Here is a 105,371-nt window from a genome sequence, read left to right on the forward strand (position 1 = left end):
CGTGTCTGCCCCCAAAATCAGCAGGGATTAGAAATACACTCGTGCCGAGTTCCGGTACCGAGATTTCCCAATCCCATCGCAGCTTGCATACTTCCTGCTCACGGGTGCCGGTGTTCACCTTGAACAGCGCCATCGTTTGCAGGTGAACCGGCAATTCCGCAAATAGAATCGACTGCTCTTGCCAGGACATCGGGTAGGGCTTGCGGCTCGACTTCTTCTCTTCCAATTTCGTGAGCATTGGCACGCTATCCAGCCACGGCCTGCGCTCATCGTCTCGCCACTTCCTGGCACACAACGACAAAACCCGAACCACGCGCTCGATCGAGATATTCACCGTTCTGTTGCTCACACCCTTCTTTACCTTGCCGTCCTCGAGCTTCTTGGTCGCCAACCTGTCCTTGATGAAAGGCGCCAGGGCTTCGTCATCAATGTGGGTAAGCGGTATATCGCCAATGAACGGGTCCAGCTGAGAGAGGTGGTGTGCCGATAACTTAATTGAAGGCTGGTCCTTGAACTCCAGCAGGAAGCGAGTCGCCGCCTCCCGCCAGATTCTGACCTTCTTTACGCCATACACCTTCTGCTGGCGGATCTGCTCCAGCCTGAAGATCAGGTAGCGTTCTGCTTCTTCCCGGTCACCAGTTCCAGTGCTTTCGTAAAGTCGTTCTCCGTTGATTTTCTTGTCGATATGCCAGATGCCTTTCCTCTCGGAGAGGCCTGTGATCGATTTTCGCGCCATGATTTATCTCCTTTCAGGCGCTCGCTGCGGGGCAATTGTTGCTCCGGGGCGCGTTTTTTATCAATTGCTTTGGCCTGGACATACGCCGTTGCCCAGTCATCCAGCTCCTGACGGTCGAAGCCGACACCGCGCTCACCGATGGGAAACTCGTTCACATAAGGACGCACGGTTTTGTCGAATTCAGCGCGGCACATGCCCAAGTAAATAGGCGCGGCACCGGCACGGATGAAACGGGGAAGGATGCTTTCGCGGCGGGGCCGGGTGGGCGCCTGCGCCAGTTCTGCAGACATAAGTGCTCCATGCCGCCCGCGGCGGCAGAAGGTGGTTAATGTGTGATTTACACGCGAAGAAGCTGCCCGACAAATGGCAGCTATGGGACGGTTGACGCGGTTTGTTCGTCGTACTAAATATTTTCTACCGTGCTGTATCCATAGAAACTCGGACAAGACCGGAGGCCACTAAGATGATGCGTAGAGGTTCCACGTATTGGCTTTGGGCGGACTGCGAGCTGCACTGTAGGTCCTACGATGAGGTTGTCAGCGACGGCACCATCATTGACGTGCAGGCCAGAATTTCGAGGAAGGGAAGAACGCAATTGTTTATCGGGGTCTACAACAAAAATGGAGCTCCTCTGTTTGAGGAAGCCCATGATTCCTTGCCGAATGACACCATGACCACCGCGCTTGCGTGGGGTGTGAATCGTGCACGAGGTATCGCGGCTGGCAATTGTGTTTTGTCGGCTCAATCTCATGTTGCGAATGGTGCATCTACTCAGTCTCATCACCAGCCAGCAGCCTAAAAGCAATCCCGAAGGCGGCGCCGCACCGATCTATCTTCGGTGCGGCGCCGATTCGGCTCATCGGCGCTGTGAGCAAGATCATGGCGTCACCCGCTTAAATTCGACGACCCAGACCCAGGGGTTGACGTTCCATGATTCGGTACCGTTGATGGAAGACCAGAGCAATTCGAAGGACTTACTCGGCTCAGCGCTGTAGGTTTCGATGCCTTCGACGTGATACCAATCGCCAAACTCTGCATGATCAAGGTAGGGCCGTACGCCTTCAGCAAGTGCCTGTTCATCGCTGATATCCTGCAGCCGTTCGACGCGCAGGTCGGTGATCTCCAGCAGGATGCGGCTTGCTGCCCGGGGCATGTGAATGCTGGGCTTCCACCTTGCCGCCCATTTCTGGAATCCGTCGCTGTTCAGGTCAGCAGCGTAGATATATGGCTCGTCGATTTGTGGGCGACAGTCGGTAGAGGTGTTGAATGTCTCGCGCACCCATAGCCGGTCGCCGCGACGCCCGTACGGACAAGGTGCAAACTCTTCGAGTTCCTTGGCGCACTCTGCTTCAGTCGATCCAAATACGCAGAAGCCGTAGCGCGGATCACGCTGGCCGATTGCGCTCCAGCGCTGGCGCTCACCGGTGGGAACGGAGGTCTCCTCGGTGGGGATCTGTCCACCTTTAACCAGTCGGCGCGTGACTGTCTTCCGGCCTTCCAAGATTGCGCGCACCATCGGCGCCGAGAACAAGATCGGCCGTTCTTTTATCTGGCTCATGCTTTCACCTCGCGTCGTGCCCACCAGCAGACCGGGCCATTGTCGGTGTCGTGGATAGCCAGACAGAACCAGCCTTCGCCATCTGGGCGGTCTGGCTCCCAGTAGCTGTAATCCGAATCACCCGCTTCGAAGTAGCGGTCAGATACAGTTTGGTCGCTATGGTATTCGAGCTCGACCATTTTCACCTGCAGCCCCTGATCAGCGACCCAGACTTTGAATTTCTTTTCCTCATCGCCCTCATCAAAATCAGGCATATCGGGGTGTTGGAACATGCCTTCCTCGTCGCGCACGATGGGGGCTGGCTGAATCAGCTGTATCGTTTCCATGGGCAATACCTGTCCTTTGCCGCTATAGCGGCTGACTTTGAAGGGGGAGGGAGCTACCAAAGGGCATCCACTTATCGGATTGCTCGGGTAAATCGAGCTGAAATTTGTTGCAGAAATGAAACACTTCTCTGGGGTCGACTACATTTAACCGATCAGTCAAAAGGAGTTGATCATGACCTGCTTGATTTGTGGTGAGCCTGCGGCCGTTGTCAGTACTGATGGTGATTACGATGAAAGAGCCTGTCCAAAGTGCGGACAATATCGAATTACAGATACGGCGCTAATACTTATGGACGCTCACGACTGGCATTTCGACGTAGAGCTCGCTCGGAAATGGATCACAAAACACCAAAACACCAGATCCATCCCAACAATTGATTCGAACCAGGCAGGCCACCTGATTGGCGCTTAGGGTGTAGCTGCCCGGGGCAGATCGGTCATTTGGCGAATTGAAGTTGATGCGCTTCATGCGGCTACCTGATGTTGTTCCTGGCGTAGCGCTTGCTGAACAGCCTCGACAACGCGGCGCAGGTACGTGAATTCGTGGTTTTCTTCGACAGCCTTACCATCGAGCGGGTAATGCCATTCATCGCCGAACAGCTCAGTCAGCAACTTGCTGTGATGCCAGCATTCGTTTGCCATCTCGACGCTGCTCAGAACATCGATGTCATGCCAAAGCTCGCGGGCTTCACCTTTGCTCAGTTCGCCCAGCTCCCAGTCGTGGCGCCCGGTCTGTTGCCGACGACGCTGGACGATGCACTTTTTGGCTAAGGTATGGAGCGCGTCACCGCTGAATCGCGTGCTGCTGATCCCGCGATCCAGGCAGTTTAAGACGTAGTCCCAGCCGCAGTTGGTGACGAACTCCGCCACGGTGCGCGGCCCCATGCCTCCCTAGTAAGCGTTCCAGCTCTTGTCCCAGCAGTTGATCGTGATCTTGCCCGGGGCGGTCTGGTAGTTCGGATTTGATTCGGTCGGGCAATCGCGGCGACCGAAGTCTTCGAGGAATACGGTGATCGGATCAAGCCGCGGCGCGCCGGTGATCACCAGCTTCGTGACAGTCGAGCGCTCAACCTTCAGCGGCTCGGCCGGTTTGCTTTCTGTGGGCATGGGGCGTCCTATGCTGTTAAAAAACGGCAAGTGATAAGTAGGGTAAAATTCAACTTCACTAACGGCAGGAGCCCTTATGAAGATTGAAATTAAAGAAGTTGTGGCAAGTTACGTGCTGGATTTAGATGGCCAAAAGGTGCAAGCCAGAATCACCCAGGACGTCAGTGAGCCAGAAGGTTTTCTATGGGATATCAGTCATCATGTAATTGACGAAGGGTCTAGGCCGAAGAAGCCAGCACCAGTTCCCGCGAAAACTATTGAAGATGCTCTGCAGCAAATAATGGACTACGCAAAAGTGCATAGCTCAGGTTACAGCCCCAGACCGATCGACAATTACTGAGCATTCACCATGTCAGCGCAATAGTTGAGGGTGGGTCATGCCGCGAGGCGCTGGTACAGTTCGATGATGTCGGCAGCATTGGCGCTGACCAGTGCTTCCGCCTCATCCGGGCAGACGCTGTTGCCGATCAGTCGGACCTGGTCCGTCTTGTTTATGTCGCGCCATTCTTCGGCGCCGGTGACCGGGTCGACGAACAGGCCGCGATCGATGATGTAGTCCTTGTCGAAGCCCTGGGCTGCCTTGAGCTCAGGCGGCTGCAGCATGCGCAGGGTGATGTCGACCAGCACATAACCGCCGACCATGACCAGGTCCGCCGGATCCTTGAAGTGTTCCGGCAGATGTTCGTGCATGAAGGCGGCACAGCGGCGCGCACCTTCCAACTGCTCAGGCGTCAGCGTGTCCGGCACCTGCACCACCTCGACCAGCGCAACACGGTCCTTCGTCGGCAGGGTGTGCATTGGCTCGGTGAGCGAAATGCCGTCCTTCTCGTTGCCGTAGTACTTCACCAGGTAGGCGTTCACCAGTCGCTGGTTGGCGCCGGATTGGCAGATAGTCGAGATAGGGTCGAAGGCCGAGCGGCCGTCGCCTTTGTAATACCCGCCATTCGCCTGTTCGAAAAATGCGGCCGATACCGCGTGATGCCCGGTGCTGGTTGCGACAATGCCAAGCGGGTCCGTGACGTCGGCGCCGAACGAACCTTTCCGTAGTGTCACCAGGTTGGCTGCGGCCATCGCAAAGTGCCCACCCTTTACCTGTGCCACCTGAGTTCGCAATGGCTCCTGCACGTCGAAGTTGCGCTGCGATGATCCATTGGCGCACTCGGTGAGGAACGGCGCTGCAATCGACTGCACCAGTGCGTGATGCGTGCCGCCGGCGCTGATGGTCGATAACGCCTCGTCGATGCCGTGGGTGCTGGTGTGCGCTTCCGATGTTCCGCGCATCGGCACAATGAACGGCTTCGCACTGGTCAGCACATGCCGCCAGCAGCCCTTGGCCACACGGCGCATGGTGTTCACGGCCATCGGCTTGTCACGGAAGATCGTGCGGCCCAAGTTGCTCCAGTCAATGCATTCCGCGGCAGTTCGCCAAGGTTGCTGCTTCGCCGTCGGCACTTTGTGGCGCTTTGGTGCTGGCCACACGATCGGCTTTCCGTCGCTTCGGGCCACCAGGTACAGGCGCTTGCGGATGGTCGGGGTGCCTGCGTTGGCCGCGATGCGCTCGCGCCATTCTACGTTGTAGCCCAGGCCGCGGACCAGGCTTTCCGCCGGTACGTATTCGCCGATCGATTGCAGGATCTCTGGCATGTCCGGGTGATCGGCGGCGAGGCCGTTGCTGAGCGCGGCGATGAATGCTTTGAAGGTTCGGCCACGCTCGGCCTTAATCGGTTGGCCGTCTTCGTCGATCGGGCCCCAGTCGCAGAACTCTTCGACGTTCTCCAACAACATCAGGCGCGGCCGGGTGGCGTGCGCCCAGCGAACAACCACCCAAGCGAGCCCGCGCACCCCTCGGTCACGCGGTGCGCCGCCCTTGGCCTTGCTGTGATGCCGGCAATCCGGCGAAGCCCAGAGAATGCCGACCGGCTGGCCGCCGGTGGCATGGACGGGATCCACCTCGAACACGTCCGCAACATAGTGCGCCGTCTGCGGGTGATTGGCGCGGTGAACGGCCAGGGCAATAGGGTTGTGGTTCACCGCGACATCCGGCTCCCGGTACGCCCGGGCTATCCCGGTGCTGGCACCGCCGCCGCCGGCGAACAGGTCAACCACCAGTTCCTTTTCGAATGGCAGGCCCATGCTTGGCTGACGGTGGATGAACTGGGGCAATTTCTGTTCTGCGGACATAGGGGATCCTCGCCGAGTATATTCAGCGGATTCAAATAGGAGGTTTTGTTAATGGATCAGGGATTGCTCAACGACATCATTTCCACCTCGATCGGTGGCGCAGCGGGAGGAGCCGTTGCGGGCGTCGTGATAATGGCGATCCAAGGCGCCAGAAGTGCCTGGTTGGATTGCCGAGATTCAGATCGTGTTTATAAGTGGATGCAGGGAAATACTGACGAGCAAAAGAACCCATTCCGGTCGACGCGATCGATTGCCAGCCACAACAATTTGACCGAGGACAGGGTTCGATATGTATGTAGCCACGATGACCGGATAAAGCTTTCAACTGGACGGGAGGAAGACATGTGGAGTATCCACATCCGGAAGCGCTCTGTTTCGATAAGAACCGGAAGACGCGATGAAATGTAGTGCCTCGATAGACATCTGGGAGAGTCAGGCGAAGATGTCGATCTGTGCCGCATTGCACTCGAGTTCACCATGCGGCAAGCGCGCGAGCTCTTGTTTGGCCGCGGCCACTTCACCGGCGTGGTGACCATGCTCGGTGTCGATGCTTACCGTTGAACCATCTGGTCGGCGAATCGTGCGTTCGCCTCGCGGGCCACGCTCAACGGCGTAGCCCAGTCGCCGCCATAGGCCGTTGGGGCTTTCGAATTGAGGGGTCATGTTTTTACCTCAGTCGTGCAAGTGTTCGCGCTTCCCGGTCTGCTGGTAGTGCAGATCCTGAATCGCTTGCTGTTGATCAATGGTGAAACTCGGTGTGCATGTTGTGCAGTGACCAGCGATCTTCACTGCCTCATAACTCAGCGATCCAATGTCGTGATCTCTCAAGCATTGCGGGCAGGTGACGCATGCGTCTGTATCAATACAGCAAGATTCTGCATCTGCTTTTTTGTCATGGCCCTCATCGCAGATCGGGCAGACCCACAACTCTGTAATTTCAGGCGCGCAGCAGTTTTCAGCCTGAAACTCATGGTCATGCAGATCATTGCAGGCGCCGCATTCCCACTTTCGGACAACCTCGCCTCTCATCTTCATGGTGTTCTCCGTGCAGGTGCCGCCCTCCGTCCAGAGCACGGCGATGCGGTTGGTGTCAGGCGGCTGCGCGCTTGAGTTGGTCGGTGAGCTGGGTCGGCAGACTGCGCAGCGTCAGGGTGCCGCCGGCTTCGTCAAACTCAACTTTCGAGCCGAGCAGGTGCTGCTCGAAGCTGATCGACAGGCCGTCGATGCGGCCGGTGAAGCGCCGGAATTTGTTTAGAGTTTTCTTGTCCGGCGGCAGGATCTCGGAAAGCCCGTAATCTTTCGCCTTGATGAAGTCATAGAAGGTCTTCGGCTGATCTTCGTCGATCAGCCCAGAGAGCTCCTCGAGCGTGATCGGCTCCCCCAGTTTGGCCTGGGCCATGGAGTAATTGACCAGCGTGTTCGTCTTCTCTCGTGCCGACTCTTCGCCCAGGTCCTCACTTTCTACGAAGTCGCTGAACGCCTTGAGCAGGGTCCGGGTTTCGCCGGGGCCGTCGATCCCTTCCTGACATCCGATGAAATCACGGAAGTAGTCGTTCAGCTTGCGACCTTGTTTACCCTTGATGAACGAGATGTACTGCTTCGATTGCGGATTGTTCTGCCACTCGCTGATATTGATGCGCGCGGCCAAGCGGATGTGATCCAGATCCAGACGCTTGACCGTCATCAGGCTGAGTTCTTCGGTCATGGTCACCGCTTCCGTCTCCTGCACCAAGGTAATGATCAGATAGTCGGTGAGACCTTGCCGGTAGTGGCAGAAGAGGGCGTGGCCGCCTGTAGTTAAGTTCGATTCCTCCATCAACCGGGTCAAGTGCTCGACGGCGATGATGCTGAAATCGAGGAAGTCGGTGCCGCCCGCCAGGTACTTGGAGAGCCAGCCGCTCAGAGGGTACGCACCAGATTCGGCGTGGAAGAACCCCCAGCCCTTGCAGCCGGTGGCGTTGTAGCTTTCGTTGAACTGATTCATCAGATCGTCACGCGCCTGGCTTTCGACCTGCTCGGAACTGCCGAGGAATAAAACAGCCGGGGCGCCGTCAGGTTTTTTGTCGATCTTGTGAATTACGCTGTGGAGTACAGGCATTGCGATTTCCTCGGGGTATACGCCTGCCTCGCCGGGAGGCGTGATTCGTTGAAGTGGGGTTGGTGATATAGATGGTGCTGGGCTATTACTTAAATAAGACTCACTTTCAGAGATAGCCGCATGCTGGAGCTGTTGGAAGATGTCATTGGGATAAATCGAGCAGGGCTCATCTGCCACCCTTACAAATTCAAGATGGGGTCTAAGAAAGGGAAGTTTGTCTACACCTTCGACCCTGAAGAAATGGTGTGTCTTGGAATGAATGAAGCAGAGCTCAGAGCGCTCATTGAAGCCGGGCGATTCTCGAATGACGGCGCAATTTTCATGGTGCCCGCAGGGAGCAGGAACATTGATCGGCGCCGCTTGTTGACCGTGCTGCGTTACAAGGGCGAGCCACTGACACATTCCGAGTCACGAGTCATGGCTGATTGGTGATACGGCCGGGAGACGATTGGTATTTAGCTTACCCTTATTGCCCCTACTGGTTGATGAGGTGTATTGGTACTCTGGTATTTACTTCTGTTGGAGCGCGATCAGATGGAATGCCGCGGCTCTCTAGAATGCAGGATTGGCAGATACCTAATTTTTCATAGGGTCATGATCGGACCTGACGGTAAAAAGCACAGAGGCTTTGAGCTTGTCGGCCCAGGTACCGATTCGAGTTGGAATTACAGACTTGATATTGCGATAAAGACTGCCGAAGAACTGGAAGCAACGCGCCGCTTCAACCTTTGAGCTGTGCCATAGTAGTGGCTGAGCGCAATAAATGTGTTTGGGTCAGGCGCCGCCCTCCCTGACCGGTGGCGAAAGCGGGGATGGGTTGTTGGTCTAAGCTTTGTCTTAGATAGCACCTGAGTATTTCGCTATGAGTAACCAATCTGAGGAGACATCGGAGGTTCGGCGAAATAGAGCTATTGGCAACGCGATCGGGCTTACGTCCATCGAGGTGGAGCACTACGTCACTTGTATCCAAAGGAAAGGCGGCAGCAACGAATACATCGTTTACTTTGGGCTAGAGACTCCAAAAGCCGTGCTTGCCAAGATTATTGGGCTGCAAGACGGGCTCTTCATTCATACACGGCCAATCGATTTTGATGGGCTGCCAATAAGTAGCATTTAACTCACCTCGATGCCAGTTTTAGCGAACTTCTCAAGCTGTCGCGACTGCTTTTCGGTAATCACGATTTCAGGTCGCGACATGGTGGCGAAGCGGACGGTGTCTTCGGCTGGCGCTTTGGCCAGGTTGATCAGTAGCGTCGAAAGCGTTTCCTGCCATTCCTCGAAGCCGTGACGCTCGCCCAAAACATTAAGGGCATCATCCAGCGACTTCGACACAATCAGCGATCGCTTCTCGGCGCCGATCCGGTCGAGCAATGCCTTCTCCTTGGCGCGCTTGTCCCTCTGAATATCCGCGTTGCTCTTGGCCATGGCCTACCTCTTCAATTCCGATTGCCGGCAAGTCAAGCCAAGTCTGTCGTCGGCGCTGGTGCGCCCGGTTGATCATTCGTTTCATTTGGACGAGGCGAACTTGAAGCCGTGTTCTCTGGCGATCAGCTCGATGCGCTTCTGCCGGATACGAGTTTGCGTTGCTGCTGCGCTGGACGTGATGCCTGTCGCCGCCAGAGCCTTGAGCATGGGTGCGAGCTTGTCACGTTCTGTACGCAGGCGTTCGCTGTGGCCGCTGGCGCCGGAGAGGCTGGTCTCGCCGCTAACGCCTGATGCTATTAGCTGCACCGTATTACCAGCGCCGAAGAACTGATCCAGCTGCTGGTTCAGATTGGTGATGATCGAGTCCCGCGGGTTGGGCATTGGTACGCCGATCATTTCCGATCACCTGGCAGCGAGAGCTTGATGCCGTCGGCGCGCGCTTCCAGTTGCTGGGCGAAGTTCACGGCCTCTTTCCAAGTCCAGCGGAAGCCCTTCACCTTGCGGGTGGCCAATTCGATGATGTGGTACGCCTTGCCCTTGGTGACGACCTGGTAGCGAATCTTTTGCTCGGGCAGCTCCTGGCCGATCATGGCGTAGAACGCGGCGGTGGCGATGCTTGCACGAGCACGCAGGGCGGCAACCCCGTCGACTCGCTGTTGAAGTGATGGATGCATGGCGATTCCTCGGTGGGGTTGCGTGTATTCGTCAGCACTCGGGCCTCCTGCTGGTTGCCGTTGGGGCGCAGGGGAGAGTGCTGGCGGATAAAAGGCAGGCGTAAAAAAGCCCGATCGGAACCGGGCTTCTGTTTGCGTCACGAAGACCTCCCTACGTGAGCGCCTCCCAGGCCCGCTACTGGCGACGGCCTGGGTTTGAATCATCAGCGGTGACCTTGAACTTGGGGTGGCCTATCGGTTGCCCGGTTGGTGCGCGGTGACACCGTCGGCCCAGATGCCCGCTGCCTGCCAGAGTGAAGGGCGCAGCCTTCAGGCTTACTGCACCACACAGGTGAAGCGGTTAATGCTGCATTGGTGCAAACCCTCCGTGCTTGAGATGGAAAAACCATCCCGGTTAGGTGCAATTTGTTTCCGGTCCCGCTGGATGCAGGGTGCCGCTTTGCGCGGTGCAGAATCATCCGCATCGGGGTGTGATCTGCATGACGTTTGTCAGCCGTTGCTCTCGCGCTGACTGGCGGTACTCAGATCACACTCCGATGTGTCCTGGTGCTGGGGAGTACCAGGGCATCGGGCAGTTATCGTCAGGCTGACGTGGCGCTGGTTGGTCTTACACGTGAGTGATGGATAGATCACTGATCACACAAATCGAACCGTCCTCAGGATCGGTTGAATCGGAGTAGTCGATCTGGTTGTACACGCCGCCGTGGAAGGCGAGAGTCTTCGTGTCCCAGGTGTTGTCGAGGCGCATGATTGCTGAGGTGGATTTGGCGCCGTTACAGCTGGCAGATACCGATACAGCGCCGCTCGAATTGGCGTGAATGTTGATTTTGAAGAGCGCACCGAGCGGCACGTTTTCCAATACCGTTGAGTTGACCGGATCGTCTTGTAGGTAGCTCGACCGGAAACCCATGGTAATTTTGCCTTTGTTCCAGAACACCTTTACCGGTGGGCGTTCAGAGCCCTGCACATGAATTTGGCCGATCACGACCTTCTGCAACGAATTGACCTTCGTCAGCCGCATTTCTTGACGGCACCAATGGTCTGCGGCACTGGCAAACAGCCAATAGCCAGGCTCTTTCCATTCACAGCGAGTTCGATGGACGCTTTTACTGGAAGCGCCCAGGGTGGGCGCTGTCATCTGCAGCGATCCGTCGGGAAGCATCGAAATGATGCTTGGGCATTCGATCAACGCTCGCCAGCCGATCAAGTCCAGGGAGATAGGGTTTGTGTCGGAAATTGGAAGAGGGGTGGCGATGATGAAATTGCTGATATCTACAGTCATTGTCGATTCCTTATTTCATTTGATGTCACCTGTGCTCTGTTGAGCCCTTCGCTTGATGTAGGCCTACATCCCGCTGCACCCTGTCGCCAAGGTGCAGCAGTGATGCTTTTCGATCAGGCCTTAGCTGCATCCTGAATACGCTGGTAGATCTCTTCACGATGTACGGCGACCTCTTTCGGTGCCTCAAACGCCAGCTTTACCTGCTGCCCGCTAACGCTCAGCACCGTGATGCTGATGTCGTCATTGATGCGTATGGTTTCGCTTGGCTTGCGGGTGAGTATCAACATGGTCCTGCTCCTTGGTTTTCATCCCAAAGCACCCGGTCATCCAGGTGCTTCAGTGATGCTGTCCGTCCTATTGCCGCCGGAGGGGCGGGGCGCATTGCTTACCGGGTCATTCACACGGTTCTGGCGTTTCACCATCGAGCAGCCGTCCAGGTTGTTCCTGTCGTGGGCAGGCTTTCGGGCCTGTCTGCTCGCCGGTCGCCGGTAGAGGCAATGCGGTCTGTTGTTTGTTGCGCTGACTGTTAAAGAGCGGCAGGCCTATGGGCCCTGTCGCTTGCTGGTCCCTTGTTGGGTACTCGGCAACGACAGACAAACAGTAAGCCAATGCCTAATATCTGTAAATAGGTAATGCCTAATAATTTCCAATAAAATTTACGCTCTTCAGGGATCGGATCTTGGTCTTGCATTTCATGGCTGCTCCTATAAGCTCTGCTAAACCTGTACGGATATACAGCACTTAGGAGGTGTGAATGGCAAAGCCCAAGAAGCAGGAAAAACCAATTGAGCGTCGTGAGATCAGCGGGATTGAAAGGCTTGGATTGCGCGTGTCGTCGATGATCAATCACCCTGTAGCGCAGACCCAGCGCTGGGTGATGATCCATAGGCTCGACACGGATGGTGAGCGAGAGTGGGATGAGGTGATGGGCTTGTTGTCCGAGACGGACGGCATAGACATGACATTCAATGACGACGAGTCGGTGACGCTTAAGTGGGAGGCCAGTGCTGAAGACGAACGACCTGTAGAAGTGTCGGAGCCGGAAGAAGAGCCAGCGCCTTTCTGACTTGTGAAAAAAGCCCGCTCGGTAGCCGGCTATGGGTTGCGGCGGCCCGGGCGTGCTGCCATACGTCGCCAACCCTGAACGCTATTTTTGCATGTGCCTCTACCGTTGAAGTCGACAGAGGATGCACACATGTTTAACGATCGAAAAAAGCAGGCGCTTACAGATTGGCTGAAGCTTCTTGCTCAGCCCGAGATTCGAATGGATGCTGAAGAGCAATATGACGAGCTGTTGAAGATGGCAGACTTGATGGAGCAGGAGGGGCTGATAATCGGGCCAGAGTGGCGACAAATGATTAGGAATGCTGGCGTAGTTTTTCCTCAAGCCAGAGAAGGACTTGAGGGCAGAACATAGTGGTGGGGCGTGCTGGGGGACACGGGCTAATAATTGAAGGAGCTGAGTACAACCTATGTCAGGCGCCGTTGAATTATGTGCAAGTCATTAATGGAAAAGCCCGGCACTAGACCGGGCTCACTAACTACGTAGCCAAATCCATCAGGCAGATTGCACTGTGCTGGGTAACGAAGGCGTGTCAGAAGGAAGCAAAAAACCCGGCGTTGGGCCGGGCGGAATCAAAAGAAGGAATGGTTTCAGCTCACCTGTATTTCTTGATTCAGTACTGCGCTCTCTAACTCTGCACGCATGCTTTGTACGGTGGAGTCGTAAAGAGAGCTATCCTCATCCAGTGCGCTGAGAGTCAGAACGAATGCTACTTCCTGAGGGGGAAGTTCAGAATGATGACTCATGTCGTATTGATAAAGATCACGAGTGAAAATGCGGGCATTCAAACGCATAGTAGACCCACTAATGCCTGTTCCCTTGTGAGGCTTAAAATGATTTCTGATAGGGTTCCATTTTGACAAGTCGGATCTCGCTATCGCTTCCTTTTCCTTATCTTCTCGCATGCTACCCGCTAGACTAATGGTGCTTCCTGCAGCAGAGGTGGCCTGCAAAGATGTCTGGAGGCGAGATGAAAAATAATTTTCACCTACGGAGTTCGATACCAAAGGGTTCAATACCGCGGTAAGGGCCACGTGGCCAACAAATTTACCATCTTTGATAAGCTCTGGAGGGATTGGAATATCGTTCCAATAGTAATTGAAGCCAGGTTGTAATTTTGATGTCCAAGCTAAAGTCACATCGCCAGGTGCACAGAACCATGGCAGGTTACTTTCATTCCAAGGTGTCCCCCACCCAATTGTGTTGCTATGGGCCATAAGTTCTGCACGGTTGATGAGCAGAGCTCTAACCAAGTCTGGAGTTGCCTCCTTAATATTAGAGAATGCATGTGCAGCGAGGGACGAGACCAACGGCGTGCTAAAGCTAGTGCCAGTTTCAATCACACCCCCAATCATTCGTAGCTCCGAGAACCATGATAAATCTGGTTTTCGCATTCCTGCGGGTGACGGTCCTCGTAAACTTTGTTTGCAACCATCGCCCAAAGATTTTGAAGAACTATCGTAGGTTCGACCACTGATTGTCAAAGCCGCTTCGCAGTCTGCAGGCGGGCATATGAGTTTGCGCTTCGGGTTGTGGTTGTTGTTTCCAGCAGAGATAACAGGAAGGATGTTGTATTTTCTTGCTAGTTTACTTATTTCGTGTCCTAAATAACTGACTTCGTCTTTGGGGTTTTTAGATGCGACTTGATTGAATGATAAGTTCCAAACTTTTGCGTGATTTGAAGTTAGTTGTGCAACTTGATCAAGATACTTGAGCAGTTGGCGATGATTGGGTGCCCTTGGAGCACTATCTTTGCATATTGCTTGCGCAGAGATAAAAGTGCAGTCTAACTCTGGCAATGGCCTATTATTATTCCAGGCATGAGCGTGGCAAATCAAAGATGCAACTTTGTTACCATGGCTTTGGTTGGCATGAGAATCCTGAACCAGAGGTGGCAACGGTATTTTTTGGAGGGGAAGGTAACTCCGTGCGCTAACACCACCGTCAATGATTAACACTGTCGGTGACGTCTTGGATACGGTCGCCGGAATGGGGTCTTTACCATTTCCTGGCGCAGAAGATATTCTCACACTAGGAGCCGGCTCGATTCGGTATACCGCTCCTGAAGATATTATATGTTGAAAGTCTTGTTTGGTCGAAAAGTTAAGTGAAAAGACAGCGTTTCCTAAATCTAAGTAGTTATCAAGAACGTCTTCAAGATTGTCTGATAAGGTTTCATCACTGGTTGAGCCCCAAGCGTTCTCAAATTCCGGATGTCCTAATGTACAGTTTGTCTTTGACAGGGCAGACTTGAGTTTTTTTATGAGCGCTTTTCTTGCTGGCTGGCTTTTGAACGGTTTCAACCAAATGTTCAGGGCTTTGTCATTACCCTCGGAAGGCAATGATTTCCAGAAGTCTTCTTCAGACGACCCTCTCAACGTTTCAGCTAAATCGTACGCATCAATACTCGAGATGCGAGAAATATCAACCATGTCATTGGTTTTATTGGTAGAAGATAGGTGGTTTGATAGTTTTTCTAGTTTGCTCCTCTCAATTTCAACCAAAAAACCTTTGTAAGCTGGCGCGACGATCCTACAGTTTGATCTGGAGTCGAAAACATCCGTTGGTGTCCAACTGGGTGAAAGAGAGTCGTCATCCATTTTTGCAATTAGATGAACAACCCCGGAAAAGGTAAGATTGTCAATGTCGGCCTTGTCAATGTTCTTAACGCTCGTTGAAAGGCGTTGTCTTTTGCTGTCCAATAATTCAGATTTAATTCCCTTTGCATTTTTGCCTCCGCCAGGAACAGTTTTCGGTACGGGGGACTTTAGAAGCTTCAAGACAGGGTTTACTAATGGCCGACTTACCATGCTACTATTCCTTTAGATATGTTGAGAGTGTTTGGCGGCTGGTTTTTATTATTGATAGTATTTCAACTTGGTTTAATCTGAACTGTTGGTGTAGTGTTCGGCAGAGTTCTTTTTTATTAAGTTGCTCCCCTGATAATATATTTATGTCGGGGTGTGCGCTGCGGATAGAGTCAATAGCAACATCTTGTAAGTCAAGCTTTGTGTCGGATATAACTGACAGGCGCCGTGCTGAAAGTGATATTGATTCAATATCAGCGCCGCTCAAGTTAGATGATATTTTCGCAAGGGCTGACGTAGTTGTGGCGTCGCCCTGGTCTTGAAAAAGAAAGTGATCCCATAAATGTGCCCTTAGGTCTATGTCTGGCTGTTCGAAATCCATTCGGTAAGGGAATCTACGCCATATCGCTCTATCTAATAATTCGGCATGGTTGGTTGCAGCAATGACAATGGCTCTATCATCGAGCGAATCGATAGCTTGGATGAGAGTGTTTACAACTCTTTTTAATTCGCCAAGTTCATGGTGGTCGTTACGTAGTTTTGCAATGGCGTCAAATTCATCTAAGAATATAATCCCGTTTTTTTCGGGCACAAAATCGAAAACGCTTCTAATGTTCTTCGCAGTATCTCCTAGCAAAGAAGAAACTAATGAGTCGAGTCTAACCACGTAAAGTGGCATATTTAAAGCGGATGCAATATGTCCGGCAACTAATGTTTTACCAGTTCCCGGCGGGCCGGACATCAGCAGGTTCATTCTGCCCGTAAGGCCATTTTTTAATAACAACTCGTAATTTTTTACGCTAGAGATGAACGACTCGAATGTCTTCTTCAGACTCTCATTTAAAAAAACGGGACATACCGGCCAAGCTTGCTCCTCTACCAAGGCACTCCTTGATTTTGGATCGGTAGGAAGGTTTTCGGAGTAACCAGATGCTCTAAGCGGGACGCCATTTCTTCGAATCGCAAGCTTGATCTTCTTGCTCACCTCGGGAGCAAACGAAGCGGAATGAGAGGCGATGCGGTTTGAGATTTGCCTCACGCTGGTGTAGTCCGCGTTTAGAGAGGCATCTATCAGCCGCAGAAGGTCTTGAGAGGGTATAGTGATGTCTAGGGACATGTCATCAACGCTTGGAAATTTAAGCGAATGTCTAATTTATTTGGGGTTTCGTCAAGTTTTTCGTGAGAAACGTCGCTCCAAACCTAGAAAATTCACGATGGGTCAGCGAAGGGGTATATCCAATGCATTGTAGTTCTAGATGATGCATCTCCGCCTCACAAGGCGAATCTGCGCAGTTTTTCCATCTGTCGTGATAGGCTCCGCGGTGATCTAACCGGCTTAACTGAGCACCACTCCCGCCAATCCTGATTCGATCAAGCGCCCGGTTTAATACGTCCAAAGCATCGAGGAGGGCTTCCGCTTCAGTCGCCGCTGCGTTACTGTTCCTCTGTTTCCTCATTGGGTAGCCGTTTACAGGGAGTTGCTTGTTTTTTGGAGTTTTGAGCGGAAACAAATCCCGCCGAATCCTTCCAACGCTCACCTTATTTGCAACCCGCCAGTCGACCCTGTGTGGCTCAGCTTGCCGCAGCGATTCTCAACGCTATCGCAGCCTCAAGAATCTTGTGTGCCTGAGACAAGACAGACTCAGCCAATTCGTCACTTCCAGCTTCTTTTAGAGCGTCCACCACATCGAGAAGTCTGGCCACCTCGGCCTCAATGGTGCGGATGGATTCGCCTATTTGGTATTGAAGTGAGTGCGCCATGCCACAAGCCCTTGTTCCAGATCGGCTGGGACTTCCATGTGCCAAAGGTAGACCGCTGAACCTTTAATAGCACTCCGGAAAACAGTTAACCGGGTTAACACCTAGGTGCGAAACCGCCAGCAACTGATGCTGCATCAAACCAAGTGCGCATTCCACACCAGCAGCACGCGCGCCTGGATGTAGGTCTCTTCAGCCCTGATAGTTTGAGGCGGATGCCGAGGGTTATCAGAGAGCATGTTGATATGCTCGTCGCCCAGCCACTGGAGACGCTTGATGTAAAGGTGGCCTTCCCAAGAGAACATGTAGATCCCATCACCAGTGAATTCACGGATGCTGATATCGACGAGGAGAGGGTCGCGGTGCTTGATCGTTGGCGCCATCGACTGACCCCACCCTGTCACCATCTTTAGATGGAAGTGTTCCTTGAATTCAACTCCCATCTCACGAAGATGTTGGGGGCTTACCCTCACATCTTGGAGCATCTCCGGATAATCGTGTGGAATTTGCCCGCCACCCATAGCGGCGCGGACATCGTAATGCGCGATCCACACTTCATCACCCATTGCACCGGGACGGTAGTAGTCGATCTCGATTGCGCCACCGCCATTTTCGCTTTCGGCAGCTGCAAGTAATCGCCTGCGAGAATCTTCGGACAATCCCCTTCCTTGCTTTTCGAGCATCTGCCTGACCATCTCGGCGGCGGATGATGCGGGTGGCTGGGCATCGCTCGTATCAATCGAAACGTCGAGATCCTTCTCCGAGCGCTCGTAAACGAAGCCAGGTCGTAGTCCCCAGTGCTCAGGGCCAACGTCATCAGCGAAATAGGCGATCACATCCATCAGCTTCGATTTGTCGATCCGGCCGTTTTTAACCCAGCCCTGTATCGACGGAGGCTTCACATGGAAGTCGTCTGCGAGTTTCTTTTTCGATACGCCCTTGGCGATCCGCGCAGCCTCAATAGCTGCGCCTAATTCTGGTCCGGTAAGCATTGCCTAATTAAGCCTACTGGCTGATTGGTTAGGCAATGGCTTGTCGTAGATAAGGTAATGCCTTATATTCACTTCCAATCTCCAGGAGAGAAATCATGAAATCAGCAGAAGCAGCCAAAGAAGCATCCCGCTTGCTGGGCAGCCAGGCGGAGATGGCGCGCCTCCTGCGGGTTACAGCGCCAACCGTCAACCAATGGTGCTCAGGCGAGCGCGCTGTACCAGCAAAGCGAGCGTTGCAAATCGAGGCATTGACCGAGGGCCAAATCAAAAAGGCCGACCTTTGCCCATCTTTCCCTTGGGGGCAGATCAGCCTTGCGCCCCGCCAAACCTTTTCCGCCGCCTAACCCAAGCCTCGCCACCCCGAAAGCGGAAGTGAACCTATGGCCTACGACGACAAAGCGCATCGACACGAACACCAAGTGAAAGTACGTCTCGACGACGAAGTCTTTCAGGAACTGAAGGACGTTGCCCGCGACATGAAGCTTCAACACAGCGTGCTTAGCCGAGAAATCATCGAGGCCGCGCTTGAGGTCAAGCGAACGCTCGGAGAGCTGCCGTTTGAGCTGGAGAAAAGAAGGGCCTGAGAAGGCCGTAGAGGGGGATTCATGCCCAGTGCAGTTGTGGACTTAAGGAAGGGCGACACAGAAGACCTGGCGCGATGGGCGTCGGAGATCGGGATCACCCCGGATGCATTGGCCTCGCAGATTTTGCGAATGGCCATGCCGGGACTCAAGAAGGCGGCAAGCGACAACGTGCCGATTGATAGCAACGTGATTGCCTTCGCTCCCAAGCGATGAGCACCGGTCCTCATTAGGGACCCCACGGCAGGGAAGGCAGGCCGGTTGCAGATTTTAAGATTGACGCTGGTCCCTGTTTCGGGACTGGAAGAAGAAATGGTCATGGGGTCGTCCCTGATCAGTTGATGAACGAATGATCTCCTGGTTGGCATAACGCCACCACGGAAACAGAAACGAGGTTTTACGAATGGACAAGTTCCTGCGGGCCTGCCACGACGCGGTCAAGGACAACGAAGCAAAGTCGCTGAGCGCCAAGATGGGTGTTCCGCATGTGAGCCTGCTCCAGCGCTCGAACCCGGATAACGACGCTCACCATCTGACCATCGAACATCTGTTCGGGATCTTGTTGCACACCAGTGACATGCGCCCGTTGGCGGCGTTGGCTGATCGATTCGGTTTTGATTTGGTCGCGCGGGAAAAGCCAGCGGTCAAGCCGTTGATGGTTGCGCTTGGTCAGCTTTCGGCTGAGTGCGGAGATGTTGGCCGGCTGATTTTTGATGCTGCCGAGGACAACCACATCAGTCAGCACGAAAAAGCCCAGGGCGAGAAAGCCATTCTGGAGGCCATTGAGGCGCTCCATGTTCTGCGCGAGTCGCTCAAGGCGGCCTGAATAAAAGGCACAAAAAAGCCGGGCTGCAACCCGGCTCTTTCAACAACTTATAAAACACAGTGGGGCCATTATGAACACGATCGTCGCTCCAAGCAATACGGTCACCATGTCGAGCCGTGAGATCGCTGACCTTACCGGCAAGCACCATCACCACGTCGTCCGCGACATCAAGCGCAACCTTGCCGAGCTGAATATCGATGCATCCACTTTTGGATGCATCTACCGGGACGAGCGTAACCGTGCTCAAACCGAATACTTCCTCGGTCACGACCTGGTCATGACGTTGCTCACAGGCTACAGCACTCCGCTTCGCCATTGTGTCGTGACACGTTTAGGCGAACTCGAAAACGTGTCACGACAGGTTGTCACGGTTCCGCAGAATCTCCCTGACGCCCTCAGGCTCGCTGCCGACCAAGCAGAGCAAAATCTTCAACTTCAGGCCGTCATCCAAAAGCAGGCGCCGAAGGTCGAAGCGTTGAATCGCCTCGCCAATACCCATGGGTCCGTATGCATCACCAGCGCGGCCAAGCAACTTGGCGTGGCGCCTCTTCGGTTATTCAAGTGGCTGAGCGACAACCGCTGGATCTATCGCCGGACCAGTCACTCCAGTTGGTCTGCGTTCCAACCGCGCCTGTCGTCCGGGCTGCTTGAGCACAAGCTGGTGAAGGTCGGTACCGAACGCGTAGAGCTCAAAGTCGTCGAGCAGGTCATGGTCACTCGCCGCGGTATCACCACCCTAGCCGAACAACTCCAAGGAAACTCGTTGTGAGCGTTCAAGCAATGTCCTGGGCGCTTTCTTTGCCCACCGAGTCCCTGAAAGACTCAAGCGCACGTCATGTATTGCTGTGCCTGGCCAACTACGCCGGATCTAACGGCGCTGGTGCATTCCCGTCGGCCTCAACTCTGGCTCAAGACACCGGCCTTTCCGAGCGCACCGTTCGCTACAAGCTGGACGATCTGGAGAAGGTCGGCCTGATCCAGAAGGGCAACCAAGCCATCGCCGCGGTGCACATTGATCGTCATGACCGCCGCCCAGTCGTTTACGACCTACAGCTTTCGCGGGGTGCAAATCCTGCACCCCGTACAAAACGGGGTGCAGATGACGCAACGGGGTGCAACTCACAACAGAACGGGGTGCAGTCTGGAACAGACCGGGGTGCAGAATCTGCACCCAATCCATCACTTAACCATCAGGTAACCGAAGAGCAGCTGCAGCGCGAGTTTGCTGATGAAATTTCTCGACTGGACCAGGCCGCCGTCGATGCGCCGGATGATCGCCAACGCTTCGCCATGTTCGCTGCCTGGGAGCCGAATGCCAAATCCCTATCCGACCAGATCGCGATTGCTGGTCTGCCTGCTGACGCAGTACCTGACGCAGCCGTCCGTGCGTTCAAGGGTTTCTTCGTGGCCAAGCCCACCACCGTTGACTCGGCTGCTGGCTGGTGCTTCCGGTTGGTGCAGTGGGTGAAGCGTGAGCGCGTCAAGGCGTCGGGGCAGGGCAAGGCGCCTGACTTCGATAGCACCAGCTGGGCTGACGACCTTGGAGGTCTGTGATGAACGCACCTGCGAAAAAGCCGACCGTCAAAAGCGCCACCATGCTCCTACAGACCATGGGCAATTTGCCCCCGGTTATTCCGTCGGTGCCGACTCAGCTCGCCCCGGGGACCGCCGAAGTCGTCAACGCTCTATTCAAGGAACTCAAGGCCATCTTTCCGGCTTGGCGTCAGGCGTGGCCAGACGACGAAACCCTGGACGCGGCGAAGCGTAGCTGGATTAAAGCGTTCATCGCCGAGGGTATCAACCAGATCGAGCAGATCCGGTACGGCATCCAGAATTGCCGAAACCTCGGCGGCGACTTCGCGCCCAGCGTCGGTAAGTTCATTAAGTGGTGCCAGCCCACCCCGGAAATGCTGGGTATCCCTTCGCACGACAGGGCCTTCCGCGAAGCCCTGGATAATTCGCACCCGAGCCGATTTGGCGAGCGCACTTGGTCTCATCCGGCTGTACGGCACGCCGCGCTCCAATGTGAGATCCACAACCTCTGCGACCAGATTCCCGAGAAAGCCAGCAAGGTTTTCGATCGGGCTTACGACATCACGATTCGCAGGCTGGTGAAGGGGCTTCCGTTGGAAGAGATCGCCGTTGGTATTGGCCATGACGGTAGCAAGTCCCCACTCGAGCAGGCCTCTGAGCTGACTGAGCGAGTTGCGCAGGCCCAGGTTTCGCGGTTGGGCATTCCCACTGACGGGCAGTCCGCCCGGGAGCAGCTCCTGCGCGGCTTCGGTTTGACGCGTTCGCCGCGTGCCGTGGGAGCTGATCATCATGCCTAACCCTTATCTCGCGCCCACTGACCCTGCCGAGTACCGCTTTGCCGTGCACTGCTGCGGCTACAAGTGGGACCTGGGCTACCAGCCAGACCGCGCAGTGGCGTTGTTTTCGGACTCGGCAGCAGCTCTGCGGTTCGGGCAGTCGATGTGGCCATCCACCTGCGAAGTCATCGATATCACTACGGGGGAGCGGGTATGCGCGTGACCTCGAAGAAACTCCGCGCCTCGGCCAATGGACAGGACTGCACCGTCCGCCTGCCGAGCGTCTGCAACTTCAACCCGGCCACCACCGTGCTCGCCCATCTGCCGTGCGGGCAGAAGGGCATGGACATGAAAGGCTTCGACACCGTGGCGGTGTACGCCTGCACTGCCTGCCATGACGTGATCGATGGCCGCGCCGCCGGCGAGGTGGATTGGTCGGATATGCCGCGGGCTATCGCTGAAACACATGAGGCCCTGATCCGGGCCGGAATACTCACCGTGAAGGGGGCTGCATGATTGACCCAAAGACTTTGCTCGTCCTGATGATCCTTGCTAGTTGGGCGCTGTACGAAGTGTGCCGTCGCCTGAATGACCGGTACCTTAAAACGCGTGGTGACCGCAAATGAAGCCCGCTGACATGAAGTTGTTCAAGACCAGAACCGCCAGGGCCAAGCCAGTCGACCGTGAGGGGCTGGAGCAGGCCGCATTGATGGCTGAGCTTCGTGCCCGCATGGCCGGGGTCGCTGACCTGATCTATCACGTCCCGAACGGCGGGCATCGCGTGAAGGCCGTTGCCGCGAAGTTGAAGGCCCAGGGCGTGAAGGCCGGCATTCCCGATCTGGTCCTGCCGATAGCCCGCGGCGGGTTCTTTGGTTTGTACATCGAATTCAAGGCCACGCCACCCAACGATGCCGCGATTTCGTCCAGCCAGCATGAACGGATTCGCAAGCTCAATGCCCAAGGGTATCTGGCGGTGGTGTGCCGCGGGCACTTCGACACGATGGAGCAGATCCGCGCCTACATTCGGCTCGCTCCTACAGTGGTGGCCGCATGACCAGCGCCGCCGTGAAGATGTCCGACGCCGAGATCAAACGGCAGGCTGCCGGCGATGTCCGGGATCTGCGCGACATCGAGAATCGCGGCCTGTACCTGCGCTTCACCCGGGCTCGCGCACGTGCGTCCTGGTACCTGGTGGTGAAGGGTGAGTGGAAGCGAATAGGCGCCTTCCCGGACCTCAACACCAAGCAGGTGGTCGCGGCGCTGCCGGCCATCCGCCTGCGGCTGGAAGCCGGGACCGGCGCGAACCTGTCGAAGTGGGCCACTGTCGGCGAGCTGCTGACCTGGTACGCAGAACGCATGTCCCGCGACCGCAACCTGTCGAGCAAGCGCAAGAAGACCGGTGCTTCGGCCATCAAATGTCACCTGAGGCCGCGCCTGGGTGACCTGCCACTGACCGGCATCGACAAGGCTACCCTCGACAGCCAGCTCATGTGGCCACTGCAGGAAAGCATTTCTATCGACTACGTGCGCTCGGTGTTCCAGCTGCTGGCCCTGGCCTTCCGCCAGGCGTTCAAGCTGGGGCTTATCTCGGCCAACCCGATGGCGACCATCAAGTTCAACGACTTCTCCAAGGCGAAGGTCGGGATCAAGCCGTCGCGCCTTCGTGGTGTGCAGCTGTCGGGCCTGCTGGAACAACTGGCCGCCGTCATGGAGCCCGCGCCGCTGGATGCCATGCTCGCCCTGATGATGCTCTGCCACGGCACGCGTATCGGCGAAACCCGGCAGGCACGGTGGTCGCACATCAGCCTGGCCGAGCGTGAGTGGTTCATTCCGGCCGAACACACCAAGACCGGCGTCGAGCACCACCTGCCATTGACCGAGCAGGTGTGCGCGCTGCTCGTCAGCTATCGCGAAGGTCAGTACGCCAAGGGATACGACGGCCAGTTCCTGTTTCCGGCACGCAATGGCAAGGCCCTGAGCGAAGGCCAAGCCAGCGCCGTGTTTGCACGGTTGGGGCAGGGCGAGTGGACCAGTCATGACCTGCGCAAGGTGGCCCGTACCGGTTGGGCAGACCTCGGCATTGACCACCTGATTGGTGAGCTACTGATCAACCACGCGATGGGCCACAACGTGAAGGTGTACATCCAGTCGGACGTGATGGGGCGCAAGCGCGATGCCTTGCAACAGTGGCACACCCATCTAGACCAGAAGGGTTTTGCCCTGATTCACGGATTGACCGGCCTTAGATTCGGAGATTCCGGTAATGCGCTGGAAGCCGCAGAACACAAGGGCTGCGAGGCCATTCAAGAATCAACCATAGGCGAGGTTTAAAAATGAATAAAAGGACTCACGGACCCGCCCTTGTGCGCAGTTTGATACCGCTCACCGAGTGCCCGTCCTGTGCCGGGAAAGGGATCATCAAAGGGGTGTTTCACGAACTCGACTGCATCGGTTGTCACTCCTCGGGCTTCGTTCATGCCCAGACCCTGGAGCCGCTGTTTATCGAAGACCTGGTGGTTCAGTTGGGCAGGATGGTTCGCCGGGAGCGCAGTCAGTTGGTCGACAAGAACCCATCACGCTGCATCGTTGATGAATACCAGCAGAGCAATAGTCGCGGCGCCGGCCGCTCGAATTACAAGGGGGATTGAGTCATGGGCATCTACAAAGACGTGATGGGCACGCTGGTTCGGGTACTGGCCGCTGACAACATCGACAACAGCACGAAGCAGTCCTGGCAGAAGCTGATCGACGCCGACCTTCGTCAGGGTGGCACCGGCAGCTCGCTCTCAGTGCGTGACAAGTTCGATTACGACTGCTGCCTCTATGCGCTCCTGCATCGTCAGCTCGAGCCTGCTCAGTGGGATGTTCTGGTCGCCAAGTACTCGACACACAAGGCCAATAAGGTCGCCGCCATCGGCCGCCTGGTAGCTCGTATGGTGTCCCCGGCGCCGCAACTGTTCATCTATAAATCGCTCACTGCCTGGGCGATACCGAAGCTCAAGGGAGTCCAGGCCGGCAAGCGCTCCACTGACATGATCGTGCTTCCGGCTGAGTTCTACGACATGAATACTTGGGACATTGAAGGAAAGCCAGAGTCGACGCGCCGACGCTGGAAGACCGGCATCGCAAAGCGTCTTGAGTCGTTGGAGGAGGCTGCAGTAATCCATGCGACTGAAATATTCGATCGGGAAGAAATCTTCATCGACGCCGCTTGACGTAGTGGCGGAATGATCATAAATTAGCCCCATCATGTCGATCTTGCGAGTTATGAGAGACGACAAAAAAAGCCCAGCCAATCGCTGGGCTTTTTTGTTGGAAACTCCTGTCCTTGGTAGTGGCCAATTGATATATTCCCGCCCTAATTTTAGGAGGGACCCATGAAAAAAGCCGCTATTGCCCTACTTCTTGCTGCTGTTGCAACCTCGGGCTGTACTATTCGTGTTGCTGACATGACCGTCGCGAGCACGAAGAACTACAACATCAATGCCTCGAAATTTGTAAAGGGCAAGCGCGTCACTGGAGAGGATAATTACCCAGTGATTATCTTCCCAACGGGGATCCCAAACATGAAGACAGCAATGGATAACGCCATCCAGCAGGACACCTGCGCAGTAGGCCTGACGGATGTGGTCATGAGCCAGTTGAACCATTCCTTCTTGGTCGGGATGATTGGCTTCCGCGTTGAAGGCGACTTGGTCATCGACACATCTCGTCCCGGGTGCGAAGCACGCGCTTAAGACATCAAGAAATACCGAAGCCCTGGCATTTGCCGGGGCTTTTTCGTTTTCGGCTCCACCACACCCATCGCTCCGAGCTGGGAGTGATGTTGGGGCCGAACCTATATCGCTCCCCGCAAGGGAGGACGCTGGATGCCACATATGCCAGAGAAGAACCCAGAAACATGGCTCATCGTCATGGCCTGGCTTAGCCAGCATGCCCCGATGTTCTATGCCGCGGCGCTGTCGTGCTGGATTGCCTTCCTCCGCGTCATCTACGGCGGCGGGGGGCGACGTCAGGCCCTGCTGGAATCCTGCCTGTGTGGTGCGATCACAGCGGGAGCATTCCCGCTGCTTGAATACTTCAACCTCCCATCGAGCCTTGCAGCTGCCGTTGGCGCCTGCATCGGCACGCTCGGCGTGAAGAAGGTTGCAGCCTTGGCTGACCGATTCACCGACTTCAAATTGCCCAAACGGCAGGAGTGATCCATGCAACTGATCGACAACTGGAAACAAGCGCTGAGCATGACCAGTGTTCAGGCGGGCGGCGCTATCGCAGTGCTGGGGGTGGCTGAGCAGCTGATGCCGCAACTTCAGGCTGTGCTGCCACCGGTGGCCTACGGCGTACTGGGTCTGCTGGTGATGATCGCCCGCGTGGTCCTACAGCCGAAGCTGGTGAAGTGACAGTTGAAACCAATTACCAATCAGGCCTTAGGAAGACCGCAGGAGAGTCGGCTGTGATGGGGTGAGAAAGCAATCCATTCAGTTGACGGCAATGGTTGTCTGCCTGTTCAGCCTGTAAGAAATTTCGATTCACTGCCTCCCCTGTACGAATGTCGACGATTCGGTAGTAGAAACCGTTCGAAACTCCGTGGGCGGGTCGTTTTTGCACGATAAATACTTCCCCCATCATCTGGCCCCCTGTTGGTCATCCATACACCTTAATCCCTGATGCGCATTTATCAAGGAAGGTGGATGAATGGGAATTTCGTAAAGCTGGAAGATCGATCAAAGCATTCGTCGCGGCACGTTGCGCGAATCAGAAAATTGTCGCCAAAGGTCAGTCATGCATGCCTCGACTCAAAACACTCCCGCCTCGCATGAAACAACTCGAAGGCAGGTCCTTCGCCCTGCCAGTTGGACCGGAGGGTGAAGCAGGCTGGGGGGCAGGGCGAGGAGGGCGTCCTTGGCGCCGTAAGCGCGCCGCAGTTCTTTTGCGTGATGAGTACACATGTCGGGCTTGTGGCTTGGTAACGCTACAGCTGGAGGTGGATCACATCGTGAACCGCGCTCGCGGTGGGTCGGACGATGAAGAGAACCTCCAGGCGCTCTGCATCCCGTGCCACAAGCTGAAGACTGCCGCCGAGGCTGCCGCTGGAGCAGGGCGAGCGTGAAGTTGCGCCGCCTTTCCTGCAATTGAGAATCGTTGTCGATTTCGCTTGCGGCACGCCAGTGCCCCATCCCCGAGGGAGGGGGCGGGTCAAAACCGTGGGAGGTTTAGCCTCGGCCACCACTCGCCCCCGCACGGACAGATTTTTTCCCCCACACAGGTTTTTTGTTAATGGCGTTAACAACCAAGCAGCGTGCTTTTGTCGACGCTGTGAGGAGAGGTGCGTCCAACAAAGACGCAGCGATAGCCGCAGGATATGCGGCCTCCAGCGCTTCGGTGGCCGGTTCACGATTGGCCAAACACCCGAACGTTCTCGCCGCATTGGCCTCTTCACCCATTAACAAAAATGTTAAAGCCGGCCCCAAGCCGGTCAATGAAAAACCGCCGGCCGAGGACCTAGCCCGGGGTGATGCCGAATCCTCCTTCGACTTTTCCAAGGCGATGACATTCACCGATCCAAAAGCATTCTTGATCGCGACCATGAACGACTACGACGCGGACGCGAAGCTTCGGGTCGACGCAGCGAAAGCGCTCATGCCGTTCATTCATCCGCGTAAAGGTGAAGGCGGCAAAAAAGAAGAAAAGGAAGATGCCGCGAAGAAGGCTGCCAAAGGCAAGTTCGGCGCTGCACCTCCACCCCCAACTCATTTGCGATCGGTGAAATAAGTGAACGAACCCACCTGGGACACAGCGTGCCCAGACTGGGAATCGCGAATCATCCATCGACAATCGCTGGTTCCGTTTCCGCCTCTGTTTCCAGATGAGGCGGCTGCGTGCATGCAGGTCCTGAATGACCTGCGGATTGTCGACGCACCGGGTAGCCCGCTGATTGGCGAATCCTGTGCGCCGTGGATCAGTGACCTGGCCGGCGCTATTTTCGGTGCCTACAACTCCAATACCGGCGAGCGGCTGATTCAGGAGTTCTTTCTCCTTATCAGCAAGAAGAACGCAAAGAGCACCATCGCTGCTGCGATCATGCTCACGGTGCTGATCCGGAACTGGCGCCAGTCAGCCGAGTTCATCATCTTGGCGCCGACGATCGAGGTGGCGAACAACGCCTACGCGCCGGCCCGCGACATGGTCAAACATGACGAAGAGCTGTCGGCACTGCTGCATGTGCAGGATCACGTTCGGACGATCACGCACCGCGAGTCCGGTGCCACGCTGAAGGTAGTAGCCGCTGATCAAAACACTGTCGGTGGGAAGAAGGCCGCTGTCGTCCTGGTCGACGAGCTTCACTTGTTCGGCAAGAACCCGCACGCGGCCAACATGCTGCGTGAAGCCACCGGTGGGCTCGCGTCAAGGCCCGAAGGGTTCGTGATCTATCTCACGACACAGTCTGACCAGCCCCCGGCGGGCGTGTTTCGCGAAAAGCTCCAGTACGCCCGGGGCGTGCGTGACGGGACGATTGTCGATCCGAACTTCCTGCCGGTGATCTACGAGTTTCCGAAAAAGATCCTTGAGGCTGATGATCACCGCAAGTCCGAGAATTTCTACATCACCAACCCGAACATGGGGTACTCGGTTAGCGAGAAATTCCTGATCCGTGAAATGAAAAAGGCGGAGGAGGCCGGTGAGGCTGAAATACTGGGCTTTATGTCCAAGCATCTCAACGTCGAGATCGGACTCGCGTTGCGCTCCGATCGGTGGGCAGGCGCTGATTACTGGGTCGGCGCAGCTGAAAAGAAGCTCACCCTCGATGATGTAATTGCCCGATGCGACGTCATCGACATCGGGATCGATGGTGGTGGCCTGGACGACTTGCTGGGCTTTGCCGCGGTGGGCCGGGACAAACGAACCCGTGACTGGTTGGTTTGGACTCACGCCTGGGCGCATCCCTCGGTGCTCGAGCGAAGAAAGGCAGAAGCCCCTCGTTTTCACGATTTTGAGAAAGACGGCGACCTGACCCTGTCAAAGCGAATCGGCGATGACGTGCTTGAGGTGGCTGACCTGGTTGAACAGGTGGAAGAGTCGGGCTTGCTGGACAAGGTCGGGGTCGACCCTGTGGGTATTGGTGCGATCTATGACGCGATGATTGAGCGCGAAATTCCCCCGGAAAAAATTGTTGCCATCAGCCAGGGCTGGAAGCTCGGCGGGGCGATCAAGACGGCGGAACGCAAGCTCGCCGAAGGCGGGATGAAGCACGGTGGCCAACCCATGATGGCCTGGTGTGTCAGCAATGCGAAAGTCGAGCCGCGCGCGAACTCAATCCTGATCACCAAGCAAGCCAGTGGCTCGGCCAAGATCGATCCCTTGATGGCTCTATTCAACGCGGTGACCTTGATTTCTTTAAACCCCGAAGGCCGGGGTAACGATGACTTCATGGCCGCCATTAGGAACCCGATCATCGTATGAACCCATTGCACGTATTCATTCTGCTCGCGCTGTGCGGGTTCGGTTCGGCCGTTGCAGGCGTTTACGTTCTGCAAGGCTTGGGCTGGGCGCTAATCGCCGGAGGCGTTGCGTTACTTCTGATCGCTGGATTTGTGCGCAAGGGGCTGATCAGTGACTAAATCATTATCGGCCGTGCTGGGCCGCGCGGCCCGCAAGCCGAGCGCGTCGCTGGGGCACACCCTGAACGAATGGATCGGTCGGCAGATCGGCTTGGGCGACGGCGGCTTTTGGGGGCAGTTCCTCGGTGGCGAATCCAGCTCGGGCAAGAACGTTACGGTCGACAACGCTATGCAGCTCTCGGCGGTTTGGTCCTGCGTCAGGATCATCTCGACGTCGGTGGCCGGCCTACCGATGGGTGTGTATCGACGCGAAGCTGACGGTGGACGCAAGGATGCCCGGGACTTTGGCCTCTACGACATCGTACATACAAGCCCCAACGAGGACATGACGGCGTTTCAATTCTGGCAGGCGATGGTTGCCGCCATGCTTCTGCGCGGAAATGCATTTGCGGAAATCTTGCGTATTGGTAACCGAGTTGTCGCCTTAGATTTCCTGCTACCGAGCCGTGTCGATTTGGAATCGGATGCGGATGGCAGGATCACCTACTGGTACCGCCCGAAAAAAGGTGCCAGGCGCCAGATCCAGCGTTCAGACATGTTGCATATCCCGGCGTTTAGCCTGGACGGGCGTGTTGGTCTTTCAGCCATCCGCTATGGCGCTGATGTTTTCGGCGCTGCAATGTCCGCGGATGATGCCGCGAATGGAACGTTCAAGAACGGGTTGCTTCCCGCGGTGGCATTTAAGGTTGATCGCGTGCTCAAGCCAGAGCAGCGAGAAGAGTTTCGCGACTATGTAAAGCAGGTGTCGGGGGCTTTGAATGCTGGGCGATCGCCAGTGCTTGAGCAGGGAATTACGCCAGAATCCATTGGGATTAACCCCGTGGATGCTCAGCTGCTCGAGTCCAGGGGGTACAGCGTTGAAGAGGTGTGCCGCTGGTTCGGCGTTCCGCCATGGATGGTTGGAAAAACGGATGCGGGCAGTAACTGGGGTACCGGGCTCGAGCAGCAGATGATTGCCTTCCTGACCTTTAGCATCAGTTCAATTACCAATCAGATTCAGCAGTGCGTTAACAAGCGATTGTTGACTCCGGCAGATCGCGTTTCGTACTACGCCGAATTTTCGCTTGAGGCATTCCTGAAAGCCGACACTGCCGGGCGCTCAGCCTGGTATAGCCAGATGACCCAGAACGGCATCATGACTCGTGACGAGTGCAGGGTAAAAGAGAACCTCCCCCGGCACGGCGGCAATGCAGGCGTGCTAACGGTTCAAACAAACTTGACCCCCATCGACAAGCTGGGCGAATCCACCGATGGCCAGGCCGCGCAGACAGCCTTGAAAAGCTGGCTCGGCCATAAGGAGTAACCATGGCACTGAATATCAATGCTCGCAGTTTCAACTGTGAGCTGAGCCCGCGCGCGCTCGATCTATGGAACCCGGATCTGCGCGCGGCCCTGGAGGCCGGTACAGACACCATTACCATGTACGGCATTATTGGTGAGGACTGGTACGGCGAGGGCGTCACTCTCAAACGCGTCGACGCAGCGCTGCGGGCCATTGGTGATAAGCCGGTCACCGTTTACATCAACTCGCCAGGTGGCGACATGTTCGAAGGCATCGCGATTTACAACCGCCTGATCGAGCATTCGCAAGAGGTCACCATCAAGGTGCTTGGCCTGGCCGCTTCGGCGGCATCCGTTATCGCCATGGCAGGCGCCAAACGTGAAGTTGCCAAGACCGCGTTCCTGATGATCCACAACTGCTGGACGTACTTCGCTGGCAACCGGCACGCCATCCGAGAGCTGGCCGATACCATGGAGGAGTTCGATCGCGCCATGATCAGCTTGTACGCAGACACCAGCGGGCAAAAGGAAGCTGCGGTAGAGAAAATGCTCGACGCCGAGACCTACATGAACGGATCTAATGCCGTCGAGAAGGGGTTCGCTACGGGTCTTATTTCCGCAACCGAGGTTGAGCAAGCGCCAAGCGAAACGGGGGCGCAGGCCCACTCAGCGCGTAAGCTCGACGCCGCACTGGCGAAGTCCGGCATGCCTCGCAGCGAACGGCGAAAACTCATTTCCGAAATCAAGACCAGCACGTCTAGCGCTGCTGGCGGCGACACGCTTCGCGCTGTCGTGCCGGGCATGCCCAGCGCTGCCCTTGATGTATCCGCGTTTGAAGAAACCGCAAACCAGGCGTCAGCGCTTCGAAGTTTGTTCCCGAGCCGCTGAGCGGCTGTAACCGCACTCGATTACCTACCGCCCCTGTGGCGGTTTTTTCATTTCTGAAAGGACCAAAAAATGCCTGCTCCGGATTACGCTCAAATCGAAGCCTCCCAGAAGCAAACCCAGGCCGACCTAAAAGCGGTTGGCGATCAAATCAAAACCTATGCCGAGCGCACCGAGAAGGAAATCAAAGCTTCCGGTGAGATGCAGGCGGAAACCCGTGGCAAGGTTGATGAGCTGCTGCTCAAGCAAGGCGAGCTGCAAGCCCGTGTGCAGGAGGCGGAGCAGAAGCTGGTCAATGCTGGCAAGCTGCATGAGCCAGAAGTGCAGCAGTCTGCTGGTCACCTGGTGGCCGCCAAGATGACCGAAGAGGGCGTGACCAGTTCGTTTCGCGGCTCGCGTCGAGTCGAGGTTCCGCGCGCCGCCATCACCACCGCCACCGGCGGCGCCCTGGTCGCCCCTGACCGCGTCGGCGTGATTATTGCCCCTCAGCGCCGCCTGACTATTCGCGACTTGGTCGCGCCGGGTACCACTGGCAGCAACGCTGTTGAATACGTCCGAGAGACCGGCTTTACCAACAACGCCGCGATCGTCGGCGAAGGCTTGGCCAAGCCATACAGCAATCTGACTTTCGCGTTGGATAACGCCAACGTTCGCACCATTGCTCACCTGTTCAAAGGTAGCCGCCAGATTCTGGATGATGCCGCCGCACTTCAAAGCTACATTGACGCACGTGCGCGTTACGGGCTGCTGCTGGCCGAAGAAGCCCAGCTGCTGTATGGCAACGGTACTGGCAACAACCTCAAAGGCATCATTCCTCAAGCTCAAACGTACGCTGCACCGGCCGGAATCACCGTGGCCGCCGAGCAGCGCATCGACCGCATTCGCCTGGCACTACTGCAGGCGACCTTGGCTGAGTTCCCATCGACCGGCGTGGTCCTTAACCCTATCGATTGGGCAGCGATCGAGCTCCTGAAGGACGGCGAAGGTCGTTACATCATCGGCAAGCCTCAGGACGGTACCGCGCCTCGCCTATGGAACCTGCCGGTGGTTGAAACCCAGGCCATTGTCCAAGACCAGTTCCTGGTCGGTGCCTTCAGCCTTGCCGCGCAGATCTTCGACCGTATGGGCATCGAGGTGCTCATCTCGACCGAGAACGACAAGGACTTCGAAAACAACATGGTCACCATCCGTGCAGAAGAACGCTTGGCGTTCACCGTGTACCGACCTGAAGCGTTCGTTACCGGCGACCTGACTGCCGCTTAATCCCCGATAAAAAGGCCACCGCTTGGTGGCCTTGCTCGTTTAGGAGATATCGATATGGCGCGTAATACTCCAAGCTCGCCTGTGGAAAATGACAATGCCACTGATACGTCTGTGGACACGTCTCCCGCGGGCGGAGCGGTTACTGACAACTCGATCATGATTTACCCGCTGCGAAGCTACCTGGACGGCAAAGAAATCCGCCGCCGGGGTGGTGCCGGTTATCTTTCGCCGAAGCATGACGCGACCTCGCTGATCGCTGCTGGCCTCGCGACTGATACAGATTCAAAGGCCTGATATGAACGCCATATCGACCGACGAAGCAATTCAGCATTTGCGGGCGGAGGAAGATGATCGAGCGCATGTGGAGTTGCTTTTGGCGGCGGCCGAAGACAGCGCGGCGCAGTTTCTCAATCGCCGGTTCTATGCAAATGCGGCTGCATTGGACGCCGCTGTCCTCAACGGATCTGCCGGTTTGAAACCGATCTTGATCAATCCTTCCATTCGCGCAGCGTGCTTGCTGATTTTGGGAGACCTTTACAGTAATCGCGAAGACGAGTTGGTGGGGGGCGAGTTCAGCAGCATGCCTGCCGGTTCGCGGTCACTGCTGACGCCGTATCGGATAGGGTGGGGGATCTAATGGCTCGTGGCGCAAACCAGCTTCGTGAACCGCATACCGGCGAGCTCAACAGGCGTATCACCCTTCGACTCAGATCCGATGTCCCAGCTTCGGATATGGGCCTGGAACCGGTGTTTTCTGAGCCTAGAAAACGCTGGGCGAAGATAGAGCCTGTCGGGACCGCGATATACGCCCATGGAGTTCAGACAGACAACAAGCTCACTCATCGCATCACGCTGCGCTACCACTCTGGTATCACCGATGCTCATGAAATCGTTCACGGTGAGACATTGTACCGAGTGAAACGCATCGCCGACTTGAATGGGGCGCACAGATTTACAGTCCTTGAAGTTGAGGAGTTAGGCCAACTCAAGAGCGGAGGCGACATCTATGTCTAACTCCGCTTCGATTGACGGTTATCTACACGTTGAGGGTTTCGACAGCTTTGAACGAGACGCCTTCGACAAGCGAATGATTCGCGCCGGGATGCGCAAAGTTGGTCTGCTGATCACCCAGCGAGCACAGATGAATCTTGCGCTGGGCAAAGGCCAGGACGGCTATCCGGTAAATCGAACGGGCGCCACGGTTGAATCGGTAAGTTTTAAGGTTTCCCGCTCGGGTTTCCTTGTCCGTATCTCCCCGACCAAGACCTCGGCGATGGAAGAGTTTTACCCGGCTTACCTTCACTATGGGGTGAAGAAGGGTCGAAAACTCGGAAAGCTCGCACCTGGTAAGGGCAAGGGCAAATCGAACCGCCGCGCCATTGGCGCAAGGGCTGCCGCGCTTGCTGAGCGTGCCGCCGGCGCATGGCGCATCAAGCCTCGCGACAACTACATGGCCGATGCTTTGCAGGATTCATCATCGCAAGTTCAATCGATACTTTCTGCTGCGTTTGCCGCTGCCCTGCGTTGATCGCTGCCCCCTCCGGACACTTCTATGAAACTGAACCCGATCGTTGCTCACTTGCGAGTGACGTGCCCGTCTTTTGCCGGCCGAGTTTCCGGCGGCATCGACTGGGATGCAGTCGTTGAAAGTGCCCACCTGGCTCTCCCTGCTGCTTACGTCATTGCCACTGCTGACGCTGCGAGCTCGAGCAAAGCGCAGAACATGGTGATCCAGGACATCACTGATCAATTCAATGTGGTGATTGTTCTGGAAGCCTCTGACGAGCGGGGGCAGGCGGACAACGACATTTTGCACGATCTCCGCGCCGAGCTCTGGCGGGCCTTGGTTGGCTGGATACCTTCCGCTGAGTACGACCCCATTGAATATGGCAAAGGCGCGCTTCTACATATCAGTCGTGCCCGAGTGGTTTACCAGTTCACGTTCTTTTCCGAGTTCCAACTTGGTCGCAATCGTGACGATGAGCCTGCCGAAACCTGGCAAGAGTTCGAACTCGATGGTCTGCCCGGGTTCACAGGTGTCGATTTCAACGTGGACTTTATCGACCCGGCTGACCCCAACCTGCAGCGTCCTGGCCCCGATGGTCGAGTCGAGGCGACTTTCTCCGTTGAACTACCGCAACCCACTGAGGACTCTCCATGAGCCGCATGACTGTGTACCCGGCCGCGGGCCGAGTGGTGCCCGACCCTGAAGCCGGCGGCAACTTGCCCGCGGACGGACGTGATGTCCCGCGTGATGCGTATTGGCTGCGCCGCCTGCAGGACCAGGACGTCACCCGCGACGCGCCGAAAAAGGCCAAGGCCACCCCAAACCCTCCGGCTCCGGCCACCACTGGGAGCGCTGAAGAATGACCATCAGCTTTAACACCATCCCCAGCGATCTACGCGTGCCGCTGTTCTACGCTGAGGTCGACAATTCGCAGGCCAACAGCGGCGGTTCGAGCATGCCGCGGCTCATCGTGGCGCAGGTCAATGACGACGCCACCGCCACGGAAATTGGCCAACTGACCCTGGTGTCGAGCCTGGGCCTGGCCAGGAGCATCGGCGGTAATGGCTCGATGCTCGCGCAGATGTATGACACCTGGCGCCGCAACGATCCAGCGGGCGAGGTCTGGTGCCTGCCGATCAAGGCCACCGGCACCAAGGCATCTGGCACAGTGACCATCACTGGCACGGCCACCGCCGGTGGCGAACTGAACCTGTATGTCGGTGGCAGTCGTGTGCGCGCGACCGTGGCCAAGGGCGCCACCCCGACCGCGGCGGCCGCGGCGTTGGCGGCGGCGGTGAATGCCGCCGGACTGGCGGTGACCGCAGTGGCGGCCGTCGGCGTGGTGACGCTGACCTGCAAATGGTCGGGTCTGAGCGGTAATGACCTGGCGCTGCAGCTCAATCGCCTGGGCCGTAACAACGGCGAAGCCACGCCAGCCGGCCTGACCGCCGTGGTGGCGCCGATGACCGGGGGTGTGGGCACGCCCGACGTCGCGGCGGCCTTGGCCAGCCTCGGCGACGAGCCGTTCGAGTTCATCTGTGCGCCGTGGGCCGATGCCACTTCGTTGGATGCCTGGAAAGCCTTCATGGACGATTCCAGCGGTCGCTGGAGCTGGGCCAAGCAGCTTTATGGGCATGTCTACACCGCCCAGCGCGGCACCCTCGGCGAATTGGTTGCCTTGAGTGCATCGCGCAACGATCAGCACGCGACGATTCACGGCTTTGAGGCGGCCTGCCCCGATCCGGTATGGAATGTGGCGGCGGCCTACGCGGCGCGCACCGCGGTGTTCATCTCGGCCGACCCGGCACGGCCGACGCAAACCGGCGAATTGGCCGGCATCACCCCGGCCCCGGCCGGTGCGCGCTTCACCTTGACCGAACGGCAGTCGCTGTTGAACCGCGGCATTGCCACGGCCTACTTCGGCGGTGGTGCGCAGCGCATCGAGCGGGCGATTACCAGCTACCAGTTCAACGCCTTCGGCCAGGCCGACGATTCCTGCCTGGACAGCGAGACACTGCACCAGTCGGCGTTTGTCATCGGCTACCTGAAGTCGCGGGTCACCAGCAAATATGGCCGGCACAAGTTGGCCAATGACGGCACGCGCTTCGGTGCTGGCCAGGCCATCGTCACGCCGAACGTGATTCGCGCGGAAATGATCGCCGGCTACTACGCGCTGGAGCAGCTGGGCATTGTTGAGAACGCCGAGGCTTTCGCGGCCAATCTGATCGTGGAGCGCTCGGCCACCAACCCGAACCGGCTCAACGTGTTATATCCGCCGGACCTGGTCAATCAGCTGCGGATCTTCGCGCTGCAGTATCAATTCCGCCTGCAGTACGCGGTCTGATCCAACCAAGGTTTATAGCTCGCCGCGTGCGGGCTTTTTTGTAGGAGAGAGGCCATGGGCCAGAAAGTTGCGGGCACCGTTTACATCAAGGCAAACGGGGTTCAGTTCACCGTCACCGGTGGCGTGGAAGTGCTGCTGGGTGACAAAAAACGCGAGTCGGTGGCGCCGGGCTTTTTCAAGGAAGAAGACCTGGTGCCGTTTGTGAAGGCCACCATTGTCGATGCGCCGGACCTACCGATCAAAGAAATCATGGCCGACACCGATGCGACGATCACCGTCGAGTTCAAAAACGGCCGCGTCTACGTGTTGTCGGGCGCCTACGTGGTGGACGAGCCGACTGCGAAGGGCGATGACGGCACCATTGACATTCAATGGGACGGCAACAAAGGAGGTTTCCAATGAGCGAAGTGGAAGAAGGCCAAGTAAAGGAAGCGAAGCCCTACCAATTGGCCGCGCCGATTCAGGCGCATGACCAGGAAGTGCTGGAAGTCACCCTGCGCCGGCCGACGGTGGCCGAGGTGCGCGCGATCAAGGCGCTGCCTTACAAGATCGACAAAAACGAAGAGGTCACCCTCGACATGGAGGTGGCGGCCAAATACATCGCGGTCTGTGCCGGGATTCCATCACCGTCGGTGAACCAGCTGGACCTCTACGACTTGAACAACCTGGGCTGGGCTGTGACGGGTTTTTTCATGACTGCGGCATCGAAGACGTCGAAGGCCTGATCGCCGTGGTGTATGACCTGGCTTTCTTCTGGAAGGTCGGGCCCGAGCAGATGATGGCGCTGCCGCTGGATACGTTTGCCGAGTCGTTGGCGAACGCCCAGCGCATTAATCAAATTCCGCAGGGGTAGGGTATGGCCGACAAGTTTCAACTCAAGGCGCTGATCACCGGTGTCGACAAGCTGTCGCCGACCCTGGCCGGTATCCGCAAAAACGTCGCCGGTTTTCGCAAGGGGCTGGAGCGTACGGGGCTGGGCAAGATTGGCTTTAGCGACATCGTGACCGGGGGGGCTTTGGCCGCCCCGTTCATTGCCGGCGCGGCGGCCGCGATTCAGTTCGAGACGGCCATGGCTGACGTGAAGAAGGTGGTCAACTTCGACACCCCGGTGCAGTTCAAGCAGATGGGCGACGACATTGGCAAGCTGTCCGAGCGCCTGCCCATGGCCGCCAATGACATCGCCAAGATTGTGGCGGCCGGTGGGCAGTCGGGCATTGCCCGTGAGGAACTGTTGGGCTTTGCCGAGGCGGCGGTGAAGATGGGCATTGCCTTCGACCAGACCGCCGACGAGTCGGGCGACATGATGGCGAAGTGGCGCACCTCGTTCAAACTGACCCAGGGCGATGTGGAAACGCTCGCGGACAAGATCAACTACCTGGGCAACACCGGCCCGGCCAACACCAAGCAGATTTCCGACATCGTCACCCGCATCGGCCCGTTGGGCGAGATTGCCGGTCTGGCCTCCGGGCAGATCGCGGCGCTCGGCGCGACCATGGCGGGCGTCGGCGTGGAGCAGGATGTAGCGGCCACCGGCATCAAGAACTTCATGCTGGCCATGACCAAAGGCTCGGCGGCAACAAAGGATCAGGCGCTGGCCTTCAAAGCCTTGCGCCTGGATTCCAAGGTGGTGGCCAAGGCCATGCAGACCGATGCGCAGGGGGCGGTGCTGGGCATCCTCGACCGCATCAAGCGCGTCGACAAGGACAAGCAGGCGGGGTTGCTCTCGGAACTGTTTGGCACCGAGTCGATCACCGCGATCGCGCCGCTGTTGACCAATCTGGATCTGCTCAAAGGCAACCTGCAAAAGGTCGCGGATGCGCAGAAATACAGCGGCTCGATGGAAAACGAGTACGCCTCGCGCGCGGCGACCACAGCCAACAACCTGCAGCTGTTGCGCAATGCCGTGGCCAGTGTGGCGCGGGCCGTCGGCAGTGCCTTGCTGCCGGGAATCAATGCGGTGGTCGAAGGCCTGCGGCCGATGATGTCCGGGATCGCGGACTTGATTCAGCACAACCCGCAGTTGGTCAAAGGCATCGCCATGGCGGCCGGTGCCTTCACTGCGCTGCGCATTGCCGTGTTCGCGGCCACTGTGGCCACCCGGGTTCTGGGTGTCGCGTTTGCCGCCACTCCGGTGGGCATCATCGCCGTGGGCATCGCCGCTGCGGCGGGGCTGATCGTGGCCAATTGGGAAACTGTTGGGCCGTTTTTCACCGCGTTGTGGGAGCTGATCAAGGCGCTGGCCACTCCCTTTATGGAGTTCATGAAGGGCGTGTTTGATTGGTCGCCGCTGGGCCTGATCGTCAAACATTGGTCACCGATTACCGCCTTTTTCAAAGGCTTGTGGGAGGGCGTCAAACCTTACCTGCAACCGATCCTGAGCATGTTTGGGATGGAGGACGGTGGGGTCGGCCTCACCGCCAAAGTTGCCGGTTATGCCGACGAGCAACGCCAGCGCAATGCCGGTGCCGGGGGCGGGTCTGGGGCGTTCCTGCATGCCAATGCGGTGAGCTTGGCGAACATCCAGCAGAACGAACGCAATCTGACCCAGGCCGGATTCGTGCCGGGGCAACTGTTACGCCCGCCGGGACTGTCGGCGCCGGGTGCGTTCGTGCAAGCCAAGGCGGCGAGTTTTGCGAGCAATCCGCCAAACGAACGCAATCTGACCCAGCCGGGCCTCGCGCCGGGGCAGCTATTGCGTCCGCCGGGGCTGCCGGCGCCGGGTGCTTTGCTGCAGCCGCGACTGCCGGAGCCGGGTGCCTTGCTCCAGCCCACCCTGGCGAATAACCGCACTCAGCTTGACGGTGCGTTGGTGGTGCGTTTTGAAGGCGCACCGCCCGGTGTCCGGGTCGATCCGGGCACGAGCAATCAACCGGGGCTGTCGATCACGCCGCAAGTGGGCTACCGCTCGCTCTCAGGGAGTAAGCCGCAATGACTGAATGGCGCGACCGTAAACAAGGCGCCTCCTTTCGGGGGGTGCCGTTCCTAGTGGATACCGACAGCGTGCCTGTCGGTCGGCGGACTCAGTTGCATGAGTTCCCGCAGCGCGATCAACCCTTTGTCGAAGACCTGGGGCGGCGCACTCGGCACTACAAGTTCACCGGGTTTGTCGCCGGGGATGATTGCCTGGCGCAACGCGATCGTCTGCTGACCGCGCTGGACAAGCCCGGTTCGGGCGAGCTGGTGCATCCCTGGTTCGGCCGCATGACCGTTACAGCCGGTGAGTGTGAGGTGTCGCATGCGCGCAATGAGCTGGGCATGGTGCGCTTCAACCTGGAGTTTATCGACGGCATGCTGGCCTTCCCGGTGCAATCGCCGAACACTCGCCGGCAACTGGCGGCCCAGGCGCCGAGCCTGCTGACCTCGATCAAGGGCCGCTTCAACGCGGCGATGGCGCCGGTTGATCTGGCGCGGCAGCGTGCCAGCGCGGTGCGCTCGGCGCTGTCGGGCGCCTTGGGCTTTGCCTTGAGGTTCCTGCAGCCGGCTTCGTCCTTGGGCACCGACCTCAACGGCCTGGTGTCCTCGCTGCTGAATGGGCCGGGGGCGTTTGCCGATAGTCTGCTGGCGGGGATTACCGGCCTGGCGCGCTCGTTCGGCGGTTATGGCGCCGGTGGTTCCAGCGGGTCTTCCAGTGACACCGGCGCGAGCAGCTCCAGCGGCGCGGTCGTCGGTACCGGCGCGAGCAGTTCGTTCCCGGCCAGCAGTGCCAAGGCGGCGGCGGTGGCGGCGTTATCGGCCGAGGCACCGGCCACCGATGACGCGGAGGTGGCGGTGATCCAAGCCGCGGTGATTGCCCTGGTGCAGGACGCGGCACTGCTGGATGTGCTGCTGGACATGGCCGAGGTGCCGGTGGCGATCCTGCCGGGCGTCAGCGCACCGGCGGCCCTGGACGTGCAACTGGCGGAACAAGGCGCGACGGTGGCCGCTGGTGCCGCGGTCGAGACGGCGGTGCCGGTCGCCGAGGACGTGCTGGCCGTGCGTGACACGATCAGCGAGGCGATGTGGTCGGTGGCGGGCGAAAGTCAGCCGGATCACTTCGGCGCGCTCAGCGAGGCCCGCCAGGCCTTGGACCGGCACTTAACGGAGGTGGCGCGCAGCGGCGTGGGCCTGCGCACCTATGCCCCGGCCGAAACCATGTCAGCCCTGGTGCTGGCCCATGCGCTGTATGGCGATGCCTTGCGCGGCGGGGAAATTGTCGCGCGTAACCGGGTGCAGCATCCGGGCTTTGTCCCGGCCACTGAACTGCAAGTAGCGAAGGCCTGACCATGGATCAGCTGAATAACGTCACCCTGAGCGTGGGCGGGCACGACTACGGCGGCTGGAAAGCCGTCAGCATCGGTGCCGGCCTGGAACGTCAGGCGCGCGACTTCACCCTGGGCATCACCTGGCGCTGGCCGGGCGGCGGTGAGGTGCCGGTGCGGATTCGCCAGGGCGAGGCGGTAGAGGTGCGCATTGGCCAGGAGCTGCTGTTGACCGGTTATGTGTTCAGCACGCCGATTCGCTACGACAGTGAGTCGGTCACCCTGAGCATCAGCGGGCGTTCGCGCACCGCGGATCTGGTGGATTGCGCCGCGGTCAATCAGCCGGGGCAGTGGCGCGGACAAAACGTGCAACAGATCATCACCGCGCTGGCCGGCGAATACGGGATCGCGGTGGTCAATGAGGCGGCGCTGACCCTGGGCGTGGAAGACCACACCATCGAGCCGGGCGAGACGGCGTTTGAAAGCATCGACCGGCTGTTGACTCTGTCGCGGCTGTTCAGCACCGACGATGGCCAGGGCCGCCTGGTGATTGCCAAACCGGGCAGCGCCGGGCGTGCGGTCGATACCCTGGAGCTGGGCAAGAACCTGCTGTCGGGTGACACCAATCTGGACTTTTCCGGGGTGTTTTCCGAGTACATCAGCAAGGGCCAGCGCAGCGGCTCTGACGTCATTTATGGCGCGCAGGCCAACGAGGTCGAGGCGCGGATCTCCGACGCGCGGATCGAGCGCCGGCGGGTCAAGGTCATTCAGCAATCCGGGCAACTGACCGCCAAGCTGGCCCGTGAGCGGGTCGAGTGGGAACGGGCCAGCGCGGTCGGCAAGGCCTTGGCGGTCAACTATGTGGTCCAGGGCTGGCGGCAAAGCAACGGCGCGCTGTGGCGGCACAACATGCTGGTGCGCGTAGTCGATCCGTTGATCGGGCTGGACCGCGACATGCTGATCAGTGAAATCAGCTACGAGCTGAGCGAGCAGGGCACCACGGCCAAGATCAGCGTGGCCCCGCCCGAGGCCTTTCTGCCGGAGCCGAACGACGCCTACGAGAAACGCAAGGCGAAGAAGGGCAAGAAGACCGACAACTTTGAATACCTCATTCCAGCGGACTACAAACCATGAGAAACGGCATAGCGAACATGCTGGCGCGCGGGGCGGTGGCCTTGGGCAACTCGGCCAGCAAACTGCAAAGCCTGCAGCTGCGGCTGTTGGCCGGCGAGGTCAAAGACAACATGGAGCACCTGGAGCCTTATGGCTTCACCGCCTGCCCCAAAGAGGGGGCCGAGGCGCTGGCGGCCTTCATCGGTGGCGACCGTAGCCACGGCGTGGTGATCGTGGTGGCGGACCGGCGCTTTCGCCTGCAGGGGCTGAAGCCGGGCGAGGTGTCCCTGTACACCGACGAAGGCGATTTCATTCATTTCAAGCGTGACCGTGTGATCGAGGTGGAGACCATGACACTCAAGGTCAAGGCGCACACGGCAGTGGAATTCGATACGCCGCTGATCAAAACGACGGGCCGCATCGAGTCGCAGGGCGATCAGGTCGCCGCCGGCGTCAGCCAGATCGAGCACTCACACGGCGGTGTGCAACGGGGCACCGATCAAAGCGGGCCGCCGCTGGGGGGTGGCGCATGAGTCGTGAGGATCTGTTGCGCCGCGCCGTGACCATCAGCCTGTTCACCTGGCGCCGTGCCGGCCCGGATGACGCGGTCGACGACAGCGACCGCAAGGGGTGGTGGGGCGACTGCCTGCCCTCGGTGGTCGGCGACCAGATCGGCTCGCGCCTGTGGTTGTTGGCGCGCCGCACGCTGGTCGCGCAGACGCTGCAGGATGCCCAGGCTTACGCCGAAGAGGCGCTGGCCTGGCTGCTTGATGACGGCATTGTCACGGCCGTGGGCGTTACGCCCGAACGCCGCGGCACCGACCGGATGAACTTGCGGGTGACGCTGACCGAACAGAGCGGCGACACCCTGGAGCTGGACTTTGAGAACACCTGGGGGCTGATCAATGCCGTATGACATTCCAACGCTGCCGGCGCTGACCCAGCGCACCGAGGCCGATTTCGAACGCAATGCCCCGGATGCCCTGCGCCGCGCCGATGCCAAGGTGGCGGCCCGTGCGCTGAGCGGTACCGCCTTCGAGCTATACGGCTATCAAGGCTACATTGCGCGCCAGTCCAACCCGGCGACCTGTGATGAGGAGATGCTGTTGCGCTGGGCAGATTGGCGCCTGGAGGACGGGCGCACCCCGGCCGTGGCGGCCAGGGGCTTGGCCACGGTGACCGGCTCCAGCGGCGCCCTGGTCGACGCCGACCAGCTCTATCAATTGCCGGACGGCCGGCGCTACCGGGTCACCGCCGCGGTCACCCTGATGGACGGGGTGGCCAGCCTGGCACTGGAGGCCGAGGACGTCGGCGCCCTGGGCAATGTCGCCGCCGGTACCTTGACCGGGGTGACGCCGGTGCTGGGGGTCAACTCCAGTGCGGTGATCGGCGCCGATGGCCTGGTCGGCGGCGCCGAACTAGAAAGCGTGGAAGCCTTGCGCGTGCGGGTGCAAGCCGCGTTCAAAAACCCCAGCAAGGTCGGCAACGGCGACGACTATATCGAATGGGCCAAGGAGGTTCCTGGCGTTACTCGCGCCTGGGCTCTGCCGCGCTGGATGGGGCCGGGCACGTTTGGCCTGGTCTTTGTCCGCGATGGCGATCTCGACCTTATCCCGACGCCGGCGCAGGTCGCCGAGGTTCAGGCCTACCTGGACAAAAAACGCCCGGTGACCGCCGAGGTGTATGCCATTGCCCCGGTCGCGCGGCCGATCAATTTCAGCATCCGCCTGGTACCGGACAGCACCGCCCTGCGCGCGGCGGTGACGCAGGCGCTGCGCGGGTTGACCGTTGACGAAGGCGGGTCGAATCAGACCCTGAAAATCACCCATGTGCGGGCGGCGATCAGCAACACCCCTGGGGAAACCGACCATGTGTTGAGTGTGCCGGCGGGTGATGTGGTGATGGCGGCGAATGAGGTGGCGGTGCCGGGGGTGATGACATGGCTATGACCGAGGCGGACTACGTCGACAAGCTGCGGCAGATGCTGCCGCCGGGCCCGGCCTTCGATCTGGAGCTGGAGCCGGATTGGGTGCAACTGGTGGCCGCGTTGGCCCCGGAGCTGGCGCGGATCGAGGCCGGTGGCGAGGCCTTGTTGCTGGAGTTGAATCCGGCCACGGCCACTGCGCTGTTGCCGGACTGGGAGGGCTACCTCGGCTTGCCCGATGTCTGCACCGTGCCCGGCTCGCAAAGCCTGGAAGAGCGCCGGCAGGCGGTGGTCGACAAGCTGACCGCGACCGGGGCCCCGCAGCTGAGCTACTACCTCAAGCTGGCCCGGCAGGTCGGGATCACGACCACCATTGAAGAATTCCGGCCGGCCCGGGTCGGGCCCACCAATGCCGGCGATTTTCTCTATGGCGATGGCTGGCCCTGGGGCTGGATCGCGGCGGCGCCGCTGGAGGTTTACGGCACCCCGGCGGCGGCCGCGTTGGATTGCCGCCTGCAGCGTGATGCCCCGCAATACACCGATGTGGTGCTGGCTTATGGCCGGGCGCAGGTCGACGACATCGTGCTCAAGGTCGATCAGTTGTTCACTGCCCTTCATTACACCCTTCCGGCCGCCATCGCAGGAATCGAGGATCTTTAAACATGCAGAGAATTTCAGCCTGGTCTGACCTGGTCACGCCGGCCGGGGGCTTTCGTTATGGCTCGCTGACGCTCGGGGTGCCCCCGACGCCGTTGAGTGCCGAATGGTTGAACATGGTTCAGGCAGAGCTGGTCAACTTCATTCTGGCGTACCTGCCGGCGCTGGACGTCGAGGACGACGAGCAGTTGTTAAAGGCCGCCCGGGAAATGATCTCCAACTTGGCGGTGAAGGCCACGACCCTGGCCGGATACGGCATCCTCGATGCCTACACCAAAAACCAGACCGATTTCCTGCTGTCCGGCAAAGCCAATTGGGGCATTACCCTGTCGGCCTACGGCATTGGCGATGCTTATACCAAGACGGTGATCGATGCGGCGCTGGCGACCAAGGCCAACAAAGCGACGACCTTGGCGGGCTACGGTATTGGGGACGCCTATCGAAATGTCGATGTCGATTTTTTGCTGTCCAGCAAAGCCAACAACGCGATTTCGCTGGCGGGCTATGGCATCGGCGATGCCTACACCAAAACGACTACCGACGGCTTGCTGGCTGGCAAAGCCAATTGGGGCAGCACCCTGGCGGCCTACGGCATCGGTGATGCCTACACCAAGGCGACCATCGATGCGGCGCTGGCGGGTCTTTGGAACGATGCCAATGCCACGCCAAAAGCCATCATTGCTCAAGCCTCGGCCGCGGTCGGTGGGGTCGGCACCTATGCGCTGATGACCAACCGCAGCGGCGGGGCGCTCAGTCCTGGGCAGGTCGTCGCCGGCGGCAGTCTGACGTATGCCAACACCGAAGACGTCGTGCAAAGCGGCGGCGCGGCGTCGGGCACCTGGCGGTGCATGGGCGTCGCTACGGCGAATCCGAACGACCAAGGTACCACCCTTTTCTTAAGGATCTCTTAAATGCTGACTGTGGAATCTGCCAGCGAGCCCAGCTGGAACTTCGAGCGCACCGCCATCACCCTGCTGGTGGTGTTCGAGGAACACGCCGCCACCCTGGGCGCCATTCCGTTCACCGCCTCGCCCGAGGATAGCGAAGCGTATGGCCGCGAGCTGTTTGCGCGTGCCGTGGCGCTGGAGTTCGGGCCGATCCTGGAGCCGGAGACCCCCGCGCTGGCACAGGCCGCGCTGCTGACCCGCGCGCGTCTTAGCGCCCTGGCGACTTCGACCATCAGCACGCTACAGCCCGCGCTGGAGACCTTGCAGGATGCCGTGCGCCTGGGCCTGGCTACTGACCAGGAGGCGGCCTCGCTGCCGCTCAAGCAGGCCGAACTGGACGCCTGGCGCAGCTACCGGGTGTACCTGTCGCGGATCGAAACGCAACCCGGCTATCCGGGCAGCATCGAGTGGCCGGTGGCCCCGGCGGTGCCGTTTGAAGAGATTGCGCCCGTCACGGACTGACCGGCGGCGGCCATCGCCCTTTTATGATTTCCCCTGACCCGCTTCGGCGGGTTTTTTGTTGTCTGGAGCAAAGAAAACATGACCGATATTGCAGCGCTGGAGAGCTACGCCGGGACGTTGTCGGAAGCGGCGCAGCGTTCTGAGGCCGCGTCGTTGATGCAGCACGAATTGATGAACGGGGATGCGCACACCGATGTGCTGACCGAGTCCGGTCCGGTGCCGACCCTGGCCAAGCAGGCGCGCTTGTACAGCGAGGCCATCCCGGATGCGGTGGTGGAACTCAGCGCGCAGATGACGGATGGAAAGATTCACCCCAGCGAAGCGGCGGGGCGCCTGGCGGTGGCGGACCTGGCCTACTTTTACGTCAAGAGCAGCAACCCGCTGATCAGCCGTTCGCTGTACCAGCGGATCAACGCTGACACCTCGGTGCATGTCGTCGATGACGCCAGTGCGGCGTCGATGGCGGAGCTGCATGCAACGGTGAACCAATTGGACGCGGCCGCCGGGGCCCGGTTCTTCGTGGCCGATCCGGCGGGCTTTGGCACCTTTATGCAAGACGCCGACGGTGGCTTCGGTTCGGCCGAGGCCTACATGGGGGCCGACGCAATAGAGAACCAGAAGGCCCGCATCGAAACCACCGACAGCGCTGACTTTCAGATGATGGACGAGGTCGGCTTTGTCTCGATGGAAATGGTCGATGGCGTGCTGCGCTCGCCGGCCTTTTCCGGTGAGGGTAGCGGCGGTGTGGATCAACTGGAGCGCCTGCAGATTGGACAGCGCAATGCGGCCAACCTGGCGGCGTCGGCGGCCGTGCGCGGCGACTTCAACAGTGAAGTGCAGCGAGCGGTGGCGAAATACAACCATTTCCTGATGTACGGGCAGAGCCTGTCGACCGCCTATGAGGGCTGGCCGGCACTGTCGAAGATCGCCAAAGATGGCTCGCTGATGTATGGCGACTGCGCCCGTCCGGCCTCCGGCGCAGCGGCGACCTTCGCCCCGTTGGGCGGCGCGGCCCTCAAACCCTTGAAGTCGGTGGTGCAGGTCGCCGGTGGCGGCTCGATCCTCTCCGATGCGGACGTGGCGGCCCTGGCGCCCGGCGCGGCGAACGAAGGCGAGGGGCCAGAAGTGGGCGCGGTGAATTTTGCCCGGCACCTGTTTTTGCAGCACCACGGGTTGGCCAAGGATGATTCGCGGCTGTTCGTGGCCTCCAGCGCCGGGGTGGCGGGGCGCTCCATTGAACAACTGAGCAAGGGCGCATCGCCGGAGTTGTATCAGCGCCTGCTGCAGGCGGCGCAAGGGGTCAAGACGATTGCCGCCGCCGAGTCCGCCAGCTACTGCGTGCCGGCGATTTTCTGGATGCAGGGCGAGTGGAACTACACCACGGCCTATGGCGGTGATACGACCAAGGCCGGCTACAAGGCCAAGCTCAAAGCGCAGGCCGAGATCTGGAAGGCCGACATTGCCCTGGGCGTGGCCGGCCAGGCGAGCCCGCCGGCGATCATTACCTACCAGGCCGGCGCCGGTTATACCTCCGACAGCAACGACCTGGCCATTGGCATGGCGCAGTGGGAGTTGAGCGAGGAGGAGCGCAATTGGTTCATGGCCACGCCGATCTACCCCTACACGGACAAGGGTGGCCACCTCGACTCTAACGGTTATCGCTGGGTCGGCATGCAACTGGGCAAGGTGTTGCACCGGGTGGTCACCCTGGGGCAGGACTGGAAGCCGCTGTCGCCGCGTCGCCTGACCCTGAGCGGGCGCCAGGTGCTGATTGATTTTCATGTGCCGTGCCCGCCGCTGGTGTTCGATCAGCCGTATGTGCTGCTGGCCGGTACCGACTACGCGGACAAGGGCTTTCGTGTGCTGGATGACTTGGGCGCCGTGCCGATTGCCTCGGTGGCGATTGCCGCAGACACCGTGGTCGAACTGGTGTTGGGCCGCGATACCTTCGGCGTGGTGAAGGTCCAGTACGCGAGCAAAACCGTCAGCAATGGCAACGGCAATCTGCGCGACAGTGACGGCACGGTCGCCTGCGAGAACTACGTCTATCAAGCCGGCAGCGGCCAGTACGCCGGGGCCAATATCCTCGCGCTGGTGGACCGGCCGTATCCGCTGCACAACTGGTGCATCGCCTTCAGCTTAACCCCTGAACTCATTTAAGGAATCTGTTCATGAGCGGTCTTCGCTTCGTTGTAAAAGGTGCCGACTTCTCGGCCAAGGCAATCAACTACGTGCCCCCGGTCCCGCTGGGTCTGGAGTACCTGAACTTCTTCGGCGGCGCGGCCAACCTGGCGCGCAACCTGGCGCCGGGCAAGCCAGCGGGTCAGGTGGTCGGTGCGCCCGCGTTCACCGACAAGAGCATGACGGCGACGCAGATGTCGAAATACATTCAGACCGCGGTGCCGCAGACCGATGAAATGACCATCATGGTCGTCGCCAAGGGGCCGGCCGACGATGTCGACAGCCATCTGGTGTCCAACTACTACAGCACGCGCGTGGGTGGCGTGGGCATCGCGGCGGGCGTTTCGGTGATGACCCGGCCGGCTTCACCGGTGGTCGATGGCATGGCACGGGAAACGTTAGCCTGGTCGCATTGGGATGGTGTGTCGTCGCCGACCGTGCTGTATTCCATCTACATGCCGAGCCGTCCCGTGTCGGAGCTCAAGACCGTGGCCGCGACCATCAGCAAGGCCACGCGGATCGGCACGATCTACAACAAGACAGCGGGTTTGGTGAATAGCAGCTCTCCGATCCCGGACGGTAAGACCCCCGACCTCGGTGGGCCGTTACGCATTGGCTCCGCCTATGTAACCGTGGCCGGCAGCCTGCCGTCAGAAATCTTCTTTGTGGCGATCTGGAGCCGGGTACTGAGCGTCGAGGAAATGGACGTCATGCATGCCGCGGTCAAGAGCTATTACGCCCCGCGCGGCATGCTGGTATAAGCCTTCGGCCGCCATGGCCTGGGGGATTGAAACGCTGAAACGCCGGCCGAGTGGCCGGTTTTTTTACGCTTGGAGAATTGTATGAACGCCACCGAAAAAGACCGCGATATTTTTGCCCGCACCCTGTGGGGTGAGGCCCGGGGCGAGTCACTGGCCGGCCAGATCGCCGTGGCCTGGACCATTCGAAATCGCGTGAACGACGGCAAGGCAAGGTCTTGGTGGGGTGAGGGCTATGCGGGGGTGTGTCAGAAACCGTATCAGTTCAGCTGCTGGAATAAGAGCGACCCGAACTACGCCTACTTGTCTGGTGCAAAACAGATCCCATTCCGAGAGTTTGCCCAAGCGCAAATTGCCGCAGACCAAGTAATGGGAGAAAAGCTCCCAGATCCCACTGGTGGTGCAACCCATTACTATGCGGCGAAAATGCCAAAGCCGCCGGCGTGGGCGTTGGGAGCGCAGCGAACCCTAAAGCTAGGGGGGCACATTTTCTTCAAAAACGTGCCGTAAATCATACTGTTCCTTGCCAATCAAAAGCCGCACACAGTTATCGGTGGGTGCTATATTCCACTGTCAAAAAAAATAATTATGGAGCGCTTATGAAATTTATTGATATTGCCGAAGGCGGTAAAGTCGGCGAGTTAAATTTGACAAAAAATATCCTTGTTGTTGACGACATTTCTAAAATCGAGACCTTTGTAGGGGTGGGTAAAAATGGCGAGGTCACGACGCTCACCGCTGACGGCAACGAGGTCCACACCCCTGAGTCTTATGCAAAAAAGCTTAAAAATGATAGATCAGAGTTTTTCAGTGAAATCGCAAAAATACGTACCGCTATTGACTCGATAACTGATGATTTGGCAAAGCAAAAGATCAAGAATGCTCTCCGACAAGCGGAGGCTCAGCCTCTAAATCAAGAAGGCGAACACCAAGTCAAAAAGATTTTTTTCGAAGTATTAAAGACCGCTAAAGACATAGGTGCGGCAGTATTGGCGAATTGCATTACCACTTATCTTGGGTATGACCCAACTTTAAGATGACAAGGGTAAAATACGCTACGGGATCGGGCTCGATAGCGAACGCTGTCGAAAGGCATGCAAAGCTGCTCACATCGGCAGTCACACGACTCTTCCCGCTATCCTGTAGCCGATCTTCAAATGACACGGTGTCGAAATGGACGGCGTAGAGCTAAGCCCAAAGATTGAGCGCGAAGCCGACAAGCTTCTTGCTCAGATCGCCCAGGCGGATTCGATGATTGTTGCGGTGAAAGCCGGTGCACGCGCTGAGGGCTTTGTTCTCGGCTTGGAATCAGCCCGCGGTTTGAGTGAAGCAACCATTGATCGGCTCTACGTGATCTTCGATACCGCGACAGAAGAGCGGCTGAGATCGTTGGCCGCAACTTAGAACAAGCCGCTTTCCTCAGCTGGCTTTATAAGGTCGGGGCCCTGATTCCGCACATTGCCAATTGCGTGATCCACTTTGAACCACTCGAACGCCTCGGTGGGCTCGCCCTGGAGCATCACCATTTGTTCAGCGCGCTCCTTTGGCGTGGCGGGGTCAAGCCATTCTCTGGCCAGCTCAGGTAATAGCGTCACGGGTCGGCGGTCGTGGATATCGACCATGCCGCCAGCGCTGTCGGCGGTGATGATGACGAAGCCGTCATGCTCGCTCGGCTCAGCGTTCGGGTATTGGCCGATCGCTGCACACAGAATTGGCGCCCGGTCCCGGCGGCGGATCAGATACGGCTGCTTCTTTGGTCCGCCTTCGTCCACCCATTCAAACCAGTTGTTAATGGCGATGATTGCTCGGTGGGGCCAAATAGCCCGAAAAAAAGGACCGTGGGCGACGTTCTCTACCCTGGCATTGATCGGAGCTGCGCGGCCCTTGGCCCAATGCGGGCGCCATCCCCATCGAACCATATCGGCGTGCAGGTATTTCCCTTCCTGGTGAAAGATGGCGAGCTGGGTTGTCGGGGCGGCGTTGTACCGCTCGAAAGGCCGGTCACCGGTGCTGTTCACCAGAGGGTTGGGCATGCTGAGTGCCGCCACGAAGTCGTGGATGCAATCGTATTGGGAAAGTCGTCCGCACATGTTCAACCTCTTTGATTGCCCGCTTGTAACTCATTAATGATCCGTTCCTTTTGATCAAGGACCATTGTCAGGCTCCGGATCTGGCCAAGCTGGTCGGTGGTTTCCGCCTCCAGGTTCGCCATCCATACACCCTTCTTTTGGAGTTCGGCTGACAGCTGGTCGTTCATTTCGACAAGGGTGGAAATGTTTTCCTTTGCCACCTGCAGCTGACGCTTCAGATCTTTGACGTCTTCCTCGAGCATGCTTGCGTAATGCTTGACGGTTTCCAGTCTGGTCGGACTGCCGAGCCAATCGTTGGTGTCTTCAATTTCGTAGGGGGCCAAGATAGCGCCTTGCTAATACTGTTTTCATATACAGTAAGTAACTCTTGAAAATTTCGCGAGTCCGCTCCGACGAGGGGAGGTTGCAAGTGGTGCGCCCCTTATTTCGCGGCAGGAATGACCACCATTGGATCGGTGATGGCTACTGCCTTTCACGACCTGCCGAAACCGGACCCATAGCAGTCGCAGGCAGTCCTCATGAATGATATCGGACACACATCAGTAGTTTTCTGACTGTTCGCCTTTAGCTCGTAAGGGGATGCCGGCTTATTGTGATCTACACTACTTGGGCGTGTGGATGGGGGCATGCCAGTCGATCCGTAAAAACCTTGTCTGGCTATCGTGTATCAGGCGAGTTCGACAACGCCTAAATTCAAGCCCTGACCGCCAACACGACTTGGCGCTACTGAGAAAAATCCAAGAGCGTTTCATGTGTCATGCATGGTATCTAACCGACGGCATGAAAACTCACGACGCCAGCTTGCACTAAACCAACGAGGTGAAAATGAACAGGAAGTCAAACCGGGGCTGGACGATGGCTGCGGCACTCGTCGTAGTGGGTTCAACGTTATTTGCTGGGTGTGCGAGCAAGAACGATCCGATTACACAGGCAAACAAGGCCGATGTGACCAAGGGCGTACCCGCACCAAGTCTCGAGCAGACCAAGGCGATCGCCGAGGAAGGTTTCATCTACGGCTTGCCGCTGGTGATGAACTACGCCGTGATGCACGAATATGCAGTCGACAAGGGCGGCCCGCAATACAAGGCGCCGTTCAACCAGATCAAGAACGAGCCTCGCGTCTTCACCTACCAAGATACGGCCATCATCACTCCGAATAGCGACACCCCGTACTCATTTGTCTGGCTGGACCTGCGCGCGGAGCCGATGGTTATCTCGGTGCCGGCAGTGGACAAGCGGCGTTACTACTCGGTGCAGATGATCGACGGCAACACTTACAACTACGGTTACATCGGCAGCCGTGCCACCGGCAACGAAGCGGGCGACTACATGGTGGTCGGTCCCGATTGGAAAGGCGCGCCCCCTCCCGGTATCAAAAAAGTCTTCACCTCGACCACCCCCTTTGCCGTGAGCGCCATTCGGACTCAGCTCTACAATGCCAAGGACATGCCGAATGTCGAGAAGGTGCAAGCGGGCTATAAGGTCCAGCCTCTCTCCGCCTTCCTCCATCAACCCGCGCCGCCCACTGCGCCGAAGATTGATTTCGTGCCGGCTACGACGGAAGGCATCAAGGCCAACTTCTACGAGTACTTGTCGGCCGCGATGGAGTATGTGCCGCCATCGGCCGACGACCAGGAGATCCGGGCCAAGCTGGCGAGCATTGGGGTGGGACCTGGTCGCACCTTCGAATTTAAGGACCTCTCGCTCGAGCACAAGGCCGTGGTCCTGCTCGGGATGAAGGCCGGTGACGAGAAGGTCGACAAGTTCCTCGCGAGCGGGACGAAGATAATCAACGGCTGGAACGTAGGCGCGTACTTCGGCGACCAGACGTTCTACAAGGCCGACTGGCTGAAGCGTGCTGGTGCTGCGAAAGGCGGCCTTTACGGCAACGACGCCGTCGAGGCGATGTATCCCAACACGCGCACCGACGGCACCGGCCAGACGCTGGATACTAGCAAACGCAAGTACACGCTGACTTTCCCGACCGGCAAACTGCCGCCAGTCAATGCCTTCTGGTCAGTGACCATGTACGACGGCAAGAGCCAGCTGCTGGTCAAGAATCCGCTCAACCGTTACCTGATCAATTCGCCGATGCTGTCGGCGATGAAGAAAAACACGGATGGTTCACTGACGCTGTACATCCAGAAAGACTCCCCCGGCAAGACTAAGGAGGCAAACTGGTTGCCCGCGCCTGACGACACTGTCTTTCTGGTAATGCGCCTCTATTGGCCAAAGACCGCCCCCCCTTCAATTCTTCCCGCTGGCGAAGGCAGCTGGCAGCCACCGGCGCTGGTGGTATCGAAGTAGTGCGACCCATTGCTGACACGTAGGTCGGTGTCGGCCAGTGCTACCTTTTTTGCCAATAGCAGCCGATCCTGAAGGGCTGCTATTGGCGGTTTGGAGGCGAACCGAAGCAGGAGGTGATGATTCACTCTGATCAGGGCAGCCAGTAAAACAGCTCTGATTGGCGCAGTTTTTTAAAGGCCAACAACCTGGTCGCCAGCATGAGCCGTCGAGGAAACTGCCACGACAATGCCGTAGCTGAGAGCTTCTTCCAGCTGCTGAAACGGGAACGGATCAAGCGGAAAATTTACACCACACGACAGGACGCTCGTGGTGATGTATTCGATTACATCGAGATGTTTTACAACTCGAAGCGTCGTCATGTTTTCAACAATCAGCTGTCGCCGTTAGAGTTTGAAATGCGTTACACAGCAAGCTTGGAGAGTGTCTAGAAAACTGGGGGCGATTCAGACGGTGTGTAAGTTGTTGTGGCTCTCATAGCCAACCCTAGTTGAAGTCCGAATTCCTTTAATATAGCGTCAACGGTAGCGATGGTCGGATTTCCCTTGTCGCTTTCTATCAGATACAAGGCTTTAATCGACATGTTGCACATGGTGGCAAAGGTGGCTTGGTCGAAACCAGTCACCTCAAGTCGTAGTCGGCGAATAGAAGTCCCTAGGGTTTCATTTCCCCTATCATGCTGCAGCATGATGTCTTCAATCAGTTTCTTGCGAAGTTCTGGTGTTATCGCTTTCACGGACTGAATGTCACCGGCGACGAAATTCTTCAACTTTTTGACTCCCTTGAGTATCAGCTCAGGCAATTCAGGCCAAAGGAATAGGCACACCTGCATCCACCCCCGTCTTAGCGAACTCATGGACCATGGCCGACTTTTTCAACAGGATCGGCCGATTGCAGTCACTCCGGTGTCATTAAAACCGCGAGCGTCAACTTGATGAACTCTTCATTTTTATCAATGGTGTCCAACGCCCCGCGGACGTTATCTGCGATTTCGGCAGCGCCGCGCTGCTCGACCCAGTTCGAAAGCTCCAAGATGGCTGCTTCCAGGGCGAGCTGGTTTTCATTGATCTTGAACAGCAGGGAAGGGATTAGGTCTGAGTTTGGCATCGCGAAATCCTCCGTGGAGATTTCAGCGTAGCACCGGAGGGTCGGGGGGATGCCGGGTCGTAGGGTTCAGAAAAGCAAAGCCCCGTAGGTTCGCGGCTCCGGGGCTTCTATTTTCGCCCGCATCCCTTAATGCCTGGCGAACGTGGCGGCGAGAATACCAGCGTTGAAGCGGTGACTCACTACTGCGATAGGGGGATTGTGTTCAGTCGGCAGGAGGCCGGGGGGGGGGCCGAAAAGGCGTGCGTGACTTTTGCGTGACTTTCTCACGCACCTTTAAGCACTACTGGGCATTCGGTTGCAGCGAGCGCCAATGATTACGGCCAAAACAAAGGGTCTTGCATGGGGCCTGCGTGCATGGGGTGCTAGGGGTCGAGTGTTCGAATCACTCCGTCCCGACCATTATTCCTGAGTAAAATCAGACACTTGAGCCGATCAGCTAGATCGGCTTTTTTGTGTCTGCGCAAAACCCGCACAAAACCCGCGCAAAACTGGCGCAAGACTTCCTCGTGGCCACGCGGGTCGTTATTGTTCACGCCCCGCTCGCATGAGCTGCAAGATTCTGCCCGTCTTATCTGGCTTTTTTGTCTAAGTAATAGCGCTGGGATTTACCGTTCGTCAGGGCTCACGCACGATCAGCAAATTGATCAGTCGATGAAGTAGCCCATAAAAACGACAGGTTTTTCATGCGACCACCAATCCTCGATTTGCCGAATGGGCGTGAGCTCGCAAATGAACTTGATCTTGCAATCGAGCAGATGATGGCCATCCCGATCGGGCTCATTGGTGGCGCAGAGTGGCTGGCGGCTACCACCAGGCAGCAGCAAGCCTTCCAAAAGTGGCGAGAGTATCTTCAGCACATGGCCGATGGGCGAGTACGTGTCGAGCCATTGAAGGTCGCCTGAAGTCATGGCGCCTTGTATATGAGCCAGGGCAAGTAGAGCGGGGTTGAGCGTCGACTTGACGGCCCCGCCGGCAGACCACCCTCATCGCTGTATCCGCTACGGTCGAATGGGTATGAACTATCTTCCTCACGCCACACTCAACCACCCGAGTGACAACTGTTTCTCGATGGCGGTGTGCTCCGCCCAGGGTAAAGACATGGCATCTATCGACGACTTCAGGATGAAATCACACGAACTCTTGTTAGAACTTGATGCCTCCACCATGGGAATGATGATGCTTGTGTCATCCCGGTGTGTTTCGGGACCTGAATGGGAAATTGCCACCAAGCGGCAGCACGACGCCTATCAGTGCTGGGATGCCTTCATGAATGCCCCGCTCGCAATCGTTGGCGATAATTCCCCGCCCGCTATCTGAGCTTTTCATTCACAGTAGCGCCGCTATTGTTCAGCCTGACGGTTTTTCGCCGATGATCAAATCGCGAATGGCGTTAATGGCTCGTTCGCGGGCGCTTGCCAGCAATTGTGGAGAAAGGCTGGGTGGCTGCATCAGCCCTTCTGACAAGGGCATCACGCCCAGTGCGATGTGCGCCTGCTCGAATTGTCGTTCTCGTCTTATCAAGCCGCCCGACACCAGTTTGAAATAGAATCGGCTGAAGCCCTCCTGTTGCTTGGGCGTGCCACGTACGCCCGTTGTCCGGTCGATAACGCCCAGTCGTTGTTCCAGGGCGTGGCGAAGTCGGGCTTTGCCATTGCGTTTGATGGGCAATGGAAACACCGCAACCGGACGCCCGGTCATGCAAGCCTCTGTCAGCATTGAAAGGCTGTCGCCGGTGACGATAAAGCCATCCGCCAGCGCGAGAAATGCAGGATAAGGGTTGTCTTGCGTCTCACCGAATCGATACGACCAGCAGGGAACGTCAATGCCAGACAGCAACGCATCGGTGGTTGTTGCAGATGAGCGCGGGCTGGTTGAAAGCAGAATCGAGCCGCCCAAGGCCTTGACCGTAGCATTGGCTTCACGGCCGAGGCGAACCTCTGCATCCGCGTCCATGCAATAGGGCGAGGCACTCGCTCCCACGAGGACGGCGATCCAGGGGCGAGGCAGGGAAGTGAAGCGCTGTCGCCAAAGCTCCAGTTGCGCCTGATCCAGCGTGCGCGGGTTCATGTACGGGGCAGGGAGGTCCACGACGTTGTCCGCCAGGGCAAGCCCGTATTGCGGAGTCGACAGGACCAGGTCGAAGCGCCACAACGGGACCTGGGCTCGTCCCACATGGGCCAGTTGCGTCGTACCCTTGGAGCGATGCTTGATCCATTGGGCAACCTGGGCGCAACGCCGTCCCGCACTCAAGACCAGGTCTGGCCAGGGCGCGCTCAGGCCCGGTACTGGCCGTCTGGGCAACCGGGTGCCCAGCAGGGCGTCGAGCAGATAAGGGCGGGGGGGAACGGTTATGCGTTTGCATTCGTAGGGCCAGCCCAGCGCGTCGGCCATGGCAATCAGCTGTGCGTTGTCGCCTGCGTGATTGCTCAGCAGCACCCAGACCTTGGGGCTATCGGCGGTCTTGAGCCGCAACGCATAGTCGGCGACGAAGCGCTGCGTACGACCTTTTTCATCCTCGCAGTCGAGCTGCCAGCAACGATCCGGATAGCGCCGCGCAATGCGTCGCAGGAGTCGGCGCCAGCCGCTGACAGCGCTGGTCATCGAACCATCGCCACTGAGCCTGGCCTGAATGTAAAGCAAGCGAGTGGCCAGGCTGAACAGGCGATCGATGACCCAGGGCAGGTCTTCCGCAGGCAGCTTTTCAAGACCCTGGGCTGCGATGAAATCCTGAGGGGGTAAATCGCTTTGGCGCAATTGGTCGATATCGAACTGCCTGACCACCGGGCCCTGTGCCTGCGTTTGTTGCCATGGCCCGATCAGCCCGAGCTTCGCACACTGCAGCTTACGACTGAGCAGCTGGACATCTTGCGGGATCAGCGCCGGTTGCGAGGTGACTTCCCGGCGGGAGTGGACGAACCGAGGACTGGGCTGTGCTGCCGTGTAGAGCTCATACCCGCTCGCGTCTGCCGCCTCCTCCAGGCTGAGGAAAATTTCCGCGAAGGGATGGATCTGATAGCTGTATTGGGCGGGAAGGGGTCTCCAGGGTTGTAGATGCAGCGTTGTGTAATGCAGCAATCGGGATTCGCCGTGTTTGTATTCCAGATCCCGGGCGTGCCAGATGGCATCCAGTGTCCCGAAGCAGCCCGGTATGTCGGCTGCCAGCGCGTGCAGCTTTTTTTTGCTGGTCGTGGTGGCGGCTTTCATGTTCCAGCAGCCGTGCATGCGCTCGCAGTCGATGAGCATGACGGCCGTTTCCCTGGGGGCAAGCGCCAGGTAGCCGTGCTCGCCCATCGGTTGGTCGAACAGAGGGGCCGGGTCGGCGGTATAAAGCTGATCGACGTCGTTATACAGCGCGCGACCGTGGCGCCCCGCCAGGTCCGGGATAGCGAAGCGATAATTGGTGAAGCCGGTACGCCAGCCCGCCTGGGCGAATCCGGGCAGGCCCGTCATCCGGTAAATCTCATAACGCCGGTCCGGGTTTCGCACTTGCTCCAGGGCAAAGACAAACATGCGCTCGGCTCGGTATTGAGCAGGTTCGGTACCCAGGAATATGCGCACGGGGGGAGCGTGCGAGGCTCCGGCTCGGGCTGCCAGGACGATCGGCTCGATGTGGGGAATCGCGACGTGTTCGCCGATGTCCCCTGAGGCGACGGGGTCGCAGCTATCGAGGCTTGGGGATGACTGTGCTGAACCCTCCAAGCGCATGAGCGTTTTCCTCGGAAAATTAATCTCCACAGCATAGAGCGAAATACGAGAAGTCGAGGATAAGTTTTGCGTACGGTATTTTTTGAATCGAGGCGATGGGCGGGGGTCTAAAGTTTCAACCGAGCGAATAGATTGTTCTAGTCTACCCACCAAGTCTTTAAATGATCGCAGGGTCCTGCTAGTTCAAATCCTTAAATAGGAGCCCGGGAAAAATGGGTCTATTCGAACAACGCACCCGTACAACTGCAATTCTATTAAGCGCCGGACAAGGACGACGGCTTCTTCCCTATACGACGAACTCCCCCAAGTGCCTGATCGAGGTCGGTGGGCAGCGAGTCATAGAATGGCAGATCGATGCCCTGATGGCTGCCGGGATAAGCCGGATCACCGTGGTGATCGGCTATGGGGCAGAGCAGGTGGAACGGGTATTGAACGACCGTTACGGGCCAGGCGTCATTTCCACGATTTACAACCCGTTCTTTGAGGTTGCCGATAACCTGGCCAGTTGCTGGATGGCTCGCCAGATCATGCATGACGATTTCATCCTGCTCAATGGCGATACGCTATTTGACCAGCCAGTCCTGGAGCGACTGCTTGATGCGCCTCCCAGGACAATTACCCTCGCGGTCGACAGGAAATCGGCTTACGACAGCGATGATATGAAAGTCCAACTCATCGGTGACCGGATCAGCGCCATCAGTAAACTGATTCCGCTCGATTATGTCGACGGGGAGTCTATTGGCATGATGCATTTCCAGGCAGGCGGAGGGCCGCTGTTTCGACGTGCGCTGGAAGACAGCATGCGCCGCCCTGAAGCCTTGCAAATGTGGTACTTGAGCATCATCGATTACCTTGCAGGGACTACCGGACAGGTTTTCGCACAGTCAATCGAAGGGTTGGGCTGGGTGGAGTTGGATTATCCTGCCGACCTCCGGGCAGCGCACGCACTGGTCAGGCCTTGGGCAGACCGTAAGCCTGGCACGGAACTGCACCTTGCTCAGGGCGATAAACCAGGGGCCTGACGAAGGGACGAGGGCAGCGGACAGTCACAATGAAATTCGGCGCTGCGCTCAAAGGCGGCACGGGAGAAGCAATACTCCCAGCGCTCGATGGTGACTTGCCTTATTCGTTTGTCCAGATAGATTCGATTGAACGAATTGGGGGCATTGCCGCGAATACGTGACGACAGGGTCGTTCCCGCCTGAACCCCCCAGATTTCCCTGGCCAGTCCGGCATATTGCTTGCTGAGTGCCTGCACATAGGGAAGATGTATATGCCCTCCCATCACCAGGTCGAGCCCTGACGAGGCCCAGCACTCCAGTGCAGCCCTTGCACCCCTCTGCAGATTGCGCCGGTCGGAGGCGACGATCGAGCCGAACGGTTGATGAGCGACGACGATGCGCAGTTTTTGCGGATCGCACCGCTGCAGCCGCTCAGCCACTTCCTCGACTTGGCGGGCAGTGACCTTGCCGTCTTTGCGGCGGGCAGGGTGGGTTGTATTCAAGCCGATGATCAATGCATCGTCATTCTCGAAAATGGGTGCGAGATTGCCGTCGATGTACCGGTGGTAATTCCCGTAGGGTGAAAACAGGCGCGCGAGCAGGTTGTACAGGGGGATATCGTGGTTGCCGGGTATCGACAGGACTTGCGGTACTCCGTAGTCCTTGATGCGCTTGATGAATGCCTGCGCCGAGGCAAACTGCCCGCGTCTGGCGCGTTGCGTGATGTCCCCTGAAAAAACCACCAGGTCGGCGCCATGGGCCTTGACGTGCATTTCGAAGGCTTGCATGACGGGGAGCTGTTCTGTGCCGAAATGCGTATCGGAAATATGCAGAAGTCTGGTCATCGTTGCTGGAAATCCTGCCTCTATTCATGGGTTGCCGCTGTTGTCCGCGTTGGCGAGGAGCAACGTCATCAGCGTAGCCGGCGGCTTTTCAACAGGCGCCAGAGCAATGGCCATGCAAAGACCAACGGGAATCGGCGCAATCGATGGGTCACCACGATGGGCTCACCCAAGTGGCGTTCCAGCTTCCAGACGAGATAGTCGACGCCGTTTTCGAAGGTGAAAAAGGATTTGACCAGCCGCGCTACGTTCAACGTTCTTCCCTGCACTCGCCTGACTCTCCACAGTCGCTCGTTACCTCGGCGCATGGCAGCCGGGCAAAGGTTGCGATAACAGTCCTCTTCGCCCGCACAGGCTGCCATGTGCTTCACCGCAGGCGCGGCGGCTCGGGTGATGCGTGAATAATAAGCCTTGTCATGCCTGACGAGTTGCCCGGGGCGATCGGCTGACTCGGGACGCAGCTCGGCTGCATAGCTCTGCGACAGCGCGCTTTCCCATAGAGAAAAGCTGTCGAATCGATCCGGTAGATTGGCGATGCAGCGACTCATCAGCGTCATCACGGCTTGAGCCAGTGCGAAATGGATACGCTTGTGTGTCTCCACATCCTTGAAATAAACGAGTCGGCACGGCTGGGCGAAACGGGCCCAGAGGTAGCTTTGAAACCATGAACCGGTGCCCGCTTCGAAGTCCTGTAGCGTGAGGATGGCGCATTTGGCGTGGAGTATCTGGCCATCGGGCGCGGCAGCCCTGACGAGGATCACGGTCGGCGGAAGCCATGCGTTGGCGAGCTGCTGCAAGCGCTTGTGATGCGCGTGAGCATAGTTATCGACCAGCGCATAAAAGTCGATCATGCCGTCGGTGAGATCGCCGTTACGCAGGCACGAACCATAAACCAGCAGCGCTACCAGCGCATCGCCCAGGCGTGTGTGCAATGCCTGGACAATCCCGTCCAGCTCGCCGGGCATTGGCTGCGTGCATTGCGCCCTGATTTGTTCAAGCAGGTCTGCGGGGGGCGGCATGGAATCAGAGGCGCGCATCGGATCTCAAGTGTCCTGGAAGGTCATGAAGCGGATCGGGTCGGTGGCGGCTAGCGTGATCGTGCCCTGTGCTGGAAAAATTTCACCGTCCAGCACGTACTCGTCAGCACCATCGAGGTCCATCCGGGTGAAGTTGTGACTGAAGTAACCATCCTGCTCCTTGATCAGCGAGTTGGCCCGCCCCCAGAGCAGGAACGGCAGGATGAGGGCCAGTCGCTTGGGCCGATGCGCGATTGCGGTTAGATGAATGGGCGCCTGTTCGGTGCCCCAATAAGGCCTGATCCCAGCCAGGAGCCTGTTCAGGGTCGTGGCAAACACCACCAGCCAATCGCCTTCCCAGGCACCGCGATGGGTGCCAAGGCGAGCAGGCAATGCCCTGAACAGATCGTGTGGCAAGGTGTGCAGCGCTGAAAGCAGCATTCGGCCGAAGGCCAGCGACGGTCCCAACGCTCCGGGTACGTGCTTGGGCCGCAGCTCCCGATGGTAGTAACGCACGCCGTTCACAACCGCGCCAATGCCGAAGAACATCCCGAATCGCGGCCCGTGGTCCAGCGGGTCATCCACCCGAAGCGCCGCGCGCGATACGACTGTTGGCGTGGCCGCATTGCCGGCAAGCCAGGCGGATAAGCTCACCAAGGCCTTTTCGGCGCTCAGGCGCGCGCCCAGATCGATCGCGCTCATGTTAGTGGTACCCCCCGGAACCACCAGAATCGTCGGCAGGCTTGTGGGCTCGCGGCTCAGCAGAAGGGAGAGGGCGGCTTGCAGGGTTCCGTCGCCACCGAGGATCACCAGCAGGTCACTTTCCCTGAGCTGGAAGTGGCTCACGGCGTCGGCGATCTCCTGGGCGGCGGTCGCTTCGAGCACCGCCGCGCCGGGAACGTTGCGCGCGAGCAGGCGGAACCTGGGCAAGGCGCGCCGAATGGTTCCGCTGCAAGGGTTGAGCACGATCCCGACTTTCTGTGGCCGCGGGCAGGCGTCATGCATCGTTGAGGCCCGAGCGGGGCGCGAACATGCGCACGATCAAACGGTCGTGTTCGGCGTTCATGTCGATTCGGCTGAGCCAGGGCTGTGGCGGGTGCCCTCGGTATTTCAAGACAATGGCGGACACCGAGCGAACCCCCAGGACCAGCGTCGAGAAGCAGGTCCAGACGGCCACCCAGATCAACCCCGTGTCATGGGCGTCCAGCGCCCACAAGCAGGTCAGGATGAGCAAGTTGGGATTACGCCGCGCGGTGACCAGTCTGTTGAGTGAGTCGAAGGGGCGCCAGAGAAACAGCGAAAAAGGCGCGGCGAACTTGAACGCAAGCTCGCACAGCCGACCGGCGACATAGCCCAGGCAAATGGCCCAGAGCACGGGGTCGAGGGGGATATCCGAGTCCCACGTCGCCTCATAGCCCATTCCCCAGGCGATATACCAGAGCGGCGGGTGAATCAGGTCCAGGCCATGGTCGAAAATATTCCCGAAGCGCGTGGACGTCACGGTCACGCGTGCCAGCTTGCCATCCACCGTATCCAGAAACGTCATCAGCCAGCCGGCCACCAGGCCCGCGCCGAAATGCCCATGCCAGAACAGAATGCCTGCCAGGATGGCCAGGACATAGCTGGCTGCCGTGACCTGATTGGGACTGAGCCCCAGCCGCACGCACCAGACGGTGGCCCAGCGCGCCGGGACAGGCCAGACCGCCCGGGTGATGAAGTCGGTGACGCCTTTGTAGGAACCGTTGAACAGGGACTTCTCAAGATGCGCCTGATTGGCGTCGGTGATTGGCGCGACCCACGGAGGATCGAATTTGCGCAGTTGCGTCTGCATCGCGGTGGCCACGGTGCCGGGAACCACTTTGCGCAGTCCCGCTACGGCGTCACTGTCCAGGCTGGGCAAGTGTGCAAGCCGGTCGACACTGGCATGGGCGGCGACGATGGTGCCGGTCCGGGGATCCTGTAGCGCGACCTCAGGCGTTGCCATCAGCCCGCGGAGCACGCGGTCATCGTAAAGGTAATCTTCGCGCAGCAGGACGACCTCGCCTTGGGCAGGCAACGGATCGTCCGCGTTGCACAGATGGGCGTTGGGCAGCTTTGCCAGCATACGGCCCAATCGCTCCCTGGAAGTCAGGCCCCACAGCCGCACCGGGCTACTACAGATCAGGTATACGGGAGTCTTCATTTTTGCGCCTGCACCGAATCACGTTGATCGAAGGAGCGGGCGGCAACGCCCTGTCCATTGAATAGCATGACCGGTTTCAACGATTGCCCCGGTCCAGGTATGCCACCATCACAATAGCCACTGCGAGCAAGACCAGTGCCGGCCCCAACGTGGTGATCAGGGTGTTTATCTTTAGCAGTAGTCCAAGGTTTACGATGATCTGATTACTTACATAGACCATTAACCCGACGAGCGCACCCAAAGCCAACCGCGCACCCAGGTTGGGCGAGCGCGGCTGGGCAAAGGCGAACGGGATGGCGAACAGGATCATCGCCAGGGTCAGGATCGGTCGCCCGAGCTTTTGCCACATGGCCATTTCGTATTGTGCCGAGGGCTGGCCCGAGCCCTTGAGGTACGCGATGTAACGATAGAGCTGGCGAGCAGACAGGCTTTCGGTCGGCAGCGTGATGTCGCCCAAGCGTGCGCCGCCAAAAATCGAGTGCCAAGGCATATGATCGAGCTGTTGCGTCGTTTCAACGCCCTGGTCCCACTGTTTTACCTTGACATTGTTCAAGCGCCACTGGCCTGCGTCCTGTATGTCCGCCGTCTCTGCAAAGATGTAGGAAACCAGTGAACGGTCCTTGTCGAACCTGAATATTTCAATATTGACCGGCAATCGTTTGTGCGCAAGATTGCCGATACGAACGATCTGATCTTCCTCTCGAGCCCATACGCTGCCCTGATCGTTGCTGGCCTGCGCGCCGGCAGCCATGGCTTCGTTGCGCAGTTCCAGGCCGTTTTGCTGCAGGGGAGAGGCCACCCATTCATCCAGCGCCGCCCAGGCCAGCGCCAGCGCGAGCCCGGCCAATGTCGCGGTGAACCCGATCCGGGCAATCGACAGCCCGGTGGCGCGCATGACCGTCAGTTCCCGGGTGGCTGACAATTGACCCAGTGCGGCAATGCCACCCAGCAGGGCGATAAAGGGACCAAGCTCGACAACACGGCGTGGCAGTGTCATGAATACGACTTCGATGGCCTGGCTCAACCGGTATCCGCCAGGCGTCACGTCGTCCAGTTCACCCACCAGGTCGAGGGTGGAGAACAGCGGTAGCAGCAGCGCTGCGGCCGCCGCGAAACCGAAGAACACATGACGGGCGATGTAGCGGTCGAGGATTTTCATCGGTAACCGAACCGAAAGTTTGCCAGATCGCGCACCAGGAAAATCAGCAGGGCCAGGCTCATCAGCAGAGGTACTGTCCACAAGCCCGGAAACAAAGGCAGGGTGTTGTTGCCCACCATCGTCTTGCAGATGTCCGCTGCGTAATAGATCAGGGCGAAGACGGCGGTCACGGGCAGCAGGGTAGCGAATCGTCCCTGCCTGGGCCGGGTGCGGCTCAACGGGATGGCGAGCAGTGCAAGTACCGTCGCGCTGACACCCCGTGTCTGGCGCCATTGCAATTCGGCCTTGTCCAGGGGCGCGCTGGAGGCCTTCAGCATTTCGTTGGAAGCCGCCTTGCGCTTACCCTCGGCGGCCCGTTCGATGGGTAGCAAGTGCAGCCGCATCTGCTCGAACTCTTCCGAAATGTCCCGTGAAGTACTGTGCTTGAGCAAATAGGAATGGCCTTGCGTCAGCTCCACGATCGGGTCCTCTGGGTCTGGATCGAGGATGCGGGCTTGCCCGGCGCGAAACACCCGGGACCTGGAATCACCCGGATCATAGATCAGCACGTCGAGGAGTCGGCCATCATTGCGGTCTATCCGTTCTGCCAGGATCATCCTGCCGTTTTCGTTGTTCAGGTTGAACCGTTGCGCTTGCAGATGATTGACATCCAGGTCTGTGCGCGATTGCTGCTCCAGTACATAGGCCTGCGTATAAGCCCAGGGGCGCCCGTAGAGCGAAAGCACTGCCACCGCCAGCGAGATCGGAATGGCCAGCAGCAGGACAGCCCGATAGATGCGCAGCGGGCTTGCACCCGAGGCCGCTATCGCAATGATTTCGGAGTCATGGCACAGGCGTCCAACCGCCAGGGTCACCGAGGCATATAACGCCACCGGCACCAGCATTTCGAGGGCAATCAGTACCTTGTAGAACACCATTTGCAGCACTGACTGCACCGCGAGCGTTCCCTCGACGGCGTCAGAGAGATAGCGTTCTGCGGAATAGCTGGCAAAAATGAATACCAGGATGCTGACCATCACCATCATCGGCCGGCGGATCTCGGCGATCACGTAGCGTTCGATCAGGAACATGTCCCGGGCCCTGAGCTTTCGCCGTGCCTGCGCCGGGCGCCCGCGATCGGGCATTGCTGCCGTCCAGAACCATCAGGTATCGCTCGGTATCGATTGATTTCTCTGGGCATGAAACCTCTCCACCATTTGATAATCCAGCGGCGAATCGACATCGATAGCGGCCTCCGCGAAGGGCATGATCACCGCGCCGAGACTCACCCCCAACCTGGCGGAAAGCTGTTGCAGCGCCTGTTCCAGGGTTAACCGTCCCAACAGGTAGCGCAGTACGCCCCCAAGGCCCAGGGCGCCGGCGATGACTCGCCGGGGGTGCTTGCGATCCTGTTCGACCCGTTGCCAGTAGCTGGCGAGGCGTCGAGCATCCTCGGTCATGAAGGCGAACAGGTTGCTGCCGCAATACGGGCCGCCGCGAAGCCGAATGCTGGTGCGGCGGGTTCCTGGAAAACGGGCCAGCACGGTGTCCAACGGTGTCACCGCCACCACAAAGTCATGGCCGCCTGCAGCCGCTTGCTGAAGGAAATAGTCGACCATTTCCCGGCAGAGCAGCGCATGATCCGCCGTGGTCACCAACACTGGCCGGTCTGCCGGTTGACGCGCCAGCGCCTGCGCCGCGCTGGTACTGGGGGAGCTGGCGGGTTCCAGCCAACTGATTCTGGCGGTATCGAGCAGTTGCGTCATCGAGGCATCTTGCGCCAGTAAATGTCGCGCAGGGCCTACCAGTACGATTCGGTCGATCCGGTCACTGGCCTCCAGCGCCTCGATGACCCGACGGACCATGGGTACCCCTGCCACCGGCACCAGCGCCTTGCAGCCTGTCCCGGCCATGGCGGCAACGGGATCGGCCGGGCTCCTGTCAGCAGCCAGGACCAACGCGGTGAACTGTCTTGGCTCAAATTCGCTTTTCATAAACCCGGTAGCGTTTGTAGGGGGTGGCACCGATCTGGTCGAGAATCTTGCGCATGACCGCATTCGATTCGAGGATCCAGGACATTTCCAGGGCTTCTATGCCGCGCTTGACGAAGGGCGGCTTGAGCGCTTCGATCAGAAGCAAGGCGAGTGTGGGTCCCAATCGGCTGAACTGGTAGGCCTGCTTGACGCCCATCAAGGGCACGCGTGCAGTGCGCGTGCCCTTGACATACAGCCGCCACAGCAGTCGCAGCCAGCCAAAGGGCAGCAAGCGCCCCTTGAGGGAGGCGATCGCCTCGTTGATGTTAGGCATGGCCACGATAAACGCGCAGGGGTTGCCGTCGACTTCGGCGATGTACAGCAGGTCTTTGGGGACCAACAGTCGCAGTTGGCTGCCGAGCTCGAAGAATTCGGATTCGGTGAAGGGTACGAAGCCCCAATTGCGGCTCCAGGCGTCATTGAATATGTCTCGCAGAATTCCCATGTCCCGGCGGAACTGACGGGTGTCCAAGGGCCTGATCACAACGCGTTTTCGCTCGCGCGCCATCATCGCCGACAAGGCCGGTGGGAAGTGCAATTGGTCGGTGCGCATCCAGTAGGCGAGCAGATCCTTGGCTTGCCGGTAGCCCAGGGCGGCGAGCCTTTGATCATAAAAACGCTGTCCGTGCCCCATCATGGCGGACGGGGGACGATCGAACCCCTCTACCAACAGTCCGCTTTCCTGGTTGATGGTCAGGTTGAAGGGGCCTGTGATGCATGCAGCGCCACGGTCTCGCAGCCAGGCCTCTGCCGCCGCGAACAGGCTGTCGAATACGGCAGGGTCGTCCACGGCTTCGAGCATTCCAAAGTGACCCGAATCATGGCCGTGCAATTGCCGGTGAAGGCTGTCGATCTGAGCGGTGATTCGCCCCACGACTTCCGTTCCCGACCAGGCCAGCCACGCCTGCCATGTCAGATGAGGGGACGCCGGATTCTTTTCGGAAAGGAGTTCATGGCGCTCGTAATGGATCGGCTCGATCCAGCAAGGATCGTTGCGATACAGGGTGCCGGGGAAACTGATGAATGTCTTGAGATCCAAGCTTGAGAGGACGGGTCGCGTAATGATGGGTAACTTCTTATCGATCATCGTTGGCCACAAAAGTCCGTAGCAGTTGAACTAGCATCTCTTTTTCGGTACCTGGGAGAGCGTAGCTGAAGTAATGCCACAGGGCACGAATGCCGGGGAAATTGGCGCCACTGCTTTAGTGAACGCTAGTAATCCGTGCACTTTGCGACCATTAGCGCATTCTGTAACGTGAGCTTTGCTACCCTCGATTCCGCCGGTCGTCGCTCACTCGGGAAAAAATTTGCGATCACGCAGATGCCGATTAGTATTGCGTGAGGCGTTGTAAATGATTGAAAAGGCCGAACCGCTTATCCTTGGGGCCCAGACCCCATGAAAACGGATTCGAGGGCAGTAAAACGTCACGTGTTTTACCGGCGCCGGTGATCAACCCGCTATTTGACTTATCCTTACATGGGCTAAATGGATGGGTGTCTTATTATGTCTGCGACCCTTGCAAATCAGGCACTCCCCCAACGTCTAGCCGACTTTTCCACGTTAGTGGAAGCACTCGATTATGCCGCTACCGGTCAGGCCGGCATGAACTTCTACGACAGGCATTGCCACTTGAGTTCGGCGGTTGAATACGCGTCGCTCAGAACTAATGCCGTCGCGATTGCTCATCGACTACTTGGGCTCAAGTTGAAGAAAGGCGACCGGGTCGCGCTTATTGCCGATACGCACCCAAGCTTTATCGAGGCCTTTTTCGCCTGCCAATACGCCGGCTTGATCGCCGTTCCTCTACTGGTTCCTGCCAGCCTGGGAAGCCATCGTTCTTACGTCGACAAGTTGCAAGGGCTGTTCATCAACTGCGTACCGGCGGCCGTTCTAGGGGCGCAGGAGTGGCTTCCCTATATCCGCGAAGCACTGGGGGAGACCCGGCAGGTGTTCGTCGGAACTGTGACGGATTTGGCCGAATTGCCCGCGGTGCAGGCGCTTCCCACGGTCTTGCCGGAGGACATCGCCTACTTGCAATACACCTCTGGCAGTACCCGCTTTCCTCGTGGCGTGATCATTACCCAGCGTGCGGTGATGGCCAATGTCAGGGGCATCGTCGTGGACGGTGTTGGCGTTCGCCCGGGGGACCGGTGCGCCTCGTGGTTGCCCTTTTATCATGACATGGGGCTGGTGGGTTTCGTCCTGGCGCCCATGGCCGCGCAACTGACGGTCGATTACCTGCACACCCAGGATTTCGCCACTCGGCCTGGGCAATGGCTCAAGCTGATCAGCCAGAATCGGGTAGCCATTTCGGTCGCTCCGCCGTTTGGCTATGACCTTTGTGCGCGGCGAGTCCGTGACTCGGAAAAAGCTGCGCTGGATCTCTCCTGCTGGCGTGTAGCGGGGATCGGGGCAGAACCCATTCGGGCATCGGTGTTAAGCCGATTCGCGGATTGTTTTTACGACACCGGCTTCGATCCGGCCGCATTCACGCCTTGCTACGGTCTGGCGGAAAGCACGCTTGCCGTCAGCTTCGCCCGCCGCGGGGTGTTGGTGGATCATGTCTCTCGCCACGTTCTGGAGTATCAGTTCAAGGCGCAAGCGTGCGCCGCCGATGATCCGGGAAGCTGTGGCTTTACCAATTGTGGCGCGCCTTTGCCCGGCCATCGCGTGGAAATCCGCGATGCGGCGGGGCGGGTGGTCGCCGAGCGTGAGGTCGGGCAGATATTCGTGCAGGGACCCAGTGTGATGTCAGGTTATTTCAATGACCCGCAGAGCACCGGGGCCGCGTTACGAGACGACTGGCTGAACACCGGTGATCTGGGCTACCTGTCCCGGGGCGAACTGCACATCACTGGCCGGCACAAGGATTTGCTCATCGTCCGCGGTCGCAACATCTGGCCACAGGATATTGAATACCTGGTGGAGTCCGCGCCTGAACTGAGGCCCGGCGATGCCATCGTATTTGTCGTACCCGGCGATGATGAGCCAAAGGTCGTGGTGCAGATTCAATGCCGCATCCGTGAGCCGCAAAGTCGCGAACATCTGGTGCGTACCCTGGCCGCAAAGATCATCAGTGAATTCGGTCTCGCTGCCGAGGTGCACCTCGTACCACCCCACTCGCTGCCTCGAACTTCCTCGGGAAAGCCTTCCCGTGCCGAAGCCCTTGAACGATTCATGGCCCAGGTGAACACCGATCTTCCTTATCCAGCGCTGGAGGAGACGTGAGCGCCGGCATTGTTTCACTGACGGGTGCGACGGGCTTCATCGGCAGTGTCCTACGCGAACGACTCGTCGCCCGTGGCGTGAAGGTGCGTGCCCTGGCTCGCTCCAGGAGCGGAACGGCAGAGGATGGAACACAGTGGATCAGGGGAACACTGGAAGATGAACAGGCCCTCGTCGAACTCACCAGTGGGGCGGACACCGTCATTCACTGCGCAGGCAAGGTCAGGGGCAGCGACGCCCGGGACTTCGATGCGGTCAATGTGCAGGGCAGCAAGCGCTTGATGGAGGCGGCGCGGCTGAGCGGCAGTTGCAAGCGTTTCCTGCTCATCTCGTCCCTGGCGGCCAGGCATCCGACGTTGTCCTGGTACGCCGCTTCCAAATTCGAAGGCGAACGGCAGGTCAGGGCCGCGGCCGGGGCGATACCCGTGTGCGTTTTCCGGCCGACCGCCGTGTATGGACCGGGTGACCGGGAATTGCGTCCGGTGTTCGAGTGGCTACTGCGCGGCTGGCTGGTGACCCTTGGTCGAAACGATTCACAGTTCAGCTTTCTCCATGTGGAGGATCTGGTCGGTGCCGTCATGCAATGGCTGGATGCACCCGTGGGGCAATCGCAGACCTTTGAGTTATGCGACGGCCAGGCGCAGGGGTACGACTGGGCAAGCCTGGCCAGCATCGCCTCCGACATCCGCAATGCCCCGGTACGCCAGGCGGCAGTGCCTGCCGCGGTAGTCAAGGGGATCGCACGAGCGAACCTGATGCTGTCTCGTCTTACCCGGCAGGCGCCTATGCTCACGCCCGGTAAAGTCAATGAGCTGATGCACCCTGACTGGACTTGCAGCAATGCCCGCATCAGCGCGACATTGGGCTGGGAGCCCCGGATTCTTTTACGGCAAGCGTTGCGCAATCACCTGTTTTGAGCGGGCAAAGAGCCACTGAACTCAAGGAAACCCATGATGTTCACAGAAGAAGAGATACTCGAAAAGGTAATAGAGTTCATCGCGCCGCTCGCACCTCAAGGAACGCCTATCTACCCCAATACCGACCTGATTCAGGACCTGGGGATCGAGTCGATAAAGGTGATGGACATGCTGATGAATCTGGAAGACGAATACCACATTTTGATCAATATCAATATCTTGATGGATGTGAGCACGCCTGCTCAGTTGGCTCGCGCCATTCTCAAACAGATGGAGCATGTCGATGGGACTGTTTGATAAATTCGGCAAGCTGGCAGCCGAGCGCGCCAGTCTCTGTGATTCACAACTGCATCCTTTTGGAATACGCATCGACGAGATGTACTCCCCCACCGAGGGCAGTATCCAGGGCAAAAGGGTCATCCTGGCCGGCACCAATAATTATCTGGGGTTGACGTTCGACCCCGATGGCATCAAGGCGGCGCAGCGTTCACTGGAGCTTGAAGGCACCGGCACCACCGGCTCTCGCATGGCCAACGGCAGTTACGCCGGGCACAGCGCGCTGGAGGAGGAACTGGTTGATTTTCTCGGGCGGCGCTCGGTCATCGTGTTCTCGACAGGGTATGTCGCCAATCTAGGCGTCATCGGCACGCTGGCGAGCGCGCGCGAGGTGGTGCTGCTTGACGCCGACTGCCACGCGAGCATCTACGACGCTTGCAAGCTGGGTGGGGCGGAGATCATCCGTTTTCGCCATAACGATGTCGCTGATCTGGAACGGCGCATGGTCCGGCTCGGCGACCGCGCCCGGGAAGCGATTATCCTGGTGGAAGGCATCTACAGCATGCTCGGTGACCAGGCTCCGCTCAGGGAAATAGTCGAGGTCAAGCGCCGCCTTGGAGGTTACCTGCTGGTTGACGAGGCGCATTCCTTTGGCGTCCTGGGGGCCAATGGGCGAGGGCTGGCGGAGGAGTTGGGTGTGGATTCGGAGGTGGACATCCTGTTGGGCACGTTCAGCAAGAGCCTGGGCGCCGTCGGCGGATTCGCCGCCTGTCACGACGCGCAAATGGATCTGCTTCGTTATGCCAGCAGACCTTACATTTTCACCGCGTCCCCCGCTCCCTCGGCGATTGCCTCGGTGAGGTCGGCGCTGATGGCCATCAAGGAACGCCCGCAGCTGCGGCGTCAGCTGTGGTCGAACGCGCGGCGGCTTTATCAGGGGTTGGCTGAGTCAGGCTACCAATTGGGGCCGCAAGCCAGTCCAGTGATTGCCGTCATGCTGAAGTCGCCACACGAGGGCCTGGCCGTCTGGCGGGCGCTGATAGAGAAGGGCGTCTATGTCAATCTGGTCCTACCTCCCGCGACACCCGGCGCCGTCACCTTGGTGCGTTGCAGCGTCAGTGCGGCCCATACACCTGAGCAAATAGACCAGATCATCGAGGCCTTCGCTTCTTTGCGTGGCCCGATGGGACTCGTCACAGTGGGCGCTTGATGAGTGTCGCGAGCTGTCGGTGAGCTAATCTTTACCTACGACATAGTGAACGACACTCATGCGGATTATTTTTGCCTTTGGCCGCTCCTATCCGGCCCGCACCGTCCTGATGCTGCTGAGCCTGCTGTTGGCAGGGGTGGTTGAAAGCGTCAGCCTGAGCACGATGCTTCCGCTGATATCGGCCGTGCTTGAAGACCAGCCCCATTCAAAGTTGGCGGTCCAGGTCTTCGGAATAATGGACACGATAGGCCTGCAACCTTCGATCCCGAACATGCTGGTGATCATTGTCGTGGGCATGACGCTGAGCAACCTGCTGATCCTGCTGGGCAATCGACAGGTCGGCTACACGGTGGCGCATGTGGCCACCGACCTGCGTATTGACCTTATCAAGGCGTCGCTGGGCAGCCGCTGGGAATATTATCTACGGCAACCGGCCGGAGCATTGGCCAATGCCGTGGCAACCGAGGCTTTCCGCGCGTCCACCGCCTATGAGCACGCGGCCAATATGCTGGCGCTGGCTATTCAGGCCGCGGCCTACGCAATCATTGCGCTTTTTGTTTCCTGGCAGGCGGCGATCCTGGCGCTGCTGATCGGTTTTGTCCTGTTGGTGGCCGTGCGCGGGCTGGTGAAGACCTCCCGACGCGTGGGGAAAAGCCAGACCCGACTGATGCGCGAACTGCTGGTCTACCTGACAGACACGCTGGCTTCAGTAAAACCGCTCAAAGCCATGGCCCGGGATGACATCGCCGACTCTCTATTGCGTCATCATGCCGGTGAGCTCAATGCAGCACTGGAACGCGAAGTGATGAGTCGTGAAACGCTGAGGGCCTTGCAGGAGCCCATGCTCGCGGTCCTTGCCGCGGCAGGTCTCTACGCAGGGCTGGTCATCGGCGGACTGCCACTGTCTTCAGTGATGGTGCTTATCTTCGTGGTGGTGCGCATGTTGGGGCTGCTGCACAAGGCGCAGCAGCGTTATCACCGGATGGTCGCGCAAGAGAGTGCCTACTGGGCCATCAACGAGTCGATCGACAACGCTATCGCCGATGCCGAGCCCGTCGGGGGGAACTGCGCGCCTGCCTTGAAGCGGCATATCGTTTTTGAAAATATCCACTTTGGTTATGGGGGGCGGCAGGTTCTCGACGACGTGTCGATGAGCTTTGCGGTCGGTTCATTCACCACCATGATCGGCCCTTCCGGTGCAGGCAAGACCACCGTGCTCGACCTGATCTGTTCGCTGCTCGCGCCACAGTCAGGACGCATCAGGGTAGACGACTGCGACTTGCATGATCTGGACAGAAGGGCGTGGCGCCGCATGATCGGCTACGTCACCCAGGAAACCTTGTTGCTGCACGACAGCATCCTGGCGAACGTCACCTTGGGCGACAGGGCCTTGACTGCCGCGGACGCCGAGCGCGCGCTCCGTCAGGTCGGTGCATGGCAGTTCGTACAGGAGTGTCCTGGCGGGCTGCAATCGATCGTAGGCGAGCGCGGTGCGAAACTTTCCGGAGGTCAAAGACAGCGTATCGTCATCGCGCGCGCACTGGCCCATCGTCCCAGGCTTCTGATCCTGGACGAAGCCACCAGCGCGCTCGATCCGGAGTCGGAGGCCGATATTTGCCAGGTACTGAAGAATCTGACCCCTGGCATCACCGTCATCGCGGTGTCCCATCGCCCCGCCATGATTCGCATTGCAGACCAGATTCTCGAGGTGCGCGATGGCAAGGTGTTGGCCATCCACAATGCCGTCGATCCTGACGGCACCCGGACTGACGAGGCGAAAGCCTGAAGTGTGTAAACCGCCAATGAAAAAGCCCGGCACTGGGCCGGGCTTTCCAATCACGTAGCCAATTCCTTTTGGCTGACAGCAGTGTGCATGGCGAGTGTGACGAAGGCGTGACGGTCTGCACTGACTTGTGCGGTGCCCCTCAATGAAGAACCCGGCGGCTCTCTCCAATCCTGATCCGGTCAAGCGCCCGGTTCAATGCGTCCAAGGCATCGAGGAGGGCTTTCGCCTCGGCTTCCCGGCCATCGCCCCACAGGCGTTCGGCCATTTTGTTCAGGGCCTGGATGGATCGTTCAATGTCTGCAGCGGTTGCTGCAGGTGTGTCTGTCTGCCGCTTCTTTGACATTGTAAAAATTGCTCAAGTGGTCGAGCGGCGACACCGGGGATCCGGCATTTTTCGGCGCTCATTTCAGAAGGGTAAGTTGTCAAAACGGATACCAACAACGGCTTCAGCCCAGGCTCCATTAGAACACGACACCACACATACAGCTCTCCATTGGTAGTGACGAGCATTTTGGGGTCGATATTTGACACTCGCAGGTGCAACCGGAACACGACAATCGGGTGGATGCCTCAGCGCCATCGAGCGCTGAGTGACCTTCACCAAAGGGGAGTGGAACATGCTGCAACTGACCGGGTCTGGCCGGCCGCAACCACCGGTGCTGCGTATTGGTTTCTGGTTGATGAATGCCTTCGATTTATATGCCCTTGCCAATGCGCTGGAGCCATTGCGCCAGGCCAATCAATTGGCGCAGTGCAATGTTTGCCAATGGCAAATGCTAAGCCAGGACGGACAGCCACTGAATGCCAGCAACGGCATCGCAACCGCCACTGTACGGCTGGATCAGGCACACATGTTCGATGTATTGATCCTTTGCGGTGGCGATGACCTGCATCTTGAGACTGAACATCCAGGCATGCTCCAGCAACTGGACCACTGGGCAAGGCAACCGATCAGCCTGGGGGCGTTGGGTAAGGCCGGTTGGCTGCTGGCTCAGATCGGCGCGTTGAAGGGGTTCCGCTGCAGTTTGCCGGAGCCCACCCCGTCAATGACCTTGGCCGCCTTGCGCGAATTGACGCCGGTAGCAGCACCGTTCTGTGTCGATCGCCAACGCCTGACCTGCGTCGGCCCGCAGGCCGCTCAAGGGTTGATGCACGAGCTTCTCGCCCGCACCCATGGTCGTGGCCTGGTACTGCGGATGGAAAAACATGCAGTACGCCAGGCCCGACCGCTACTTCCCCTGCATGACGCCCCGGAAAAACTTCAAGCAACACTGGCATTGATGAACGAGCACTTGTGCCGGACACTGGGGATCGACGAACTGGCCCACGCCATGGGCATTTCCCAACGCCATCTCGAACGGCTATTCAAGCGCAGCCTGGGTTGTTCGCCGGCCCGACACTACCTGGACTTGCGGCTGCAACAGGCACGCCAGTTGTTGCGGTCCGGTGAACATGCCTTGTCCGATGTCGCCGGGGAGTGTGGTTTTGTCTCGGTACAACACTTCTACCGTTGCTATCGCCAATACTTCGGAGCACACCCGCGCGATCATATCGGCGTCAGCTCGCTCACGCACTGACTGCGTCATCCTTTGCCAATGCCCTCGCCAAGCGGCTGTCACTGCGCTTTCGGGGGCATTTTTGTTTCTGCCGGGAGGCTTGGCAGAGCACAGGGGCAAACAGCGGGTATGGCCAACTACAGGTCGGATTCGCGCAAAAAACCTCACCTTGCATCTGTTCGAATGATCTTCAGCGGCCCGCCAGATTGGCGCCTTCTGTTGCTCAAACAATGACAAGGATAAATGACATGCAAATGCCAAAAACCATCCAGATCAAGAACGGCGAAAAAGTGAAACCGACGTTCTCGGCTAGCGAATATGCCAACCGCCAGGCCAAATTGCGGGCTTATATGGCGCAGAACAATATCGACGCGGCAGTCTTCACGTCCTATCACAACATCAACTACTACAGCGATTTCCTGTACTGCTCCTTCGGGCGTCAATACGCGCTGGTCGTGACCCAGGACAGCGCCGTGACCATCAGCGCGAACATTGATGGCGGTCAGCCGTGGCGCCGTACCGTTGGGACTGAAAACATCGTCTACACCGACTGGCAGCGCGACAATTACTTCGTCGCGATCCAGAAGGCCTTGCCCAAAGCCGGGCGCATCGGCATCGAATTCGACCATCTGAACCTGCTCAATCGCGACAAACTCGCCAGCTGCTATCCGCAGGCCGAGCTGGTGGATATCGCCGCACCGTGCATGCGTATGCGCATGATCAAGTCTGCTGAAGAACACGCCATCATCCGCCATGGTGCGCGTATAGCGGACATCGGTGGTGCGGCCATCGTCGAAGCCTTGCGTGATCAGGTTCCAGAATACGAAGTAGCCCTGCATGCCACCCAGGCCATGGTGCGCGAAATTGCACGCACCTTTCCAGACTCCGAACTGATGGACACCTGGACCTGGTTCCAGTCGGGCATCAATACCGACGGTGCTCATAACCCGGTCACGTCGCGCAGGGTCAACAAGGGCGACATCCTCAGCCTTAACTGCTTCCCGATGATTGCCGGTTACTACACCGCACTGGAACGTACCTTGTTCCTGGACCACTGCTCCGATGAGCATCTGCGCTTATGGGAAGTGAACGTCAAAGTGCACGAGGCCGGTCTGAAGCTGATCAAGCCAGGCATGCGCTGCTGCGATATCGCGCTGCAATTGAACGAGATTTTCCTGGAACACGATCTGCTGCAATACCGCACCTTCGGCTACGGCCATTCCTTCGGTACGCTCAGCCATTACTACGGACGCGAAGCCGGGTTGGAGCTGCGCGAAGACATCGACACCGTGCTGGAACCCGGGATGGTTGTGTCCATCGAACCGATGATCATGCTGCCTGAAGGCCTTCCAGGTGCCGGCGGTTATCGTGAGCACGACATCCTGATCGTCAACGAGCACGGCGGGGAAAACATCACGAAATTCCCGTATGGACCGCAACACAACATCATCAGGAAGTAAGCTGCGACGCCGCACAGTGAACCTGTGCGGCGTTTCTTTTTGATGAGTGGTTGAGTACCAGCAAAAAAAAACGCATGCGCGCAAAAAAGCGCGCAGCATTAATGAACCTTAACCCTGCCAAGTAAAACAATAGAGGGTTTTGTCATGTTCTACGTCCCGACTCTTTACCTCGATAACCGCACCTCTAACTCCGGAGGTGCCCAATGAGCACCCAAGACGCAAGCCTGACGCTGACCATGGCGCAGAAACTTGAACAAACGGCCGAGCGCAAGGCCCTGCGACGCGCAGCCAGTGCCAGCTTCATGGGCAACTTTGTCGAATGGTTCGACTATGCGGCCTACGGCTACCTGGCCACCGTCATCGCCCTGACGTTTTTTCCGCAAACCGACAAGACTTCCGCGCTACTGGCGACTTTCGCCGTATTCGCGCTGTCGTTCATCGTCCGCCCGATTGGCGGGCTGGTCTGGGGTCACTTCGGTGACAAATACGGGCGGCGCAGTGCGCTGTCCTGGTCGATTCTGATCATGTCTGTCTCGACCTTTTGTATCGGCATCCTGCCGACATACAACCATATTGGCCTGTGGGCGCCGGCCTTGCTGTTACTGATTCGCTTGTGCCAGGGCTTCTCTGCCTCAGGTGAGTACGCCGGGGCATCGGCCTTTCTCGCCGAGTATGCTCCCGAGGGCAAGCGCGGTTTGTACACCAGCATTGTCCCGGCGAGTACGGCGGCGGGCTTGTTATTCGGTGCGGTCTTTGTCGCCGGCCTGCATGCGTGGATGAGTGTCGAGGATCTGCATGACTGGGGCTGGCGGTTACCCTTTCTGCTCGCAGCGCCATTTGGGCTGGTGGGACGCTACATCCGCATGAGTCTGCAAGACACACCCAAGTTCCTGGAGATGGAAAAACGCCTCGAAGCGAAGGAGTGCGCGACCCACGCTCCAGTGCGTGAGTTGCTGACAGTGCACCGACGCAGCGTGATGATCGGGATCGGCGTGACCTGCCTGAATGCCGTGGCGTTTTACCTGTTGCTCAGCTACATGCCGACCTACCTGTCCACCGAAATGGGCATGAGCGAGAGTGATTCGTTCCTGGCGTCGACGGTGTCGCTGGCGACCTATATCGGCCTCATTTTCCTGATGGGCAAGCTGTCGGATCGGTTCGGACGCAAAACCATGTTGCTGACCGCTTCGGTACTCTTCTTGCTGCTGACATTTCCGCTGTTCGGGATGCTGGAGAATCAGCCGCTGATCGTGATTCTCATGATCCAGATTGCCTTCGGCACAATTCTGGCTATGAACGACGGCACCTTGCCGTGCTTCCTCGCCGAGATATTCCCCACCCGCGTACGCTTCAGTGGTTTTGCCTTCAGCTTCAATATCGCCAACGCGGTATTCGGCGGCACCGCGCCGTTTATCGCTACCTGGCTGATCCAACTGACCGGCAACAAAATGGCCCCGGCCTGGTATCTGCTGGCGGCAGCGGCGGTCGCCTTGATTGCCATGTTGGCGAGTCGGGAAACTGCGCACAAGGCGTTGCAGGACTGACAGGCCAGGGTTGTCTTTCAGGGCGCCATCGCGGGCAAGCCCGCTCCCACAGAGATTTTCGGGGAACACAGATTGTGTATCCACTAGAGATTCCTGTGGGAGCGGGCTTGCCCGCGAAGAGGCAAGTCCGGCCAACATCAATCTCGAATCAATGCACCGCCGCTACTTGCTTACGCTCACCAATGGGCGATACGCCGAAGAAGCGGCTGTAGCACTTGGAAAAGTGCGCCGGGGAAACGAAGCCGCAGGCGAGGGCGATATCACGTACCTGCGATTCGCTGCGCAACAGCAATTGCCGCGCCCGCGAGAGGCGCAATTCCAGGTAGTACTGGCTCGGCGTGCGCTGCAGGTGCTTGTGAAACAGGCGCTCGAGCTGGCGCACCGACACCTCGTTCAACCGCGCGAGTTCCTCAAGGCCAACCGGCTCCTCGAGATTGGCTTCCATGATCGCCACCATCTGACTGAGCTTGGGCTGCGAGGTGCCCAGCTTCTGCCGCAATGGCACACGTTGTTGTTCCTTTGCACCTCGTACCCGATCGCACAACAGCAACTCGGCTGCATGGGCTGCGATGTCCCGGCCTCCGGGTTCGCGGGCGATCAGCTGCAGCGTCATGTCCATGGAGGCCACGCCACCGGAGCAGGTGTAGCGATCCCGATCCAGCTCGAACAGCTGGTTGGAAATGATAATCCCCGGGAAACGCTCCTTCAGTGCCTCGATATCTTCCCAGTGAATCGTACAGCGATAGCCCTTGAGCAAATCGGCGCGTGCCAACAGATGACTGCCCGTACAAATCCCGCCCAGCGGCACCTGATCATGCGCCAACTTGCGTAGCCAGTTGAGCAGTGGTCGGCTGCTGTGATTGGAGACAATCGGGTTTGATCCAACCACGAACAGCATGTCGAGTTCGGGTGCGTCGGCGATGGTGTGGTCAGGCAGGATGCGCATGCCATTGCTGGCCGTGACCGGGTCCAGGCTGGCGGCGATGATGACCGTGCGAAACATCGGTTTGCGTGCTGCCAGGTTGGCCATGCGCAGTGTTTCCACGGCGGAGGCGAAGCCGATGGTGGTGAAGTTGGGGATGACCAGGAAACCCACGGTTTTCACTGGATGTAGTTCATGCGCCGAACGTCCTGCGGCGGGCTTCGCCGCCTGGAGTTTCGCCATCTTTACCGCTCCTCAGCTGCATAAGTGACGCACTCGACGGCAAGCTGCCGACAGGGACTGCGTCATCTCTTTTTTTGTGATTGTTACACCTGTTTACGGGTATCTGGATCTTACACCCAGTGCCCGATCAATAGACGATCACAAGACAAACATGCATGCATGACTGCAGCGGTTTTGTCGTCTTGCAAGGAGGCTGTGGGCAGCACGAGCCTCCAAGGGTCACTTGCTGATACCCTATCTGCCGCCTCAACCATGTGCAGTACAGTCAACGCAGGAAATGTAAATGAGCGAAGAGATCGATATTCCTGAACCCGAGCACGACCATCTGCTCGATCATGAATTCCACGAAGAAGAACGCTGGGTCGAAGAAGATGCCCAAGGCATTCTTGACGATGATGACGAGGAACAGGATGACCTCGACTATCTGGATTCGATTGATCACGAGGGCTAGGCTGATGAAGTCGAGGGCTCGGAGCAGAACCCTCGCTTCAAATCCCTCAACTGCTTAGTTGGCGGTCTTCAACTGCCCTTGCGCAGTCGATCCGGTGCGGGCGATCACGGTCAGGATCGACAGGGCAGCAATCACCAGCCCGGGTGAAGTCGCCAGCAGCACGCCCGTGGTGCCTGCACCGGCGGCGAGGATCTGCCCGGCGGCCAAGGGCCCCGCCACCGAGCCCAGCCGGCCGATCGCCACGGCGGCGCCGACACCAGTGGCGCGCACGGCGGTCGGGTAGGAGGGTGGCGCCAGGGCGTAGAGCACCAGTTGCGCAGCCATGACGAACAACCCGGCGGCAAAACCGGCGATTGCCATCGGTATCATGCCCACCGACAGGCCGACTCCGGCCAGTGCAGTCAGCAACCCGGCATACACGAACAGCACGACCTTGAGACCGTTGCAGCGGTCCAGCAGCAAGCCACCGAGCAGCGAGCCGAGGGCGCCACCGATGTTGAACAGCATCTGCACCATGCCCGCCTGGGGTTTGCTGAAGCCCTGTTCCAGCAGTAACGAAGGCAGCCAGTTGAGCAGCATGTACATCACGGTCAAGGTGAAGAAATAGCTCAGCCACAAGGCCAGGGTGTTGCGTGTGCGGCCTTCGCCGAACAGCGCCTGGGCGGTGGAAGGGCGCTGGCTGCCAGTGGCCGAATGTTGCTGGCGGAAGGCAGTGGATTCAGGCAGCAGCAGGGCCATCAACGGCACGACCAGCAAGGGCACCACACCGCCGATGATGAAGGTGGTTTGCCAGTGCTCGCTGGAAAACATCGCCACCACCGCCGCGAGCGCGCCGCCCAGGGGAACGCCGCAATACATGACGCTGATGGCGGTGCCGCGGTTGCGCTCGCTCACGGCCTCGGCGCACAAGGCGATCAGGTTGGGCAGGGCGGCGCCCAGGCCCAGGCCGGTCATGAAACGCACCAGCAACAGGCTGGAGTAGCTCTCGACGTAGGCCGTGCACAGGGAAAACACGCCGAACAGCAGCACGGCACTGACGAGGATTTTCTTGCGGCCGATGCGATCGGCGACCCAGCCGCCAAAAAACGCCCCGGGCAGCAGGCCGATGATCCCGGCGCTGAACACCCAGCCCATCATCTTCGGGTCCAGGGCAAAACTCTGGCGCAGTCCGGCGGCAGCGGTGCCGGCGGCCTGCAGATCGAAACCCTCGATCAGCGCAACGATAAAGCACAAAGCGATTGTCAGCGTCGAACGACGCGATGGGCTGTCCATGGGTGGAACCTCATTGTTGTTTTTGTTGTGGAGTCGAGCCGTCCCATCGCACGGGGTACGCTGTAGATGGCTGCTGGCGAATAAGATAACAAAGATAACTAAAAAATGAACTGTCCCTTTAAAATCGAGAAAAATAGCAAATAAGGCTTATAAATCAGTCGGTAAGATGTGGATCATGCGCATGGTGTAAAAATAGATAATAATATTAATGTTCGATTATCGATCATTCACCATTGACAGGGGTCATTGGCTGTTTCCATTCTCTGTCCGCGAAGCCGGTTGCACTGCGCTCCTCCGGCAGCACAAACAACAATAAAAATGGAAATCGAACATGCCAAATCTCCCCACGCACGACGTTGCGACGGCGTCAGCCACCTGTGTGCCCGGTATCAACCGAGGGTTGGTCCTGGCGCTGCTCGGATTGAGCGTTCTACCCACCCAGCTTCGAGCCGCAGGTTTTATCGAAGACAGCCATGGCACCTTGACCCTGCGTAATTACTACCTGGACCGCCAATACAAGGACGATGGGGCCAAGACCGCCGCGCAGGAGTGGGCCCAGGGTTTCATCATGAACATGGAGTCGGGGTTTACCGAAGGACCGCTGGGTTTTGGGCTGGACGTTCGCGGGCTGCTGGGGGTCAAGCTCGACTCCGCGCCGGATCGCAGCGGCACCGAGTTGTTGCCGGTGTCGGCCAGCGACAATCGGGCGGCGGATGAGTACTCGCGCCTTGCCCCGACCGCCAAACTGCGTTTTGCCCAGACCACGGTGAAGTCCGGGGATGTGTCGATCTTCCTGCCGTTTGCTTTTGCCAGCCCTTCGCGACTGCTGCCACAAACCTTTCGCGGTACCACCCTCAGCTCCAGGGACTTCGACGGCCTGGCGCTGAACACCGGGTATATCGATCGCATCGACAAGCGTAATTCCACCAACTATGAGTCGATGACCATCGCTTCGCCCAACCGGCGATTCAACGCCACTGCCACGACCTCGCACATGGCCTATCTGGGGGGCGATTATCAGGTCAGCAAGACGCTGAGCCTACGTGCTTACCACGCCGAAGTGACCGACTTGTACCAACAGGACACCTTTGCGTTGCTGCATGACCTGCCGCTGGGCGCAGGGGTATTGACCAGCGATCTGCGCAGTTTTTTCAGTCGCGAGGATGGCAGCGCCAAGGGTGGTGAAGTGGATAATCGCAACGTCTCGGGGTTGTTCAGCTACCGTTACGGCGGACACAAGCTGGGCATCGGCTACATGCATTCCAGTGGCGACTCGGCGACTCCCTATATCTCCGGGACAGAGTTGATGGGGATGAGTGAGCTGACCATGGCTTCGGACTTTCTCAACGCCAGGGAGCGCACCTGGCAGGCCATCTACGACTATGACTTTGTCGCGTCCGGAGTGCCCGGGCTGAGGGGGCGGTTGCGTTATTTGCGCGGTGACAATATCGAGCTCAAAGCCTTCAACGCCGAGGACCGCAAGGAGCGCGAGTTCCAGATGGAGCTGGGCTACGTGGTGCAGAGCGGTCCGCTGAAGAATGTCGCGCTGGTGGCGCGCAAGGCGATTTACCGCAACGATTTCCCGAGCGGCGCGGCATTTCGCGATGAAAACCAGACCCGCTTCCTGGTGACCTACACCTTGCCAATCTGGTAACCCCAGGGCCCTGAAGGCTTCTCACCGGCACGTCCCTTTGGGGCGTGCGTTACTCCTGATAAATCTTCTTCAGCAGTCGCAGCAGCTCTTCGCGTTCCTGATTGTCCAGGGCTGCGGTGGCGTCCAGGTCGCTTTGCGCGGCGATCTGATTCAGTTCCTTGAGCAGGGTCTCGCCGGTCTTGCTGAGGAAGATCCCATAAGAGCGCTTGTCCGGCTTGCAACGCACGCGCACTGCCAGCGCACGGCTTTCCAGTTTGTTGAGCAGCGGCACCACTTGGGGCGGCTCGATGGTCAGTGCACGGGCCAGATCGGCCTGCATCAGGCCCGGGTTCTGATTGATGATCGCCAGCGCGGAGAATTGAGCGGGCCGCAGATCGTGGGCAGATAGGCGACTGATCAGGTTCTGGAACAGCTTGAGTTGTGCGCGGCGCATGGCGTAGCCGATCAGGTCGTTCAACGCCGAATCGAGTGGTGCCTGCATCTCGGCGTTGGTCGAGGGTGCCTCGATCGACTCGGCGAGGGGGGAGGGCTTGGCCATTGCAGGTGAGTCCTGAAGGATTGGAGGTTAACAAGGCTATCTATTTTGCCGGCGTTGACCGGTGATTGCTATGGCCAATATCCGTTGGCGTTTCGGACAGGGGAGCTTTCAGTGTGTTGAAAATCGGTTAATTTTATTAATAGTTAATTGACATAACTAATTTGCCGGTTTAATTTCCAGTCATCTTCAAACCAAGAACAAGAGAGCATCGTCATGAGCAATTACGAAGGGCGCTGGACAACGGTCAAAGTGGAAATCGAGGAAGGTATCGCGTGGGTCATCCTCAACCGCCCGGAAAAACGCAACGCCATGAGCCCGACCCTGAACCGCGAGATGATCGATGTCCTGGAAACCCTCGAGCAGGACCCGGCTGCTGGTGTACTGGTGCTGACCGGCGCTGGCGAAGCCTGGACCGCGGGCATGGATCTCAAGGAGTACTTCCGCGAAGTGGACGCTGGCCCGGAGATCCTCCAGGAAAAAATCCGCCGCGAAGCCTCGCAATGGCAGTGGAAGCTGTTGCGCATGTACGCCAAGCCGACCATTGCCATGGTCAATGGCTGGTGCTTCGGCGGCGGCTTCAGCCCCCTGGTGGCCTGCGACCTGGCGATCTGCGCCGACGAGGCGACCTTCGGTCTTTCGGAAATCAACTGGGGCATCCCGCCGGGCAACCTGGTGAGCAAGGCCATGGCCGACACCGTGGGCCATCGCCAGTCGCTGTACTACATCATGACCGGCAAGACCTTCGGCGGGCAGAAAGCCGCCGAGATGGGCCTGGTCAATGAAAGCGTACCGCTGGCGCAACTGCGTGAAGTCACTGTGGAGCTGGCGCGTAACCTGCTGGAGAAAAACCCGGTGGTGCTGCGTGCGGCCAAGCATGGTTTCAAACGTTGCCGCGAACTGACCTGGGAGCAGAACGAGGATTACCTGTACGCCAAGCTCGATCAGTCACGCTTGCTGGACACCGAAGGCGGCCGTGAGCAGGGCATGAAACAATTCCTCGACGACAAGAGCATCAAGCCGGGCCTGCAAGCATACAAACGCTGAGGTGCCTCGCACGCAGCCGGGCGCATGCCGCTACTGACGGATGTGCCCTGGTGCTGCGGTTACATCGCTGCCTACCTTGTTCCACTGTATTCCCGACAAAGACTATAAAGAGGAATCACCATGCTGGACGTGCCCCTGCTGATTGGCGGCCAGTCGTGCCCCGCCCGCGACGGTCGAACCTTCGAACGCCGTAACCCGGTGACCGGCGAGTTGGTGTCGCGGGTTGCCGCCGCCACCCTGGAAGATGCCGACGCCGCGGTAGCCGCTGCGCAGAAGGCGTTTCCCGAGTGGGCCGCCCTGGCACCCAATGAACGCCGAACCCGTTTGCTCAAGGCGGCCGAGCAATTGCAGGCGCGCAGTGCCGAGTTCATCGAGGCGGCTGGCGAGACCGGCGCCATGGCCAACTGGTACGCTTTCAACGTGCGGCTGGCGGCCAATATGCTGCGTGAAGCAGCGTCGATGACCACGCAGATCAATGGCGAAGTTATCCCCTCGGATGTGCCAGGCAGTTTCGCCATGGCCCTGCGCCAACCCTGCGGCGTCGTGTTGGGCATTGCGCCATGGAACGCGCCGGTGATTCTCGCCACCCGCGCTATCGCCATGCCATTGGCCTGCGGCAACACTGTCGTGCTCAAGGCATCTGAGCTAAGCCCTGCGGTGCATCGCTTGATCGGTCAGGTATTGCAGGACGCTGGCCTGGGTGATGGCGTGGTCAATGTCGTCAGCAACGCGCCAGCGGATGCCGCGGCGATTGTCGAGCGGTTGATCGCCAACCCGGCGGTGCGACGGGTCAATTTCACGGGCTCCACGCATGTAGGACGCATTGTCGGCGAACTCTGCGCGCGCCACCTCAAACCGGCCTTGCTGGAACTGGGCGGCAAGGCACCGTTGCTGGTGCTCGACGATGCCGACCTGGATGCGGCGGTGGAGGCGGCCGCCTTTGGCGCCTATTTCAATCAAGGGCAGATCTGCATGTCCACCGAGCGCCTGATCGTCGATGCCAAGGTCGCCGATGCCTTTATCGACAAGTTGGCGGCCAAGGTCGCCACCCTGCGCGCGGGTGACCCTGCGGATGCGCAATCGGTGCTCGGTTCGCTGGTGGACGCCAGCGCCGGCACGCGCATCAGGGGTTTGATCGATGATGCCCTGGCCAAGGGCGCGCGCCTGGTGGTCGGCGGGCAACTGGACGGCAGCATTTTGCAGCCGACCTTGCTCGACGGCGTCAACGCGAGCATGCGCCTGTACCGCGAGGAATCCTTCGGGCCGGTGGCCGTGTTGCTGCGCGGTGAGGGAGATGAAGCGCTGCTGCAGCTGGCCAACGACTCCGAGTTTGGATTGTCGGCGGCGATTTTCAGTCGCGATACCGGGCGTGCCCTGACCTTGGCCCAACGGGTCGAGTCGGGCATCTGCCACATCAACGGCCCGACTGTGCACGACGAGGCGCAAATGCCCTTTGGCGGGGTCAAGTCCAGCGGCTACGGAAGTTTCGGTGGCAAGGCATCTATCGAGCATTTCACCCAGTTGCGTTGGGTTACCTTGCAGAACGGACCGCGGCACTACCCGATCTGAACAGGCGGGCATCGACTTCCCAACAAGTCAATTGCCCGCGTGCAAGGCCGAAATAACAATAACAAGGCTGCAGCCAACGGCTGCCACGCTATCGCTGAGTCATCTGTGTATGGCTTGGTTCTAGCGTGCCTCGACGGAGTACAAGCACTTGAGTTCCGAATTCAGTTTGCAATCCCATGTCCAGGCCGGCGCACCACGCTATCGCCAGGTGTCCATCGGTTGTGCGGCGGTCGAGGTGACCGAGCAGCAGGGCGAACTGCACATGCGCTCCCTGGAACCGTTGGCCGAGATGCCCGGGCGGTTGCTCGACCGCCTGGTGCATTGGGCCCAGGTTCGGCCAGCGCAGACGTTCATCGCAGCCCGCCAGGACGACGGGGAATGGCGTCGGGTGAGCTACGCACAAATGCTCGACAGTGTTCGTTCAATCGCCCAATGCCTGCTGGGCTACGGTCTGTCGGCAGACAAGCCGCTGGTGTTGCTTTCGGGTAATGACATCGAGCATTTGCAGGTCGCGCTGGGTGCCATGTATGCGGGCATTCCCTACTGTCCGGTGTCGCCGGCCTATTCGCTGTTGTCCCAGGATTTCTCCAAGCTGCGCCATGTGTGCGACCTGCTGCAACCAGGCCTGGTTTTCGTCAGTGACGCGCCAGCGTACCAGCGCGCCATCGACGCCGTGCTGCCGGCCGATACGCCACTGATTACCGTCCGGGGCCAGGTCGAAGGTCGTCGCCATGCGAACTTTGCCAGCCTGCTTGAGCAACCGGGCGGTGCCGAAGCTGAAGCCGCGTTTGCCGCCACCGGCCCGGACAGCATCGCCAAGTTTCTATTCACCTCCGGCTCGACCCGGTTGCCCAAGGCGGTGATCACCACCCAACGCATGCTCTGTGCCAACCAGCAGATGTTGTTGCAGACTTTTCCAGTGTTCGGTGAAGAACCTCCGGTGCTGGTGGACTGGCTGCCGTGGAACCACACGTTCGGCGGCAGCCACAACCTTGGCATCGTGCTTTACAACGGCGGCAGTTTTTACCTGGATGACGGCAAGCCTACAGCGCAGGGATTTGCCCAGACCCTGCGCAACCTCAAGGAGGTCTCTCCCACCGCCTACCTGACCGTGCCCAAGGGTTGGGAAGAACTGGTGTCGGTCCTGGAACAGGACGCGGAGCTCCGGGAGTGCTTTTTCAAGCGCGTCAGCCTGTTTTTCTTCGCCGCCGCCGGGTTGTCGCAAAGCGTCTGGGATCGCCTGGACCGGGTCGCCGAACAACACTGTGGCGAACGCATTCGGATGATGGCCGGGCTGGGCATGACCGAGGCCGCGCCATCCTGCACCTTTACCACCGGGCCCTTGTCCATGGCCGGTTACATCGGCTTGCCGGCCCCGGGTTGCGAGGTTCGGCTGGTACCGAAGGACGGCAAGCTGGAAGGGCGCTTTCGTGGGCCGCATATCATGCCGGGTTACTGGCGGTCACCGCAGCAGACCGCCGAGGTGTTCGACGAGCAAGGCTTTTACTGTTCCGGTGATGCACTCAAGCTTGCCAACCCGCACGACCCGCAACTGGGGCTGATGTTCGATGGGCGCATCGCCGAAGACTTCAAGCTGTCTTCCGGGGTGTTCGTCAGTGTCGGCCCTCTGCGCAATCGTGCGGTTCTGGAAGGCTCGCCCTATGTCCAGGACCTGGTAGTGACGGCGCCGGATCGTGAATGCCTTGGCGCACTGGTATTCCCGCGGATGCACGAATGTCGCCGCCTGGCGGGGCTCGCGGGAAGTGCCAGCGATGCCCAGGTGCTTGCCAGCGCGCCGGTGCGCGAGTGGTTCGCCAACTGGCTGCAGCGGCTCAATCGCGACGCCAGCGGCAATGCCAGTCGTCTGGAGTGGATCGCGTTGCTCGACGAGCCCGCGTCCATCGATCGGGGTGAAATCACCGACAAAGGCTCGATCAACCAGCGCGCGGTCTTGCAATGGCGTGCAGCCCAGGTCGAGGCGATGTATCGCGGTGAAGACCACTCGATCCTGCGCGCAGGGCCACGGTCTTGAGCTGCCCGGGGCAATATTCGTCATTCACGGATGTGGCGATTCTTGATGCGGTGCGAACGCCTTGGGTCGACATCGGTGGCGCACTGGCCCAGGTATCGCCCATTGACCTGGGCATCAAGGTCGGTCGCGAAGTATTGGCCCGTACCGGGCTCGATCCGCGGGCCGTGGATACGGTGCTGGCCGGCTCCATGGCCCAGGCCAGCTTCGACGCCTACATGCTGCCACGCCATATCGGCCTCTACAGCGGTGTGCCACAACAGGTGCCGGCCTTGGCCGTGCAGCGCATTTGCGCGACCGGCTTCGAGCTGTTGCGCCAGGCCGGCGAGCAGCTTCAAGGGGGCGCGCAACTGGCCCTGTGTGTGGGCGCCGAATCCATGTCGCGCAACCCGATTGCCGCTTACACCCACCGGGGCGGGTTTCGCCTCGGGGCGCCGGTGGACTTCAAGGATTTCCTGTGGGAAGCGCTGTACGACCCGGCGCCGGGACTGGACATGATCGCCACGGCGGAAAATCTCGCCAAGCGTCACGGCCTGAGCCGCGAGGCGGTAGACGGCTATGCCCTCGACAGTCACCAACGGGCACTGCACGCACAGACCAGCGGCTGGTTCAGCGATGAAATCGTCCCGGTGGATAATGCGGTGTTTGAACTGCAAGGCTATCAGCCTCGGGGAATTGCCCTGCCGCGTCGATGTGAGCCGGTCACCCAGGACAGCCATCCCCGGCCGACCGATTTACCCGCGCTGGCCAGGCTGCAGGCGATTCACGCCGAAGGGGTGCAAACCGCCGGCAATAGCTGTGCGGTGGTGGACGGCGCGGCGGCGGCACTGGTCGGCCGAGCTTCGCTGAGTACGCGTCCGGTACTGGCGCATCTGCTGGCGACGGCGGTGGTCGGGGTGGCGCCGGAGTTCATGGGCATCGGTCCGGTTCCGGCAATCCGGTTGTTACTGCAACGCAGTGGGCTGGACCAGGACGATGTCGCCCTGTTCGAAGTCAACGAGGCGCAGGGCGCGCAGGTGCTGGCGGTGGCTCAGGCGCTGGAGCTGGATAACGACCGCCTGAACCGTCGTGGTGGTTCTATCGCGCTGGGGCATCCATTGGCAGCCACCGGCTTGCGTTTGGTGCTGACCTTGGCGCGGCAATTGCGCGAGCAACATAAGCGCTACGGTATCGCCGCCGCCTGTGTCGGCGGCGGGCAGGGCATGGCCGTGCTGATCGAAAACCCGGATTTTCGCGGCTGAATCGTTGCGGTGTTTTTTCTTTTTGAACAACACGAGGTTGGCCATGTGGCACTACCAGGCGCCGTTGCGCGACATGCAGTTTATCTTCGAGCATTGGCTGCAGGCCCCCCAGGCGTGGAGCCAGATGCCCGCGTTCGAGGCCCTCGATTTGCCGTTGGCACTCCAGGTGCTGGGCGAGGCCGGGCGTTTCAGCGCGGATGTATTGGCGCCGCTCAATAGCAGTGGCGATCGCCAGGGCTGCCGTTTCGATAATGGTCGGGTCACTACGCCGGACGGTTTTGCCCAGGCTTACCGGGCATTCGCCGAAGGTGGCTGGCCGGCCCTGGCCTGTGATGAAGCCTTCGGAGGCCAGGGATTGCCGCAATTGCTCGATGCTGCATTGCAGGAAATGCTATACGCCAGCAACCACGCCTGGGCCATGTACACGGGGATCGCCCATGGCGCTTACCTGTGCCTCAAGACCCATGCGCCGCTGTGGATCAAGGAGCGTTATCTGCCGCAGATCGTCAGTGGCGAAGCGCTGCCTACCATGTGTCTGACCGAACCCCAGGCCGGCAGCGACGTCGGCCTGCTGCGCTGCCGCGCCGAACCGCAGAACGACGGCAGTTATCGGCTGAGCGGCAGCAAGCTGTTCATTTCCGGAGGCGAACATGACCTGACCGAGGACATCTTGCATCTGGTGCTGGCTCGACTGCCCGGGGCACCCGCCGGAGGTCGTGGTATTTCGCTGTTTCTGGTACCCAAGCGGCTGGATGGCACTCGAGCCAATGCGGTGCGCTGCGATGGTATCGAACACAAGATGGGCATCAAGGGCAGTGCCACCTGTTCGCTGGTCTTCGACGGCGCCCAGGGTTGGCTGATTGGCGAGGCGAATCGTGGTTTGGCCGCGATGTTCGTGATGATGAACTCGGCGCGACTGCATGTCGGCCTCCAGGGTCTGGGACATGCCGAAGCTGCATGGCAGAACGCCTATGCGTACGGGCTGGAGCGCAGGCAAATGCGCGCGCCCATTCGCCCCGCCGGCGTTGCCGCCGACGCTGTCGACCCGATTCACTATCATCCGGCCATGCGCCGGGTTTTGCTGGAGCTGCAGGCCTACGCCGAGGGCATGCGCGCCGTCGGCTATTGGGCAGCGCATTTACTCGATCAGGCCGAGCAGGCCCCAGACCCGTCCACTCGGCAAGGGGCCTTGCAACTGGCGCAGCTGCTGACGCCGGTGATCAAGGCTTTTTTCACCGAGCAGGGTTTTCGCCTGGCCAGCAATGCCTTGCAGGTATTCGGTGGTTACGGCTACGTCGCCGAGTTCGCCATCGAACAGACCATGCGCGACAGCCGCATTGCCATGATTTATGAGGGCAGTAACGAAATTCAGGCCAATGACCTCCTACTGCGCAAAGTGCTGGGTGATGAGGGGCGCGCCTTCAGGCAATTGTTGGCGGTCATGCGCGAAGAAGCCGCGCAGGTCTGCGAACCCGCAGGCGGGGCCAGCTTTTGCGCCGAACTGGCGCTGCTTTGCAACAAGTTCGAGGGCGTGCAAATAGAGCTACGTGATCATGCAGTCGATGACCCTGAATACCCCTATCGGGCGGCGGGCGATTTTCTGCGCCTGTGTGGTGTGGCCCTCCTGGCTTTTGCCTGGGCTCGGGCGGCGCGTGTTGCCCTGGCGTTAACCGATAGCGATCCGCTGCGCATCAGCAAGCTGCAAACCGCGAGCTTTTTCTTCGCCTACCTGCTGCCGGAAGCGGATCAGCGGATCGCTGCCATTCGTGCGGCCAGGGCGCCGCTGCCGTTTCTCAAGTGAGTGCAGGAGGGTGCGTCGCGGGCATCAGGCATGATCCGAACGCTTCAGGCACCTGATTCCGGGTCGCTCGCAGGCAAGCCGCGAGCCTCCTTGTCATGTTCGTCCTGTTCGTTCATGTGCGGGGCGGCGTCAGAATCATCGAGGCGGGCACCTTTTCCAAAGTCCGGATGCTCACTCGAGACCGGGTTATTTACCTCTGCCTGTCTCATATCTTCAGTGACAGGCGCTTCGTCGTTCGGCGGCAATGAAACCTCGGGCGCGTCATTCCTGGGGTCATGGCCGGTTTCGTTGTCCGTGGTTCGCGTCACGTCTTGCTGCGACCTGTTACCCACTGCATTCTCGTCAATGTCCATGTTGGTTCTCCGTTTTTATGCGCGGGATGTCCGTGCTTATACATGAGAGATAGCGGCTCACGGCGAGTGCCTGGCTTTGGACGAACGGCAAACTCTAGAGCCCTCGGGAAGGCTCAGTCCCAGTCGAAGCCGAGTCCCGGATCGATGGGCGGAATGCACTGCAGGGTCGCCAGATCCAGCAGTGTGAAATAACCGTCCAGCCAGCCCGCGGTATCAATGTGGTACACGTTGCCGAGAACTGCAGCGAACCTGAGCGGTGTATGGCCGACGACCAGCGCGCGAAGTCCTTCGACGCCGCCGGTATCGCCGTCCTGAATCCGGGTGCGTGACCACATGCAGCTGTGCAGAACGAGTTGCAGCCGTGTGTTGTTCTCAGGTGATTCCAGTTCGCTGCGCAACTGATCCCATGACGGCACCGGGCAGTCGGCGTGGACAATCCCCACCAATCCACCAGGTGTATCGATCTCGATGGCGATCGGCAGCTCGGCGAACTGAACCGCGAATGCTATCTGCTCGAACGGCGAAAGCCCGGTGAACCAGGAGCCGCCGTTGCAGATCCAGCTGTCGACGTCGCAGGTGTCGAAGTGGATCACGTAGTCGTCATGGTTACCGCACACCCCGTGAAACCATGGCTTGGCAAGCCAGTCGAGAGCGTCGCGGCTCTCGGGTCCGCGATCAACCAGGTCACCGACGCTGAACAAGCGGTCGACAGCAGGATCGAAACCGATCCCCTCCAGCGCAGCCTGTATCCGGGTGAAGTGGCCGTGAATGTCACCCACCGCGAAATCCCGGCCCGCTGTGTTTGCAGCGAAGCGCTTGATGCGTGACACCTCGATGGATTCGATCACGGGTCACTCCGGTGCGGCCGACGGCGTTCCATTTAATTTTGGCATAGCATCGCCTTGCCCGCCCCCAGTACACCACCCGGTGAGAGACAAGTGAGAGATGTACAGGGGAACCAATTCGGTCCAAAGCGTCTACATTGCAGGGAGTGTTCCCTTTCTGAGAGTACGGATATGTTCAGATACCGCTCGTTGATTGCAGCTATTGCATGTATTGCATTGGTCTCCGGCTCGGCTACGGCATTGGCTGACCCCGGTAACGGGAAAGGGCAAGGAAACGCAAAGGGCAATCCACAAAACAGCCAGGAGCACGGCAACCAGGGGCATAAAGGAAAAAATTCAGGGGGCGATGATTGGGATCATGGCCCCAGCATCAATCGAGGAAGCGTTCTTGGCATCGTTGACGGGTATCGGGACTACTGGAGCCCCGGGCCTGCTTTGCCGCCCGGCATTCAAAAGAATCTTGCCCGAGGTAAACCGCTTCCCCCCGGGATTGCCAAGAAGCTCGATGGTCGGCTGATGGGCAGGCTGCCCCACTATGATGGGTACGAATGGCAGCAGGCAGGCACCGACTTGATACTGGTGGCGATCGCTACCGGCATTATCTATGAAGTTCTCAACGGGGCTTTTGATTGATCATCGCTTCAAGCATCCCGTCCGTCGTGGGGTTTGAACTCAAAGGGATTTGGAGCGTCCTAAGATACGCGCAATCAACCCTCACGGAAGCAATCATGCTTTTAAAAAACAAGAGTTTCGTTGCTGTAATGTCATTCGCCATGATGCTTGCAGCCGCCCCGTTACTCCCTGCTGACCTGTCCATCATGAACTCCGCCTACGCCAAAGAAGGTGGTGGTGGTGGTGGTGGTGGTGGTGGTGGTGGTGGTGGTGGTGGTGGCGGCGGCAATGGTGGTGGCCATGGTGGCGGCAATGGCGGCGGCCATGGTGGCGGTCACAGTGGTACGGGTCACTCCGGCAGTAACGGCCGCGGTGAGGGATTGAGCAGTGATCATGCCGGCAAGGCGGTTCGCGACCATGGCATCAGCGGCAACCGGTACGGTAGTGACCGCAATAGTGACAAGGGTCACGGCACCACCACCTCAGGTATTGCACATTCCAAAGATACGCGCGGGCTGACTAAAGCCACTGCCATTTCGGCCTCGACGCCAGGAGATCACAACGCGAAGGGCTTGAGTAATGCCGGGGCGTCTACCGCCAAGAAATCCCATTGAGCAGAAATTGCCAGTCGCAATCAGTTGATCATTACAGGGTGAACCGCTAGTTATTGCGTCTAACCTGTGCAAACAAAAAATCCCGGAGACGTTCTGTTTCCGGGATTTTTTTCGTTTTACGCCGGGGTAATCCTGCCGTACGTCGAGATCCGCCAACTGACCGGTACACCTGCCAGTCGTTTGAACGCGGGGTTTTGCCAGGCGACTTTGTCCAGCGCCCATCAGCGGCGGGTCGGCACAATTAAAATAGCCTCAAGAACGGTTCGTTCAAGCCGATGAAGTAGGGGGCTGACCGCCTTCCGCCAGTTCATTAGCTAGAGGCAAAGTGCTAGCATCGGCCGCCGCCTGATGCACCCCGGTCACCACCGCAACCGTCGTTTTTCCCAATGTTTTTTTCATTTTCGGACTTTATGCGATTTTTCCTAGATCCCCAGCGAGATATCGATGCAGCGCTGCTACGGTATCGTCGGCTTTTCGGCGTGTTGGCACTGTTCAGCGGTGTGATCAACCTGCTGATGCTGGTCCCTTCGATCTACATGATGCAGGTCTTCGACCGCGTCCTGACCAGCCGCAATGAAACCACCCTGTTGATGCTGAGCCTGATTCTGCTCGGGTTCTTTGCGCTCGGTTGTGCGCTGGAATGGGTGCGCGGCCAGGTCATGATCAAGATGAGCGCAGGCCTGGACACCCAACTGGGTGAGCGGGTATTCGATGCCGCCTTTGAGCGCAGCCTCAAGGAGCACAGCGCCAACCCGGCGCAGGTGTTGAGCGACCTGAACAGCATCCGCCAGTTCGTGACCGGTCCGGCCCTGATCGCCATCTTCGATGCGCCGTGGCTGCCGATCTACGTGATCGCCACGTTCCTGTTCCATCCGTGGCTGGGAGTGTTCACCGTCATCGGTTCGCTGATCCTGGCCGGGCTGGCGGTCTGGAACGAACTGACCACACGCAAGAGCATGAGCGAAGCCAACCGGTTGGCCGTCGCGTCTTCCAGCTACGTCAACAGTACCTTGCAGAACGCCGAAGTGATTCAGGCGATGGGCATGCTCACGCCCCTGCGTCGGCGTTGGTACAACGTGCAGCAACGGGTTATCACTGAGCAGGGCGAAGCCAGCGACCGCAGCTCGCGGATCGCCGCGTTGTCGCGTTTTGTGCGCATGACTTGGCAATCCCTGGCCCTGGGCCTGGGCGCCATCCTGGTGATCGAGAACCAGATTTCCGCCGGAGTGATGATTGCCGTGTCTGTTCTGCTGGGGCGCGCCATGGCGCCGGCCGAAGCGTTGATCGGTTCGTGGAAGCAAATGGGTAATGCCAAGAGCAGCTACGAGCGATTGAACCGGTTACTCACCGAATTCCCCAAGGCCGCGCTGCGCATGCCGCTGCCGCCGCCGACCGGGGCGCTGGGCATCGACCGCCTGGTGATCATCCCGCCGGGTATGCACAAGCCTGCGGTCAACGGCGTGACCATCAGCCTGGCCAAGGGCGAAGTCCTGGCGATCATCGGCCCCAGCGCTTCGGGCAAGTCTTCCCTGGCGCGTGCCATGGTCGGCATCTGGACCGCCAAACAGGGCTCGGTACGCCTGGACGGCGCCGAGGTCAGCCAGTGGTCGCGTGAAGCCCTCGGCCCTTATCTGGGTTACCTGCCCCAGGACATCGAACTGTTCGATGGCACCATCGCCGAAAACATCGCGCGCTTCGGTGAGGTGGATTCCGCCAAGGTCATCGAAGCGGCGCAACTGGCCGGTATCAACGAGATGATCCTGCATTTCCCCAAGGGTTATGACACCTTGCTCGGGTCCGGTGGACTGGGGTTGTCCGGCGGCCAGAAACAGCGCATCGGCCTGGCGCGCGCGCTGTATGGCCAACCGGCGCTGGTGGTGCTCGACGAACCCAACTCCAACCTCGACGATGCCGGTGAAGCGGCGCTGGTACAGGCCGTGCGCAAGCTCAAGGCCGCAGGCTGCACCGTGGTGCTGGTCACCCACAGGCCGAGCATTCTCGGCGCGGTCGACAAACTGTTGTTCCTCAAGGACGGCGTGCAAACCCTGTTCGGCCCGCGTGACCAGGTGCTCAAGACCCTGCTGCCACCGACGCCGCAAAAAGCCGTCGAAACCCGCAATGAAGAAGCCTGAGGCATCAATGCAAGCCAGTTCGAGCGACATTTCGACCCCCGAGCACAAGCCCGATGCGGATGCCGCGGGCATTGCCCGGATCGGTGTCTGGTTTTTGCTCCTGGGCCTGGGCGGGTTTCTGCTATGGGCCTGCCTGGCGCCGCTTGACCGCGGCGTGGTGGGTAGCGGCACTGTGGTGGTTTCCGGCGAGCGCAAGACCGTCCAGTCGCGTACCGGCGGCATGATCGAGAGCATTCAGGTGCGCGAAGGCGACCGGGTGCAGCAAGGCCAGGTGGTGGTGCAGTTCAATACCGTCCAGGCCAAGTCGCAACTGGATGTCGCCCTGGGCCAATGGCTCGGTGCCCGTGCCGTCGAGGATCGCCTGATGGCCGAGCGCCTGGACCGCGCCAGCGTGCAGTGGTCCGCGGCGTTGCTCGCCCGTGCCAGTGACCCTCGTGCCGTCGCGGCGATGGAGCTGCAAGGCTATCTGTTCGCCACTCGCCGTGCCGAGCTGGCCAGCCGCATGCAAATCAGCCAGCACGAAATAGCCTCGCTCAACGAACAACTCAAGGGGTTCGAGGAGATCAAGCGCAACCACGCCGCACAACTGCAATTCCAGCAGCAAGAGCTCAACGGCCTGCGCGAACTGGCCCGTGAAGGTTACCTGCCACGCAACAGGCTGTTCGAAGCGGAAAGCAGTGCGGCGCAGTTGGGCGCCCAGTTGGCTTCGAGCATTTCCGATATCGGCCGTACGCGCCAGGCGATCAATGAAAGCAAGCTCAAGGCCTTGCAACAGGCGCAGATATTCCGCAGCGAGGCCGAGTCGCAGTTGACCCAGGTGGTGGCACAGACCTCAAGCCTGACCGACCAGATCAAGTCACTGGAATTCGAAGTCAACAGCGCCTCCATCGTCGCGCCTGTCGCCGGCCAGGTAATGGGCATGACCGTGCACACGGTCGGCGGCATCGCACCGGCGGGCCAGCGCCTGATGGACATTGTGCCGCAAGGTTCCAGCTGGGTCGTCAAGGCGCAGTTCCCGCCGATGATGGCCGACCGGCTCAAGCCGGAGCTGCCTGTCGACTTGCGATTCGGTTCATTGCAACGGGTGCACACCCCGGTGATCGTCGGCAAGGTGGCCACGGTATCGGCCGACCAGTTGATCGACGAGCACACCGGTTCGCCTTACTTCTCGGTGGAAGTCTCGGTCAGCCCCGAGGCGATCATCCATCTGCGCGAGCTGGGCCTGGATATCAAGCCGGGCATGCAGGCCGAAGTCCTGGTCAAAACCGGCGAGCGGACCCTCGCCAACTACTTGATGCAGCCGGTGACCGAGCGTATGGCCGGTGCTTTCAAGGAAGAATGATCGTGTCTCTACGTATAGGCTTGATGCTCTCCGTGTTCTGCTCGTGCCCGCTGCTGGCTGCCGAGCCGCCATTGTCGCTGGTCGCCCTTTACGACGCCTCGCGAATCAACGATGCGACCTACAAGGTCGCCGGCCACGATTACGAAGCCTCGCGCCAGGAGGAGGCGATCGGCCGCAGCGGCTTGCTGCCACAGGTGGCCATCAACTCTCGCTACGGGCATGGCGGCCAGTTTGAAAACCAGCCCTCGACCAGCAGCCAGGACGATCAGTTCGCTTCCGACAGTGTTGCCCTGTCGGTCATCCAGCCGCTGTTCGACAAAGGCCGCTGGGCATCCTACGAACAGGCGAAGGCTCGGGGGCAACTGGGCGAAATCCAACACGAGGGCGCCGACCAGGCGCTGTTCGATCGCGTGGTGCAGGCCTATTTCGACCTTGCCCAGGTGGAAAACGAACTCAAGCTGACGACCCAGCAGAAAGCCTCGATCGAAGCTTTGGCCAAGCAATCCAAGCGTCTGTTCGAAGCCGGTGAAGGCACCATCACCGACCTTGAAGAGGCGCAAGCACGGCTCGATTCGATCCGCGCCCTGGAGATCCAGTTGCAGGCCCAGCATCGCTCGGCCCTGCGCAAGCTCGCGGGGCGCGCAGGTATCACCGTCAGCGAGATCCCGCAGATGCAGGAACAGGCACCGGCCGCCGCCTTGCTCGCCCCTGAACAGGACCTGGACTACTGGCTGTTCAAGGCTGACCAGGCCGCGTCCGCACTGGGCATCAGCCGAGCTTCGATCAAGGTGGCCGAAGCCAACCTCGATCAGCAGAAGGCCGGGCACTACCCGACCGTGGCGCTCAGCGGCCGGCTGGCGCGGGTCGGCCAGAGCGACATCAACGATTACACCCAGCGCCAGTCGACCTATTACGTGGGCGTGGTGATCGATATCCCGCTGTACCAGGGCGGCGGGGTCACTGCGTCGTCGGAAAAAGCCCTTGCCACCCTCGAAAGCGCCCGGTCCAGCTACGAGGCCCAGCTCCAGCAAATGAACGAAGATCTCGAGCTCAACTACCTGGGGGTGGTGGCGGGCTACGAGAAGAGCAAGGCCCTGGTGACCGCCGTGCGCTCGAGCCAGACCGCCCTGAAGTCCGCGGAAAAAGGCTACGAGGCCGGCGTGCGCTCGACGGTCGACATCCTCGACGCCCAGCAGCGCCTGTTCGCCGCCAAGCGAGACCTGCTCGATACCAAGCTGGCGATGCTGCAAAGCTACGTCAACCTGCATACGAGGACGGGACAGATGACCCGCAGCCAGCTGGAGAAGGTTCAGGGGTTGTTCTGACAGGCTCTGTCGCGAGCAGCCTCGCTCCCACAGAAGATCGCGTACAACCAGGAGAGAGTGCTCGCCTGATTGGCCGCCATCGCTGGCAAGCCAGCTCCTACAGGGTTGCGGGGTGCATGCTGAATGGCGGCATGACACCCCTCTGTAGGAGCGTTGCGCCGTCATCGCTGCGATGCCGCGAGAGAAAGGACATTACGCCTGAGCCCTGCCGGGCGCCACGCTGCTGATTGCGTCCTCGAAATCCCTGACGAAGCGCGGCGTGTCGAAAAGCACCGAGTGCTCGCGGCCCTTGTGCAGGCGCGCGCGCAAGGCGGGCAACAGATCAGCCTGGGTGGCCAGTTCGACGGCACGTTCTTCGTACTCGGCCAGCGTGGTGGTGATCAGCTCCGGCAGGTCCAGCGCCGTCAGCAGGCTGCCCGCCATGCGTGAGGCAAAAGTGCGTCCCGAGCGGGTCAGTACTGGCAGGCCCATCCACAAGGCATCGTTGGCCGTGGTGCCGGCGTTGAACGGATACGCGTCCAGGAACAGGTCCGCGGCGCTGTAGCGGGCCAGGTATTGTGCCGGTGCGACGCGCGGGGCGAACAGCAGGCGTGCCGGGTCAACGCCCTGTGCCTGGGCCCTGGCGCAGAGGTTTTCCTGGGCCCAGGGGTTGTCGGCCAGCAGCCACAACACACTCTCGGGGGCGCGCTGCAGAATGCGCATCCAGCAGTCGAATACCTCTTCGTTGAACTTGTAGTTGTTGTTGAACGAGCAAAACACGAAGCGGTCCTGCGGCAAGCCGCACTCGGTGCGGGTCGGCAACGCCGCAACGGGGCGTTGGCGGTCGCTGCACTGGTAGATTTGCGCCAGGTACAGCGGTGTCTCGCTGTAGTACGCCTTCTCGCTGTCGGGGATCAGGTAGCGGTCGGCGATCACGAAATCGATGCCAGGCAGGCCGGTCGACCCAGGAAAACCCAGGTAAGTCATTTGCACCGCGGCCGGGCGGTAGGCCGGAATGTCCGGACGCGCTCCGGAGGTCAGCCCATGAAGGTCGATGAGGATGTCGATCTCATGGTTGCGAATGCATTGTGCGGCGCTCGCATCATCCATGGCGTCGATGCGCACGAAGTGGTCCATCGCCCGCTTGACCCGCTCGCGCAAGGCCGACCCGTCTTCGCGGGTCCAGCAAAAACCGTACACCTCGAAGCGTTCCCGATCGATCAACTCGAACAGCTCCACGGTCAGCAATGACACCGCGTGCAGGCAGAAGTCCGACGACAGGAACCCGATGCGCAGCTTTTGATGGCCATAGCCTTGGGGCGAAGCCAGGGCGGGGACCCGGACATTGACCCGCTCTTTGACAAAGTGCACCGCAGCGGCCAGTTGCAGGCCGGGGTCATCGCTGCCGGCGAGCAGGGCCAGGGGCGAGGAGGCCTTGAGCAGGTCGCCCCGGCTCAGGCCCGCCGGCGGCTCATACACCGGCCAGACACACTGTTTCTGGCGCAGGTGCACCCAGTGCTGGATCACCTTGGGTTGAGCCGGGTCGGCTTCCAGGCTGGTACGCAGGATGGCTTCGGATTTCTGCAGCTGACGGGTTTCTTCCAGCAGACGACCCAGGTTATTGCAGGTCATCAGGTACAGCTCGCGGCTTTGTGCGGTGTCGACCAGGTTTTCATCAAGCATCGACTGCCAGATGGCCAGGGCTTCCTGCGGTTTTTGCTGGCGCTCCAGCAAGGTCCCCAGGTTGAACCAGGCCTGGGCAAATTCCGGGTTCTGGGCGATGGCGGCGCGGTAGGCGGTCTCGGCGTCCTGTATCTGCCCCAATTGAGTCAGAGTGGCTCCCAGGTTGAACTGGATAATGTAATTGACCGACGAATGACAGTGCTGCAGCCAGCGCTGGTAGAGCGCTGCGGCATCCCTGATACGCTGCGCGCCATTGAGCCGTTCTGCGGTTTCGAGCAACTTCATCGGTTCCAGCGCGACACCTTCGGCCAGCTGCAGGGCTGCGGCCAGCACGACGTCAAGGTTCGGGCTCTCAAGATTCTCTCTAGGCATTTTGCGCGAAGGTCTCTTCCAATAAAAAAATACCGAGCTCTTTCGAGCCCGGTATCGGATCAGTCAAGGTTTACCACTGAAGATCAGTGAATCCAAGTCTGCACATCGGTTGCAACCAACAATTGCACATCACCATCGTTGAACACGTTGTAGCTGGCGCCGTCGACCGTGGTGGTACCGGCCGCTTGCCACTCGCCACTGTCGCCAGTGATGTTGACCGTGTCGTTGTGGTCACCGTTGATGATCATCTGCACGGGTGCCGCGGCACCGCTGTCCACATCCACCTGGCCGGCCTGGCCGAGCTTGCTGACGGCTTCGGCGTCGACGGTCACTACGCTGGCCTTGCCGCCATCGGCGGCCAGATCGATAGCCCCCAGGGAATGGGCCTCGACTGCTGTCGAATCCAGCTTGGTCAGGTCGAAGGACTGATTGCCATTGGCGTCGGTGCGGAACCAGACGTCGGCGATCGTGTGGCTCTGGCCATCGCTGGTTTCATAGCTGCCGTTAAGGCCGATCAGGTTGCCGTGGTTGAGCTCGGCAGTCTTGGCCACATCCAGGTTGAACTGGGTGATGCCAAGCTCCTTGAGGTTGTGCATCTCTCCCTTGTCACTGACGCCATCGTTGTTGGCATCGACCCAGACTTGCAGCGACGCGAACAACTGGTCAGCCCCGTTGACGGCGCCATCATGGTTGCTGTCCAGGCTGATGAGTGCTTCGAAGCCATCTTTGGCCAGCGAACCGTCCGGCAGACGGAACGAGGAACCGAACAGCTCGGATCCATCGTTGACCTGGCCATCGCCATTGAGGTCGAGCGTCAGCAGGCCGTCACCGCCAGTGGCCCAGCCGGTCGCTTCCTTGTGACCGTCGGCATTGAGGTCGAACTTGACGCCGGTGCTCAGGTGCGTGGTCTGCACGCCATCGCCATTGAGGTCCAGGACCAGTGGCGTGGACAGGGCCAGTGCATCGATCTGGGTGGCGCTCATCGCCTGCAGTTGCGCCGTGGTGAACGAATCAACCTGGGTCATCGACAGGTGCGACAGTTGCGCCGTGGTCAGCACCGCAGCTTGCGCCGTGGTCAGGGCCGCCACTTGCGCCGTGGTCAGTGCCGCCATGTCGGTGGTTTCGATCGCCACGATCTGCGCGGTGGTCAAGGCTGCTACATCAGCGGTTTCCAGAGCGCTGATCTGGGTCGGCTTGAGGGCCGCGATCTGCGCCGTGGTCAGTGCCGCGACCTGGCCAGTGGTGAACGCTGCCAGTTGGGCAGAGGTCAGGGCGCCGATATCGGCCGTTTCGATGGCCGCCACTTGCGTGGTGGTCAGGGCTGCGATCTGGGTCACCTTCAACGCCGCCACCTGGGCGGTGCCCAGGGCAACCACCTGGGCGGTGGTCAGAGCAGCGGTCTGCGCAGTGGTCAGGCTTGCAACGTTGCCCACCGACAGAGCAGCGATGTCCGCGGTTTCAATGGCCGCTACTTGAGTGGTGGTCAATGCCGCAGCTTGTGCCGTGGTCAATGCCGCTACCTGAGCGGTGGTCAGGGCGACTACTTGCGCTGTGGTCAGTGCTGCCACATCAACAGTTTCCAGTGCGCTGATCTGGGTCGGTTTCAGGGCCGCCACTTGAGCGGTGGTCAGGGCTGCAACCTGGGCAGTGGTCAAGGCCACCAGTTGAGTATTGGTCAGTGCGCCCAGGTCGGCGGTTTCCATTGCCGCCACTTGCGTGGTGGTCAGGGCCGCGATCTGGGTCGGCTTCAGTGCCGCTACCTGCGCAGTGCTCAGGGCCACCACTTGAGCCGTGGTCAAGGCGGCCACGTCGGCGGTTTCCAGGGCGCTGATCTGGGTCGGCTTGAGGGCCGCCACCTGGGCCGTGGTCAGTGCCGCCACTTGAGCAGTGGTCAGGGCGACGACGCTGGCGGTGGTCAGTGCGGCGACATCGGCGGTCTGCAGGGCCGCCACTTGCGTGGTGGTCAGTGCAGCCACTTGGGCCGGTTTCAGGCCGGCCACCTGGGCGGTGGTCAGTGCCACAACCTGGGCGGTGGTCAACGCAGCGGCCTGCGCGGTGGTCAGGGCCGCAATGCTGGTTACTGGCAAGGCCGCGATATCTGCGGTTTCGATGGCCGCCACTTGCGTGGTGGTCAGCGCAGCCACTTGGGCGGTGGTCAGTGCCGCGACCTGGGCCGTGGTCAAGGCCACCACTTGAGCGGTGGTCAAGGCGGCCACGTCGGCGGTTTCCAGGGCACTGATCTGGGTCGGTTTCAGGGCTGCTACTTGAGCGGTGGTCAGGGCGGCTACCTGAGCGGTGGTCAAGGCGACGACGCCAGCGGTGGTCAACGCAGCGATGTCCGCGGTTTCGATGGCCGCCACTTGCGTGGTGGTCAGCGCAGCCACTTGGGCGGTGGCCAGGGCCGCGACCTGGGCCGTGGTCAATGCCACTACTTGAGCCGTGGTCAAGGCCGCAATATCAGCGGTTTCCATGGCTGCGATCTGCACCGGGGTCAGTGCTGCGACCTGGGCCGTGGTCAGTGCCGCCACTTGGGCGGTGGTCAGGGCGACGACGCTGGCGGTAGTGAGTGCGGCGACATCGGCGGGCTGCATGGCTGCCACTTGCGTGGTGGTCAGTGCAGCCACTTGGGCCGGCTTCAGTGCGCCCACCTGGGCGGTGGTCAAGGCCACGACCTGGGCGGTGGTCAGGGCAGCGGCCTGCGCCGTGGTCAGGGCCGCGATGCTGGTCACTGGCAGGGCGGCGATGTCAGCGGTTTCGATGGCCGCCACTTGCGTGGTGGTCAGCGCAGCCACTTGCGCGGTGGTCAGTGCCGCGACCTGGGCGGTGGTCAAGGCCACCACCTGAGCAGTGGTCAAGGCCGCCACGTCGGCGGTTTCCATGGCACTGATCTGGGTTGGCTTCAGGGCCGCCACTTGTGCCGTGGTCAAAGCTGCGACCTGTCCGGTGGTCAAGGCTACCAATTGGGTGGAGGTCAGGGCGGCTATATCGGCGGTCTCGATGGCCGCTACCTGGGTGGTGGTCAGCGCCGCCACTTGCGTAGTTTTCAAGCCCGCCACCTGGGCGGTGGTCAGCGCGACAACCTGGGCGGTGGTCAGGGCAGCGGTCTGTGCGGTGGACAGGGCTGCGACGCTGGCCACTGGCAGGGCGGCGATGTCAGCGGCTTCGATGGCCGCCACTTGCGTGGTGGTCAAGGCCGCGAGCTGGGTGGTTTTCAGCGCTGCAACCTGGGCCGTGGTCAACGCCACTACTTGAGCAGTAGTGAGGGCCGCCACATCAGCGGTTTCCAGGGCGCCGATCTGGGTCGGGGTCAGCGCTGCGACTTGTGCCGTGGTCAGTGCCGCCACTTGAGCAGTGGTCAGGGCGACGACGCTGGCGGTGGTCAGTGCGGCGACATCAGCAGGCTGCATGGCCGCCACTTGGGTGGTGGTCAGTGCAGCGACTTGGGCCGGTTTCAGCCCGGCCACCTGAGCGGTAGTCAGGGCCACGACCTGGGCGGTGGTCAACGCAGCGGTCTGCGCGGTGGTCAGGGCCGCAACGCTGGTCACTGGCAAGGCGGCGATGTCAGCGGTTTCGATGGCCGCCACTTGCGTGGTGGTCAGCGCAGCGACTTGAGCGGTGGTCAGGGCCGCGACCTGGGCCGTGGTCAATGCCACCACCTGGGCGGTCGTCAGCGCTGCAACATCGACAGTCTGCAGGGCGCTGATCTGGGTCGGTTTCAGGGCTGCCACTTGAGCGGTGGTCAGGGCGGCGACCTGAGCGGTGGTCAAGGCGACGACGCCAGCGGTGGTCAACGCAGCGATATCAGCGGTCTCGATGGCCGCCACTTGGGTGGTGGTCAGCGCAGCCACTTGGGCGGTGGTGAGTGCCGCGACCTGGGCCGTGGTCAAGGCCACTACTTGAGCCGTGGTGAGGGCCGCTACATCAGCGGTTTCCATGGCTGCGATCTGAACCGGGGTCAGTGCAGCGACCTGGGCCGTGGTCAGTGCCGCGACCTGAGCGGTGGTCAGGGCGACAACGCTGGCGGTGGTCAGTGCGGCGACATCGGCAGGCTGCATGGCGGCCACTTGCGTGGTGGTCAGTGCAGCGACTTGGGCCGGTTTCAGTCCGGCCACCTGAGCGGTAGTCAGGGCCACGACCTGGGCGGTGGTCAGGGCAGCGGCCTGCGCGGTGGTCAGGGCCGCGACGCTGGTCACTGGCAGTGCGGCGATGTCAGCGGTTTCGATGGCCGCCACTTGCGTGGTGGTCAGCGCAGCGACTTGCGCGGTGGTCAGGGCTGCGACTTGGGCGGTGGTCAAGGCCACCACCTGAGCGGTCGTCAGTGCGGCGACATCGGCCGTCTGCAGGGCGCTGATCTGGGTCGGTTTCAGGGCTGCCACTTGAGCGGTGGTCAGGGCGGCGACCTGAGCGGTGGTCAGGGCAACGACGCTTGCTGTGGTCAACGCAGCGATGTCCGCGGTCTCGATGGCCGCCACTTGGGTGGTGGTCAGCGCAGCCACTTGAGCGGTGGTCAGGGCTGCCACCTGGGCGGTGCTCAGGGCCACCACTTGAGCGGTAGTGAGCGCCGCTACGTCAGCGGTTTCCATGGCTGCGATCTGAACCGGGGTCAGTGCAGCGACCTGGGCCGTGGTCAGTGCCGCGACCTGAGCGGTGGTCAGGGCGACGACGCTGGCGGTGGTCAGTGCGGCGACATCGGCAGGCTGCATGGCGGCCACTTGCGTGGTAGTCAGTGCAGCGACTTGGGCCGGTTTCAGTCCGGCCACCTGAGCGGTAGTCAGGGCCACGACCTGGGCGGTGGTCAGGGCAGCGGCCTGCGCGGTGGTCAGCGCCGCGACGCTGGTCACTGGCAGGGCGGCGATGTCAGCGGTTTCGATGGCCGCCACTTGGGTGGTGGTCAGCGCAGCGACTTGCGCGGTGGTCAGGGCTGCTACTTGGGCCGTGGTCAAGGCCACCACCTGAGCAGTGGTCAAGGCCGCCACGTCGGCGGTTTCCATGGCACTGATCTGGGTCGGTTTCAGGGCCGCCACTTGGGCAGTGGTCAGTGCCGCGACCTGGGCA

General features: G+C 59.5%; 112 protein-coding genes and 2 pseudogenes (1 of these 114 cut by a window edge). 74 read left to right on the plus strand and 40 right to left on the minus strand.

From position 1 onward, the window contains the following. The 5 genes and pseudogenes from NQL71_RS23455 to NQL71_RS23480 all read right to left on the minus strand — a co-directional run. Nucleotides 1-721, minus strand: the 5' portion of a protein-coding gene (locus NQL71_RS23455) for a tyrosine-type recombinase/integrase (protein WP_274643450.1). 443 nt of this gene lie to the left of the window's left edge; only the first 721 of its 1,164 coding nucleotides appear in the window; it begins with the start codon at nt 719-721; its stop codon lies off the left edge, out of view. After that, entirely contained in the window at nt 607-1,026 is a 420-nt protein-coding gene (locus tag NQL71_RS23460; protein WP_274643367.1) for a hypothetical protein, read from the minus strand. The genes NQL71_RS23455 and NQL71_RS23460 overlap by 115 nt, the downstream gene beginning before the upstream one ends. Before the next feature lie 587 nt (nt 1,027-1,613). Then, nucleotides 1,614-2,294: a hypothetical protein gene (locus NQL71_RS23470; protein WP_274643369.1), complete on the minus strand. Its 681-nt coding sequence runs from the start codon at nt 2,292-2,294 to the stop codon at nt 1,614-1,616. Beyond that, nucleotides 2,291-2,620, minus strand: a complete 330-nt coding sequence (locus NQL71_RS23475) for a hypothetical protein (RefSeq protein WP_425520691.1) — start codon at nt 2,618-2,620, stop codon at nt 2,291-2,293. Before NQL71_RS23475 ends, NQL71_RS23470 begins: the two co-directional genes overlap by 4 nt. A gap of 465 nt (nt 2,621-3,085) precedes the next feature. Continuing rightward, nucleotides 3,086-3,727: pseudogene (locus NQL71_RS23480) on the minus strand (phiTE_072 family protein). A 76-nt stretch (nt 3,728-3,803) separates the two neighbouring features. On the opposite strand from NQL71_RS23480, the gene NQL71_RS23490 reads away from it, so the two are divergent. Continuing rightward, entirely contained in the window at nt 3,804-4,067 is a 264-nt protein-coding gene (locus tag NQL71_RS23490) for a hypothetical protein (protein WP_274643373.1), read from the plus strand. Between the two features lie 35 nt (nt 4,068-4,102). On the opposite strand, the gene NQL71_RS23495 is transcribed toward NQL71_RS23490, so the two are convergent. From NQL71_RS23495 to yejK, 4 genes are all read right to left on the minus strand, one after another. Beyond that, nucleotides 4,103-5,908, minus strand: a complete 1,806-nt coding sequence (locus NQL71_RS23495; protein ID WP_274643374.1) for a DNA cytosine methyltransferase — start codon at nt 5,906-5,908, stop codon at nt 4,103-4,105. A 432-nt stretch (nt 5,909-6,340) separates the two neighbouring features. After that, nucleotides 6,341-6,571, minus strand: coding sequence for a hypothetical protein (locus NQL71_RS23500; protein ID WP_274643375.1), 231 nt, complete (start codon nt 6,569-6,571; stop codon nt 6,341-6,343). Nucleotides 6,572-6,580: 9 nt separating this feature from the next. After that, complete coding sequence (locus NQL71_RS23505) at nt 6,581-6,943, minus strand: hypothetical protein (protein WP_274643376.1); 363 nt, start codon at nt 6,941-6,943, stop codon at nt 6,581-6,583. A 55-nt stretch (nt 6,944-6,998) separates the two neighbouring features. Next, entirely contained in the window at nt 6,999-8,006 is a 1,008-nt protein-coding gene (gene yejK, locus NQL71_RS23510) for a nucleoid-associated protein YejK (protein WP_274643377.1), read from the minus strand. Between the two features lie 120 nt (nt 8,007-8,126). Between yejK and NQL71_RS23515 the strand changes: the two genes are divergently transcribed. Next, nucleotides 8,127-8,438 carry a hypothetical protein gene (locus NQL71_RS23515; RefSeq protein ID WP_274643378.1) on the plus strand — a complete coding sequence of 104 codons (312 nt, stop codon included), beginning with the start codon at nt 8,127-8,129 and terminating at the stop codon, nt 8,436-8,438. Nucleotides 8,439-9,119: 681 nt separating this feature from the next. Here NQL71_RS23515 and NQL71_RS23520 read toward each other — a convergent pair. From NQL71_RS23520 to csrA, 5 genes are all read right to left on the minus strand, one after another. Further along, on the minus strand, nt 9,120-9,431 hold the full coding sequence (locus NQL71_RS23520) for a hypothetical protein (RefSeq protein WP_274643379.1): 312 nt from the start codon (nt 9,429-9,431) through the stop codon (nt 9,120-9,122). Between the two features lie 81 nt (nt 9,432-9,512). Then, on the minus strand, nt 9,513-9,827 hold the full coding sequence (locus NQL71_RS23525) for a hypothetical protein (RefSeq protein ID WP_274643380.1): 315 nt from the start codon (nt 9,825-9,827) through the stop codon (nt 9,513-9,515). Further along, nucleotides 9,824-10,105, minus strand: a complete 282-nt coding sequence (locus tag NQL71_RS23530; protein ID WP_274643381.1) for a hypothetical protein — start codon at nt 10,103-10,105, stop codon at nt 9,824-9,826. The genes NQL71_RS23525 and NQL71_RS23530 overlap by 4 nt, the downstream gene beginning before the upstream one ends. A 607-nt stretch (nt 10,106-10,712) precedes the next feature. Next, entirely contained in the window at nt 10,713-11,387 is a 675-nt protein-coding gene (locus NQL71_RS23535) for a polysaccharide lyase family 7 protein (protein WP_274643382.1), read from the minus strand. A gap of 113 nt (nt 11,388-11,500) precedes the next feature. Beyond that, nucleotides 11,501-11,674 (minus strand): carbon storage regulator CsrA, encoded by a 174-nt coding sequence (gene csrA, locus NQL71_RS23540; RefSeq protein WP_274643383.1) that lies wholly within the window; start codon nt 11,672-11,674, stop codon nt 11,501-11,503. Nucleotides 11,675-12,141: 467 nt separating this feature from the next. Between csrA and NQL71_RS23545 the strand changes: the two genes are divergently transcribed. Together NQL71_RS23545 and NQL71_RS23550 are read left to right on the plus strand one after the other, a co-directional pair. Further along, entirely contained in the window at nt 12,142-12,453 is a 312-nt protein-coding gene (locus NQL71_RS23545) for a DUF1654 domain-containing protein (RefSeq protein ID WP_274643384.1), read from the plus strand. A gap of 129 nt (nt 12,454-12,582) precedes the next feature. Further along, nucleotides 12,583-12,804 (plus strand): hypothetical protein, encoded by a 222-nt coding sequence (locus tag NQL71_RS23550; protein ID WP_274643385.1) that lies wholly within the window; start codon nt 12,583-12,585, stop codon nt 12,802-12,804. A 236-nt stretch (nt 12,805-13,040) separates the two neighbouring features. Here the strand turns inward: NQL71_RS23550 and NQL71_RS23555 are convergent, their stop codons facing one another. The 4 genes from NQL71_RS23555 to NQL71_RS23570 form a co-directional block, all read right to left on the minus strand. After that, a complete protein-coding gene (locus tag NQL71_RS23555) occupies nt 13,041-15,260 on the minus strand; it encodes a S8 family peptidase (protein WP_274643386.1) in 2,220 nt (739 codons plus the stop codon). Between the two features lie 4 nt (nt 15,261-15,264). Continuing rightward, on the minus strand, nt 15,265-16,374 hold the full coding sequence (locus tag NQL71_RS23560; RefSeq protein WP_274643387.1) for an AAA family ATPase: 1,110 nt from the start codon (nt 16,372-16,374) through the stop codon (nt 15,265-15,267). 455 nt (nt 16,375-16,829) lie between these two features. Further along, nucleotides 16,830-17,018 (minus strand): hypothetical protein, encoded by a 189-nt coding sequence (locus NQL71_RS23565; protein ID WP_274643388.1) that lies wholly within the window; start codon nt 17,016-17,018, stop codon nt 16,830-16,832. A gap of 134 nt (nt 17,019-17,152) precedes the next feature. Continuing rightward, complete coding sequence (locus NQL71_RS23570; RefSeq protein ID WP_274643389.1) at nt 17,153-18,007, minus strand: S24 family peptidase; 855 nt, start codon at nt 18,005-18,007, stop codon at nt 17,153-17,155. A 95-nt stretch (nt 18,008-18,102) separates the two neighbouring features. On the opposite strand from NQL71_RS23570, the gene NQL71_RS23575 reads away from it, so the two are divergent. The 46 genes from NQL71_RS23575 to NQL71_RS23800 all read left to right on the plus strand — a co-directional run bounded on the left by NQL71_RS23575 (nt 18,103) and on the right by NQL71_RS23800 (nt 50,306). Next, on the plus strand, nt 18,103-18,351 hold the full coding sequence (locus tag NQL71_RS23575; protein WP_274643390.1) for a transcriptional regulator: 249 nt from the start codon (nt 18,103-18,105) through the stop codon (nt 18,349-18,351). A 36-nt stretch (nt 18,352-18,387) separates the two neighbouring features. Continuing rightward, nucleotides 18,388-18,591: a hypothetical protein gene (locus NQL71_RS23580; RefSeq protein WP_020799051.1), complete on the plus strand. Its 204-nt coding sequence runs from the start codon at nt 18,388-18,390 to the stop codon at nt 18,589-18,591. Nucleotides 18,592-18,612: 21 nt separating this feature from the next. Further along, a complete protein-coding gene (locus tag NQL71_RS23585) occupies nt 18,613-18,804 on the plus strand; it encodes a hypothetical protein (protein WP_274643391.1) in 192 nt (63 codons plus the stop codon). Between the two features lie 187 nt (nt 18,805-18,991). After that, a complete protein-coding gene (locus NQL71_RS23590) occupies nt 18,992-19,414 on the plus strand; it encodes a phage regulatory CII family protein (RefSeq protein WP_274643392.1) in 423 nt (140 codons plus the stop codon). A gap of 70 nt (nt 19,415-19,484) precedes the next feature. After that, the gene (locus NQL71_RS23595) at nt 19,485-20,183 is read left to right on the plus strand and encodes a phage antirepressor KilAC domain-containing protein (RefSeq protein WP_274643393.1); all 699 of its coding nucleotides are present in this window, start codon (nt 19,485-19,487) and stop codon (nt 20,181-20,183) included. A gap of 11 nt (nt 20,184-20,194) precedes the next feature. After that, nucleotides 20,195-20,968: a helix-turn-helix domain-containing protein gene (locus NQL71_RS23600; protein WP_274643451.1), complete on the plus strand. Its 774-nt coding sequence runs from the start codon at nt 20,195-20,197 to the stop codon at nt 20,966-20,968. Between the two features lie 41 nt (nt 20,969-21,009). Continuing rightward, nucleotides 21,010-21,744, plus strand: a complete 735-nt coding sequence (locus NQL71_RS23605) for a replication protein P (protein ID WP_425520692.1) — start codon at nt 21,010-21,012, stop codon at nt 21,742-21,744. Further along, nucleotides 21,737-21,946 (plus strand): hypothetical protein, encoded by a 210-nt coding sequence (locus NQL71_RS23610; RefSeq protein WP_274643395.1) that lies wholly within the window; start codon nt 21,737-21,739, stop codon nt 21,944-21,946. Before NQL71_RS23605 ends, NQL71_RS23610 begins: the two co-directional genes overlap by 8 nt. After that, on the plus strand, nt 21,937-22,239 hold the full coding sequence (locus NQL71_RS23615; RefSeq protein WP_274643396.1) for a nuclease domain-containing protein: 303 nt from the start codon (nt 21,937-21,939) through the stop codon (nt 22,237-22,239). Before NQL71_RS23610 ends, NQL71_RS23615 begins: the two co-directional genes overlap by 10 nt. 106 nt (nt 22,240-22,345) lie before the next feature. Further along, nucleotides 22,346-22,777 (plus strand): VRR-NUC domain-containing protein, encoded by a 432-nt coding sequence (locus NQL71_RS23620; protein ID WP_274643397.1) that lies wholly within the window; start codon nt 22,346-22,348, stop codon nt 22,775-22,777. Beyond that, complete coding sequence (locus NQL71_RS23625) at nt 22,774-24,054, plus strand: tyrosine-type recombinase/integrase (protein WP_274643398.1); 1,281 nt, start codon at nt 22,774-22,776, stop codon at nt 24,052-24,054. The genes NQL71_RS23620 and NQL71_RS23625 overlap by 4 nt, the downstream gene beginning before the upstream one ends. A 32-nt stretch (nt 24,055-24,086) precedes the next feature. Then, nucleotides 24,087-24,371, plus strand: a complete 285-nt coding sequence (locus NQL71_RS23630; RefSeq protein WP_274643399.1) for a hypothetical protein — start codon at nt 24,087-24,089, stop codon at nt 24,369-24,371. 3 nt (nt 24,372-24,374) lie between these two features. Next, complete coding sequence (locus tag NQL71_RS23635) at nt 24,375-24,938, plus strand: hypothetical protein (RefSeq protein ID WP_274643400.1); 564 nt, start codon at nt 24,375-24,377, stop codon at nt 24,936-24,938. Nucleotides 24,939-25,100: 162 nt separating this feature from the next. Further along, the gene (locus NQL71_RS23640; protein ID WP_274643401.1) at nt 25,101-25,460 is read left to right on the plus strand and encodes a hypothetical protein; all 360 of its coding nucleotides are present in this window, start codon (nt 25,101-25,103) and stop codon (nt 25,458-25,460) included. A 132-nt stretch (nt 25,461-25,592) separates the two neighbouring features. Further along, nucleotides 25,593-25,925 carry a phage holin, lambda family gene (locus tag NQL71_RS23645; RefSeq protein ID WP_274643402.1) on the plus strand — a complete coding sequence of 111 codons (333 nt, stop codon included), beginning with the start codon at nt 25,593-25,595 and terminating at the stop codon, nt 25,923-25,925. A gap of 3 nt (nt 25,926-25,928) precedes the next feature. Next, a complete protein-coding gene (locus NQL71_RS23650) occupies nt 25,929-26,123 on the plus strand; it encodes a DUF7940 domain-containing protein (protein WP_274643403.1) in 195 nt (64 codons plus the stop codon). Between the two features lie 416 nt (nt 26,124-26,539). Then, nucleotides 26,540-26,833 (plus strand): HNH endonuclease, encoded by a 294-nt coding sequence (locus NQL71_RS23655; protein ID WP_274643452.1) that lies wholly within the window; start codon nt 26,540-26,542, stop codon nt 26,831-26,833. 167 nt (nt 26,834-27,000) lie between these two features. After that, a complete protein-coding gene (locus tag NQL71_RS23660) occupies nt 27,001-27,495 on the plus strand; it encodes a terminase small subunit (protein WP_274643404.1) in 495 nt (164 codons plus the stop codon). Between the two features lie 111 nt (nt 27,496-27,606). Then, complete coding sequence (locus NQL71_RS23665; protein ID WP_274643405.1) at nt 27,607-29,184, plus strand: terminase large subunit; 1,578 nt, start codon at nt 27,607-27,609, stop codon at nt 29,182-29,184. Then, nucleotides 29,181-29,342, plus strand: coding sequence for a hypothetical protein (locus NQL71_RS23670; RefSeq protein ID WP_274643406.1), 162 nt, complete (start codon nt 29,181-29,183; stop codon nt 29,340-29,342). Before NQL71_RS23665 ends, NQL71_RS23670 begins: the two co-directional genes overlap by 4 nt. Beyond that, nucleotides 29,335-30,645: a phage portal protein gene (locus tag NQL71_RS23675; RefSeq protein WP_274643407.1), complete on the plus strand. Its 1,311-nt coding sequence runs from the start codon at nt 29,335-29,337 to the stop codon at nt 30,643-30,645. Before NQL71_RS23670 ends, NQL71_RS23675 begins: the two co-directional genes overlap by 8 nt. Nucleotides 30,646-30,647: 2 nt before the next feature. Continuing rightward, nucleotides 30,648-31,511: a head maturation protease, ClpP-related gene (locus NQL71_RS23680; protein WP_274643408.1), complete on the plus strand. Its 864-nt coding sequence runs from the start codon at nt 30,648-30,650 to the stop codon at nt 31,509-31,511. A gap of 69 nt (nt 31,512-31,580) precedes the next feature. Continuing rightward, a complete protein-coding gene (locus tag NQL71_RS23685) occupies nt 31,581-32,771 on the plus strand; it encodes a phage major capsid protein (RefSeq protein ID WP_274643409.1) in 1,191 nt (396 codons plus the stop codon). Between the two features lie 54 nt (nt 32,772-32,825). Continuing rightward, nucleotides 32,826-33,065, plus strand: coding sequence for a hypothetical protein (locus NQL71_RS23690; RefSeq protein ID WP_274643410.1), 240 nt, complete (start codon nt 32,826-32,828; stop codon nt 33,063-33,065). A gap of 1 nt (nt 33,066) precedes the next feature. Continuing rightward, nucleotides 33,067-33,408, plus strand: coding sequence for a head-tail connector protein (locus NQL71_RS23695; RefSeq protein ID WP_274643411.1), 342 nt, complete (start codon nt 33,067-33,069; stop codon nt 33,406-33,408). Continuing rightward, the gene (locus NQL71_RS23700) at nt 33,408-33,785 is read left to right on the plus strand and encodes a phage head closure protein (RefSeq protein ID WP_274643412.1); all 378 of its coding nucleotides are present in this window, start codon (nt 33,408-33,410) and stop codon (nt 33,783-33,785) included. The genes NQL71_RS23695 and NQL71_RS23700 overlap by 1 nt, the downstream gene beginning before the upstream one ends. Next, complete coding sequence (locus tag NQL71_RS23705) at nt 33,778-34,299, plus strand: hypothetical protein (protein WP_274643413.1); 522 nt, start codon at nt 33,778-33,780, stop codon at nt 34,297-34,299. The genes NQL71_RS23700 and NQL71_RS23705 overlap by 8 nt, the downstream gene beginning before the upstream one ends. Before the next feature lie 24 nt (nt 34,300-34,323). Beyond that, nucleotides 34,324-34,932 carry a phage tail terminator protein gene (locus tag NQL71_RS23710; RefSeq protein ID WP_274643414.1) on the plus strand — a complete coding sequence of 203 codons (609 nt, stop codon included), beginning with the start codon at nt 34,324-34,326 and terminating at the stop codon, nt 34,930-34,932. Further along, entirely contained in the window at nt 34,929-35,141 is a 213-nt protein-coding gene (locus NQL71_RS23715) for a DUF2635 domain-containing protein (RefSeq protein ID WP_274643415.1), read from the plus strand. The genes NQL71_RS23710 and NQL71_RS23715 overlap by 4 nt, the downstream gene beginning before the upstream one ends. Next, the gene (locus NQL71_RS23720; protein WP_274643416.1) at nt 35,138-36,622 is read left to right on the plus strand and encodes a phage tail sheath subtilisin-like domain-containing protein; all 1,485 of its coding nucleotides are present in this window, start codon (nt 35,138-35,140) and stop codon (nt 36,620-36,622) included. The genes NQL71_RS23715 and NQL71_RS23720 overlap by 4 nt, the downstream gene beginning before the upstream one ends. A gap of 54 nt (nt 36,623-36,676) precedes the next feature. Then, nucleotides 36,677-37,024, plus strand: a complete 348-nt coding sequence (locus NQL71_RS23725) for a phage tail tube protein (protein ID WP_274643417.1) — start codon at nt 36,677-36,679, stop codon at nt 37,022-37,024. Continuing rightward, nucleotides 37,021-37,347, plus strand: coding sequence for a phage tail assembly protein (locus tag NQL71_RS23730; RefSeq protein WP_274643418.1), 327 nt, complete (start codon nt 37,021-37,023; stop codon nt 37,345-37,347). The genes NQL71_RS23725 and NQL71_RS23730 overlap by 4 nt, the downstream gene beginning before the upstream one ends. A gap of 131 nt (nt 37,348-37,478) precedes the next feature. After that, nucleotides 37,479-39,554, plus strand: a complete 2,076-nt coding sequence (locus NQL71_RS23735; RefSeq protein ID WP_274643419.1) for a phage tail tape measure protein — start codon at nt 37,479-37,481, stop codon at nt 39,552-39,554. Next, the gene (locus tag NQL71_RS23740) at nt 39,551-40,882 is read left to right on the plus strand and encodes a DNA circularization protein (RefSeq protein WP_274643420.1); all 1,332 of its coding nucleotides are present in this window, start codon (nt 39,551-39,553) and stop codon (nt 40,880-40,882) included. The genes NQL71_RS23735 and NQL71_RS23740 overlap by 4 nt, the downstream gene beginning before the upstream one ends. A 2-nt stretch (nt 40,883-40,884) precedes the next feature. Further along, entirely contained in the window at nt 40,885-41,994 is a 1,110-nt protein-coding gene (locus NQL71_RS23745; protein WP_274643421.1) for a phage baseplate assembly protein, read from the plus strand. Further along, nucleotides 41,991-42,506: a phage baseplate assembly protein V gene (locus NQL71_RS23750; RefSeq protein ID WP_274643422.1), complete on the plus strand. Its 516-nt coding sequence runs from the start codon at nt 41,991-41,993 to the stop codon at nt 42,504-42,506. The genes NQL71_RS23745 and NQL71_RS23750 overlap by 4 nt, the downstream gene beginning before the upstream one ends. Continuing rightward, nucleotides 42,503-42,889, plus strand: a complete 387-nt coding sequence (locus tag NQL71_RS23755) for a phage GP46 family protein (RefSeq protein WP_274643423.1) — start codon at nt 42,503-42,505, stop codon at nt 42,887-42,889. Before NQL71_RS23750 ends, NQL71_RS23755 begins: the two co-directional genes overlap by 4 nt. After that, entirely contained in the window at nt 42,879-43,922 is a 1,044-nt protein-coding gene (locus NQL71_RS23760) for a baseplate J/gp47 family protein (RefSeq protein WP_274643424.1), read from the plus strand. The genes NQL71_RS23755 and NQL71_RS23760 overlap by 11 nt, the downstream gene beginning before the upstream one ends. After that, nucleotides 43,913-44,557 (plus strand): YmfQ family protein, encoded by a 645-nt coding sequence (locus NQL71_RS23765; protein ID WP_274643425.1) that lies wholly within the window; start codon nt 43,913-43,915, stop codon nt 44,555-44,557. Before NQL71_RS23760 ends, NQL71_RS23765 begins: the two co-directional genes overlap by 10 nt. Before the next feature lie 2 nt (nt 44,558-44,559). After that, entirely contained in the window at nt 44,560-45,465 is a 906-nt protein-coding gene (locus tag NQL71_RS23770; protein WP_274643426.1) for a hypothetical protein, read from the plus strand. After that, complete coding sequence (locus tag NQL71_RS23775; RefSeq protein ID WP_274643427.1) at nt 45,466-45,963, plus strand: tail fiber assembly protein; 498 nt, start codon at nt 45,466-45,468, stop codon at nt 45,961-45,963. 78 nt (nt 45,964-46,041) lie between these two features. Beyond that, the gene (locus tag NQL71_RS23780; protein WP_274643428.1) at nt 46,042-48,123 is read left to right on the plus strand and encodes a hypothetical protein; all 2,082 of its coding nucleotides are present in this window, start codon (nt 46,042-46,044) and stop codon (nt 48,121-48,123) included. 11 nt (nt 48,124-48,134) lie between these two features. Then, nucleotides 48,135-48,905, plus strand: coding sequence for a hypothetical protein (locus tag NQL71_RS23785; RefSeq protein WP_274643429.1), 771 nt, complete (start codon nt 48,135-48,137; stop codon nt 48,903-48,905). 81 nt (nt 48,906-48,986) lie between these two features. Further along, nucleotides 48,987-49,412 (plus strand): cell wall hydrolase, encoded by a 426-nt coding sequence (locus NQL71_RS23790; protein WP_274643430.1) that lies wholly within the window; start codon nt 48,987-48,989, stop codon nt 49,410-49,412. An 89-nt stretch (nt 49,413-49,501) separates the two neighbouring features. Continuing rightward, on the plus strand, nt 49,502-49,942 hold the full coding sequence (locus NQL71_RS23795; RefSeq protein ID WP_274643431.1) for a hypothetical protein: 441 nt from the start codon (nt 49,502-49,504) through the stop codon (nt 49,940-49,942). A 133-nt stretch (nt 49,943-50,075) separates the two neighbouring features. Next, nucleotides 50,076-50,306, plus strand: a complete 231-nt coding sequence (locus tag NQL71_RS23800; protein ID WP_274643432.1) for a hypothetical protein — start codon at nt 50,076-50,078, stop codon at nt 50,304-50,306. Here the strand turns inward: NQL71_RS23800 and NQL71_RS23805 are convergent. Both NQL71_RS23805 and NQL71_RS23810 read right to left on the minus strand, forming a co-directional pair. After that, nucleotides 50,303-50,992, minus strand: a complete 690-nt coding sequence (locus NQL71_RS23805) for an SOS response-associated peptidase family protein (RefSeq protein ID WP_274643433.1) — start codon at nt 50,990-50,992, stop codon at nt 50,303-50,305. The genes NQL71_RS23800 and NQL71_RS23805 overlap by 4 nt on opposite strands. A gap of 2 nt (nt 50,993-50,994) precedes the next feature. Beyond that, complete coding sequence (locus NQL71_RS23810) at nt 50,995-51,315, minus strand: hypothetical protein (RefSeq protein ID WP_274643434.1); 321 nt, start codon at nt 51,313-51,315, stop codon at nt 50,995-50,997. A 532-nt stretch (nt 51,316-51,847) separates the two neighbouring features. On the opposite strand from NQL71_RS23810, the gene NQL71_RS23815 reads away from it, so the two are divergent. Beyond that, a complete protein-coding gene (locus tag NQL71_RS23815; protein WP_274643453.1) occupies nt 51,848-53,299 on the plus strand; it encodes a DUF1254 domain-containing protein in 1,452 nt (483 codons plus the stop codon). A gap of 70 nt (nt 53,300-53,369) precedes the next feature. Beyond that, nucleotides 53,370-53,727, plus strand: a pseudogene (locus NQL71_RS23820) (IS3 family transposase); the annotation flags it as partial. Here the strand turns inward: NQL71_RS23820 and NQL71_RS23825 are convergent. The 3 genes from NQL71_RS23825 to NQL71_RS23835 form a co-directional block, all read right to left on the minus strand. After that, a complete protein-coding gene (locus NQL71_RS23825) occupies nt 53,724-54,065 on the minus strand; it encodes a helix-turn-helix domain-containing protein (protein ID WP_274643435.1) in 342 nt (113 codons plus the stop codon). The pseudogene NQL71_RS23820 and the gene NQL71_RS23825 overlap by 4 nt on opposite strands. A 128-nt stretch (nt 54,066-54,193) precedes the next feature. Beyond that, nucleotides 54,194-54,403: a hypothetical protein gene (locus tag NQL71_RS23830; protein WP_274643436.1), complete on the minus strand. Its 210-nt coding sequence runs from the start codon at nt 54,401-54,403 to the stop codon at nt 54,194-54,196. A gap of 644 nt (nt 54,404-55,047) precedes the next feature. Then, nucleotides 55,048-55,311, minus strand: coding sequence for a hypothetical protein (locus tag NQL71_RS23835; RefSeq protein WP_046815515.1), 264 nt, complete (start codon nt 55,309-55,311; stop codon nt 55,048-55,050). A 106-nt stretch (nt 55,312-55,417) separates the two neighbouring features. On the opposite strand from NQL71_RS23835, the gene NQL71_RS23840 reads away from it, so the two are divergent. Further along, complete coding sequence (locus tag NQL71_RS23840; protein ID WP_316252127.1) at nt 55,418-55,720, plus strand: hypothetical protein; 303 nt, start codon at nt 55,418-55,420, stop codon at nt 55,718-55,720. A gap of 30 nt (nt 55,721-55,750) precedes the next feature. On the opposite strand, the gene NQL71_RS23845 is transcribed toward NQL71_RS23840, so the two are convergent. Beyond that, the gene (locus NQL71_RS23845) at nt 55,751-58,108 is read right to left on the minus strand and encodes an ELM1/GtrOC1 family putative glycosyltransferase (protein ID WP_166619485.1); all 2,358 of its coding nucleotides are present in this window, start codon (nt 58,106-58,108) and stop codon (nt 55,751-55,753) included. Nucleotides 58,109-58,320: 212 nt separating this feature from the next. Between NQL71_RS23845 and NQL71_RS23850 the strand changes: the two genes are divergently transcribed. Then, nucleotides 58,321-59,130 (plus strand): phosphocholine cytidylyltransferase family protein, encoded by an 810-nt coding sequence (locus tag NQL71_RS23850; protein ID WP_077182915.1) that lies wholly within the window; start codon nt 58,321-58,323, stop codon nt 59,128-59,130. On the opposite strand, the gene NQL71_RS23855 is transcribed toward NQL71_RS23850, so the two are convergent. From NQL71_RS23855 to NQL71_RS23890, 8 genes are all read right to left on the minus strand, one after another. Beyond that, entirely contained in the window at nt 59,106-59,954 is an 849-nt protein-coding gene (locus NQL71_RS23855) for a metallophosphoesterase family protein (protein WP_077182916.1), read from the minus strand. The genes NQL71_RS23850 and NQL71_RS23855 overlap by 25 nt on opposite strands. 68 nt (nt 59,955-60,022) lie before the next feature. After that, nucleotides 60,023-60,988 carry a hypothetical protein gene (locus NQL71_RS23860; protein ID WP_046815512.1) on the minus strand — a complete coding sequence of 322 codons (966 nt, stop codon included), beginning with the start codon at nt 60,986-60,988 and terminating at the stop codon, nt 60,023-60,025. A 6-nt stretch (nt 60,989-60,994) separates the two neighbouring features. Beyond that, nucleotides 60,995-61,972 (minus strand): diacylglycerol/lipid kinase family protein, encoded by a 978-nt coding sequence (locus NQL71_RS23865; protein WP_274643437.1) that lies wholly within the window; start codon nt 61,970-61,972, stop codon nt 60,995-60,997. Next, nucleotides 61,965-63,149, minus strand: a complete 1,185-nt coding sequence (locus NQL71_RS23870) for a CDP-alcohol phosphatidyltransferase family protein (RefSeq protein ID WP_077182919.1) — start codon at nt 63,147-63,149, stop codon at nt 61,965-61,967. Before NQL71_RS23870 ends, NQL71_RS23865 begins: the two co-directional genes overlap by 8 nt. A gap of 76 nt (nt 63,150-63,225) precedes the next feature. Next, nucleotides 63,226-64,308, minus strand: coding sequence for an LPS export ABC transporter permease LptG (gene lptG, locus NQL71_RS23875; protein WP_077182920.1), 1,083 nt, complete (start codon nt 64,306-64,308; stop codon nt 63,226-63,228). Continuing rightward, the gene (gene lptF / locus NQL71_RS23880) at nt 64,305-65,432 is read right to left on the minus strand and encodes an LPS export ABC transporter permease LptF (RefSeq protein WP_321032375.1); all 1,128 of its coding nucleotides are present in this window, start codon (nt 65,430-65,432) and stop codon (nt 64,305-64,307) included. The genes lptG and lptF overlap by 4 nt, the downstream gene beginning before the upstream one ends. 18 nt (nt 65,433-65,450) lie before the next feature. Continuing rightward, complete coding sequence (locus NQL71_RS23885) at nt 65,451-66,281, minus strand: nucleotidyltransferase family protein (RefSeq protein WP_046815508.1); 831 nt, start codon at nt 66,279-66,281, stop codon at nt 65,451-65,453. Further along, nucleotides 66,265-67,407: an N-acetyltransferase gene (locus NQL71_RS23890; RefSeq protein ID WP_274643438.1), complete on the minus strand. Its 1,143-nt coding sequence runs from the start codon at nt 67,405-67,407 to the stop codon at nt 66,265-66,267. Before NQL71_RS23890 ends, NQL71_RS23885 begins: the two co-directional genes overlap by 17 nt. 417 nt (nt 67,408-67,824) lie before the next feature. On the opposite strand from NQL71_RS23890, the gene NQL71_RS23895 reads away from it, so the two are divergent. Genes NQL71_RS23895 through NQL71_RS23915 form a run of 5 tightly spaced genes read left to right on the plus strand, consistent with a single transcriptional unit; the run spans nt 67,825 to nt 73,735 of the window. Continuing rightward, nucleotides 67,825-69,549, plus strand: a complete 1,725-nt coding sequence (locus NQL71_RS23895) for a fatty acyl-AMP ligase (protein WP_274643439.1) — start codon at nt 67,825-67,827, stop codon at nt 69,547-69,549. Then, the gene (locus NQL71_RS23900; protein ID WP_166619476.1) at nt 69,546-70,463 is read left to right on the plus strand and encodes an NAD-dependent epimerase/dehydratase family protein; all 918 of its coding nucleotides are present in this window, start codon (nt 69,546-69,548) and stop codon (nt 70,461-70,463) included. The genes NQL71_RS23895 and NQL71_RS23900 overlap by 4 nt, the downstream gene beginning before the upstream one ends. A 36-nt stretch (nt 70,464-70,499) precedes the next feature. Next, complete coding sequence (locus NQL71_RS23905) at nt 70,500-70,760, plus strand: acyl carrier protein (RefSeq protein WP_046815505.1); 261 nt, start codon at nt 70,500-70,502, stop codon at nt 70,758-70,760. Continuing rightward, on the plus strand, nt 70,747-71,949 hold the full coding sequence (gene spt, locus NQL71_RS23910; RefSeq protein ID WP_274643440.1) for a serine palmitoyltransferase: 1,203 nt from the start codon (nt 70,747-70,749) through the stop codon (nt 71,947-71,949). The genes NQL71_RS23905 and spt overlap by 14 nt, the downstream gene beginning before the upstream one ends. A 58-nt stretch (nt 71,950-72,007) precedes the next feature. Beyond that, nucleotides 72,008-73,735 carry an ABC transporter ATP-binding protein gene (locus tag NQL71_RS23915; protein WP_248687242.1) on the plus strand — a complete coding sequence of 576 codons (1,728 nt, stop codon included), beginning with the start codon at nt 72,008-72,010 and terminating at the stop codon, nt 73,733-73,735. Nucleotides 73,736-73,874: 139 nt separating this feature from the next. Here the strand turns inward: NQL71_RS23915 and NQL71_RS23920 are convergent, their stop codons facing one another. Next, a complete protein-coding gene (locus NQL71_RS23920) occupies nt 73,875-74,078 on the minus strand; it encodes a hypothetical protein (protein WP_046815503.1) in 204 nt (67 codons plus the stop codon). A 247-nt stretch (nt 74,079-74,325) separates the two neighbouring features. Between NQL71_RS23920 and NQL71_RS23925 the strand changes: the two genes are divergently transcribed. The 3 genes from NQL71_RS23925 to NQL71_RS23935 all read left to right on the plus strand — a co-directional run bounded on the left by NQL71_RS23925 (nt 74,326) and on the right by NQL71_RS23935 (nt 78,295). After that, nucleotides 74,326-75,312 carry a GlxA family transcriptional regulator gene (locus NQL71_RS23925; RefSeq protein ID WP_274643441.1) on the plus strand — a complete coding sequence of 329 codons (987 nt, stop codon included), beginning with the start codon at nt 74,326-74,328 and terminating at the stop codon, nt 75,310-75,312. Nucleotides 75,313-75,539: 227 nt separating this feature from the next. Then, nucleotides 75,540-76,751, plus strand: a complete 1,212-nt coding sequence (gene creA / locus NQL71_RS23930; RefSeq protein WP_046815501.1) for a creatinase — start codon at nt 75,540-75,542, stop codon at nt 76,749-76,751. 203 nt (nt 76,752-76,954) lie between these two features. Beyond that, nucleotides 76,955-78,295, plus strand: a complete 1,341-nt coding sequence (locus NQL71_RS23935; RefSeq protein WP_046815500.1) for an MFS transporter — start codon at nt 76,955-76,957, stop codon at nt 78,293-78,295. 148 nt (nt 78,296-78,443) lie between these two features. Here NQL71_RS23935 and cahR read toward each other — a convergent pair whose 3' ends face one another. Then, nucleotides 78,444-79,460 (minus strand): transcriptional regulator CahA, encoded by a 1,017-nt coding sequence (gene cahR, locus NQL71_RS23940; RefSeq protein WP_046815499.1) that lies wholly within the window; start codon nt 79,458-79,460, stop codon nt 78,444-78,446. Between the two features lie 283 nt (nt 79,461-79,743). Here cahR and NQL71_RS23945 point away from each other — a divergent pair, with 283 nt between their 5' ends. Then, nucleotides 79,744-79,911: a hypothetical protein gene (locus NQL71_RS23945; RefSeq protein ID WP_162837825.1), complete on the plus strand. Its 168-nt coding sequence runs from the start codon at nt 79,744-79,746 to the stop codon at nt 79,909-79,911. A 54-nt stretch (nt 79,912-79,965) separates the two neighbouring features. On the opposite strand, the gene mhpT is transcribed toward NQL71_RS23945, so the two are convergent. Further along, complete coding sequence (mhpT, locus tag NQL71_RS23950) at nt 79,966-81,183, minus strand: 3-(3-hydroxy-phenyl)propionate transporter MhpT (RefSeq protein WP_046815498.1); 1,218 nt, start codon at nt 81,181-81,183, stop codon at nt 79,966-79,968. Between the two features lie 331 nt (nt 81,184-81,514). Between mhpT and NQL71_RS23955 the strand changes: the two genes are divergently transcribed. Further along, on the plus strand, nt 81,515-82,837 hold the full coding sequence (locus NQL71_RS23955; RefSeq protein WP_274643442.1) for an OprD family porin: 1,323 nt from the start codon (nt 81,515-81,517) through the stop codon (nt 82,835-82,837). 49 nt (nt 82,838-82,886) lie between these two features. Here the strand turns inward: NQL71_RS23955 and NQL71_RS23960 are convergent, their stop codons facing one another. Beyond that, nucleotides 82,887-83,375, minus strand: a complete 489-nt coding sequence (locus NQL71_RS23960; protein WP_077182925.1) for a MarR family winged helix-turn-helix transcriptional regulator — start codon at nt 83,373-83,375, stop codon at nt 82,887-82,889. Nucleotides 83,376-83,588: 213 nt separating this feature from the next. Between NQL71_RS23960 and NQL71_RS23965 the strand changes: the two genes are divergently transcribed. The 5 genes from NQL71_RS23965 to NQL71_RS23985 all read left to right on the plus strand — a co-directional run bounded on the left by NQL71_RS23965 (nt 83,589) and on the right by NQL71_RS23985 (nt 91,059). Beyond that, complete coding sequence (locus NQL71_RS23965; RefSeq protein ID WP_046815496.1) at nt 83,589-84,419, plus strand: p-hydroxycinnamoyl CoA hydratase/lyase; 831 nt, start codon at nt 83,589-83,591, stop codon at nt 84,417-84,419. Nucleotides 84,420-84,539: 120 nt separating this feature from the next. Beyond that, nucleotides 84,540-85,988 carry an aldehyde dehydrogenase gene (locus NQL71_RS23970; protein WP_046815495.1) on the plus strand — a complete coding sequence of 483 codons (1,449 nt, stop codon included), beginning with the start codon at nt 84,540-84,542 and terminating at the stop codon, nt 85,986-85,988. Nucleotides 85,989-86,136: 148 nt separating this feature from the next. Next, nucleotides 86,137-88,020, plus strand: a complete 1,884-nt coding sequence (locus tag NQL71_RS23975) for a feruloyl-CoA synthase (RefSeq protein ID WP_274643443.1) — start codon at nt 86,137-86,139, stop codon at nt 88,018-88,020. Next, complete coding sequence (locus NQL71_RS23980; protein WP_274643444.1) at nt 88,017-89,258, plus strand: thiolase family protein; 1,242 nt, start codon at nt 88,017-88,019, stop codon at nt 89,256-89,258. Before NQL71_RS23975 ends, NQL71_RS23980 begins: the two co-directional genes overlap by 4 nt. 43 nt (nt 89,259-89,301) lie before the next feature. After that, nucleotides 89,302-91,059, plus strand: coding sequence for an acyl-CoA dehydrogenase family protein (locus NQL71_RS23985; RefSeq protein ID WP_274643445.1), 1,758 nt, complete (start codon nt 89,302-89,304; stop codon nt 91,057-91,059). A 44-nt stretch (nt 91,060-91,103) separates the two neighbouring features. On the opposite strand, the gene NQL71_RS23990 is transcribed toward NQL71_RS23985, so the two are convergent. Continuing rightward, complete coding sequence (locus tag NQL71_RS23990; protein WP_077182929.1) at nt 91,104-91,412, minus strand: hypothetical protein; 309 nt, start codon at nt 91,410-91,412, stop codon at nt 91,104-91,106. A gap of 113 nt (nt 91,413-91,525) precedes the next feature. Beyond that, nucleotides 91,526-92,260, minus strand: coding sequence for a metallophosphoesterase (locus NQL71_RS23995; protein ID WP_274643446.1), 735 nt, complete (start codon nt 92,258-92,260; stop codon nt 91,526-91,528). A 168-nt stretch (nt 92,261-92,428) separates the two neighbouring features. On the opposite strand from NQL71_RS23995, the gene NQL71_RS24000 reads away from it, so the two are divergent. The 5 genes from NQL71_RS24000 to NQL71_RS24020 all read left to right on the plus strand — a co-directional run bounded on the left by NQL71_RS24000 (nt 92,429) and on the right by NQL71_RS24020 (nt 98,282). Further along, a complete protein-coding gene (locus NQL71_RS24000) occupies nt 92,429-92,890 on the plus strand; it encodes an anti-virulence regulator CigR family protein (protein ID WP_046815489.1) in 462 nt (153 codons plus the stop codon). Between the two features lie 95 nt (nt 92,891-92,985). After that, the gene (locus NQL71_RS24005) at nt 92,986-93,483 is read left to right on the plus strand and encodes a hypothetical protein (protein ID WP_274643454.1); all 498 of its coding nucleotides are present in this window, start codon (nt 92,986-92,988) and stop codon (nt 93,481-93,483) included. Between the two features lie 410 nt (nt 93,484-93,893). After that, nucleotides 93,894-95,615, plus strand: coding sequence for a type I secretion system permease/ATPase (locus NQL71_RS24010; protein ID WP_274643447.1), 1,722 nt, complete (start codon nt 93,894-93,896; stop codon nt 95,613-95,615). A 7-nt stretch (nt 95,616-95,622) separates the two neighbouring features. Then, on the plus strand, nt 95,623-96,957 hold the full coding sequence (locus NQL71_RS24015) for an HlyD family type I secretion periplasmic adaptor subunit (RefSeq protein WP_274643448.1): 1,335 nt from the start codon (nt 95,623-95,625) through the stop codon (nt 96,955-96,957). Next, nucleotides 96,954-98,282, plus strand: coding sequence for a TolC family outer membrane protein (locus NQL71_RS24020; protein ID WP_077182933.1), 1,329 nt, complete (start codon nt 96,954-96,956; stop codon nt 98,280-98,282). Before NQL71_RS24015 ends, NQL71_RS24020 begins: the two co-directional genes overlap by 4 nt. A gap of 192 nt (nt 98,283-98,474) precedes the next feature. On the opposite strand, the gene NQL71_RS24025 is transcribed toward NQL71_RS24020, so the two are convergent. Beyond that, nucleotides 98,475-100,316: an O-linked N-acetylglucosamine transferase, SPINDLY family protein gene (locus NQL71_RS24025; RefSeq protein ID WP_077182934.1), complete on the minus strand. Its 1,842-nt coding sequence runs from the start codon at nt 100,314-100,316 to the stop codon at nt 98,475-98,477. Between the two features lie 83 nt (nt 100,317-100,399). Beyond that, nucleotides 100,400-105,371: beta strand repeat-containing protein (locus tag NQL71_RS24030; protein WP_507189791.1), on the minus strand; the 4,972-nt coding region annotated here is incomplete at its 5' end.

The sequence above is a fragment of the Pseudomonas serbica genome (assembly GCF_028823535.1).
GTDB classification, from domain to species: domain Bacteria; phylum Pseudomonadota; class Gammaproteobacteria; order Pseudomonadales; family Pseudomonadaceae; genus Aquipseudomonas; species Aquipseudomonas serbica.

Bases quoted from the DNA above. Each gene is read 5' to 3' on its own strand.
- NQL71_RS23850 (WP_077182915.1), top strand. From the start codon at position 58,321: ATGGGTCTATTCGAACAACGCACCCGTACAACTGCAATTCTATTAAGC.
- NQL71_RS23835 (WP_046815515.1), bottom strand. From the start codon at position 55,311: ATGACTTCAGGCGACCTTCAATGGCTCGACACGTACTCGCCCATCGGC.
- NQL71_RS23505 (WP_274643376.1), bottom strand. From the start codon at position 6,943: ATGAAGATGAGAGGCGAGGTTGTCCGAAAGTGGGAATGCGGCGCCTGC.
- NQL71_RS23765 (WP_274643425.1), top strand. From the start codon at position 43,913: ATGGCTATGACCGAGGCGGACTACGTCGACAAGCTGCGGCAGATGCTG.
- NQL71_RS23605 (WP_425520692.1), top strand. From the start codon at position 21,010: ATGCTCCTACAGACCATGGGCAATTTGCCCCCGGTTATTCCGTCGGTG.
- NQL71_RS23495 (WP_274643374.1), bottom strand. From the start codon at position 5,908: ATGTCCGCAGAACAGAAATTGCCCCAGTTCATCCACCGTCAGCCAAGC.
- NQL71_RS23490 (WP_274643373.1), top strand. From the start codon at position 3,804: ATGAAGATTGAAATTAAAGAAGTTGTGGCAAGTTACGTGCTGGATTTA.
- NQL71_RS23565 (WP_274643388.1), bottom strand. From the start codon at position 17,018: ATGGCGCACTCACTTCAATACCAAATAGGCGAATCCATCCGCACCATT.
- NQL71_RS23550 (WP_274643385.1), top strand. From the start codon at position 12,583: ATGTTTAACGATCGAAAAAAGCAGGCGCTTACAGATTGGCTGAAGCTT.
- NQL71_RS23855 (WP_077182916.1), bottom strand. From the start codon at position 59,954: ATGACCAGACTTCTGCATATTTCCGATACGCATTTCGGCACAGAACAG.
- NQL71_RS23845 (WP_166619485.1), bottom strand. From the start codon at position 58,108: ATGCGCTTGGAGGGTTCAGCACAGTCATCCCCAAGCCTCGATAGCTGC.
- NQL71_RS23620 (WP_274643397.1), top strand. From the start codon at position 22,346: ATGAAGCCCGCTGACATGAAGTTGTTCAAGACCAGAACCGCCAGGGCC.
- NQL71_RS23785 (WP_274643429.1), top strand. From the start codon at position 48,135: ATGAGCGGTCTTCGCTTCGTTGTAAAAGGTGCCGACTTCTCGGCCAAG.
- cahR (WP_046815499.1), bottom strand. From the start codon at position 79,460: ATGGCGAAACTCCAGGCGGCGAAGCCCGCCGCAGGACGTTCGGCGCAT.
- NQL71_RS23915 (WP_248687242.1), top strand. From the start codon at position 72,008: ATGCGGATTATTTTTGCCTTTGGCCGCTCCTATCCGGCCCGCACCGTC.
- NQL71_RS23460 (WP_274643367.1), bottom strand. From the start codon at position 1,026: ATGTCTGCAGAACTGGCGCAGGCGCCCACCCGGCCCCGCCGCGAAAGC.
- NQL71_RS23890 (WP_274643438.1), bottom strand. From the start codon at position 67,407: ATGATCGATAAGAAGTTACCCATCATTACGCGACCCGTCCTCTCAAGC.
- NQL71_RS24005 (WP_274643454.1), top strand. From the start codon at position 92,986: ATGCTTTTAAAAAACAAGAGTTTCGTTGCTGTAATGTCATTCGCCATG.
- NQL71_RS23870 (WP_077182919.1), bottom strand. From the start codon at position 63,149: ATGAAGACTCCCGTATACCTGATCTGTAGTAGCCCGGTGCGGCTGTGG.
- NQL71_RS23560 (WP_274643387.1), bottom strand. From the start codon at position 16,374: ATGTCCCTAGACATCACTATACCCTCTCAAGACCTTCTGCGGCTGATA.
- NQL71_RS23640 (WP_274643401.1), top strand. From the start codon at position 25,101: ATGAAAAAAGCCGCTATTGCCCTACTTCTTGCTGCTGTTGCAACCTCG.
- NQL71_RS23470 (WP_274643369.1), bottom strand. From the start codon at position 2,294: ATGAGCCAGATAAAAGAACGGCCGATCTTGTTCTCGGCGCCGATGGTG.
- NQL71_RS23535 (WP_274643382.1), bottom strand. From the start codon at position 11,387: ATGACTGTAGATATCAGCAATTTCATCATCGCCACCCCTCTTCCAATT.
- NQL71_RS23610 (WP_274643395.1), top strand. From the start codon at position 21,737: ATGCCTAACCCTTATCTCGCGCCCACTGACCCTGCCGAGTACCGCTTT.
- NQL71_RS23945 (WP_162837825.1), top strand. From the start codon at position 79,744: ATGAGCGAAGAGATCGATATTCCTGAACCCGAGCACGACCATCTGCTC.
- NQL71_RS24025 (WP_077182934.1), bottom strand. From the start codon at position 100,316: ATGCCTAGAGAGAATCTTGAGAGCCCGAACCTTGACGTCGTGCTGGCC.
- NQL71_RS23720 (WP_274643416.1), top strand. From the start codon at position 35,138: ATGACCATCAGCTTTAACACCATCCCCAGCGATCTACGCGTGCCGCTG.
- mhpT (WP_046815498.1), bottom strand. From the start codon at position 81,183: ATGGACAGCCCATCGCGTCGTTCGACGCTGACAATCGCTTTGTGCTTT.
- NQL71_RS23525 (WP_274643380.1), bottom strand. From the start codon at position 9,827: ATGATCGGCGTACCAATGCCCAACCCGCGGGACTCGATCATCACCAAT.
- NQL71_RS23700 (WP_274643412.1), top strand. From the start codon at position 33,408: ATGGCTCGTGGCGCAAACCAGCTTCGTGAACCGCATACCGGCGAGCTC.
- NQL71_RS23750 (WP_274643422.1), top strand. From the start codon at position 41,991: ATGAGAAACGGCATAGCGAACATGCTGGCGCGCGGGGCGGTGGCCTTG.
- NQL71_RS23815 (WP_274643453.1), top strand. From the start codon at position 51,848: ATGGCTGCGGCACTCGTCGTAGTGGGTTCAACGTTATTTGCTGGGTGT.
- NQL71_RS23790 (WP_274643430.1), top strand. From the start codon at position 48,987: ATGAACGCCACCGAAAAAGACCGCGATATTTTTGCCCGCACCCTGTGG.
- NQL71_RS23475 (WP_425520691.1), bottom strand. From the start codon at position 2,620: ATGGAAACGATACAGCTGATTCAGCCAGCCCCCATCGTGCGCGACGAG.
- NQL71_RS23885 (WP_046815508.1), bottom strand. From the start codon at position 66,281: ATGAAAAGCGAATTTGAGCCAAGACAGTTCACCGCGTTGGTCCTGGCT.
- NQL71_RS23985 (WP_274643445.1), top strand. From the start codon at position 89,302: ATGTGGCACTACCAGGCGCCGTTGCGCGACATGCAGTTTATCTTCGAG.
- NQL71_RS23660 (WP_274643404.1), top strand. From the start codon at position 27,001: ATGGCGTTAACAACCAAGCAGCGTGCTTTTGTCGACGCTGTGAGGAGA.
- NQL71_RS23745 (WP_274643421.1), top strand. From the start codon at position 40,885: ATGGATCAGCTGAATAACGTCACCCTGAGCGTGGGCGGGCACGACTAC.
- NQL71_RS23710 (WP_274643414.1), top strand. From the start codon at position 34,324: ATGAAACTGAACCCGATCGTTGCTCACTTGCGAGTGACGTGCCCGTCT.
- NQL71_RS23860 (WP_046815512.1), bottom strand. From the start codon at position 60,988: ATGCGCGCCTCTGATTCCATGCCGCCCCCCGCAGACCTGCTTGAACAA.
- NQL71_RS23500 (WP_274643375.1), bottom strand. From the start codon at position 6,571: ATGACCCCTCAATTCGAAAGCCCCAACGGCCTATGGCGGCGACTGGGC.
- NQL71_RS23780 (WP_274643428.1), top strand. From the start codon at position 46,042: ATGACCGATATTGCAGCGCTGGAGAGCTACGCCGGGACGTTGTCGGAA.
- NQL71_RS23715 (WP_274643415.1), top strand. From the start codon at position 34,929: ATGAGCCGCATGACTGTGTACCCGGCCGCGGGCCGAGTGGTGCCCGAC.
- NQL71_RS23830 (WP_274643436.1), bottom strand. From the start codon at position 54,403: ATGCCAAACTCAGACCTAATCCCTTCCCTGCTGTTCAAGATCAATGAA.
- NQL71_RS23840 (WP_316252127.1), top strand. From the start codon at position 55,418: ATGAACTATCTTCCTCACGCCACACTCAACCACCCGAGTGACAACTGT.
- NQL71_RS24020 (WP_077182933.1), top strand. From the start codon at position 96,954: ATGATCGTGTCTCTACGTATAGGCTTGATGCTCTCCGTGTTCTGCTCG.
- NQL71_RS23755 (WP_274643423.1), top strand. From the start codon at position 42,503: ATGAGTCGTGAGGATCTGTTGCGCCGCGCCGTGACCATCAGCCTGTTC.
- NQL71_RS23725 (WP_274643417.1), top strand. From the start codon at position 36,677: ATGGGCCAGAAAGTTGCGGGCACCGTTTACATCAAGGCAAACGGGGTT.
- NQL71_RS23635 (WP_274643400.1), top strand. From the start codon at position 24,375: ATGGGCATCTACAAAGACGTGATGGGCACGCTGGTTCGGGTACTGGCC.
- NQL71_RS23760 (WP_274643424.1), top strand. From the start codon at position 42,879: ATGCCGTATGACATTCCAACGCTGCCGGCGCTGACCCAGCGCACCGAG.
- NQL71_RS23865 (WP_274643437.1), bottom strand. From the start codon at position 61,972: ATGCATGACGCCTGCCCGCGGCCACAGAAAGTCGGGATCGTGCTCAAC.
- spt (WP_274643440.1), top strand. From the start codon at position 70,747: ATGGGACTGTTTGATAAATTCGGCAAGCTGGCAGCCGAGCGCGCCAGT.
- yejK (WP_274643377.1), bottom strand. From the start codon at position 8,006: ATGCCTGTACTCCACAGCGTAATTCACAAGATCGACAAAAAACCTGAC.
- NQL71_RS23770 (WP_274643426.1), top strand. From the start codon at position 44,560: ATGCAGAGAATTTCAGCCTGGTCTGACCTGGTCACGCCGGCCGGGGGC.
- NQL71_RS23595 (WP_274643393.1), top strand. From the start codon at position 19,485: ATGAACACGATCGTCGCTCCAAGCAATACGGTCACCATGTCGAGCCGT.
- NQL71_RS23920 (WP_046815503.1), bottom strand. From the start codon at position 74,078: ATGTCAAAGAAGCGGCAGACAGACACACCTGCAGCAACCGCTGCAGAC.
- NQL71_RS23600 (WP_274643451.1), top strand. From the start codon at position 20,195: ATGTCCTGGGCGCTTTCTTTGCCCACCGAGTCCCTGAAAGACTCAAGC.
- NQL71_RS23570 (WP_274643389.1), bottom strand. From the start codon at position 18,007: ATGCTTACCGGACCAGAATTAGGCGCAGCTATTGAGGCTGCGCGGATC.
- lptF (WP_321032375.1), bottom strand. From the start codon at position 65,432: ATGCCCGATCGCGGGCGCCCGGCGCAGGCACGGCGAAAGCTCAGGGCC.
- NQL71_RS23705 (WP_274643413.1), top strand. From the start codon at position 33,778: ATGTCTAACTCCGCTTCGATTGACGGTTATCTACACGTTGAGGGTTTC.
- NQL71_RS23555 (WP_274643386.1), bottom strand. From the start codon at position 15,260: ATGGTAAGTCGGCCATTAGTAAACCCTGTCTTGAAGCTTCTAAAGTCC.
- NQL71_RS23625 (WP_274643398.1), top strand. From the start codon at position 22,774: ATGACCAGCGCCGCCGTGAAGATGTCCGACGCCGAGATCAAACGGCAG.
- NQL71_RS24000 (WP_046815489.1), top strand. From the start codon at position 92,429: ATGTTCAGATACCGCTCGTTGATTGCAGCTATTGCATGTATTGCATTG.
- NQL71_RS23690 (WP_274643410.1), top strand. From the start codon at position 32,826: ATGGCGCGTAATACTCCAAGCTCGCCTGTGGAAAATGACAATGCCACT.
- NQL71_RS23970 (WP_046815495.1), top strand. From the start codon at position 84,540: ATGCTGGACGTGCCCCTGCTGATTGGCGGCCAGTCGTGCCCCGCCCGC.
- NQL71_RS23685 (WP_274643409.1), top strand. From the start codon at position 31,581: ATGCCTGCTCCGGATTACGCTCAAATCGAAGCCTCCCAGAAGCAAACC.
- NQL71_RS23650 (WP_274643403.1), top strand. From the start codon at position 25,929: ATGCAACTGATCGACAACTGGAAACAAGCGCTGAGCATGACCAGTGTT.
- NQL71_RS23795 (WP_274643431.1), top strand. From the start codon at position 49,502: ATGAAATTTATTGATATTGCCGAAGGCGGTAAAGTCGGCGAGTTAAAT.
- NQL71_RS23805 (WP_274643433.1), bottom strand. From the start codon at position 50,992: ATGTGCGGACGACTTTCCCAATACGATTGCATCCACGACTTCGTGGCG.
- NQL71_RS23665 (WP_274643405.1), top strand. From the start codon at position 27,607: ATGCAGGTCCTGAATGACCTGCGGATTGTCGACGCACCGGGTAGCCCG.
- NQL71_RS23515 (WP_274643378.1), top strand. From the start codon at position 8,127: ATGCTGGAGCTGTTGGAAGATGTCATTGGGATAAATCGAGCAGGGCTC.
- NQL71_RS23585 (WP_274643391.1), top strand. From the start codon at position 18,613: ATGCCCAGTGCAGTTGTGGACTTAAGGAAGGGCGACACAGAAGACCTG.
- NQL71_RS23545 (WP_274643384.1), top strand. From the start codon at position 12,142: ATGGCAAAGCCCAAGAAGCAGGAAAAACCAATTGAGCGTCGTGAGATC.
- NQL71_RS23935 (WP_046815500.1), top strand. From the start codon at position 76,955: ATGAGCACCCAAGACGCAAGCCTGACGCTGACCATGGCGCAGAAACTT.
- NQL71_RS23615 (WP_274643396.1), top strand. From the start codon at position 21,937: ATGCGCGTGACCTCGAAGAAACTCCGCGCCTCGGCCAATGGACAGGAC.
- NQL71_RS23965 (WP_046815496.1), top strand. From the start codon at position 83,589: ATGAGCAATTACGAAGGGCGCTGGACAACGGTCAAAGTGGAAATCGAG.
- NQL71_RS23680 (WP_274643408.1), top strand. From the start codon at position 30,648: ATGGCACTGAATATCAATGCTCGCAGTTTCAACTGTGAGCTGAGCCCG.
- NQL71_RS23740 (WP_274643420.1), top strand. From the start codon at position 39,551: ATGACTGAATGGCGCGACCGTAAACAAGGCGCCTCCTTTCGGGGGGTG.
- NQL71_RS23960 (WP_077182925.1), bottom strand. From the start codon at position 83,375: ATGGCCAAGCCCTCCCCCCTCGCCGAGTCGATCGAGGCACCCTCGACC.
- NQL71_RS23575 (WP_274643390.1), top strand. From the start codon at position 18,103: ATGAAATCAGCAGAAGCAGCCAAAGAAGCATCCCGCTTGCTGGGCAGC.
- NQL71_RS23590 (WP_274643392.1), top strand. From the start codon at position 18,992: ATGGACAAGTTCCTGCGGGCCTGCCACGACGCGGTCAAGGACAACGAA.
- NQL71_RS23520 (WP_274643379.1), bottom strand. From the start codon at position 9,431: ATGGCCAAGAGCAACGCGGATATTCAGAGGGACAAGCGCGCCAAGGAG.
- NQL71_RS23530 (WP_274643381.1), bottom strand. From the start codon at position 10,105: ATGCATCCATCACTTCAACAGCGAGTCGACGGGGTTGCCGCCCTGCGT.
- NQL71_RS23990 (WP_077182929.1), bottom strand. From the start codon at position 91,412: ATGGACATTGACGAGAATGCAGTGGGTAACAGGTCGCAGCAAGACGTG.
- NQL71_RS23655 (WP_274643452.1), top strand. From the start codon at position 26,540: ATGAAACAACTCGAAGGCAGGTCCTTCGCCCTGCCAGTTGGACCGGAG.
- NQL71_RS23800 (WP_274643432.1), top strand. From the start codon at position 50,076: ATGGACGGCGTAGAGCTAAGCCCAAAGATTGAGCGCGAAGCCGACAAG.
- NQL71_RS23775 (WP_274643427.1), top strand. From the start codon at position 45,466: ATGCTGACTGTGGAATCTGCCAGCGAGCCCAGCTGGAACTTCGAGCGC.
- NQL71_RS23695 (WP_274643411.1), top strand. From the start codon at position 33,067: ATGAACGCCATATCGACCGACGAAGCAATTCAGCATTTGCGGGCGGAG.
- NQL71_RS23955 (WP_274643442.1), top strand. From the start codon at position 81,515: ATGCCAAATCTCCCCACGCACGACGTTGCGACGGCGTCAGCCACCTGT.
- creA (WP_046815501.1), top strand. From the start codon at position 75,540: ATGCAAATGCCAAAAACCATCCAGATCAAGAACGGCGAAAAAGTGAAA.
- lptG (WP_077182920.1), bottom strand. From the start codon at position 64,308: ATGAAAATCCTCGACCGCTACATCGCCCGTCATGTGTTCTTCGGTTTC.
- NQL71_RS24015 (WP_274643448.1), top strand. From the start codon at position 95,623: ATGCAAGCCAGTTCGAGCGACATTTCGACCCCCGAGCACAAGCCCGAT.
- NQL71_RS23670 (WP_274643406.1), top strand. From the start codon at position 29,181: ATGAACCCATTGCACGTATTCATTCTGCTCGCGCTGTGCGGGTTCGGT.
- NQL71_RS23735 (WP_274643419.1), top strand. From the start codon at position 37,479: ATGGCCGACAAGTTTCAACTCAAGGCGCTGATCACCGGTGTCGACAAG.
- NQL71_RS24010 (WP_274643447.1), top strand. From the start codon at position 93,894: ATGCGATTTTTCCTAGATCCCCAGCGAGATATCGATGCAGCGCTGCTA.
- NQL71_RS23645 (WP_274643402.1), top strand. From the start codon at position 25,593: ATGCCACATATGCCAGAGAAGAACCCAGAAACATGGCTCATCGTCATG.
- NQL71_RS23895 (WP_274643439.1), top strand. From the start codon at position 67,825: ATGTCTGCGACCCTTGCAAATCAGGCACTCCCCCAACGTCTAGCCGAC.
- NQL71_RS23905 (WP_046815505.1), top strand. From the start codon at position 70,500: ATGTTCACAGAAGAAGAGATACTCGAAAAGGTAATAGAGTTCATCGCG.
- NQL71_RS23580 (WP_020799051.1), top strand. From the start codon at position 18,388: ATGGCCTACGACGACAAAGCGCATCGACACGAACACCAAGTGAAAGTA.
- NQL71_RS23730 (WP_274643418.1), top strand. From the start codon at position 37,021: ATGAGCGAAGTGGAAGAAGGCCAAGTAAAGGAAGCGAAGCCCTACCAA.
- csrA (WP_274643383.1), bottom strand. From the start codon at position 11,674: ATGTTGATACTCACCCGCAAGCCAAGCGAAACCATACGCATCAATGAC.